90 protein-coding genes and 2 pseudogenes (1 of these 92 only partly in view) are annotated in these 115,069 nt (G+C 74.9%); 42 read left to right on the forward strand and 50 right to left on the reverse strand.

All coding sequences use genetic code 11. From position 1 onward, the window contains the following. Window positions 1-198 precede the first annotated feature (198 nt). The gene (locus tag AMK13_RS21595; protein ID WP_074003691.1) at window positions 199-1,014 is read right to left on the reverse strand and encodes a class I SAM-dependent methyltransferase; all 816 of its coding nucleotides are present in this window, start codon (window positions 1,012-1,014) and stop codon (window positions 199-201) included. Window positions 1,015-1,289: 275 nt separating this feature from the next. Between AMK13_RS21595 and AMK13_RS21600 the strand changes: the two genes are divergently transcribed. Continuing rightward, window positions 1,290-1,835 carry a tetratricopeptide repeat protein gene (locus AMK13_RS21600; RefSeq protein WP_074003692.1) on the forward strand — a complete coding sequence of 182 codons (546 nt, stop codon included), beginning with the start codon at window positions 1,290-1,292 and terminating at the stop codon, window positions 1,833-1,835. Between the two features lie 60 nt (window positions 1,836-1,895). Here the strand turns inward: AMK13_RS21600 and AMK13_RS21605 are convergent, their stop codons facing one another. The 4 genes from AMK13_RS21605 to AMK13_RS43630 all read right to left on the reverse strand — a co-directional run bounded on the left by AMK13_RS21605 (window position 1,896) and on the right by AMK13_RS43630 (window position 6,373). Beyond that, window positions 1,896-2,435 carry a hypothetical protein gene (locus tag AMK13_RS21605; RefSeq protein WP_079272358.1) on the reverse strand — a complete coding sequence of 180 codons (540 nt, stop codon included), beginning with the start codon at window positions 2,433-2,435 and terminating at the stop codon, window positions 1,896-1,898. Window positions 2,436-2,539: 104 nt separating this feature from the next. Next, complete coding sequence (locus tag AMK13_RS21610) at window positions 2,540-3,334, reverse strand: spermidine synthase (RefSeq protein ID WP_074003839.1); 795 nt, start codon at window positions 3,332-3,334, stop codon at window positions 2,540-2,542. A 116-nt stretch (window positions 3,335-3,450) separates the two neighbouring features. After that, entirely contained in the window at window positions 3,451-4,422 is a 972-nt protein-coding gene (locus AMK13_RS21615) for an alpha/beta hydrolase (RefSeq protein ID WP_074003694.1), read from the reverse strand. Between the two features lie 109 nt (window positions 4,423-4,531). Next, entirely contained in the window at window positions 4,532-6,373 is a 1,842-nt protein-coding gene (locus AMK13_RS43630; RefSeq protein ID WP_074003695.1) for a tetratricopeptide repeat protein, read from the reverse strand. Between the two features lie 96 nt (window positions 6,374-6,469). Between AMK13_RS43630 and AMK13_RS21625 the strand changes: the two genes are divergently transcribed. After that, window positions 6,470-7,873, forward strand: a complete 1,404-nt coding sequence (locus tag AMK13_RS21625; protein ID WP_074003696.1) for a selenium-binding protein SBP56-related protein — start codon at window positions 6,470-6,472, stop codon at window positions 7,871-7,873. Window positions 7,874-7,934: 61 nt separating this feature from the next. Here the strand turns inward: AMK13_RS21625 and AMK13_RS21630 are convergent, their stop codons facing one another. The 4 genes from AMK13_RS21630 to AMK13_RS21645 form a co-directional block, all read right to left on the reverse strand. Continuing rightward, window positions 7,935-9,170: a globin domain-containing protein gene (locus tag AMK13_RS21630; protein WP_074003697.1), complete on the reverse strand. Its 1,236-nt coding sequence runs from the start codon at window positions 9,168-9,170 to the stop codon at window positions 7,935-7,937. 264 nt (window positions 9,171-9,434) lie between these two features. Continuing rightward, window positions 9,435-9,965 (reverse strand): DUF6114 domain-containing protein, encoded by a 531-nt coding sequence (locus AMK13_RS21635; RefSeq protein ID WP_241852985.1) that lies wholly within the window; start codon window positions 9,963-9,965, stop codon window positions 9,435-9,437. Window positions 9,966-9,967: 2 nt separating this feature from the next. Continuing rightward, on the reverse strand, window positions 9,968-10,624 hold the full coding sequence (locus AMK13_RS21640) for a DUF6230 family protein (RefSeq protein ID WP_049650672.1): 657 nt from the start codon (window positions 10,622-10,624) through the stop codon (window positions 9,968-9,970). Between the two features lie 186 nt (window positions 10,625-10,810). Continuing rightward, entirely contained in the window at window positions 10,811-11,539 is a 729-nt protein-coding gene (locus AMK13_RS21645) for a TetR/AcrR family transcriptional regulator (protein ID WP_074003698.1), read from the reverse strand. 557 nt (window positions 11,540-12,096) lie between these two features. On the opposite strand from AMK13_RS21645, the gene AMK13_RS21650 reads away from it, so the two are divergent. The 3 genes from AMK13_RS21650 to AMK13_RS21660 all read left to right on the forward strand — a co-directional run bounded on the left by AMK13_RS21650 (window position 12,097) and on the right by AMK13_RS21660 (window position 15,295). Beyond that, window positions 12,097-12,765: a hypothetical protein gene (locus tag AMK13_RS21650; RefSeq protein ID WP_049650670.1), complete on the forward strand. Its 669-nt coding sequence runs from the start codon at window positions 12,097-12,099 to the stop codon at window positions 12,763-12,765. A gap of 194 nt (window positions 12,766-12,959) precedes the next feature. After that, a complete protein-coding gene (locus tag AMK13_RS21655) occupies window positions 12,960-13,841 on the forward strand; it encodes an AAA family ATPase (protein ID WP_074003699.1) in 882 nt (293 codons plus the stop codon). Next, window positions 13,838-15,295 carry a VWA domain-containing protein gene (locus tag AMK13_RS21660; protein ID WP_074003700.1) on the forward strand — a complete coding sequence of 486 codons (1,458 nt, stop codon included), beginning with the start codon at window positions 13,838-13,840 and terminating at the stop codon, window positions 15,293-15,295. Before AMK13_RS21655 ends, AMK13_RS21660 begins: the two co-directional genes overlap by 4 nt. Before the next feature lie 43 nt (window positions 15,296-15,338). Here the strand turns inward: AMK13_RS21660 and AMK13_RS21665 are convergent, their stop codons facing one another. From AMK13_RS21665 to AMK13_RS21675, 3 genes are all read right to left on the reverse strand, one after another. Then, the gene (locus AMK13_RS21665; RefSeq protein WP_259316439.1) at window positions 15,339-16,307 is read right to left on the reverse strand and encodes an alpha/beta fold hydrolase; all 969 of its coding nucleotides are present in this window, start codon (window positions 16,305-16,307) and stop codon (window positions 15,339-15,341) included. Window positions 16,308-16,450: 143 nt separating this feature from the next. Then, window positions 16,451-19,885, reverse strand: coding sequence for a S8 family serine peptidase (locus AMK13_RS21670; protein ID WP_241852986.1), 3,435 nt, complete (start codon window positions 19,883-19,885; stop codon window positions 16,451-16,453). A 334-nt stretch (window positions 19,886-20,219) separates the two neighbouring features. Next, window positions 20,220-21,071: a siderophore-interacting protein gene (locus AMK13_RS21675; RefSeq protein ID WP_074003703.1), complete on the reverse strand. Its 852-nt coding sequence runs from the start codon at window positions 21,069-21,071 to the stop codon at window positions 20,220-20,222. Window positions 21,072-21,152: 81 nt separating this feature from the next. Here AMK13_RS21675 and AMK13_RS21680 point away from each other — a divergent pair, with 81 nt between their 5' ends. Next, the gene (locus AMK13_RS21680) at window positions 21,153-21,968 is read left to right on the forward strand and encodes a TetR/AcrR family transcriptional regulator (RefSeq protein WP_074003704.1); all 816 of its coding nucleotides are present in this window, start codon (window positions 21,153-21,155) and stop codon (window positions 21,966-21,968) included. Between the two features lie 36 nt (window positions 21,969-22,004). On the opposite strand, the gene AMK13_RS21685 is transcribed toward AMK13_RS21680, so the two are convergent. Further along, window positions 22,005-22,202 carry a hypothetical protein gene (locus AMK13_RS21685; RefSeq protein WP_049660802.1) on the reverse strand — a complete coding sequence of 66 codons (198 nt, stop codon included), beginning with the start codon at window positions 22,200-22,202 and terminating at the stop codon, window positions 22,005-22,007. 213 nt (window positions 22,203-22,415) lie between these two features. Between AMK13_RS21685 and AMK13_RS21690 the strand changes: the two genes are divergently transcribed. Genes AMK13_RS21690 through AMK13_RS21700 form a run of 3 tightly spaced genes read left to right on the forward strand, consistent with a single transcriptional unit; the run spans window position 22,416 to window position 25,061 of the window. Continuing rightward, window positions 22,416-23,789, forward strand: a complete 1,374-nt coding sequence (locus AMK13_RS21690) for a D-alanyl-D-alanine carboxypeptidase family protein (RefSeq protein WP_074003705.1) — start codon at window positions 22,416-22,418, stop codon at window positions 23,787-23,789. 19 nt (window positions 23,790-23,808) lie between these two features. Next, the gene (locus AMK13_RS21695; protein ID WP_074003706.1) at window positions 23,809-24,594 is read left to right on the forward strand and encodes a bestrophin-like domain; all 786 of its coding nucleotides are present in this window, start codon (window positions 23,809-23,811) and stop codon (window positions 24,592-24,594) included. A 53-nt stretch (window positions 24,595-24,647) separates the two neighbouring features. Continuing rightward, window positions 24,648-25,061: a PPOX class F420-dependent oxidoreductase gene (locus tag AMK13_RS21700; protein WP_074003707.1), complete on the forward strand. Its 414-nt coding sequence runs from the start codon at window positions 24,648-24,650 to the stop codon at window positions 25,059-25,061. A gap of 31 nt (window positions 25,062-25,092) precedes the next feature. On the opposite strand, the gene AMK13_RS21705 is transcribed toward AMK13_RS21700, so the two are convergent. Further along, window positions 25,093-25,872 (reverse strand): hypothetical protein, encoded by a 780-nt coding sequence (locus AMK13_RS21705; protein WP_049659151.1) that lies wholly within the window; start codon window positions 25,870-25,872, stop codon window positions 25,093-25,095. 142 nt (window positions 25,873-26,014) lie between these two features. Between AMK13_RS21705 and AMK13_RS21710 the strand changes: the two genes are divergently transcribed. Continuing rightward, window positions 26,015-26,416 carry an NTP pyrophosphohydrolase gene (locus AMK13_RS21710; RefSeq protein WP_074003708.1) on the forward strand — a complete coding sequence of 134 codons (402 nt, stop codon included), beginning with the start codon at window positions 26,015-26,017 and terminating at the stop codon, window positions 26,414-26,416. 13 nt (window positions 26,417-26,429) lie between these two features. Here the strand turns inward: AMK13_RS21710 and AMK13_RS21715 are convergent, their stop codons facing one another. After that, a complete protein-coding gene (locus AMK13_RS21715) occupies window positions 26,430-26,885 on the reverse strand; it encodes a hypothetical protein (RefSeq protein WP_074003709.1) in 456 nt (151 codons plus the stop codon). Window positions 26,886-27,116: 231 nt separating this feature from the next. Here AMK13_RS21715 and AMK13_RS43635 point away from each other — a divergent pair, with 231 nt between their 5' ends. From AMK13_RS43635 to AMK13_RS21730, 3 genes are read left to right on the forward strand one after another with little or no spacing between them, the layout of a single operon-like run. Beyond that, complete coding sequence (locus tag AMK13_RS43635) at window positions 27,117-27,278, forward strand: hypothetical protein (protein WP_158077736.1); 162 nt, start codon at window positions 27,117-27,119, stop codon at window positions 27,276-27,278. Beyond that, a complete protein-coding gene (locus AMK13_RS21725; protein ID WP_338016314.1) occupies window positions 27,275-29,554 on the forward strand; it encodes a heavy metal translocating P-type ATPase in 2,280 nt (759 codons plus the stop codon). The genes AMK13_RS43635 and AMK13_RS21725 overlap by 4 nt, the downstream gene beginning before the upstream one ends. Continuing rightward, window positions 29,554-30,036, forward strand: coding sequence for a copper chaperone PCu(A)C (locus tag AMK13_RS21730; RefSeq protein ID WP_074003710.1), 483 nt, complete (start codon window positions 29,554-29,556; stop codon window positions 30,034-30,036). Before AMK13_RS21725 ends, AMK13_RS21730 begins: the two co-directional genes overlap by 1 nt. A gap of 75 nt (window positions 30,037-30,111) precedes the next feature. Here the strand turns inward: AMK13_RS21730 and AMK13_RS21735 are convergent, their stop codons facing one another. Then, on the reverse strand, window positions 30,112-31,122 hold the full coding sequence (locus AMK13_RS21735) for an Acg family FMN-binding oxidoreductase (RefSeq protein WP_074003711.1): 1,011 nt from the start codon (window positions 31,120-31,122) through the stop codon (window positions 30,112-30,114). A gap of 210 nt (window positions 31,123-31,332) precedes the next feature. Continuing rightward, window positions 31,333-32,193 (reverse strand): universal stress protein, encoded by an 861-nt coding sequence (locus AMK13_RS21740; protein ID WP_074003712.1) that lies wholly within the window; start codon window positions 32,191-32,193, stop codon window positions 31,333-31,335. A gap of 389 nt (window positions 32,194-32,582) precedes the next feature. Between AMK13_RS21740 and AMK13_RS21745 the strand changes: the two genes are divergently transcribed. Continuing rightward, window positions 32,583-34,280 carry a sensor histidine kinase gene (locus AMK13_RS21745; RefSeq protein WP_074003842.1) on the forward strand — a complete coding sequence of 566 codons (1,698 nt, stop codon included), beginning with the start codon at window positions 32,583-32,585 and terminating at the stop codon, window positions 34,278-34,280. Between the two features lie 21 nt (window positions 34,281-34,301). Here AMK13_RS21745 and AMK13_RS21750 read toward each other — a convergent pair whose 3' ends face one another. Beyond that, the gene (locus tag AMK13_RS21750) at window positions 34,302-35,141 is read right to left on the reverse strand and encodes an alpha/beta fold hydrolase (protein WP_074003713.1); all 840 of its coding nucleotides are present in this window, start codon (window positions 35,139-35,141) and stop codon (window positions 34,302-34,304) included. 38 nt (window positions 35,142-35,179) lie between these two features. Here AMK13_RS21750 and AMK13_RS21755 point away from each other — a divergent pair, with 38 nt between their 5' ends. Both AMK13_RS21755 and AMK13_RS21760 read left to right on the forward strand, forming a co-directional pair. After that, the gene (locus AMK13_RS21755) at window positions 35,180-36,325 is read left to right on the forward strand and encodes a saccharopine dehydrogenase (protein WP_074003714.1); all 1,146 of its coding nucleotides are present in this window, start codon (window positions 35,180-35,182) and stop codon (window positions 36,323-36,325) included. Beyond that, window positions 36,322-36,903 (forward strand): TetR/AcrR family transcriptional regulator, encoded by a 582-nt coding sequence (locus tag AMK13_RS21760; RefSeq protein ID WP_074003715.1) that lies wholly within the window; start codon window positions 36,322-36,324, stop codon window positions 36,901-36,903. Before AMK13_RS21755 ends, AMK13_RS21760 begins: the two co-directional genes overlap by 4 nt. Before the next feature lie 6 nt (window positions 36,904-36,909). Here the strand turns inward: AMK13_RS21760 and AMK13_RS21765 are convergent, their stop codons facing one another. The 4 genes from AMK13_RS21765 to ctaD all read right to left on the reverse strand — a co-directional run bounded on the left by AMK13_RS21765 (window position 36,910) and on the right by ctaD (window position 40,861). Next, window positions 36,910-37,356, reverse strand: coding sequence for a pyridoxamine 5'-phosphate oxidase family protein (locus tag AMK13_RS21765; protein ID WP_079272336.1), 447 nt, complete (start codon window positions 37,354-37,356; stop codon window positions 36,910-36,912). A gap of 157 nt (window positions 37,357-37,513) precedes the next feature. Beyond that, window positions 37,514-38,233, reverse strand: a complete 720-nt coding sequence (locus AMK13_RS21770) for a response regulator (protein ID WP_074003716.1) — start codon at window positions 38,231-38,233, stop codon at window positions 37,514-37,516. A 158-nt stretch (window positions 38,234-38,391) separates the two neighbouring features. Next, entirely contained in the window at window positions 38,392-38,925 is a 534-nt protein-coding gene (locus tag AMK13_RS21775; RefSeq protein ID WP_074003717.1) for a hypothetical protein, read from the reverse strand. A gap of 130 nt (window positions 38,926-39,055) precedes the next feature. After that, a complete protein-coding gene (ctaD, locus tag AMK13_RS21780; RefSeq protein WP_079272337.1) occupies window positions 39,056-40,861 on the reverse strand; it encodes an aa3-type cytochrome oxidase subunit I in 1,806 nt (601 codons plus the stop codon). Window positions 40,862-41,458: 597 nt separating this feature from the next. Between ctaD and AMK13_RS21785 the strand changes: the two genes are divergently transcribed. Further along, window positions 41,459-43,345 (forward strand): AfsR/SARP family transcriptional regulator, encoded by a 1,887-nt coding sequence (locus AMK13_RS21785; RefSeq protein ID WP_074003718.1) that lies wholly within the window; start codon window positions 41,459-41,461, stop codon window positions 43,343-43,345. Between the two features lie 16 nt (window positions 43,346-43,361). On the opposite strand, the gene lanKC is transcribed toward AMK13_RS21785, so the two are convergent. The 3 genes and pseudogenes from lanKC to AMK13_RS43640 all read right to left on the reverse strand — a co-directional run bounded on the left by lanKC (window position 43,362) and on the right by AMK13_RS43640 (window position 47,605). Continuing rightward, complete coding sequence (gene lanKC, locus AMK13_RS21790) at window positions 43,362-45,908, reverse strand: class III lanthionine synthetase LanKC (RefSeq protein WP_074003719.1); 2,547 nt, start codon at window positions 45,906-45,908, stop codon at window positions 43,362-43,364. 34 nt (window positions 45,909-45,942) lie between these two features. Beyond that, window positions 45,943-47,212 (reverse strand): annotated as a pseudogene (locus AMK13_RS21795) (MFS transporter); the annotation flags it as partial. Between the two features lie 216 nt (window positions 47,213-47,428). Next, entirely contained in the window at window positions 47,429-47,605 is a 177-nt protein-coding gene (locus AMK13_RS43640; RefSeq protein WP_158077737.1) for a hypothetical protein, read from the reverse strand. Between the two features lie 421 nt (window positions 47,606-48,026). On the opposite strand from AMK13_RS43640, the gene AMK13_RS21800 reads away from it, so the two are divergent. From AMK13_RS21800 to AMK13_RS21810, 3 genes are read left to right on the forward strand one after another with little or no spacing between them, the layout of a single operon-like run. Next, entirely contained in the window at window positions 48,027-51,143 is a 3,117-nt protein-coding gene (locus AMK13_RS21800) for an adenylate/guanylate cyclase domain-containing protein (protein ID WP_074003721.1), read from the forward strand. Next, the gene (locus tag AMK13_RS21805) at window positions 51,140-51,997 is read left to right on the forward strand and encodes a S8 family peptidase (protein ID WP_074003722.1); all 858 of its coding nucleotides are present in this window, start codon (window positions 51,140-51,142) and stop codon (window positions 51,995-51,997) included. Before AMK13_RS21800 ends, AMK13_RS21805 begins: the two co-directional genes overlap by 4 nt. Further along, window positions 51,981-52,538: a GAF domain-containing protein gene (locus AMK13_RS21810; protein ID WP_049661076.1), complete on the forward strand. Its 558-nt coding sequence runs from the start codon at window positions 51,981-51,983 to the stop codon at window positions 52,536-52,538. Before AMK13_RS21805 ends, AMK13_RS21810 begins: the two co-directional genes overlap by 17 nt. A 30-nt stretch (window positions 52,539-52,568) precedes the next feature. Here AMK13_RS21810 and AMK13_RS21815 read toward each other — a convergent pair whose 3' ends face one another. The 6 genes from AMK13_RS21815 to AMK13_RS21840 form a co-directional block, all read right to left on the reverse strand. Continuing rightward, window positions 52,569-53,471 carry a Vgb family protein gene (locus tag AMK13_RS21815; RefSeq protein ID WP_074003723.1) on the reverse strand — a complete coding sequence of 301 codons (903 nt, stop codon included), beginning with the start codon at window positions 53,469-53,471 and terminating at the stop codon, window positions 52,569-52,571. A gap of 44 nt (window positions 53,472-53,515) precedes the next feature. After that, the gene (locus AMK13_RS21820; RefSeq protein WP_241852988.1) at window positions 53,516-54,622 is read right to left on the reverse strand and encodes an AI-2E family transporter; all 1,107 of its coding nucleotides are present in this window, start codon (window positions 54,620-54,622) and stop codon (window positions 53,516-53,518) included. A gap of 135 nt (window positions 54,623-54,757) precedes the next feature. Continuing rightward, window positions 54,758-55,492: a glycerophosphodiester phosphodiesterase gene (locus tag AMK13_RS21825; RefSeq protein ID WP_074003724.1), complete on the reverse strand. Its 735-nt coding sequence runs from the start codon at window positions 55,490-55,492 to the stop codon at window positions 54,758-54,760. Further along, window positions 55,489-55,953, reverse strand: coding sequence for a hypothetical protein (locus tag AMK13_RS21830; protein ID WP_074003725.1), 465 nt, complete (start codon window positions 55,951-55,953; stop codon window positions 55,489-55,491). The genes AMK13_RS21825 and AMK13_RS21830 overlap by 4 nt, the downstream gene beginning before the upstream one ends. A gap of 86 nt (window positions 55,954-56,039) precedes the next feature. After that, entirely contained in the window at window positions 56,040-56,456 is a 417-nt protein-coding gene (locus AMK13_RS21835) for a TOBE domain-containing protein (protein ID WP_181970475.1), read from the reverse strand. Between the two features lie 105 nt (window positions 56,457-56,561). Next, a complete protein-coding gene (locus AMK13_RS21840) occupies window positions 56,562-57,746 on the reverse strand; it encodes an ROK family transcriptional regulator (protein ID WP_074003726.1) in 1,185 nt (394 codons plus the stop codon). 109 nt (window positions 57,747-57,855) lie between these two features. Between AMK13_RS21840 and AMK13_RS21845 the strand changes: the two genes are divergently transcribed. The 7 genes and pseudogenes from AMK13_RS21845 (at window position 57,856) to AMK13_RS21875 (ending at window position 64,462) form a co-directional block, all read left to right on the forward strand. Further along, on the forward strand, window positions 57,856-59,106 hold the full coding sequence (locus tag AMK13_RS21845) for an MFS transporter (protein WP_074003727.1): 1,251 nt from the start codon (window positions 57,856-57,858) through the stop codon (window positions 59,104-59,106). A gap of 92 nt (window positions 59,107-59,198) precedes the next feature. After that, entirely contained in the window at window positions 59,199-59,969 is a 771-nt protein-coding gene (locus tag AMK13_RS21850) for a dienelactone hydrolase family protein (protein WP_074003728.1), read from the forward strand. 86 nt (window positions 59,970-60,055) lie between these two features. Continuing rightward, entirely contained in the window at window positions 60,056-60,772 is a 717-nt protein-coding gene (locus AMK13_RS21855) for a TVP38/TMEM64 family protein (RefSeq protein WP_079272338.1), read from the forward strand. Window positions 60,773-60,852: 80 nt separating this feature from the next. Next, on the forward strand, window positions 60,853-61,368 hold the full coding sequence (locus tag AMK13_RS21860) for a DinB family protein (protein WP_074003846.1): 516 nt from the start codon (window positions 60,853-60,855) through the stop codon (window positions 61,366-61,368). Between the two features lie 294 nt (window positions 61,369-61,662). Beyond that, a complete protein-coding gene (locus AMK13_RS21865) occupies window positions 61,663-62,055 on the forward strand; it encodes a cell division protein SepF (RefSeq protein ID WP_053112231.1) in 393 nt (130 codons plus the stop codon). A 158-nt stretch (window positions 62,056-62,213) separates the two neighbouring features. Continuing rightward, window positions 62,214-62,750 (forward strand): annotated as a pseudogene (locus tag AMK13_RS21870) (TetR/AcrR family transcriptional regulator); the annotation flags it as partial. 128 nt (window positions 62,751-62,878) lie between these two features. Continuing rightward, on the forward strand, window positions 62,879-64,462 hold the full coding sequence (locus AMK13_RS21875; protein WP_079272339.1) for an MFS transporter: 1,584 nt from the start codon (window positions 62,879-62,881) through the stop codon (window positions 64,460-64,462). Between the two features lie 75 nt (window positions 64,463-64,537). Here AMK13_RS21875 and AMK13_RS21880 read toward each other — a convergent pair whose 3' ends face one another. The 8 genes from AMK13_RS21880 to AMK13_RS21915 form a co-directional block, all read right to left on the reverse strand. Further along, window positions 64,538-67,015 carry a SpoIIE family protein phosphatase gene (locus AMK13_RS21880; RefSeq protein WP_074003730.1) on the reverse strand — a complete coding sequence of 826 codons (2,478 nt, stop codon included), beginning with the start codon at window positions 67,013-67,015 and terminating at the stop codon, window positions 64,538-64,540. 149 nt (window positions 67,016-67,164) lie between these two features. Further along, on the reverse strand, window positions 67,165-67,785 hold the full coding sequence (locus AMK13_RS21885; protein ID WP_049655195.1) for a TetR/AcrR family transcriptional regulator: 621 nt from the start codon (window positions 67,783-67,785) through the stop codon (window positions 67,165-67,167). Window positions 67,786-67,898: 113 nt separating this feature from the next. Then, on the reverse strand, window positions 67,899-69,497 hold the full coding sequence (locus tag AMK13_RS21890) for a 4-coumarate--CoA ligase family protein (RefSeq protein ID WP_049659698.1): 1,599 nt from the start codon (window positions 69,495-69,497) through the stop codon (window positions 67,899-67,901). A gap of 393 nt (window positions 69,498-69,890) precedes the next feature. Next, a complete protein-coding gene (locus AMK13_RS21895; RefSeq protein WP_074003731.1) occupies window positions 69,891-71,060 on the reverse strand; it encodes an acyl-CoA dehydrogenase family protein in 1,170 nt (389 codons plus the stop codon). A 13-nt stretch (window positions 71,061-71,073) separates the two neighbouring features. Further along, a complete protein-coding gene (locus AMK13_RS21900; RefSeq protein WP_074003732.1) occupies window positions 71,074-73,014 on the reverse strand; it encodes an acetyl/propionyl/methylcrotonyl-CoA carboxylase subunit alpha in 1,941 nt (646 codons plus the stop codon). A gap of 13 nt (window positions 73,015-73,027) precedes the next feature. After that, complete coding sequence (locus AMK13_RS21905; protein WP_074003733.1) at window positions 73,028-74,626, reverse strand: acyl-CoA carboxylase subunit beta; 1,599 nt, start codon at window positions 74,624-74,626, stop codon at window positions 73,028-73,030. Next, window positions 74,623-76,260, reverse strand: coding sequence for an acyclic terpene utilization AtuA family protein (locus AMK13_RS21910; RefSeq protein ID WP_241853000.1), 1,638 nt, complete (start codon window positions 76,258-76,260; stop codon window positions 74,623-74,625). The genes AMK13_RS21905 and AMK13_RS21910 overlap by 4 nt, the downstream gene beginning before the upstream one ends. Window positions 76,261-76,535: 275 nt before the next feature. Further along, entirely contained in the window at window positions 76,536-78,563 is a 2,028-nt protein-coding gene (locus AMK13_RS21915; RefSeq protein WP_241852989.1) for a HelD family protein, read from the reverse strand. 451 nt (window positions 78,564-79,014) lie between these two features. On the opposite strand from AMK13_RS21915, the gene AMK13_RS21920 reads away from it, so the two are divergent. From AMK13_RS21920 to AMK13_RS21940, 4 genes are all read left to right on the forward strand, one after another. After that, window positions 79,015-80,265 carry a cytochrome P450 family protein gene (locus AMK13_RS21920; protein WP_074003735.1) on the forward strand — a complete coding sequence of 417 codons (1,251 nt, stop codon included), beginning with the start codon at window positions 79,015-79,017 and terminating at the stop codon, window positions 80,263-80,265. Window positions 80,266-80,457: 192 nt separating this feature from the next. Beyond that, window positions 80,458-81,681, forward strand: a complete 1,224-nt coding sequence (locus AMK13_RS44170; protein ID WP_198959403.1) for a C40 family peptidase — start codon at window positions 80,458-80,460, stop codon at window positions 81,679-81,681. Window positions 81,682-81,848: 167 nt separating this feature from the next. After that, complete coding sequence (locus AMK13_RS21935) at window positions 81,849-82,262, forward strand: VOC family protein (RefSeq protein ID WP_074003736.1); 414 nt, start codon at window positions 81,849-81,851, stop codon at window positions 82,260-82,262. Window positions 82,263-82,490: 228 nt separating this feature from the next. Beyond that, the gene (locus AMK13_RS21940; RefSeq protein WP_074003737.1) at window positions 82,491-84,866 is read left to right on the forward strand and encodes an ATP-binding cassette domain-containing protein; all 2,376 of its coding nucleotides are present in this window, start codon (window positions 82,491-82,493) and stop codon (window positions 84,864-84,866) included. A gap of 56 nt (window positions 84,867-84,922) precedes the next feature. Here the strand turns inward: AMK13_RS21940 and AMK13_RS21945 are convergent, their stop codons facing one another. The 3 genes from AMK13_RS21945 to AMK13_RS21955 all read right to left on the reverse strand — a co-directional run bounded on the left by AMK13_RS21945 (window position 84,923) and on the right by AMK13_RS21955 (window position 88,555). Next, window positions 84,923-85,432, reverse strand: coding sequence for a GNAT family N-acetyltransferase (locus AMK13_RS21945; protein WP_049650436.1), 510 nt, complete (start codon window positions 85,430-85,432; stop codon window positions 84,923-84,925). Window positions 85,433-85,507: 75 nt separating this feature from the next. Beyond that, window positions 85,508-87,376, reverse strand: a complete 1,869-nt coding sequence (locus AMK13_RS21950; protein ID WP_079272341.1) for an endonuclease/exonuclease/phosphatase family protein — start codon at window positions 87,374-87,376, stop codon at window positions 85,508-85,510. 225 nt (window positions 87,377-87,601) lie between these two features. Continuing rightward, window positions 87,602-88,555 carry a Gfo/Idh/MocA family protein gene (locus AMK13_RS21955; RefSeq protein ID WP_074003849.1) on the reverse strand — a complete coding sequence of 318 codons (954 nt, stop codon included), beginning with the start codon at window positions 88,553-88,555 and terminating at the stop codon, window positions 87,602-87,604. A 454-nt stretch (window positions 88,556-89,009) separates the two neighbouring features. Between AMK13_RS21955 and AMK13_RS21960 the strand changes: the two genes are divergently transcribed. The 7 genes from AMK13_RS21960 to AMK13_RS21990 all read left to right on the forward strand — a co-directional run bounded on the left by AMK13_RS21960 (window position 89,010) and on the right by AMK13_RS21990 (window position 99,552). Next, the gene (locus AMK13_RS21960) at window positions 89,010-89,819 is read left to right on the forward strand and encodes a 2OG-Fe(II)-dependent halogenase WelO5 family protein (protein ID WP_049650437.1); all 810 of its coding nucleotides are present in this window, start codon (window positions 89,010-89,012) and stop codon (window positions 89,817-89,819) included. Window positions 89,820-89,875: 56 nt separating this feature from the next. Beyond that, window positions 89,876-94,180, forward strand: a complete 4,305-nt coding sequence (locus AMK13_RS21965; protein WP_074003738.1) for a non-ribosomal peptide synthetase — start codon at window positions 89,876-89,878, stop codon at window positions 94,178-94,180. A gap of 5 nt (window positions 94,181-94,185) precedes the next feature. After that, the gene (locus tag AMK13_RS21970; protein ID WP_234348280.1) at window positions 94,186-94,968 is read left to right on the forward strand and encodes an SDR family oxidoreductase; all 783 of its coding nucleotides are present in this window, start codon (window positions 94,186-94,188) and stop codon (window positions 94,966-94,968) included. A gap of 97 nt (window positions 94,969-95,065) precedes the next feature. After that, on the forward strand, window positions 95,066-96,340 hold the full coding sequence (locus AMK13_RS21975; protein WP_049650440.1) for an ATP-grasp domain-containing protein: 1,275 nt from the start codon (window positions 95,066-95,068) through the stop codon (window positions 96,338-96,340). Next, the gene (locus AMK13_RS21980) at window positions 96,337-97,605 is read left to right on the forward strand and encodes an ATP-grasp domain-containing protein (RefSeq protein ID WP_074003739.1); all 1,269 of its coding nucleotides are present in this window, start codon (window positions 96,337-96,339) and stop codon (window positions 97,603-97,605) included. Before AMK13_RS21975 ends, AMK13_RS21980 begins: the two co-directional genes overlap by 4 nt. Next, window positions 97,590-98,816: an MFS transporter gene (locus AMK13_RS21985; RefSeq protein WP_074003740.1), complete on the forward strand. Its 1,227-nt coding sequence runs from the start codon at window positions 97,590-97,592 to the stop codon at window positions 98,814-98,816. Before AMK13_RS21980 ends, AMK13_RS21985 begins: the two co-directional genes overlap by 16 nt. 34 nt (window positions 98,817-98,850) lie before the next feature. Continuing rightward, the gene (locus tag AMK13_RS21990; RefSeq protein WP_049650443.1) at window positions 98,851-99,552 is read left to right on the forward strand and encodes an aspartyl/asparaginyl beta-hydroxylase domain-containing protein; all 702 of its coding nucleotides are present in this window, start codon (window positions 98,851-98,853) and stop codon (window positions 99,550-99,552) included. Between the two features lie 78 nt (window positions 99,553-99,630). Here AMK13_RS21990 and AMK13_RS21995 read toward each other — a convergent pair whose 3' ends face one another. Further along, complete coding sequence (locus tag AMK13_RS21995) at window positions 99,631-100,419, reverse strand: sugar phosphate isomerase/epimerase family protein (protein WP_074003741.1); 789 nt, start codon at window positions 100,417-100,419, stop codon at window positions 99,631-99,633. Between the two features lie 154 nt (window positions 100,420-100,573). Here AMK13_RS21995 and AMK13_RS22000 point away from each other — a divergent pair, with 154 nt between their 5' ends. The 3 genes from AMK13_RS22000 to AMK13_RS22010 all read left to right on the forward strand — a co-directional run bounded on the left by AMK13_RS22000 (window position 100,574) and on the right by AMK13_RS22010 (window position 104,159). Beyond that, window positions 100,574-101,788: an ROK family transcriptional regulator gene (locus tag AMK13_RS22000; protein WP_049656563.1), complete on the forward strand. Its 1,215-nt coding sequence runs from the start codon at window positions 100,574-100,576 to the stop codon at window positions 101,786-101,788. 91 nt (window positions 101,789-101,879) lie between these two features. After that, the gene (locus AMK13_RS22005) at window positions 101,880-102,881 is read left to right on the forward strand and encodes a hydroxyacid dehydrogenase (RefSeq protein ID WP_074003742.1); all 1,002 of its coding nucleotides are present in this window, start codon (window positions 101,880-101,882) and stop codon (window positions 102,879-102,881) included. Window positions 102,882-102,884: 3 nt separating this feature from the next. Further along, the gene (locus AMK13_RS22010) at window positions 102,885-104,159 is read left to right on the forward strand and encodes a sulfatase family protein (RefSeq protein ID WP_074003743.1); all 1,275 of its coding nucleotides are present in this window, start codon (window positions 102,885-102,887) and stop codon (window positions 104,157-104,159) included. Window positions 104,160-104,206: 47 nt separating this feature from the next. Here AMK13_RS22010 and AMK13_RS22015 read toward each other — a convergent pair whose 3' ends face one another. The 7 genes from AMK13_RS22015 to AMK13_RS42040 all read right to left on the reverse strand — a co-directional run bounded on the left by AMK13_RS22015 (window position 104,207) and on the right by AMK13_RS42040 (window position 114,001). Beyond that, a complete protein-coding gene (locus AMK13_RS22015; protein WP_074003744.1) occupies window positions 104,207-106,210 on the reverse strand; it encodes a PQQ-binding-like beta-propeller repeat protein in 2,004 nt (667 codons plus the stop codon). Between the two features lie 17 nt (window positions 106,211-106,227). Then, window positions 106,228-108,045: a dipeptide ABC transporter ATP-binding protein gene (locus AMK13_RS22020; protein ID WP_241852991.1), complete on the reverse strand. Its 1,818-nt coding sequence runs from the start codon at window positions 108,043-108,045 to the stop codon at window positions 106,228-106,230. Further along, entirely contained in the window at window positions 108,042-108,887 is an 846-nt protein-coding gene (locus AMK13_RS22025) for an ABC transporter permease (RefSeq protein ID WP_079272343.1), read from the reverse strand. Before AMK13_RS22025 ends, AMK13_RS22020 begins: the two co-directional genes overlap by 4 nt. Further along, a complete protein-coding gene (locus AMK13_RS22030) occupies window positions 108,884-109,843 on the reverse strand; it encodes an ABC transporter permease (RefSeq protein WP_074003745.1) in 960 nt (319 codons plus the stop codon). The genes AMK13_RS22025 and AMK13_RS22030 overlap by 4 nt, the downstream gene beginning before the upstream one ends. A gap of 126 nt (window positions 109,844-109,969) precedes the next feature. Beyond that, entirely contained in the window at window positions 109,970-111,532 is a 1,563-nt protein-coding gene (locus AMK13_RS22035; protein WP_074003746.1) for an ABC transporter substrate-binding protein, read from the reverse strand. 49 nt (window positions 111,533-111,581) lie between these two features. Next, window positions 111,582-112,370 (reverse strand): polysaccharide lyase, encoded by a 789-nt coding sequence (locus AMK13_RS41140; RefSeq protein WP_074003747.1) that lies wholly within the window; start codon window positions 112,368-112,370, stop codon window positions 111,582-111,584. 71 nt (window positions 112,371-112,441) lie between these two features. Next, window positions 112,442-114,001, reverse strand: coding sequence for a hypothetical protein (locus AMK13_RS42040; RefSeq protein WP_074003748.1), 1,560 nt, complete (start codon window positions 113,999-114,001; stop codon window positions 112,442-112,444). Window positions 114,002-114,273: 272 nt separating this feature from the next. Between AMK13_RS42040 and AMK13_RS22050 the strand changes: the two genes are divergently transcribed. Further along, window positions 114,274-115,069: the 5' portion of a hypothetical protein gene (locus tag AMK13_RS22050; protein WP_074003749.1), read on the forward strand. The gene runs 224 nt beyond the window's last position; 796 of the gene's 1,020 nt are visible here — the first part of the coding sequence; it begins with the start codon at window positions 114,274-114,276; its stop codon lies off the right edge, out of view.

The raw sequence follows: 115,069 nt of genomic DNA on the forward strand, positions 1-115,069 counted from the left end.
AGTCCCTCCGTGGCAGGACGGGACCGGCCGCGCTCCCCCTGGAGCCGCGTGCCCGTCCCGGCAGTTCGTCCGATGGCGGCACCCAGGCCGCTCCCCCGGAAACGAGCCTAACGTGCCGGGCGGCCTGTCCCCCCGGCCGATCACCCGTGGTTACGACGTACGCCCCCGCGCCATGGTTCCAGCTCGACCACCGTTTCTTCAAGATTCGGCAAAAAGCAGTGCGACCACGGACGGGCGCTGCTTGATCCGGCGCGCGAACGGCAGCAGGGCGCTCACCGGCCACCGCCCGCCCTCCGGGTACACCTCGCGCACGTCGGTGACCCCCGGGTGCGCGGTGGCCAGCTCGCCGCGCTCGTCCGCGTCCATCCCGAACGGCATCGGCGGCGCCTGGTAGTACCGGTCCCGCAGCTTGCCCTCGACAGCCCGCCGGCTGAACCAGCGCGGCACCGCGTCCAGCACCATCGCCCCGCCCGGGAAGCGCTCGGCGCAGGCCGCGATCAGCGCGCGGACCTCCTGCGGCCGCAGGTACATCAGCAGGCCCTCGGTACTGATCAGCACCCCGTTCGACGGGTCCACCTCGTCCATCCAGCCCGGATCGGTGGCCGAGTGGGCGACGATCCGGTGCCGCTCGTCCGGCGGCAGCAGCCGCCGCCGCAGCGCGACCGTCTCCGGCAGGTCCACCGACAGCCAGCTCGCCCGCCCGTTGTCGACCCGCCAGGCCTGGGTCTCCAGGCCGTCCCCGAGCCCGACCACGGTGCCGCGCGGGCAGCGGGTCAGGAAGTCCGCCACCTCGCGGTCGAAGCAGGCGGCCCGCAACGCCTGGAGCTGGCTCACCAGAGCGTTCTCCCCGAACCGCGCCGCGAACGGGTAGTCGATCCGCTCCACCAGCTCGACCGCCTTCGGGTCCGGCAGCACGGTGTCCGGCCGCCGCGCCTCCACCGCCCGGTGCCACAGCGTCCACAGCGCCGTCTCCGGTACCTGCCCCAGCTCCGGCCGCTCCCCGCCGCCACTCATCGCTCGCTCCTTCGGACGTGGTCCCGTCGCGGTCCGACGCGTTCCGTCGCGGTCCGTCGCGGTCCCGCCGTGTTCCCGTCATGGGCATGAACCCGCCGATTCTGACACCCCGTCCGCACCTCCCCTCCCGCCGACGCGCCGACTGACCGACCGGCGGAGCTCTACGACGCCAACCATCGACCGGGCCTTCCACGCGACCTGGAGCGCGCGAACTCGTTCTCCTGCGTGGGCACTTCTCACCCCACGGGGTGGAGAACCGAACGACGGAGGGCCACGTGCTCCAGCACCTCATCACTCACGACCACGACCTGCGGATGGTCCCCACCGACCGGAACGAGCTGACCACCTCGGTCGGCCGACTCCACGAGGAACTCCGGGCCCTGCCCGACGGGACCGACCCCGCCCGTGCCCGCCTCCTGACCAGGTGGATCGGCATCGGCCACCTGTGCCTGGGCCACCACGAGGAGGCCCGTACACTCCTCCGCCAGTCGCTCGACCTCGCCACGGAGACGGGCAACACCCGGGCCGTCGTCGCCACCGGACTCAACCTCGCCGACGCACACCGCTACGCCGGTGACGTGCGGACCGCGGACGCGCTCTACCGCAGCGCGCTGGACACCGCGCGAACCCGGCACCCGGAACTCCTCGACTTCGCACTCCAGCACACCGGCAAACACCTGATGGAACGCGGTGACCTCACGCAGGCCCGGACCCATCTACAGGAGGCACTGCGGCTGCGGATCGCCAAGGGGGACAGCGAGTTGATCGAGTCCACGCAGGCCGCACTCGACAGGGTGGAGCTACTGCTCGACCGCCCCTGACCACCCCTGCGGCAGACCCCGTCCCCGTTCTGCGCCAGGAGGCCGTAGCGGGGCCGGCGGTCAGCCCAGCCCGTTCGACCAGTCCGCCAGGAGGGCGAAGTCCTCCGCCGTCAGGCCGGCTTTCGGGTCGATGTGGTGGAGGAGTGCCGGGGCCGGGTGGTGGGTTTCGACCCAGGTGCGGTCGGCGTCCGTGATCAGGTCGTCGACCCAGGCGAACGGGCGGCCCTGCGCCCAGGTGACGATCTGTGGGGTCTTCCAGAACACGCCGTCGTCCGGCTCGGGCCGTGGCTCGGACCAGGGGATGTACGGCAGGGCGGGCAGCCCGAGCAGGGGGGCGATGAAGGTGTTGGCCTCCTCCTGCCACGTCGTCGCCCATGCCAGGTCGAAGGGCAGCGCGGCGAGGGCCGGGCCGTGGGCCGGGTTGAGCCAGACCCGCAGGGGCTTCGGGGCCTTGTGGGGAAGCCCCCAGGCGGTGAGTCGGCGGCGCTCGGCCGCTTCCCAACGTGGTGTCGTCAGCCGGTGGGTCCGGTAGCCCTCGGGCCGCCGGTAGGGCTTCGCCGCACACGGGTTGAGCGGTCCGTCGACGTCCAGCAGGAGCAGCGGACGCACCGGCTCACCTCCCTTGATCGTCCCCGCAGGCTACCGGCGGGGACGGGGACGGACCAGCGGATTTCCGCGCCAGGGGCCGTGAGGGGGTCGAGGGTTCAGCCGATGCTGAAGGCGCCGTCCGGCGGGGGCGGGGAGTCGGTGGCCTCGGCGTCGGTGACCGGGGCGGTCCGGCCGACCAGGGCGGCCAGGTCGTCCCCGTCGGTGAGCCGGGCCGGGAAGATGTCGCCCGCGAGCAGCCGGGTCAGCTCGGCCACCGGTAGCGGCGCGGTCGAGCCGGCCAGCAGGATGTTGCCGTACCGGCGGCCGCGCAGCACCGGTGCCTCCGCCACCAGGCAGACGTACGGGAACACCGCGCGCACCGTCGCCGCCTGCGCCTTGGCGAAGGCCAGCGGCGGGCCGTCCGCCAGGTTCGCCGCGTAGCAGCCGCCGGGGCGCAGCGCGGCGGCCGCCAGGCGCAGGAACTCCACCGAGGTGAGGTGCGCCGGGGTCCGCGAGCCGTGGAAGACGTCGGCGATCACCAGGTCCTGCGAGCCGGCCGGGGTCTCGGCGAGGGCCGCCCGGGCGTCGCCGACGGTCGCGGTGATGTCCGCGCCGGGGCCCTGCCAGGGCAGGTGTTCGGCGACCAGTTCCAGCAGCGGCCCGTCGACCTCCACCACCCGCTGCCGCGAGCCGGGCCGGGTGGCGGCCAGGTAGCGGGGCAGGGTGAGCGCGCCGCCGCCGAGGTGCAGCGCGTCCAATGACTGCCCGGCGGGGGCGAGGGCGTCGGCGAGGTGGCCGAGGCGCCGGGTGTACTCGAACTCCAGGTGGGTGGGGTCGGCGAGGTCGACGTAGGACTGCGGGGTGCCGTCCAGGGTGAGCAGCCAGCCGCCGTCCCGGTCGAGGTCGGGCATGAGCTTGGCGAAGCCCAGGTCGGTCCGCCGCCCGACCGGCACCGGCTCGTCCCGCTCGTCCCGCTCGTCCCGCTCGTCCCGCTCGTCCCGCTCGTCCCGCGAATCGTGCTCGGAGGTCACGCGTGCTCTCCGACGGGCTCGACGTCGAGGTACGCGGCGAGCCAGTGGTCCAGCTCGGCGAACACCTCGGTGCGCGCGGCCTCCCCGGAGAGCACCAGGTCGTGCATGCCGCCCTTGATCCGCACGATGGTGACGTGCCGGCCCAGCCGCGGCCCCTGCGCGGCGATGTCGTCGGCGCGCAGCACGGCGTCGGCGTGGTGCAGCGCGCTGTGCCACTTGGTGGTGGAGATGGAGCGGGTCGAGGCCATCAGCAGCACCGGCACGTCGATGCCCAGTCCCCGGTGCAGCCGCCGGTGGCCCTGGTGGATCGCGGACAGCCAGCCCGCGTACAGCGGGAAGCTCTCGGGGCGCTTGAGGGTGAGGTCGAAGTCCCACTCGCCCTGGTGGTCCTTGTGCAGGCTGTGGGTGTAGTGCGGGTTGAGCGCGGACGGCAGGACGCGGGTCGGCGCCAGCCGCCCGAGCGCCGTGACGGCGGGGCCGCCGAGGGTGCGGACGGCGGGCCCGGCCGGCATCGACAGGAACGGCGAGTTGAGGAACAGGCCGTCCACCAGGCCGCGCCCGGCGCGCCGGGCGGCCCACAGCGCGCCGATCAGCCCACCGGTGGAGTGCCCGTTCAGCAGCAGCTGCCGGTGCCCGTCGACCTCGCGGATGATCCGGACCGCCTCGTCGATCTCCTCGTCGTACTCGGCGAGGTCGCGGACGAAGTTCGGCGACTGGTGCGGCCGCAGGGAGCGGCCGTACTTGCGCAGGTCGAGGGCGTAGAAGGAGAAGCCGAGCGCGGCGTAGTGGTCGGCGAGGTTGGTCTGGAAGAAGTAGTCGTTGTACCCGTGGATGTAGAGCACGGCGCGCTCCGCCCCGGGCACCGGCCGCCGGACGAGGGTCGCGCACACCGGCCCCTCGTCGTCCGGCCGCAGCGTCAGCTCGGCGGCCTCGTAGGGGGCACCCAGGATGTCTTCACGGAACTCCATCTGCTCGCCGCACCCGTCCTCTGCTCTGTCTGCCTGTACCGGCAGGTGGCCGCCTGTTCCTTCCCCGACCATACCGGCCGGTAGCCGCGGGCCGCTCGGCGGTGGGCCGTCATGTGTGGATCCACACTGCGGCGGCCCGGGTGGTGTCGGGGGCCCGCAGCCACCTGGCGTCCGCCCGCTCCACCCCGAGGGCCCGGAAGATCCCGCGGGCCTGCCCCTGCGCCCGGGCCGCCTCGTCGTTCCGGTCCAGTGCCCGGAGAGCCGATCCCGTGCTCTCCCAGGCCATGGCCTGGCAGAACCGGTCGTCGCACTCCTCGCAGAGCACACAGGCGCGTTCGAGGAACTCGAGTGCTTCATCGAGGCGGCCCATGACCCTCAGCCGCTCGCCGAGGTTGAGCAGCGCGATCGTCTCACCCTCCCGGTCACGACGGCTGCGCGCGACGGCGAGGGCACGTCGATGGGCTTCCGCCGCCTCCTCGCAACGGCTCGCGAGGCCGAGCGAGATCCCGTGGTTGTTCCAGACCTCCGCTTCGACGTCGCTGGTCCCCATGGAGTCGGCCGCCCTCAGTGCCGCCTCCGTGACGGCGATCGCCAGATCGGCCCTGCCGCCGTGGATCAGCCCCGGCACCACCACGGGCGAGAGGCGCGCGACCCCTCGGTGGATTCCGACCTCCGCCAGCCCCAGGATCATGGCCACCATGTTGGCGCGCTCGCGGTCCAGCCAGGCCAGTGCGGCGGCCCGTTCCGGGAATGGGCCGGCGTCCGAGCGCCCGGGCGATGACGCGGCCCGCCGGTTGGCGGCGTGGGCGGTCGTCACGTAGTACTCCGTCAACCGGCTCAGCCCGCGCGCCCCCAGCTCCGGGTCCTTCCCCAGCTGTTCCAGGGCGTAGAGCCGGACCAGGTCGTGCAGGTACCACCGGCCCTTCGACGGGCTCTGCTCGATCAGTGCGGCGCCGACCAGTTGGGCGAACAGGGGCCGGGTCTCGCGGACCGTCCTTCCGATGAGCGCCGCCCCGGCTTCGGTCGAGACGTCGCTTCCGACGCAGACCGGGAGGAACCGGAAGAGCTCGGCCTGCGCGGGGGTGAGGCGACGGTAGGAGCGGTCCAGGGTGAGGCGGATGCCGGTCTCGCCGTCGTGCAGGAGGTCGAGGCGGCCCGTACCCCCGGCCAGGTCGTCGGCGAGTTCGGCCGCCCCGAGGTGCTGGTCGAGGATCAGTTGGGCGGCGGCGAGCCTCAGTGCCAGAGGGAGGTGGCCGCAGAGTCTCGCGGTGCGCCGGCCGCCCTCCGCGTCGATGGCGACGCGCCCGTCCGCTGGTCGGGCGGCCCGGACGGCGGTGTCGAGGAGGGTGACGGCCGCCTCGGCGTCGAGGACGCCGAGGCGGTGGAGGCGGGCGCCGAGGCCGGGGAGGGTCTCGCGGGAGGTGACCAGGAGGCGGTGGCGGGTGGCGGGCGGTGGCTGGAGGGGGCGGACCTGGTCGGCGGCGGAGGCGTTGTCGGCGATGACGAGGACACCGCCGCCGTGCTGCTCCAGTCGGGCGCGGTAGAGGGTGGCGCGGCTCTCCCGCTCCGGCGGGATGTGTTCGGCGGGGACGCCGAGGGCCCGGAGCAGGGTGTCGAGGGCCTGTCCGGCCTCGACCGGGGTCTCGTCGTAGCCGCGGAGGTCGACGAAGAGGGCGGCGGAGTAGTGGCCCTCGCCGAGCAGCGCGTGGCCGGCGGCGAGCGCGAGGGTGGTCTTGCCGATGCCGCCGAGGCCGGTGACCGTCACCGTCGACGGGCCGTCCGGGGCCAGCAGGGCGCGGAGTTCGGCGAGGTCCTGGTCGCGTCCGGTGAAGGCGGAGGTGACCGGCGGCAGCCCCGCGATCGTGGGCGGGCGCGCGGTGACCGTGACGTGCGCCGTGTCCGCCTGGACGACCGGGGCGTGGAACGTCCCCCCGCGAATGCTGTTGTGCACCCCGTGAGCGTAGTCGCCCGCCCCTCGTGCGCCTGCTGTGCGCCGGTGGTTCTGTGGAACGCTTCCGGGACAGACCAGGCGAGTTGGGGAGTTTGCATGCAGCACGGGCACACCGATCCGTCGCTCTACCGTTCGGCCGCCGAGGCGATCGCCGCCCCGCCGGAGAGGCTGGCGTACGTGGCCGGGTTCGACCGGTCGGGGCGGCGGCCGGACGCGTTGCTGAGCGTCGACACCGATCCGGACTCGGCGAGCTACGGGAAGGTCCTGAACTTCGCCGAACTCCCCACGCTCGGCGACGAGTTGCACCACTTCGGCTGGAACGCCTGCTCCAGCGCCCTCGCCCACGCGTGCCACGAGAACCCGGAGCGGCGCTACCTGCTGCTGCCGGGGCTGCGCTCCTCCCGGCTGCACGTCATGGACACCTACCCCGACCCGGTCCGCCCGCGGCTGGTCAAGACGGTGGAGGCGAAGGAGCTCGCCGCCAAGGCGGGCTACTCGCGCCCGCACACCCTGCACTGCGGCCCCGACGGCGTCTTCCTGTCCTGCCTGGGCGGCGGCGAGGGCAACGACGGCCCGGGCGGGGTGGCGCTGCTCGACCACACCACCTTCGAGGTGCTGCGCGCCTGGGAGACCGAACGCGGGCCGCAGCACTTCGCCTACGACGTCTGGTGGCACCTGGGCACCAACGTGGGCATCACCAGCGAGTGGGGCACCCCGTCGATGGTCGAGGGCGGGGTGGTGCCGGAGCTCCTGCTCGGGCGCAAGTACGGCCACGCGCTGCACTTCTGGGAGCTGGACTCCGGCCGCCACCTCCAGCGGGTGGACCTCGGCGACCAGTACCAGATGGTGCTGGAGCTGCGCCCGGCGCACGACCCGCAGGCGGAGTGGGGGTTCGCCGGGGTGGTCACCAACGTCGAGGACCTGTCCTCCTCGGTCTGGCTCTGGTACCGGGACGGGTCGGCGTTCACCGCGCGCAAGGTGATCGAGATCCCCGCCGAGCCGGCCGCGGCCGAGGACCTGCCGCCCGCGCTGCGGCCGTTCGGCGCGGTGCCGCCGCTGGTCACCGACATCAACCTGTCGGTGGACGACCGCTGGCTGTACGTGTCGGCCTGGGGCACCGGCGAGCTGTTCCAGTACGACGTCTCGGACCCGTTCCACCCCCGGCTGGCCGGCTCGGTGCGGCTCGGCGGGATCACCGCCCGCACCCCGCACCCGGCCGAGCCCGGCCGTCCGCTGAGCGGGGCGCCGCAGATGGTGGAGATCAGCCGGGACGGCCGGCGGGTCTACCTCACCAACTCGCTCTACGGCGCCTGGGACGACCAGTTCTACCCGGACGGCATCGAGCCCTGGATGGTCAAGCTGGACGCCGACCCGGAGGCCGGCGGGCTGAGCGTCGACGAGCGCTTCTTCCCGCACGGCGCCGACTTCCGGGGCCTGCGCGTCCACCAGACCCACCTGGCGGGCGGCGACGCCTCCTCCGACTCCTACTGCTTCCGCTGAGCGGTCGTCATCAGCTGAGCCGACCCGACCGGACGGGCGGGCGTCACCGGTCAGGCGGGCGTCACCGGAACAGCGCCTGGTCGAACCGCACCTGCGCCGACGGCAGCCCCGCCGCCGTCAGCCGGGTGCGGACGGAGCCGACCATGCCGGCCGGCCCGGTGACGCAGGCCAGGTGCTCGCGCCAGTCCCCGGCCGTCGCGACGGCGTCGGCGAGTTCGCCGACGGTGACCGGGGTGACGGTCAACCACGGCTTGTGCAGGCCAAGTTCGGACAGCGACTGCCAGTCGTAGAGGTCCCGGCGGTCCCGGGCGCCGACGAACAGGTGGACCCGGCGGCCGGTCGGCCGGTGGGCGGTCTGCTGCTCGATGATCGCCTTCATCGGGGCGAGGCCGGTGCCGCCCGCGACCAGCAGCAGGTCGCGGGCGTCGCCGTCGGGCAGCAGGCTGCCGCGCGGCGGACCGAGGCGCAGCCGGTCGCCGATGCCCGTGTGCTCGACCAGGGCGGCGCTGACCCCGCCGGGGGCGGTGCGGCGGACGTGGAACTCCAGCTCGTTGTCGGCGCGCGGGGCGCAGCCCATCGAGTACTGCCGCCAGGTGTGCGGCAGCGCCGGGTGTTCGACGGTGCCGTACTGCCCGGCCCGGTACGGGTACGGTTCGCCGGTGCGCACCCGCAGCACGGCGAGGTCGGGGCGGCGGCGCTCGTGGCCGGTCACCACGGCGTGCCAGTACGGTGGTTCGGTGAGCGCGGAGTCGGCGCCGGCCACCATCGCGCCGACGGCGAAGCGCAGCATCCGCACCCAGGCGCCCTCCAGCTCCTCCGTCCAGCGCTCGCCGGCCCGGTGCCGGACGGCCGCGCACAGGGCCTCCTCGAAGGCCTCGTAGTGCACCGGCCGGACGCCCAGTTTCCGGTGGTCGCGGCCGAGTTGGCGGAGCGTCTGCTCCAGTTCGACCGGGCGGTCGAGGTGGTCGATCAGGTGGTGGAAGATCCGTTCCAGGTGGAGCTGCTGGAACTCCATCGAGGCGGGGAAGAGCGGTCGCAGGTATGGGCGGTGGCTGAACATCACCGCGTAGAGGTGGTCGATCAGGTCCGCGAGCGGGGAGATCAGGTCGAGGTCGCGCCGGATGACGTGCTGGTCCGCGGCGCCGTCGTAGCCGCCCTCCTCCCCGTACGCGTTGCACCCGAGGTCGCCGCCGGCCGAGGTGGAGGGGGCGAGGAGTTGGCGTCGCAGGCGCATCGCGTGATGGCGGGCGATCAGGCGGTCGTACTCGGCGGTGGCGGTGGCGGTGCCAGTGCTCATGCTGCTGCTGTTGTCCATGTCCCGCCCAGTGAACTGCCGGGCCGCCGGACACGAGAAGGGCCGATCGCCCCGGAGAGACCCGGGACCAACGACCCCTTGCGGTGGTACGTCCGGACCGGGACGCTTTTCGGCCACCGCGCGCACGCACCCCCACCGCGCACGGGCCCCATCGCGCGCACGCACCCCCGGAACGGGCGGGCAGGACGGAAGGGTGCCCCGCGCCCCGGTGCTCTCCTACCACCAGGACCCGGGGCACCGCCGTCGTCAGACCCCTGCCCGGCGCGCCTCACGGCGCTCCAGCCGCCGCTGCCGGCCCTGGCGCAGCGGCTGGTCGGGCAGCCACCCGAAGGTGAGACAGGCACCGACCACCCCGAGCAGCATCCCGATCACGAAGCCGCCCAGGTTGGAGGTGACCCAGCTGGCCAGCGAGGCCAGCACGGCGAGGATGGAGTAGAACAGCCGCTGCGCCGGATTGAACAGGATCAGCAGGCCGCACAGCAGCATCACCGCGGGCACCAGGTACCCGGCCAGCCCCTGCATCCCGATGTGCAGGATGACGGGCAGCGGGGCCTTCAGGGTGAACAGGACCTCGGCGCCGCCGAGTGTCACCAGCAGCCCGCCCCAGAACGGTCGCCGGCCCCGCCAGTCGCGTGTGACCGGGCGTGCGGCGGGCTCGGCGACGGGGGCCGCCACGGCCTGGGCGGGCGCGGCCGCCGTCCCCTCGGCGGCCACCCCCTCGGCCCGTGCCGCGGTGCCCTCGCCGGTGCCGGCCGGCTCCGGTACGGACTCCGCCATGCTCAGCAGCCCGTGGAGCTGAAGCTCAGCCGCAGGTTCGGCAGTTTGAACCCGACGGCGGTGCTCGCGTAGTTGTGCTGGTTCAGGTGGGTCAGCGTGACGTGGTCGGCCTGCTGGCCGAACACGCCGGGGTTGCCCTTCCCGACCGGGCCGGCCTTGGTGTACGTGCTGGCGTCGCCGCCGATCTCGATGTTCTTGAACTCCGCGTCGCCGGACAGCATGTCGGAGTCGGTGGTGAGGTCGGAGGCGGTGACGGGGGTGCCGCCGTCGCCCGCGTGGATCACCAGGTTGATGCCGCCGAGGTCGACGCTCTGGCACAGGTTGGTGATCTCGGCCTTCTTGATCGCCGACACCGCGACCAGCACCTGGCCGCCGGTGGAGCCCGCGTTGGGGCTGTCGGGGATCATCGAGTCCAGCGAGCCGAACTGGGCGAAGCCCTCGCCGTCCAGCTTGTCGGCGGTGATGGTGAACGGCATGCCGGAGATGGAGAACTGGGCGGCGAGCACGCCCTGGGCGGTGAGCGCCATCAGGACGCCACCGGCCGCGATGGCCGGTACGGCCATCAGGGCGCTGCGCTTCAGCCGGACCCGTCCTCTTCTCGGCCCGCTCGGCGTCTGCGGGGTCTCGGCCGCCGTGGCGGCGTCCTCGGACATGGCCATGTGTGTGCTCCCTGTGGGTGGAATGGGTGTGCAGGCACTTGGCACGTTGTCCTGGCGCGGACAGCGTTCCCCGGCCCGACCGGGCCGTCCGCCCCTCGGCAGCGGGGCGGACCGGTCGGCGCCGGTAGGTAACTGGGAAGCTACTGCCCGGTATTGGCCGGGTCAATACAGGTGCACGAAGGATCTTCACCAATCCGCGACCCGCTTCGGCCAGTCCCGCACCCCCAGCCGCTCGGCCGCTTCCGCCGGGCCGAGGAAGGGCGAAAGGCAGAACAGGCTCAACAGCGGCAGGAGCTCCAGTAGTTGTTCGGTCCGGCCGGAGTCGATCCGCCGGTAGATCGCGCTGTAGACGCCGCCGACCACGGCGTCCACCATCTCCTTCGACCCGACCCCGCCCGGAAGTTGGGGCACCTCTGCGAAGAACGAGCGGAACCTGGTCAGCAGTTGGGCCCGCTCCCGGCGGCCGGCCGGACCGACCGCCTCGATCTCGATCACCGCCATCGTGGCGAACGCCGGTGTCCCCGCCAGCAGTTGCAGCATCGCGCCGAGTGCCTTCCGGATGCCCCGGCACCAGTCGGATTCGGCCGCGAAGGCGGCCGCCATCCGCCGGATCACCACACCGGTGCCGTGCCGGTGCGCGGCCAGGAAGGCGTCCTCCTTGCCGTTGAACAGCTCGTAGAAGACCGGCCTGGTCACGCCCGCCGCGCGGCAGATGTCGCTGATCGTCGCGTGCTGGTAGCCGCGCTCGGCGACGGTCCGCACCAGCCCGTCCAGGAGTCGATCGCGCTGGGTCGCGGCGACCACGCCGGCGGGCAGCCGGCGCGGGCCCGGCTTGATCGAGCGGGCCGGATCGCGGCCGGTCCGGGCACCCGGCAGCAGGACCACGTCGGCTCCGCGGAGGTGTTTCCGATCCATCACCAACTCCTGTGTCCTGTATTGACATTGATGGAACACCGGGTTTACAACACTGACAGGTTTCCAACCGGCGGGCCAGCAGGCGCCCACCGGCCGGACCTCCGGGGGCTCCGCGGACCGGGGCGAAAGCCCGGGCCACGGGACCACGGCGGGGACGGGACCGCGACGGTGGCAGTCGTCGAGGGCCCCGACGGCACCGCACGTCCCCGACCGAACGGCGCGGTGCCGCGGTGTTCCACGCCGCCGTCCGTACGCAAGGCCACACGCAAGGCCGCACCGCAGCTCCACCGCACCGCCGTACGCCCACCCTCGCGTACGTCCGCACCGCCGTACCGCACGGACGGGCCCGTGGCGCCGGGCCCGCCCGCCCTCGGCATGGGCCGAGGCATCCGGTGTGAAGACCGGAGCGCGGCCCGGAGCGCGACCCGGGGAACGGTACGAAGTCTCCGGTGCGAAGCCTCCGGCACCCGCCACGCCCCTCCCCCGTCGTGCACACCACCACACCCGCACGCCGGGTTTCCCCCACCCCCGTCCACCGGACGGAGAGAGGTACCCTCATGCGCATCAGCCGCACCCTCGCCACCGCCGCCCTGGCCGCACTCGCCCTCACCGGCGCGGCCGTGACCCCCGCCCAGGCCGCCGGCGCGGTCCTGACCACCGGAAGTCCGAGCGGCCCGGACGTCGCCGTCGGCGACGTGCTGACCGCCAACCTGGTCTCCGGCACCACCGCGAACTTCAACAACAGCGCCACCGGGTCGACCGGCGTCAAGTGTGCCGCCTCCTCCTTCTCGGCGACCGTCACCGCCAACCCGGCCGCGCCGGGCAGCGCCGTCGAGCGGCTCGACACCCAGACCTTCGGCTCCTGCACCTCCAACGTCATCGGTGTCACCGGCGTCAAGAGCGTCACGGTCACCAGCCTGCCGTTCACCAACACGGTCAGCGACGCCCCTGGCAACCCGGTCAAGCTCACCCCCGGCGCGGCCGGCGTGATGGGCACCACCGTGGTGCTCAACACCATCCTGGGCAGCATCAGCTGCAACTACCAGAACAGCACCGGGATCAACGGCACCACCTCGAACACCGGCAACACCATCGGTTTCGCCGGCCAGCCGTTCGCCCTGGTGTCCGGGCCGAGCCTGTGCTTCTCGACGGGCTACTTCAGCGCCACCTACGGCCCGGTGCTCGACAGCTCCGTCGCCGGCAGCCCGGCGCTCTTCGTCAACTGACGCCGGGGCCCCCACGGCCCGTCCTGACGACGGCGGCGTACGGCACCCTCACCGGGCCGTACGCCGCTGCGCCGGCCCCGTCCCCGAACCGGAACGCCCGCCCCCGACCCCGGACGCCCGCCCCCGAGACAGCGAAGTGACCGGCCGGTAGGGTGGCGCCGCACGGAGACGGCGAACCGGAACGGGGCAGGCGGATGAGCGACGACGGCGGGCACGGCACGGGCTTCTTCACCTCGGTGGCGGACGCCGCCGAGCAGTTGGCCGCCACCGGCTACCTGGCCTCCACCTCCGTGGCCACCACCGTCTTCCTCGCCGACCGGCTCGGCAAGCCGCTGCTGGTCGAGGGCCCGGCCGGGGTCGGAAAGACCGAACTCGCCAAGGCGGTGGCGGCGATCGGCCGCGCCCGGCTGGTCCGGCTCCAGTGCTACGAGGGCATCGACGAGGCCCGCGCGCTCTACGAGTGGAACCACGCCAAGCAGCTGCTGCGGATCACCGCCGGCCGCGACGAGGGCTGGCAGGAGGCCCGCACCGACATCTTCGGCGAGGAGTTCCTGCTCGCCCGCCCGCTGCTCACCGCGATCCGCGGCGAGGAGCCGACCGTGCTGCTGATCGACGAGATGGACAAGGCCGACGTCGAGGTGGAGGCGCTGCTGCTGGAGGTGCTCAGCGACTTCCAGGTCACCGTCCCCGAGCTGGGCACCATCACCGCCGAGCGCCGCCCCTTCGTGCTGCTCACCTCGAACGCCACCCGCGAGCTCTCCGAGGCACTGCGCCGCCGCTGCCTCTTCCTCCACCTCGACTACCCCGAGGCCGAGTTGGAGCGCCGGATCGTCCGGCTCAAGGTGCCCGGACTCGACGAGACGCTGGCCGATTCGCTGGTCCGGGTGGTCGGCGCGCTGCGCGCGATGGAGCTGCGCAAGGCCCCGTCCGTCGCCGAGACCATCGACTGGGCCCGCACCCTGCTGGCGCTCGGCGCCGCCACCCTGGACGAGACGGTCGTCCGGGACACTCTCGGGGTGATCCTCAAGCACCAGGACGACGTCCGCAAGGCCGCCCAGAAGCTCACCCTCGCATGACGACGCCCCGGGAGGCCGACACCGCCGCCCGCCTCACCGGCCTGGTCCGCGCCCTGCGCGGGCACGGCCTGCGGATCGGCCCGGCCGAGACGGTGGACGCCGCCGCCGTCCTGGACGTCCTCGGCTTCGCCGACCGCGAGCAGATGCGGGCCGGCCTGGCCGCCGCCCTGCTCCGCTCGGAGGCCCAACGGACCGTCTACGACGCCGCCTTCGACCTGTTCTTCCCACTCGGTGTCGGCACCCCGGAGGCCGTCCGGGCCGACCCGCCGGCCCTCCCCGACGACCCCGAACCGCCGCGCTTCGGCCGCCCCGACCCGCTGCGGGAGCAGCTGCGCGAGCGCCTCGCCGCCGCGCTGGCCGCCGACGACCGCGCCGCCCAGGCCCGGCTGGCCGGCGAGCTGATCGAGGCCTTCGGCCGGTACGGCGCCGGAGGCTCCCCCGGCAGCGGGGGCTCCCCCGGCTCCGGCGGCTGGTCCGCCCAGCAGGCGCTCGGCCGGCTCGCCCCCGAGACGCTGCTCGCCCGCGTCCTGGCCGCCCTGCGCGAGCGGCCCGGCGACCAGGGCCCCGCCGACCGGGACCTCTCCGACCGGGTGCTCGCCGACGAGATCCGCCGCCGCATCCGGGACTTCCGCGCCATGGCGGCCGGCGAGGCCCGCCGCCGGGTCGCCGAGCTGCGCGGCCCCGAGCGGATCGCCGAACGCGCCGTCGCCCCCACCGCCGACCGGGTCGACTTCCTCTACGCCGGCCGCGACCAGCTCGCCGAACTGCGCCGCACCGTCAACCCGTTGGCCCGCAAACTGGCCACCCGGCTGGCCGCCCGGCGCCGGCGCGCCGCCCGCGGCGAGATCGACCTGCGCCGCACCCTGCGCCGCTCGCTGGGCACCGGCGGGGTGCCGCTGCGCCCCGCGTACCGGCGGCGCCGCCCGGCCCGCCCGGAGCTGGTGCTGCTGTGCGACGTCTCCGGCTCGGTGGCGGGCTTCGCCGACTTCACCATGCTGCTGGTGCAGGCGATGGGCGAACAGTTCAGCAAGGTCCGGGTGTTCGCCTTCGTCAACCGCACCGCCGAGGTGACCGGCCTGCTGCGCGGCGGCGACGACCCGGCACGCCTGGCCGCCCGGATCCTCACCGAGGCCGAGGTCACGGGCTACCACGGCAACAGCGACTACGGCTCCGCACTCGGGGAGTTCGCCGAACGGCACCTGGACGCCGTCGGCCCGCGCACCTGCGTGCTGGTCCTCGGCGACGCCAGGAACAACCACCGCGACCCCAACCCGGACGCGCTGCGCCGGATCGCCGCCCGGGCCCGCCGGGTGTTCTGGCTCAACCCCGAGCAGCCCTCGCTCTGGCCGACCGGCGACTCCGCCGCCCTCGTCTACGCGGGCGTGGTGGAGATGCACTCCTGCCGCAACGCCCGCCGCCTCGGCGAGCTGATCGCCCGCCTCCTGCCGGTCTGACACCGGGCGCGGCCCCCGAGGCCGCGCCCGGTGCCCCGGCCGGCTACTTGTCCAGGTGCGCCAGGAAGTCCAGCAGAGCCTCGGTGACCTCGGCCGGGCGCTCCTGCTGCGTCCAGTGGCCGGTGTCCGGCAGCCGGACGTGCCGGTGCAGCCGGGGCGTCAGGTGCGTCAGCAGGTACTGGACCGCCTCCGGCGCGATCATCGCGTTCACCAGGTCCCGCTCGCCGACCACGAACAGCGCGGGCACGTCGATCCGCTGGCCGACGAACGCCGTCATCAGCTCGCTGTTCCGGTCGATGTTGCGGTACCAGTTGAGGCCCCCGGTGAAGGCGTGCTCGCCGTGCCGGGCGTAGTCGGCGGCGAACACGTCGAGGTCCTCGTCGGTGAGCCAGTCCGGCAGGCTCTCCGGCTCCGGGACGGTGTCCAGCAGCTTCTTTCCCTCGGGGACGATCCACGGTCGCGGCTCGCCGTCGGGCTGGATGCCGCAGAGGATGCGGCGCAGGCTGGACTTGACGTCGGCCGCCAGCTCGGCGTCGGCCCGGCCCGGCTCCTGGAAGTAGATCTGGTAGAAGCCCTCGCCGAAGTTCTCCCGGGCCGCGGAGAGGGTGCCGGGCCCGGCCGGCAGCGGCGGCACGCTCAGCCCGGCCACCCCGCGCACCAGGTCCGGCCGCAGCGCCGCGGCGGCCCAGGCCACCGGCGCGCCCCAGTCGTGCCCGACCACGACGGCCTTCTCCTCGCCGAGCGCGGCGATCAGCGCCGTCACGTCGCCGACCAGGTGCAGCAGGGTGTAGGCGTCGATCCGCTCGGGCTGCTCGCTGCGGGCGTACCCGCGCTGGTCCGGCGCGACGACCCGGTAGCCGGCCTCGGCGAGCGGCGCGAACTGGTGGCGCCAGGAGTACCAGCTCTCCGGGAAGCCGTGCAGCAGCAGGACCAGCGGCCCCTCGCCCTGCTCCGCGTAGTGCAGCCGCACACCGTTCACCACGACCTCGCCGTGCTTGATCGCGTCGTTCAACTCGCAACTCCCCATCCGGTGACAACATCCGTTCACTCCCGACCCTGCCCAGTCGGCCGCCCCCGGAACCCCGGCCGCCGAACGCGGCCGAGGCCGCCCCGGAACCCCGGGACGGCCTCGGCCTGACGTCGGCTGACGTGGCGTCAGTTCACGGTGTAGCTGTACGGGATCGCCGCGAGCACCGAACCGGTGGTGTTCAGGGCGTTGTTGGCGGTGGCCACGCCGGTCGGGCCGGACACCAGGTACAGCACGCCCTTGACGGTGCTGCCCTTCGGACCGGTCGGGGTCAGCGTCACCTGGAGCGTGCCGGTGGCGCCGGGGGCGACGGTCACCGGGGTGGCGGCCGCGGCCGAGGCGTTCACCGAGGCGGCGTACGGGTCACCGGTGCTGGAGGTCAGCGCCGGGTCGAAGGCCTGGGTGTGCGCGGTGGCCGTGATGGTGGAGGTGCCGGCCGGCGCGCCGCCGGTGCCGAACGGGCCGATCTGCTGGACGAAGGTGCTCCAGGTGCCGGGGACGACCGGCTGCTCGGCGGTGCCGTTGTCGGTGACGACCGAGACGGTGGAGCCGTCCTGGGCCTTCTTCAGGTCGCCGAACAGGTCCGGCGAGCCGGTGGTGGCACTCAGCTCGATCTGCGCCGGCGTCGAGGACGCCGCCACGGCCTTGAGCCGGTCGGTGCCCGGCGGCACCAGGAAGGACGGCACCGCGGAGCTGAGGCTCAGCGGCAGGGTGACGGTCGCCGAGGTGCCCTGCGGCACCAGCGGCAGGTCCACCCGGCGGTCCAGCCGGCCGTCGGCCGCGATCCGCTGGGTCGCGACGGTGTTGTTGGTGTAGTTCACCTGGACGGTGACCGGCTTGCCGGCCGCCAGCCTGGTGCGGGCGTCGTTGGGCAGGCCGGCCGCGGTGGCCTGGTTCTGGTTGAACGCGATGGTGCCGGTGAAGTCCTGGGCGAGCTCCTGGCCGCTGACCGGGCCGAGCACGTTCAGGACGAACCGCCAGCGGCCGGCGGCCGGGTTGACGGCGGTGGCCGAGACGCCGTTGCCGGTGCCCGCCAGGTTGCCCTGGGCGTCGAACTGCCCGTTGCCCTCGATGTCGACCGGGGTGCCGTTCGGGCTGATCAGCGCGCCCTGCATGAGCAGCTTCGGGTCCTTGCCGACGGTCAGGCCGACCCGCAGGTCCTTCTGGCCCTTCGGGACGTCGAAGGCGTACGAGAAGCTCTGCGTCGGCGAGGCGCTGCGGCCGTTGCCACCGGTGATGGTGCCGGTGAAGGTGCCCTTGCCCTGGTTGACCGGGACGAGGCTGCGCAGCACGACCGGGACGCTGGTGGTGTTGCCGTTGGAGCCGGAGACCAGGACGGCCTCGCTGGAGTCGCCGCTGGTGGCCGGGGTGGTGAGCTGGACCTTGAGGGTCTTGGTCTGGCCCGGCTTCAGGTCGGTGGTGCCGGGGCTCACGGCGCCGGCCGGCACCGCGCGCTGGGTGGCGGTGCCGAGCTCGACGGCGCCGTTGTAGCCGGCCTGGCCGGCCGGGGTGTAGAGGACGGCGGTCCACTCGCCGGCCACCGGGTGCGGGACGTCCACCAGGCCGAAGTTCGCCGGGGTGGCGCCGCCCTGCGGACGGGTGTTGGTCTCGAAGCGGCCCGAGGGGTCGAGCAGCGTCATCCGGACCACCGGCCCGTTGGTGACCGGGTTGGGCGCGCCCTGCCAGGCGATCGAGGCCGCGAGGCGGTCGGCGCCGGCCGGGACGGTGAACTTGACCTGCTTCTGCACCCAGTCCGCGCCGTTGGTCGCGTACTTGAAGGTGCCCTTCGAGGACGGGTCCAGCCGGACGGTCTGCCGGTTGCTCGACTGCGACGCGAAGCCGCGGGTCGTGGCGCTCACCGTCTGGGTGGTGTCACTGGTGTTGGTGACGGACACGTCGGCGGTGTGGGTCGAGCCGGGGGCTCCGGCGATGTCGACCTGGCCGGTGTTGACCACGACGGTCTTCGCACCGTCGGTGCCGTCCCCGTCGTCGTAGCCGCGGGCGGCCTCGACGGCGGCGCGGACGTTCAGCAGGCCGGCGCCCTGCTCCTCGGCCGGCACGCCGAGGTCGGTGGCGGTGCCGGTGAGGAACTTCTTCACCAGCGCCGGGGTGGGCGAGTCGCCGCCGTGGGTGTCGCGGTAGGCCTGGATGACCAGGGCCGCGGCGCCGGTGACGAACGGGGCCGACTGGCTGGTGCCGCCGAACGGCTGGATCGGCGAGGGCTGCCCGTTGTAGCCCGTGCAGTCCGTGTACTTGCTGGTGTCGGGCGTGCACAGCGCCCAGTCCGACTCGCCCGGCGCGACCAGGTCGACGGTCCGGCCGGCCTGGGTGAAGCCGCCCGAGGAGAGCGCGGAGATGCGGCTGTTGCTCCAGGTCTTGTTGGAGAACTGGGAGGCCGCGTAACCGGTCTGCTGGTAGTTCTGGTTGTCTGTCGAGGCGCCGACCGCGATCACGGACGGGTCGGTGGCCGGGGTGCCGATCGTGCCGCTGAGGCCGGCGTCACCGGTGGAGACCGCGACCGTGACACCGGCCTTGACGGCCTGCTCGTTGAAGAGCGAGATGGTGTCGTGCGCGCCGCTGTCCGGGGTGACGTTGCCGCCGAAGGACTCGTTCAGCACGTCCACGTGGGCGACCCGCACCGCGTAGTCGATCGACTGGAGGATCGACGAGTTGGACATCATCTCGCCGCCGGCCTTCAGCGCGACCAGGTCGGCGTCCGGGGCGAGGCCGCGGATGCGGATGTTGCAGCCGGCCGGGAGCGGGTGCGAGGAGTTGACGAACTTGGAGACGTCGTAGACCTGGCGGCCCTGGGCGATGACCGCCGAGGCGTCGCCGAAGGCCTCGGCCGCGCCGGTCGGCGCGTCCCAGCCGTCGCCCGCGAAGTCCTGGTAGTCGACCACGGCGTGCGAGCCGTCGGCCCGGATGAAGTCCGGGTTGTTCGGGTCGAGGCCGTCCGCGATGTAGGCGACCTTGACGCCCTTGCCGGTGGCGAGGTCCTCAACGCCGGGCTTGCCGTTGCCGGTGACGGCCCGGGTCGAGTAGAGGCCCTCGGGCTCCAGCAGCGGCTTGGCCGGGTCGGCGGGGCAGACCGTGTTGGTCGCGTTCTCCTCCGCCCCCTGGCCGTTACTGCCCGAAACGGCCTGCGGAGCGGCGTCGGCCTTGGGCGCCTTGGCGGCGGCGGTGTCCTTGGCCGCCTTCGCCTTGGCGGCGGCCGGCGGGGCGACCTGGACCTGGGCGTCCGCCACCACGGAGGAGACGGCCGGGTCGGCCTGGAGCTGGGCCCGCAGAGCGGGGCTGACCGTGGCCGAGAAGGCGTTGCCGACCACGAAACTCTTGATATCGGTGCCGCCGCCGGCCTTGACCTTGTTCAGCAGCGGCGCCTGTGCGTCGGCGGCCTTCTGCTGCCGGGCGCCGAGGTGGCCGTGGTCGGCCGGGGCGTCCGCGATCTGGTCCTTCATGATGACGATCACCGGCACCGGGGACCCGTCCGTGGACGCCGCCTGGGCGTTCTGCGGTTCGGGGGCCGGGGCCGCGGTCGCGATGGTCCCGAGGCTCAGGACCATGGACGCGGCGGTCACCGTGACGGCGGCCGCTAGCTGGGTTTTCCGCCAGCCGATCATATAAATCCTCTCGTCAGATGGACAGCTGACGCATTCCAACGCACCTGAGAGGATCACGACAAGGGGGTAAATCCCCATCAGAAAGTAAAGTTGACCATCAATCAGTAAAATTCGGAGAGGAAATCGGGTCGAATCCGCATCTTTCAGCCGATCGGCCCTTGCCGGATCCGGACGGCCGGCACGGGAGAGCCCCGGCGGACTCCCTTCCCACGCCGCCGCCCGGCGAAACGGCCGCCACGGCGCCCGGACGTGCCGCGGCGGGACGCCCGGCCCGGTCTCAGGTGCCGGCCAGGCGCTCCTGAGCGTCCGCCAGGTCGTCGGCGGTGGGCGCGTCGTCCTGGGTCAGCCGGTGGCGCCAGTAGCCGGTGAAGTCGATGTCCTCCTTCGGCACCCCCTGCTCCTCGATCAGGAGCCGGCGGACCTCCCGGACCGCCCCCGCCTCCCCGGCCAGCCAGACGAAGGGCTCACCCCCGGGCAGCACGCCGTCCCGGAACGCCTCGGTCAGCACGGTGCCCGGGGCCGCGCCGTCGCGGTACAGCCACTCCACCTCCAGCTCGGCGCGGCTCTCCAGCTCCTGGCGTTCCGCCTGGTCGGCGACCTCGATCCACACGTACGCCCGGACCCCCTCGGGCAGCACCCCGAGCAGCGTCGCGAGCGCCGGCAGCGCGGTCTCGTCGCCCGCCAGCAGCACCCAGTCGGCCTCCGTGGCGGCCTCGACGAAGGGGACCCGCGGGGCGTACAGCGCGGAGGGGCCGACCATCCCGAGCCGGTCCCCCGGCGCGGCCCGCTCCGCCCAGGCGGCGGCCGGGCCGGAGTCCCCGTGCAGCACGAAGTCGATCTCGACCAGCCGGGTGCCGGGCCGCCGGCCGCGCAGGGTGAAGCTGCGCAGCAGCGGGCGCTCGGCCTCCGGGATCGCCAGGTAGGCCTGGTACCAGCCCATCGGGTCGTCCTGCCGGGCGGGCAGCACCGGCTCGCGCTGCCCGGGGCGCGGGAAGCAGAGCTTCAGCTGCTGGTCCGGGGCGGTCCCGACGGCGTCGGGGAGTTCCTCGGCGGCGAAGGTGATCCGGGCGGTGCGCGGTGTGATCCGGCGGACCTCGACGACCTCGACGAAGGTGACGGGCAATGTCATCGCGAAACCCCTTCGATTGGTAACCTTACGGCATAAAGAGTTGCCGTCGAAGCGATACTTTACGCCATAAGGAGATGTCGGATGACCGTCTACGCCGGGCAGGGCGACGCCCACCGCGCGCTCGCCCTGCTCTGGGGCGCGCCCGAGGAGCCGCGCGCCGGGCGCAGCGGCCCCAAGCCGGGCCTGAGCGTCGACGCGATCGTGTCCGCCGGAATCGCGGTGGCCGACGCCGAGGGCATGGCCGCGCTGTCGATGCGCGCCGTGGGCGAACGGCTCGGCCGCACCGCGATGGCGCTCTACACCTATGTGCCCGGCAAGGCCGAACTGCTCGACCTGATGCACGACCGGGCGCTCGCCGAACTCGCCACCGAACCCCCCTCGGGAGTTCCCGCCGAATTCCCCGGCGGACTCCCGGTGGCCGACGGCTGGCGGGAAGCCGTCACCGCCTGGGCCGAGGCCCTGTACGCCTGCTACCTGCGCCACCCCTGGGTGCTCCAGGTCTCACAGGCCCGGCCGGTCCTCGGCCCCGCCGAACTCGCCGCGATGGAGGCGCTGTTGCGCGCACTGCGGCCGGCCGGCCTGGCGCCGGCGCGGCTGCGCGGGGCGGTCGCCGCGCTCTGGCAGTTCGTCCGCGGCCTGGCCGCCACCACCGCCGACGCGCGCGGCGCGGCCGCCGCCACCGGGATCGCCGACGAGGACTGGTGGGCCACCCGCTCCGCCCGACTCGCCGAGCTGGCACCGGACTTCGCGGAACGCTTCCCCCTGCTCGTCGGCCTGCAGAGTACCGGCGGCGGCGCCCCCGAGGACGGCCACCGGGAGGCCTTCCGTACCGGGCTCGCCGTCCTGCTCGACGGCATCGCGGCGGGGGCGCCCTCAGACGATCCGGGCGTGCGCTGACCATGCCGGGCGCGTTCCAGCCTTGCCGCGCATCCCCTAGCCGTGCCGGGCGGCGGGGAGCGCCAGCAGGACACCCAGCACCACCAGGGTGGAGTACCCGGCGATCTCGTGGCCGGCCGGCACCAGGACCCGGACGAAGCCGAACAGCCGGAAGCCCTCGATCCAGGTGGACAGCAGGCCGGAGGCGCCGCCGACGATCAACACGGAGCCGAGGTAGCCGAGCAGGGTCTTCATGCTCCCGAGCCTAGGAATCCGGCCCTCCGCCGGACATCCGACTTTCGGTGCGGGCCGACGCCACCAAAGTCGTCCCTTCCGCGCGGCTCCGACCCGGCTCCTCACAGTGCCTCACCACCCGGCCCGACTCCGGACGGCTCCGGACGGCTCCGGACGGCTCCGGACGGAGCAGCAGGCCCGGCGGCCCGGCGGCGGCGCGGGTACGTTCGCCGTGTGTTCCCCACCCGCACACCCCTGAAGTCGCCCTCCGCCGCCGTGACCGCGGCCGGAGCCGCCGCCTGCGCCGTCCTGGTCCTCGCCGTCACCGCCCCGGCCTCCCTCGCCCAGGACTCCGTCCCCGCCGTCGGCGGGGAGCGGCTCGGCCACCCGGCCGTCCAGGTCGCGCCGCTGGCCGGGGCGCCCGCGCTGCCGTCCGACCTGACCGGCCGCTCCTGGCTGGTCGCCGACGCGGCCACCGGCGAGGTGCTCGCCGCCCGCGACGCCCACCTGCCGCTGCCCCCGGCCAGCACCCTCAAGATGCTGTTCGCGGACACCGTGCTGCCCAAGTTCGACCGGGCCACCGAGCACAAGGTCACCACGACCGAGCTCGCCAGCCTCGGCGCCGGCAGCAGCCTGGTCGGCGTCAAGGAGAACCTGCCGTACCGGGTCGAGGACCTCTGGCGGGGCGTCTTCCTCAGCTCCGGCAACGACGCCGTCCACGTCCTCGCCCACATGAACGGCGGCATCCAGCAGACCGTCACCGAGATGCAGGAGCGCGCCCGGGCGCTCCAGGCCCGCGACACCAAGGTCGTCTCCCCCGACGGCTACGACATGGACGGCCAGGTCTCCTCCGCCTACGACCTCACGCTCTTCGCCCGGGCCGGGCTGCGCAACGCCGACTTCCGCTCCTACTGCGCCACCCGCACCGCGCGCTTCCCCGGCGGACTGGACAAGCTCACCGGCCAGCGCACCAGCTTCGACATCGCCAACACCGACCGGCTGCTCGGCAAGTACCCCGGCCTGATCGGCGTCAAGAACGGCTACACCACCAACGCGGGCGCCACTTTCACCGGCGCCGCCGAACGCGACGGCCGCACCCTGCTGGTGACGGTGATGCACCCGGACGCGCAGGGCAGGGTCTACGACGAGGCCGCCAGCCTGCTCGACTGGGGCTTCGCGGCCGCCGGGAAGGTCCAGCCGGTCGGCAAGCTGGTCGACGACACCGCCGCCCCCGCCCCCGCCGGGCCGTCCGCCGCCGCTGGCGGGGCCGAGGCCGAGGCCGGCGAGCAGTTGCCGCCCTGGTCCCGTCCGCCGCTGACCAGCGGCTCCGGCTCGGGCCTCGCCCCCGCCGTCTGGACCGCCGCCGTCCTCGCCACCGCGCTGGCCGCCTGGGCCACCGCCCGCGTCACCGCCCGCCGCCGCACCGCGTCCGCCGCGGCGTACGACGGGGGCGGGGCGACCGCCGTCGGGGGCGCCACCGGCGCCACCGGCGTCGGCGGCCACGGCCGGCACCGCCTCACCCGCCGCGCCCGCACCCTGCTCCGCACCACCCGTACCGGCGGGCCTCCCCGTACCACCCGCGGGCCCCGCGGGACCACACCCGACTGACCGGCGAGGACGGACGGCCGTGGAACTCTGGCTGCTGAACCACTTCTCCACCACCGAGCTCACGTTCCTGGTCGTCGGCGGCTTCGTCGTCCTGGCCGTGGCCTGCAGCCTCCTCACCACCCGCCGCTTCCCCGCCCTCACCGGTGGCGAGAACAACGACATGGTCGGCGTGGTGCTCGGCATGTTCGGGGCGATCTACGGCATCATCCTCGCCTTCGTCATCGTCAACCTGTGGACCGAGCTCCAGGACACCCAGAAGGTGGTCTCCACCGAGGCGACGTCGATCTCCCAGATCGCCCGCGACGCCAAGGCCTTCCCGCCCGACGTCCAGACCGCCGTGAACGCCTCGATCCACGACTACGTGCACGCCGTGGTCGAGCAGCAGTGGCCGCTGATGAGGGCCGGCCGCGGCGACTTCACAGTGACGGCCACCAAGGTGGACCGGATGTACCAGGTGCTGCGCGAGTACGAGCCCCAGTCCCAGTCCGAACAGGCCTTCTACACCGAGGCGTTGGGCAGCCTCAACGACGCGGTCGGGCAGCGCCGGGACCGGATCAACGAGAGCCGCAACGAACTGCCGGTCCTGCTCCAGGTGCTGATCGTGGGCGGCGCGCTGGTGATCCTCGCGCTGACCCTGCTGTACGGGCTGCGCAGCCCGAAGGTGCGGCTGCTGTTCGTCGGCTCGGTGGCCGCGCTGATCGGGTTCAGCCTGCTGCTGGTCCTGGTACTGGACCGGCCCTTCGCCGGGGACCTCAGCGTGAGCCCGACGCCCTTCAAGGAGAGCGCGCTGGCGCAGTTCTGGTGACCGCCCGTCTCCGCTGCCCGGGATGGTGCCCGGGGCCCTCTAGACTTCCGGCCATGACCACGCCCGACCCCTCCGCCGCGGACCGGCTCGCCCGGATCGTCCAGCTCTCCTCCGGGAGCTACCTGCTCGTCACCACGTACAGGAAGGACGGCACCACCGTGCCGACCCCGGTGTGGGTGGTGCGCGACGGGGAGGCGCTCGGGGTCTGGACCGTCGCGGACTCCTGGAAGGTCAAGCGGATCCGCAACCGCGCCGACGTGCTGGTCGGCCCGTGCGACGTCAAGGGCCGCCCGACCGGCGAGCAGTACCCCGCCACCGCCGAGCTCCTCGGCCCCGAGCGCACCGCCGCCTACCGCACCCTGCTGCGCCAGAAGTACGGCCTGCTCGGCGTGCTCACCCTGCTCGGCAGCCGGCTGCGGCGCGGCGAGCGCGGCACCGTCGGCATCCGGATCACGCTGACGGACTGAGCGCTGACGGACCGGGCGCCGACGGACCGGGCTACGGGTGCGGGCCCGCCAGTGCGCTGGGCAGCCCGACGAACCCCGACTCCGGCCCGAACCGCTCCTCCAGCCCGTCCGCCAGGGCGTTCAGCGCGGCCGCGCCGTCGCCGTGGAAGGACGAGCCGTGCATCACCGCCAGGGTGCGCGGGCGCAGCTCGGCGAGGGAGCGCAGCGCGGTCGCGGCGGCCGTCAGGCAGGAGGTCTGGCGGAACAGCCCCTCGGATTCCAGGGCCGATTCGACCAGGTCGGCGTCGGTGACGGCGGGCCCGTTGCCGAGGTGGGTGAACAGGTCGCCGCAGAACAGGGTGCGGGTCTGCTCCTCGAACAGCACCCGCGCCTCCCAGCCGTGCGGCACGTGCGCGGTGTTGATGTTGCGCACCCGGCGGCGCACCTGGCGCCCGCCGAGGTCCAGCACCTCGCCGTCGTCCATCGGCACCGGCGGGCGGTCGGCCAGGTCGTTCAGCGAGACCAGGCAGCCGAGCGTGTTGTGCGCGACCCGCGCGTGCGGGGCCGCGGCGAGGAACTCGTTCATCGCCCCGCACTCGTCCGCCTCGACGTGGCCGAAGGTCACCCACCGCAGCCGCTCCACCGGCAGCACCCGGCCGACCGCCTCGGACACCGCCGGGAACAGCGAGCGCATCCCGGTGTGGAAGATCAGCGGCTCCTCGGCGTCGACCAGGAACTGGTTGAAGGTGAACCCGGCGGGCGGGGCGATCTCCGGGACGAAGGTCGAGATCCGGTAGATGCGTTCGGCGATCTCGTCGATGCGTGTGTCCATGGGCCCGTTGCCTACCCGAGCCGCCCGGGGCCGGCGCTCAGGCGGCACCGGACATGCCGCCCGCGTCGCCGGTTCGGCCGAGCGGCGCGGCTCCGACCGGCCACCGCGGAACCCGGCCTGGCGGCGTGGCAGGCTGGCGGCCATGGACGAGAACGAGGCCGGGCCGCTCCCGCTGCTGGTGGTGGACGGCGCGAACGTGGTCGGATCGGTGCCGGACGGCTGGTGGCGCGACCGGCGGGGCGCCGCCGAGCGGCTGCGGGACGCGCTGGTGGCCGTCGCCGAGCGGGGCGTGCCGGAGCACCCCGGCCCGTTGGAGGTGGTGCTGGTCGTCGAGGGCGCGGCCCGGGGGGTGGACGGCGTGCCCGGAGTACGGGTGGTGGCGGCGAGCGGCAGCGGTGACGACCGGATCGTGGAGCTGGTCCGGGCCGAGAAGGCCCGGAACCCCGCCCGCACCTGCCTGGTCGCCACCGCCGACCGCGAACTGCGGGCCCGGGTCGGCGTGTCGGGTGCCACCGCCATCGGGCCGCGCAGCGTTCGGCCGTAGCCGTGCGATATGTCTAGTCGGCCTGGGTGGCGTACATGCCCCAGTGGATCGACGGGTCCGAGGTGTGCGCGGTGAACAGCAGGTCCCGGCCCGGGCGGGCGGGGACCTCCACCGAACCGACGCCGGTGGAGTCGACCGGGCACTGGACCGTGAAGTCGACCGGCGCCGCGCCGCCGATGTGCACGTCCACCGAGCCGCCGCCCCGGCAGCCGAGCGTGAACGTGAACGGCTGCGACGGGTTCACCGAGGCCGTCACGGCGCCGCCGTCGCCGATCCAGTCCGGTATCCAGATCAGCCCCTCCGGCCCCGGGTGCGGCAGGATCTCGCCCGTCCCCGGCTGGCCGGGGACCGCGGCGGGCGCCTCGGCCCCGCTCCCGGCCGGCTGCGCCACCGCCGTCCCGGCGAGGGCGAGCACCGCCCCCACCGCCCCGGCCACCGCCGCGAAGCCGTGCTTCCCCGTACGCTTCATCGCTGGTTCCCCCTTCGGTGTTCCTCGGTCCGCACGCCCGGTGTTCGGCGTGCGGAGCAAACCTACGACGCCCCACCGACAAGGGACACCCGCCGGGGCGCCGCCCGGCGGAGCGGCCTGGCACCGCCGGTTCGGGAACGTACGGGAACCGGTTCCGGAACGTACGGGAACCAACCGCGTCGCCCGTCCGACTGCTGGGGGGTGAGTGCGAAGTCGCCGGGAGTCCGGCCGTTGAGTGTGCTGGCGGGGTTCGTCCTGCTGCTGGTGGTGGTGTTCGTGGTGGCCTACGGGGTGGGGCGCCAGGTCGGCCCGGTCGCGCCCGGGTTGCGGCCCGGTAGCGGGGGCGGCGCGTCGCCCGGGATGGACGGGCACGGCATGGGCGGGATGCGGTGAGCGCCGTCGCCGAGCCCGTGGTCGCCACCGATCTGGCGGTCGGCGGGATGACCTGCGCGGCGTGCGTGGGCCGGGTGGAGAAGCGGCTGGCCCGGATCGACGGGGTGACGGCCGGGGTGAACCTGGCGACCGGACGGGCCCGGGTGCTGCACCCGGCCGGGGTGCCGGTCGCGGAGCTGGTGGCGGCGGTCGAGCGGGCGGGCTACACCGCCGAGCCGCTGCCCGCCGGGGCGCCGGTCGGGGTGGCGGCGGAGGAGCCGGACGAGCGGTGGCGGCTGCTGGTCACCGCCCTGCTGGCCGTCCCGGTGCTGGTGCTGTCGATGGTGCCGTCGGCGCAGTTCACCGCCTGGCAGTGGGTCTGCTTCGCGCTCGCCGTCCCGGTGGTGACCTGGGGGTCGGCCGGGTTCCACCTCCGCGCCCTGCGGGGGCTGCGGCACGCGGCGGCGACCATGGACACCCTGGTCAGCCTGGGTGTGGTGGCCTCCTTCGGCTGGTCCGCGTACGCGCTGTTCCTCGGCGGGGCGGGCGATCCGGACATGCGGATGCCCTTCTCGCTGACCGCCGACGGCGGCGGCACCGCGCACGTGTACCTGGAGGCGGCGGTCGGCGTGCCGCTGTTCGTGCTGGCCGGGCGGCTGCTGGAGGGCCGGGTGCGGCGGCGCAGCGGGTCCGCGCTGCGGGCGCTGGCCGAGCTGGGCGCCAAGCAGGTGTGCCTGCGGGGGGCGGACGGCGAGGAGCGCCTGGTGCCGATCGAACTGCTGCTGCCCGGGCAGGAGTTCGTGGTGCGGCCGGGCGAACGGGTGGCCACCGACGGGGTGGTGGTCGACGGGGGTTCGGCGCTCGACCTGAGCCTGCTGACCGGGGAGAGCGTGCCGGTCGAGGTCGGCCCCGGGGACCGGGTGGCGGGCGCGACGGTGAACGTGGGCGGCGCCCTGGTGGTGCGGGCCACGGCGGTCGGCGCGGACACCCAACTGGCCCGGATCACCGCGCTGGTGGCGGAGGCCCAGGCCGGCAAGGCGCGGGCGCAGCGGCTGGCGGACGCGGTGGCCGGGGTGTTCGTGCCCTGCGTGCTGGCGGTCGCGGCGAGCGTGCTGGGCTTCTGGCTGGGCGCGGGCGCGGCCCCGCAGGCGGCGGTGACGGCGGCGGTCGCGGTGCTGGTGGTGGCCTGCCCGTGCGCGCTCGGGCTGGCCACGCCGACGGCGCTGCTGGCGGCGACCGGGCGGGGCGCGGAGCTGGGCGTGCTGGTGCGCGGCCCGGAGGTGCTGGAGAGCCTGCGCCGGGTGGACACGGTGGTGATGGACAAGACCGGGACGCTGACCACCGGCCGGATGGAACTGGCCGCCGTCACCACCGCGGACGGTCCCACGCAGGACGAGGCCCTCCGGTTGGCCGGCGCGGTCGAGCACCGCTCCGAGCACCCGATCGGCCGGGCCGTCGCGACGGCGGCCCGCGAGCGCTGCGGGCCGCTGCCGGCCGTGACCGGCTTCGCGGCCGCCACCGGGCTCGGGGTGACCGGGACGGTCGAGGGCCGGGCCGTCCGGGTCGGGCGGCCGGACGACACCGCGCTGCCGCCGGCCCTGGCCGAGGCGGTGGCGCAGGCCGGGGAGGCGGGCCGCACGGCCGTCGTGGTCGAGCTGGACGAGCGGCCGGCGGCCGTCCTGGCGGTCGGCGACACGGTGCGCTCGGGGAGCTGGCGGGCCCTGCACCGGCTGCGCGGGCTGGGCCTGGAGACCGTACTGCTGACCGGGGACGGCCCCGGCGCCGCCCGGGCGGTGGCCGCCGAGCTGGGCATCGAGCGGGTGCACTCCTCGGCCTCCCCCGAGCGCAAGGCCGAGGTGGTGGCCGAACTGCGCGCCGCCGGACGGACGGTCGCGGTGGTCGGCGACGGCGTCAACGACGCCGTGGCACTGGCCTCGGCGGACCTCGGGGTGGCGCTGGCCTCCGGCAGCGACGCCGCGATCGGCGCGGCCGGGCTGACCCTGGTGCGCGGCGACATCGAGGCGGTGGTGGACGCCGTACGGCTGGCCCGGCAGACCCTGGCGACCATCCGGGCCAACCTGCTCTGGGCCTTCGGCTACAACCTGGTGCTGATCCCGCTGGCGGCGGTCGGACTGCTCAACCCGATGCTGGCGGCGGTCGCCATGTCGCTCAGCTCGCTGCTCGTGGTGGGCAACAGCCTGCGGCTGCGCACCTGGGAACCGGGGCGGGGACAGCGCAGGGGCCAGGGACAGGGGCAGGGACGGGGACAGGGACAGCGCAAGGGAGGACGACGGTGATGGCCTGGCAGCGTCTCGGGGCGGTCGGCCCGCCGGTCGGCGCGGCGGCGCTGGCCCTGGTCCTGCTCACCGGCTGGACGGCGTTCGGCGGGGCCGGCCGCGACCGCCCGGTGGAGGCCGGCCCGGGCTGGGTGCTGCTGCCGACGGCCGGCGCGGCCTCCGCCACGGCGGCCTTCTTCACGATCCGCAACCCGGGCGACATACCGGACGAACTGACCGGTGCCAGCTGGGAGTTCGGCGGCCGGATCACCCTGAAGCGGCACCTGCACCAGGGCGCGGCGGGCCGCTGGGAGCCGGCCCCGGCGCTGCCGGTGCCGGGCCGCGGCGAGCTGCGGATGACCCCGGAGGACGCGGACCTGATGATCGCCGACCCGCCGCCGCTGCGGGCCGGCCAGTGGGTGGAGTTCACCCTCACCTTCCGGCACAGCCCGCCGCTGCGGCTCGCCGCCCAGGTGCTGCCGGCGGCCGAACGGCCGCGCTGAACGGGCGCGCTGAAAACGTCAGGGCGTGTCCCGCGGATCCTTCCGGTCCGCGGGACACGCCCTGACGTCATCGGCTCAGGAAGGCCGCTCCCCGAGCGTCTCCTCGACCGCCCGGCGCGGGGTGGCCGCCCCGGGCGGTCCGTACCCGGCCCGCAGGACCAGCTGGACGTAGCCCGGCCCGGCCGCCGGGTCGCGCAGCGCCCAGCGGGTGTCCGGCCACTCGATCGCCTGGTGCCAGACCGTGAGCCGGACGCCGTGCAGCGTGGCCAGCAGCCAGACCCGCTCCAGCGCCTGCCCGGTGCGCAGCCAGTCCGGCGGGCCGTCGCCGCGGGTGGTGAGGGTGCACAGCTGGGGCAGCGCCTCGAAGCGCTGCGAGGGCGGCTGCTCGGGGGCCTCCGGCGGGCGGCCGCCGAACTCGCGCATCGGCACCCGGGCGTCGTGGTCCTGCGGGCCGAGCGCCGACCGCGGGATGCCGTCCTCGGCGGTGCCGTCGTCGGGCCGCAGCCAGGCGCGGGACTCGGCGGACCTGGCCGGGTCGGCGGCGTTGCGGCGCTCGGCGTCGGCGGTGAGCTCCTGCACCCGCCGTACGCCCTCCTCCTCCAGCGCGGCCAGGGTGACGCCCTCCTCCCGGGCGGCGGCCATCAGCTCGCCGATCACCGCCTCGGGCACGTCGCGCTGGGTGAAGGGCTCGCGGCTGGAGTGCCGGGCGGCGATGGCGGGGTAGAGGTCGCGACCGAAGGGCGCCTCCGCGACGGCCGGGCGGGAGAGGTCGAGCACGGCGAGCAGCCCGGGCTCGGCGACGTCCGGCAGCAGCCGGACCAGCGGTTCCCGGTCCAGCCGCCCGGCCGCCACCCGCAGGTTGAACACGGCCGCGCCGACCGCGATGTGCACGGCCGCGCCGGCCGGGTCGGCCAGCGGTACGGAACGATCGGTGTCGGCGTACACGGCGAGCCCGCGCCCGTCCGGGGTCGGCACGAACCGCCAGGGCTGGCTGTTGTGCAGCGACGGCGCCGCGCCGCCGGCGGCGGCGAGCAGGCGCAGGTCGGCCGCGCTGAGCATCTGGGTGAGAGCCGGGTCGAGCGTCATGGCGTTCCACTCCTTCAGCCGCTGGGCTTCGGCATCAACCGCGGGGTCAGGACGGGCCCGGAGGTCCCGCTGCTTCCGAGCGTGCGCGCCCGGCCGCGCGGACGACAGGGCCCTTGGGCCCGTCCTCAGGACGGCCGGGCCGGGGGCCGTCGCGGGCAAAGGCCCGTCCGGTGGATCGGGACGGGGGCGGATCCACCGGACGGGCGTCCGTCACCCGTGCGGGACGACCGCGACGGGAGCCTCGGCGTGGTGCAGGACGGCGTGCGCGACCCGGCCGAGCCGGGGGCCGAACTCGATCGGGCGGCGGCCCCGGCCGACCACCACCAGGGCGGCGCCCGCGGAGGCCTCGACCAGGGCGCGGGCGGCCCCGAGCTGCACGTCCTCGACCACCTCGACGTCCGGGTACCGCTCTCGCGGTCCGGCCAGGGCGAGCGAGAGCAGCTCGGCCTCCAGCGCCTCCAGCTGGCCGAGCTCGGCGGCCGGGACGGCGCCGCCCGCGTAGCCGAACACCGGCGGCAGGTCCCAGCCGTGCACCGCCCGGACCCGGGCGCCGCGCAGGGCCGCCGCGCGGAAGGCGAAGTCGAGCACCTCCGGCTCCGGGGTGTGGGCGTCGACGCCGACCACCACCTCGCCCTTGCCGCTCTCGCCGGCCGTTCCGGCCTCGCGCACCACGACCAGCGGCACGGTGCTGCGCCCGGCCACCGAGATGCTGACCGAGCCCAGAAGCAGCCCGGTGAAGCCGCCGCGGCCGCGCGAGCCGAGCACCAGCAGCTCCGCCTCCGCGGCGGCGGCCAGCAGACCGTCCACCGGCGCGTCCAGGACGGCGTCGGTCTCCACGGTCAGGTCCGGGTGCAGGCCGCGGACGTCCTCGGCGGCCTCGGCCAGGGTGCGGCGGACGGCCTCGGGCAGGTCGTCCGACTCGGCGAAGGAGGACACCCCGTCGGTCAGCCACGGCCAGGCGTGCACCAGGCGCAGCGAGGCGCCCCGGCGCTCCGCCTCGGCGGCGGCCCAGTGAACGGCCGCGGTGCTCTGCGGCGACCCGTCGACCCCGGCCAGCACGGTTGACGTCATGTCTCTTCCTCCACACTGTCGACACGCTGTCGACGCTCGGCGGTTCGGCGCGGGCCGCGGTGCGCTCTGACGCCCCGTCCGCTCCTCCCCCACCCTGGCACCCGCACACGGCCCGGCGGCAGAGGCCGCAGGACCCTCCGCGACGGGACGAAAGGCCCGCCCGACGGAGCCTACGGCCGACCCCGCCGTCCCGGCCACCGACACCGGGGCACTACCGTGAACACGGCAATCCCGCTGGTCGGACGGCACCCGAGTCGGGTCGGGCGGCGGGGGCCGTCCGGACGGTGGGCGGGGTGCGTCCGGACGGTGGACGGGCTGGTCAGGGCAGGACGACGAGGAGGACAGCGGTGGGCGGAGCGGACGGCGGCGCGGCGGGTGGCGGCGCGCGGATGCCACGGCTGCGCCTGGACGAGCTGCTGGAGGAGCTCCAGTGGCGGATCGACGCGGCGCGCGGCACGCAGAACCGGGTGCACAGCCTGTTGGAGGCGGTGCTGGCGGTCGGGCGTGAGCTGGACCTGGCGCAGGCGCTGCACCGGATCGTGGAGGCCGCCGCCGACCTGGTGGACGCCCGGTACGGGGCGCTCGGGGTGATCGGGCCGGACGGGCACACCCTGTCGCAGTTCCTGACGGTGGGCCTGAGCGAGGAGGAGATCGCCGAGATCGGCCCGCCGCCGTCGGGCCGGGGCATCCTGGGCGAGCTGATCCGCGAGCCGCGGCCGCTGCGCTGCCCGGTGCTGTCCGACCACCCGGCCTCGGCCGGCTTCCCGGCGAACCACCCGCCGATGCACACCTTCCTGGGGGTGCCGGTGCGGGTGCACGGCGAGGTGTTCGGCAACCTCTACCTGACCGACAAGCGCGGCGGGCTGGACTTCGACGAGGACGACGAGGCGGTGATCTCGACCCTGGCGGTCGCGGCCGGGGTGGCGATCGACAACGCCCGGCTGTACGAGGAGGCGCAGCTGCGCCAGCGCTGGCTGCGGGCGAGCACCGAGATCACCCGCAGCCTGCTGTCGGGGGCGCCGCGACTGGAGGTGGTCGAGCTGATCGCCCGCCGGGCCCGGGAGATCTCCGGCGCCGAGCTGGCGGACGTCTCGGTGGCGCTGGCCGGCCCGGAGGAGCGGGCCGAGGAGCTGACGGTGGAGGTCGCGCTCGGCGCCGATCCCTCCGCGCGGCTGGGGGTGACGGTGCCGGTGGACGGCACGCTGTCCGGCGCCGCGTACGCCTCCGGTTCGCCGGCCACCAGTGACGAGCTGGCCTCCGACACCCGTTTCCCGGCCGGTCCGGCGGGCCGCTTCGACGGGCTGGGCGCGGCGGTGGCGGTGCCGCTGGGCACCGGCGCCGGGTACGGGCGGGGCGTGCTGCTGCTGGCCCGGGCGCAGGGGCAGCCGGCCTTCGGGCCGGAGGAGACGGGCCCGCTGCTGGGCTTCGCCGACCAGGCCGCGCTGGCCCTGGAGCTGGCCGAACGGCGGCGCGACGCCGAGCAGTTGAACCTGCTGGAGGACCGTGACCGGATCGCCAGGGACCTGCACGACCTGGCGATCCAGCGGCTGTTCGCGACCGGGATGACGCTGCAGAGCGCGGGCCGGCTGATCGAGAGCCAGGCCGCGGCGGACCGGGTGGCCCGGGCGGTGGCCGACCTGGACGAGACCATCAAGATCATCCGCTCGACCATCTTCGGCCTGCGCGCCCACAGCGAGCCGGACCGCGGCCTGCGCGCCCGGGCCACCCGGGTGGTCACCGAGGCCCAGGGGCCGCTCGGCTTCGCGCCCCGACTGAGCATGGAGGGCCTGCTGGACACCGACGTGCCGCAGGAGCTGGCCGGGCACGTGGTCGCGGTCCTCGCCGAGGCACTCAGCAACGCCGCCCGGCACGCCGGGGCGTCCCGGGTCGAGGTGACGCTGCGCGCGCTGGCCGGGCGGGTGGCGCTGACCGTGACGGACGACGGCGTCGGCGTGCCCGAGGGCGGGCGGCGCAGCGGGCTGCGCAACCTGGCCGAGCGCGCCGACCGGGTCGGCGGCTCGTTCACCGTCGACCCGGCCGAGGGCGGCGGCACCCGGCTGGCATGGGAGGCCCCGGTCGGGTCCTGAGGCCTACTCCCCGCGGGGCGGTCAGCCCCGCAGGGCGCCCAGGAAGGCGAGCAGGTGGGCGTTGAACTCCGCCGGCCGCTCCATGTTCGGGTAGTGCCCGGTGCCCTCGACGGTCACCGCGCGGCCGTCGACGACGGTGCGGACGACCCGTTCGGCCAGGTTGACGTGGTCCGCCGAGTCGATGCCGCCGTTGATCGCCAGCAGCGGGACGGTGATCCCGGTCAGCCGCTTCCAGGTGTCGGTGACCGGCACCAGGTACTGGGGGTCGTCGGGGGTGTGCTTGGAAATGGTGTTCCGGGTCATCTCCTTGAGCCGGCGCACCACCTCCGGGTCGACCTCGTCCAGGCGGCGGTGCGGCCCGGAGGCGAGCCGGGTGAAGGAGTCGATCCAGCCCTCGCCGTCGCCCTCGGCGAGGGCCGCGGTCTGGTCGGCGGCGAGTTCGCCCAGCCACGGGTCGGTGAACTCGGACTCGCTGGTGCCGTTGCCGCTGATCACCAACGCGCGGACCAGCTCCGGGTGTTCGAGCGCCAGGTCGAGGGCGATCGTACCGCCCATGGACAGTCCGATCACCGTCAGCGGGCCGAGGCCGAGGTGGCGCAGCAGGTCCGCCAGGTCGTCGGCGGGCCGGAACGGCCGGCTCGCGTTGTCGGAGGCGCCGTGGCCGCGGGCGTCCAACGCGATCACCCGGTACGCGGGCAGCAGGGCGGGGAGCTGGTCCGCCCAGCTCCGGTGGTCCAGCAGGCCGCCGTGCAGCAGCACCAGCGGCTCGCCCGTACCGGCGTCGAGGTAGGCGAGGCGGCCGTGGCCGCTGTCGAAGAAGCACAGGTCATCGGTGGAACCGGTAACAGTGGATTCAGTCATGACGACAATTTTAGGTCGTGTGACCTATATTTGTCTCCATGAGCACCGAACCCGTTTCCGGCGGCATCCCCGTGCACCCCACCTTCCCCTCCGACCGCCTCCGTCACAACCCCGACGGCCCCGTCCTGCTGGTCGGCGGCTACGGCACCGTCGGCACCGAACTCGCCCGGCTCGCCTCCCCCTCCTGGCCGCTGCTGCTCACCGGCCGCTCCGAGCAGCGCGGCGGCGCCCTCGCCGCCGAACTGGACGACGCCACCGCCCGCCGCTGGGACCTCGCCGACCCCGAGCCGTTCACCGCCGCCGTACGGGCGGTGGTCGGGGTGGTCAACGACCCGGACGACCGGGTGCTGCGGGCCGCCGTCCGCGCGGGCGTCCCGTACGTGGACGTCACCCGCTGGACCGCCCGGCTCCAGCGGGCCGCCACGCTCGCCGCCCTGCTGCGCCCGACCGCCCCGGTGCTGCTCTCCTCGGCCTGGATGGGCGGGGTGACCAGCCTGGTCGCCGCCGCCCTGGCGGACCGGCTGGGCGGGGCCGAGCGGATCGAGACCGCCATCCGCTGGGACCTCGCGGACCGGGCCGGCGCCGACTCGGTGGAGTTCATGGACCGCCTGGGGCTCGACTACGAGGTGATGCAGGACGGCCGACGCCGCTCCGTCGTGCCGCTCAGCCGCCCGCGGACCGTCCGGATCGGCGACGCCCCGACGCTGGTCGCCGGGATCGACACCCCCGAGCAGTTCACCCTCCCGCTCACCCTGGGCACCACCACCGCCGCCACCCGGATCGGCTTCAGCTCGCGCTCCTCCACCACCGCCCTGCTCGCGGCCCGGCACGCCGGCTTCTTCCGCTGGGGCCGCGGTGACCGCTGGGAGCCGGCCCGCCGCGCCCTGCTCTACTCCCCCGGCGAGGGCGGCACCGCCCTGCTGCGCACCGACGTCACCTCCGGCGGACGCACCCTCACCGCCACCGTCGAGGACCGGGCCGGCCAGGCCAGACTCACCGCCGTCGGCGCCCTGCTGGCGCTGCGCCGGGCGCTCGGCACGGACGGCGCCCCGCCGCCCGCCGGGGTGGCCTTCCCGGAGCAGACCCCGCGCCCCGGGCGGGTGCTGGAGGACCTGGCGGCCCTCGGCGTCACCGTCACGGTCACCGCGGCCGACGGCGCGCGCGGCACGGAGGCGGCGGCATGAGCAGCGTCCGGGGCCTGAGCGGCAAGGGTGCCCAGAAGCGGGAGCAACTGCTCGACACGGCGGAGGAGTTGCTGGTCACCACGGGCAGCGGCGAGCTGTCCATGCGGGCGGTGGCCGCCGCCGCGGGCGTCCGCCTCGGGCACCTCCAGCACTACTTCCCGACCCACGCCGAGCTGGTGGCCGCCGTGCTGGAGCGCGTCCTCGCCCGCTCGGTGGAACGGCTCGCGCCGCTGCTCGACCCGGGCCGCGACGAGGACGCCCTGCTCCGCGAACTGCTCGCCGAGCAGCAGGACGCGCGCCTGGTCCGCCTGTTCGCCGAACTGTGGGCGCTGGCCGCCCGCGACCCCTCGGTGGCCGCCGCCGTCCGGGCCTTCTACGACCGCTACCAGGAGCTGGTCGCCTGCTTCCTCGCCGAACGCCGCCCGGCCCTGACGGAGGAGGAACGGCGCTCCCGCGCCCGGGTGTTCGTCATGCTGATCGAGGGCGCCTCGCTCTTCCGCTCCGGCCTGGCCGGCACCGCGGACGCGGCGGCGGACGCCGAACTCCTGCGCACCGCCGGGGCGTTGCTGGGCCCGTAGGCCCTTTCAGGCCAGCCGGCGGCCGATGACGAGTTCCGGGCGGATACGGATGCGGACCGTGCCGCCCGGGTCGGCCGCCCTGGTGGCCGGGCGGACCTGGGCGCGGCCGAGGACGGTGACGAACCAGCCGGAGCCGTCCCGGCCGTCCACCTCGTCGGCCTCGAAGGCGATCACGGCGCCGTCCACCGCCCGGGCCAGTTCGGAGCCGGCCGGGGCCGAGAGCAGCACTCCGCCGGGGGCCAGCCGGAACGGCACCGGCAGGACGGCCGGGAGGGCGTCCACCGTGTAGACCACCCGGCCGACGTCGGCCCGGGCCAGCAGCTCCAGCGACCGCTTCCGGTCGAGTTCGCGCAGTTCCGGAAGGTCGGGACGGTCGGCCGGGACGGGGCGGTCGTGCGGGACAGGCCGGGGGGACGGGACGGGCCGGGGAGACGGGACGTGGTCGCGGTTCATGCGAGCGATGCTCGCCCGGGCCCGGGCCGGGCCGCGAGGGCCGATGGTCCCGGCGGGGCCCGGCGAGGGCCCCGCCCGGCGGGCCGTCGGCCCCGGGCCCCACGGCCCACGGCCCTGCCCGACGGGACCCGGAGGACCCGCCGGGCAGGGCCCGGGGTCAGTACCGGCCGGAGCGCAGCACGGAGGGCTGCGGGGCGGCGGAGGCCTGGCGCAGCTCGGTGGCGATCAGGGCCGCCTGCACCCGGCGCTCGACGCCGAGCTTGGCGAGCAGCCGCGAGACGTGGTTCTTGACGGTCTTCTCGGCGAGGTAGAGCCGCTCGCCGATCTGCCGGTTGGTCAGGCCCTCGCCGATGAGTTCGAGGACCTCCTGCTCGCGCACGGTCAGGCCCGGTCCGGTGGTGACCGGCTGGGCGGGCTCGGCGTCGCTGCGCAGGCGGTTCAGCAGGCGGGTCGCGGCGCCGGGGTCGAGCATCGAGCGCCCGGAGGCGACGGTGCGGACGGCGGCGACCAGGTCGGTCCCGCTGATCTGCTTGAGCACGTACCCGGCGGCGCCCGCCATCACGGCGTCCAGCAGTGCCTCCTCGTCGTCGAAGGAGGTCAGCATCAGGCAGGCCAGCCCGGGCATCCGCGAGCGCAGCTCACGGCAGACCGAGACGCCGTCGCCGTCGCCCAGCCGGACGTCCAGCACGGCCACGTCGGGCCGCAGGGCCGGCACCCGGACGAGCGCCTGCTCGGCCGTCGCCGCCTCGCCGACCACCTCCAGGTCCGGCTCGCCGTCCAGCAGGTCGTGCACCCCGCGGCGCACCACCTCGTGGTCGTCCAGCAGGAACACCCGGACCGGTGCCGAAGCCTCGGCACCCTCCGTCTTGGTCGCCATCACGCGGCTCCACCTTCGTCACCCCCGCACACTCCCAGCGGGGCCCAGGGCATCATCCCCCCGCGACCGGCCGCGGGCCCAGGGCCCAACGGCCCCATTCGGACCGGGCCGCAGGACCCGTACGGGCCCCGACCCCGACCGGGCCGGTCCGGGCGCCCTCAGCGCCCCTGCCGCCGGACGTTCCCCAGCCCCATCAGCAGGAAGGCGAGCGCGACGCCCGCGCCGCTGACCGCCGCGAGCACCACCCGGGGCACGACCTCGCCGCCGCCGGACAGCAGGATGGCCGCCGCTCCGAGCAGGGCGACGGCCGCACCGACCACCAGCCAGCCCGCCAGGGCCAGCGCCGGCGGCCGGTTGGAGCGCGGGGCGGGCCCCGCGTCCAGGGCGGCCCAGCGGACCGCCGTCTCCCGTACCTCCCGGCGGCGGTCCACCAGGGCCCGCACCCGCAGCGCCGCGCCGCCCACCAGTCCGGCGAGCGCGATCTGGGCGGCGGGCCGCCAGTCCGACAGGACGAGCAGCAGCCCGCCCGCGAGCGCGAGCCCGGCCCACCAGAGCACGCAGGCCGCGGCGGCCGTACGGGTGGAGCGGGGCCGGTCGGCGCCGGCCTGGAGGTCGGCGATGGCGGGCAGGTACCAGACACAGCCGCTCGCGGTGAGGGCGGCGGTGCCGATGGCGAGAACGGTGTGGTTCACGACCCGGCCTTCCTGGTCACGAAGGGGTTGGTGAGGAGGGTGAGGAGGGTGAGGAGCGGAGCGGACGGGGCCGTCCCCGCCCGCCCGGGGGCAGCGACGCGGGCGGGGACGGCGTTCGGGGGGAGCGGACTCAGCCGTCCGAGGAGGGCGAGTCGGTGGAGGCGGACGCCACCCGCGCCCGGTCGGCCCGGCTCAGCGGCCGGTCGTACTTCGCCGGCTCCACGTCGCCCAGGTGCGTGGCGGGCTTGCCGCTGTGCTCCAGGACGTCCCGGGCCGCGATGTCCGGGTGGTGGAGGTCGAAGGCCGGGGATTCGGAGCGGATCCGCGGCAGCTTGACGAAGTTGTGCCGCGGCGGGGGGCAGGAGGTCGCCCACTCCAGCGAGCGGCCCCAGCCCCACGGGTCGTCCTCGGTGACCTTCTCGCCGTACTTGGCGGTCTTCCAGACGTTGTAGAGGAACGGCAGGATCGACAGGCCGAGCAGGAACGAGCCGATGGTCGAGACGGTGTTCAGGGTGGTGAAGCCGTCCGAGGCCAGGTAGTCGGCGTAGCGGCGCGGCATGCCCTGGGCGCCCAGCCAGTGCTGGACCAGAAAGGTGGCGTGGAAGCCGACGGTCAGGGTCCAGAAGGTGATCCGGCCGAGCCGCTCGTCGAGCTTCTTGCCGGTCATCTTCGGCCACCAGAAGTGGAAGCCGGCGAACATCGCGTAGACCACGGTGCCGAACAGCGTGTAGTGGAAGTGCGCGACCACGAAGTACGAGTCGGAGACGTGGAAGTCGATCGGCGGGGCCGCGAGCAGCACGCCGGTCAGGCCGCCGAAGAGGAAGGTGACCAGGAAGCCGACCGTCCAGAGCATCGGGGTCTCGAAACTCAGTGAGCCCCTCCACATGGTGCCGACCCAGTTGAAGAACTTCACCCCGGTCGGGACGGCGATCAGGAAGGTCATGAAGGAGAAGAACGGCAGCAGGACCTGCCCGGTGACGTACATGTGGTGCGCCCACACCGTCACCGACAGGCCGGCGATCGCGATGGTGGCCGCGATCAGGCCGGAGTAGCCGAACATCGGCTTGCGACTGAAGACCGGGATGACCTCCGAGACGATGCCGAAGAACGGCAGCGCCAGGATGTACACCTCGGGATGGCCGAAGAACCAGAACAGGTGTTGCCAGAGCATCGCCCCGCCGTTGGCCGGGTCGAAGACGTGCGAGCCGAACTTGCGGTCGCACTCCAGCGCCAGCAGCGCGGCGGCCAGCACCGGGAAGACCAGCAGCACCAGCACCGAGGTCAGCAGCACGTTCCAGCAGAAGATGGACATCCGGAACATGGTCATTCCGGGCGCGCGCATGCAGATGATGGTGGTGATGAAGTTGACGGCGCCGAAGATGCTGCCGAAGCCGGACAGCGTCACGCCCATGATCCACATGTCGGCGCCGACGCCGGGCGAGTGGATCGCGTCGGACAGCGGCGCGTAGAGGAACCAGCCGAAGTCGGCGGCGCCCTGCGGGGTCGCGAAGCCGGCCGCGGCGATCAGCGAGCCGAACATGAACAGCCAGTAGGACAGCATGTTCAGCCGCGGGAAGGCGACGTCCGGCGCGCCGAGCTGGAGCGGCATGATCCAGTTGGCGAAGCCGGTGAACAGCGGCATCGCGAACAGCAGCAGCATCACCGAGCCGTGCATGGTGAACGCCTGGTTGAACTGCTCGTTGGAGAGGATCTGCGTTCCGGGCCGGGCGAGTTCGGCGCGCATGACCAGGGCGAGGATGCCGCCGATCAGGAAGAACGCGAACGAGGACACCAGGTACATGGTGCCGATCGTCTTGTGGTCGGTGGTGGTCAGCAGTCTGACCAGGGCCGAACCGGGCCTCCTGGCCCTGACCGCCCCTGCGGGGAGGGTCGTCGGCGGTGAGGTGGGGTCGCCCTGTGCCTGGGTGGCGCTCAAGGACGCACTCCTTCGGAACGTCGTGCGAATGGGTGGCGCTCCATGATCCGAACAGGCCGCCTCCGCACCCCAGGGCCCTTCGGCCCGCCCGTCCGGGGCCGCTGGGCCCGAGTTCCCGGCCCCCGACCGGGACCTCCCGACCGCGCGACCGGGACCTCCTGTCCGCTCGGCCACCGCCTGCCGTCCGCGCGTACGCCGCCTCCTGACCGGCCGTCGGGCCGCCGCCCGCGACCGCGCCGCCCGCTCGGGCCGCGCTCGCCGCGGCGCTGAGCCCCGGTCGAGAACCGCCGGAACGCGCCCCTCCCCACCGCCCCGCGCACCCGTCCGGCGGCGCCCCGCGCGCCGTCCGTCCGCCCGGCCCGGCCGCCCCCCGCCACCGGGCCCGACCTGCCGGAACGCCGTCCGTACAGCCGTACGAAACCCCCCGTCGATCCCGCCTTCCGGCACCCCGGTTGTGCGGCCGATGTGACCGAAGCCGGTCGATTCCGTGGCCTTCAGCGCCGATCGGCCGTCAAGTAGCCTGCGCCCACCACCGCACGGCCCCCACCACCTGCTACACCGCCGCACTGCCGCCGCCCACGCCCCGGAGGTACGCCGATGCCCCTGGCCCAGCCCGCCACCCCCACCCGGCTGCGCTTCGCCGTCCTCGGCCCGCTCACCGGCGAGGCCGGCGGCCGCCCGCTGGCCCTCGGCCCGCTGAAGCAGCGGCTGGTCCTGGCCGTCCTGCTGAGCCGCGCCAACACCGCCGTCCCGGTCGACCTGCTCACCGACGCGGTCTGGCCCGAGGAGCCGCCGCGCACCGCCCGGAAGAACCTCCAGGTCTACATCTGCACCCTGCGCACCCTGCTCGGCCGCGAGGAGGGGCCCGACCGGCTGTCGCACTCGGCCGCCGGCTACCTGCTGCGGGTCGCCGAGCCCGAGCTGGACCTGCTCCGGTTCCGGGCCCTCGCCCGGGCCGGCCGGGCCGCCGCCGACGGCGGTGCGCTCGCCCCCGCCGCCCGGCTGCTGCGCCAGGCCCTCGACCTCTGGCAGGGCCCGCCGCTCGCCGACCTGCGCCGCTCCCCCGCCGTCGCGGCGGAGGCCGACCGACTGGAGGCCCGCTGCCTGGGCGTCCACGAGGACTGGGCGGAGACCGAGTTGGAGCTCGGCAACGCCGGCGCCGTCGCCGAGGACCTGGCCGAACTCGCCGAGCGCCACCCGCTGCGCGAACGCCTCCAGGCCGCCCGGATGAACGCCCTCCACCTCTCCGGCCGACAGGCCGAGGCGCTCGCCGTCTACGACACCCACCGCCAGCTGCTCGCGCGGGAGTTGGGCCTGGAGCCGAGCCCCGCGCTGACCGCCCGCTACCGCGAACTGCTCGCCCGTGGCCGCTCCCTGCCCACCGCCGCCCGCCCGGACCGCGGCACCGGCCCGGGCGGCTCCCTGCTGCCCGCCGACACCGCCGACTTCACCGGAAGGACCGACGAACTACGCCAGCTCGTCGACGAGTTGGGCTCCGGCGGCGGACGTGTCGCGGTGCTCACCGGCCCGGCCGGCAGCGGCAAGACCGCGCTCGCCGTACACGCCGGCCACCTGCTCGCCGACCGCTTCCCGGACGGCCGGGTACTGGTCCGGCTGCGCACCGAGGACGGCGCCGCCCGCCCGCTGCCCGAGGTGCTCGCCGAACTCGCCGCCCTCACCGGCCGCCCGGGCGCCGCACCGGCCGACACCGCCCGGGCCGCCGCGCTCTGGCGTGCCTCGCTCGCCGGCCGCCGGCTGCTGCTGGTCCTGGACGACGCCCCCGGCGAGGCCGTGGTCCGCGAGCTGCTGCCGGGCTTCGGCCCGAGCGCCGTCCTGGTCACCTCCCGCGGCCAGCTGGCCGGCCTCGCCTCGGTGCGCCGCATCGCCGTCCCGCCGCTCGCCCCCGCCGAGGCCCTGGACCTGCTCGGCCGCATCGTCGGCACCGGCCGCACCGGCGCCGACCGCGCCGCCGCCGCCCGGATCGCGGCCGCCTGCGGGCTGCTGCCGCTCGCCGTACGGGTCGCGGGCACCCGGCTGGCCGTACTGCGCCACCTCCCGCTGGCCGAGTACGCGGCCCGGCTGGAGGACCCGGCGGGCGCCCTGGACGAACTGGTCGCCGGAGACGTCACCGTCCGGGCCCGGCTGGACTCCGGCTGGCGCGACCTCACCGACCAGGGCCGGCTCGCCCTCGCCCGGCTCGCCGCCCTGCCGCTCGCCCTGCTCTTCACCCTCCCGGAGGCCGCCGCCGCCCTCGGCCGGCCCGAACGGCTCGCCCTGCGCACCCTGGAGGCGCTCACCGACACCGGGGCGGTCACCTCCCCCACCGGCGAGGTCACCGCCCACGCCGCGCTGTACGCCCTGCCCCGGCTCACCCATCTGCACGCCCGGGAGCGGGCGGTGCGGACCGCCGTCGGGGCACCGGAGACCGTCGGGGCACCGCAGACCACCGTCGCGGCGCCCGCGCGGTCCCCGGAACCCGTGTGACAGCCCCAGGAGCCGCTCACCCCAGGGTCAGCAGGTCCAGCACGTCCGCCCGCTCCGCCCCGCGCCCCTCCGTCAGCCCGGACAGCGCCAGCAGCACCCCGGCCGCCCCCGTGTGCAGGTCCGCCGAGAAGCGCCGCAGCCGCATCCCCGGCACCAGCAGCCCCTCCGGCCGGGCCACCAGGTGCCACTGGAGCCTGCCCACCTGGCCGAGCACCGCCTCCCGGGCCGGCGCCCCGCCCAGCCGGTCCAGCGCCAGCGTCAGCCCGACCCGGCCCCGGAACAGCCCCGGCTCCCGGATGAACCCGGGCGCGCAGACCTTCCGCACATCGGCCAGGAAGGCCTCCCCGCGCGGCAGTTCGCCGTGCTCCAGGTACTCGCGCAGCACCAGTGCGATCCCGCTGCTGCCCCGGTCCAGGTAGGCCAGCCTGCGCCCGGACTCCAGCACCTGCGCGGACCCGTCGGGCACCCGGACGCACCGCGCCACCGCCCGCTCCAGCGCCACCCTCCCGGAGTCCAGCAGCCACCGCTCCCCGGTCCGCCGGTACAGCCGCAGCTGGAGCAGCGCGACGCCCGCCAGCCCGTACAGCAGCCCGGCGGCCTCGGGCTCGTCCAGCCCGGGCACCGGCGCGCCGCCCAGCACCGCGGCCAACTCCCGTGCGTCGTCCAGCGCGTGGGCCAGATCCCGGGGGCTGTCCAGCGCGTCCGCCAGCCGCAGCCGGGCCAGCGCCGCGCCGGCCCGGCCGCCGAACAGGCCCGCCGCGCGCGCCGGGAGGGCCGTACGGGCGCGCCCGGCCAGCTCCTCGGCCGCCTCCGTCCGGCCGATCCGGGCCAGCGCCAGCGCGATGCCGAGCGGGCCGTCGTACAGCCCGCCGGCGGCCGGGCGGTCGGCCCGCCGGCGCACCGCCGCGACCAGCCAGTCCGCGTACTCCTGCGGCCAGTCGGCCCCGGCGCGGTGCAGCGCGTACAGCACCCCGGCCGCGCCGTGCGACACGCCCGTCCCGCCGTCGGCGAAGCCGGCCACGTCCCCGGGGAAGAGCCGGTCCGGGCGGTCCGGGGTGGCGCCCGCGTGGATGCCCGCGACCAGCTCCCGGCACACCGGGTCGAGCGAGGGCCCGGCCAGCAGCTCCCGGCCGCGCCGCTCGCTCGCCGACTCCACCCGCGCCACCGCCGCGGGCCGCACCGGCCCCTCCTCCGGCCCCAGTCCGAACCACTCCCGCGCCCGCCGTTCCAGCGCCGGGAGCTTGCCCGGGTCGCAGTCGGCGAGCTCCATCACCGGCATCAGCAGCATCAGCCAGGTGGCCCACAGCAGGTAGCGGTCGGCCTCGGCGCCGCCCAGCCCGGGCGGGACGTGCTGCCCGGCGGCGCCGGCCGTCGGCACCCGCCGGTCGTCCAGCTCGGCCGCGTACTCGAAGTCCACCAGCACCACCGACCCGTCCGGCCGGAGCACCACGTTGGCCGGGTGGAGGTCCCCGAACCGCACGCCCCGCGCGTGCAGGGCGCCGAGCGCCTCCGCCAGCCCGTCCACCACCCCGCCCACCCACCGCGCGTACGCGGCGCGCTGCTCGGCGGTGCAGTTCTGGTGCACCAACGGGTAGCGCCGGATCGCCTCGGCGAACAGCTGGACGCCCTCGATGTGCTCCTGCACCAGGAAGGTGTGCTCCCACACCGTGCGCACCTCGTGCAGCCGGGGCACGCACGCCAGCCCGGCCAGCCGCTCCAGCGCCCACCGCTCGCGCCGCAGCCGGGTCAGGGCGTCCGCCCCGGTGCCGTCCAGCCCGGCGTACGGGCGGGCCTCGCGCAGCACCACCCGCTCGCCCGTGCCGTGCTTCTCGGCCAGGTAGATCCCGCCCGCGTTGGAGACCTGGAGCACCTCGACGATCCGGTACGGCAGGTCCCCGCCGGCCGCCTCCCGGGCGGCCAGGTGCGGGCGCAGCGCCGCCGGCGGCTCGACCCACGCGGGGAGCCGGAAGGCCGGCTCGCGCGGGTCCGGCACCAGCGCGCCGGACGGGTCCCGCAGGGCCGGGACGGTCCTGCCCTCCGCGTCCCGGCACCACAGCTCGACGAAGGCCCCGTAGCGGGCGTACACCGGGGCGTCGCCGATCCGCAGGTCGGTGAGCACGTACGGCCCGGGGAAACCGTCCAGCGCCTCGGCCAACTCCTCGGCCAGGGAGAGAAATTCGGCGTCCGTGGCCGGGTAGACGGTGACGAACTTGCCGCTGCCGCCGCGCCCCGCGTACTTGCCGTTGGCCACCCGCAGCGCCGCCGGGCTGCGCAGGAACTTGAACGCCACCCGGCGGGCGGTGCAGATCCCCGCGACGACGGCCAGCGTCCGCTCGGCGCCGTCCTGCGCCGCCGACACGTGCAGCTTCCAGCCCTGCTCGGGCAGGTGGCCGCCGTCGGGCCGCAGCACCGTCCACAGCCCGCGCTGCTCCCGCCGCCAGCCCTCGGGCGGCTCGCCGAGGCCCAGCGGGTAGCGGCTGTCCCCGTCCCGCAGCCGTCCGGGGGTGTCGTAGTACGTCGGGTCGGCGAGGCAGTAGAGCTGGGTCTCGTGGACGTCGGCCATCGTGGGCCTCCTGTTCCGAAGTCTTCCGGGGTCGTCCGGGAGCGGGCGGCGCCTCGGTGGGCGGTGCGTCGGCGGGCGGTGCGTCAGACGGCGGGGCTGAGCACCGGTCCGCGCCGCACCGGCGGCGCCCAGGTGACCACGGCCGCGCAGAGCGCGATGGCGAGGGCCAGCAGGGCGAAGGTCCGGGTGCCGCCGAGCGAGCCGAGCAGGACGCCGCCGACCAGCGGGCCGAACGGCTGGACCAGGGTGGACAGGAAACCGGCCGCGCTGTGCACCCGGCCGATCCGGTCGGGCGGCGCGGCGGTCAGCATGCCGGAGACGAAGCCGATGCTGGCGACGGTGGACAGGCACATGCAGACGGCGCAGAGCAGCCCGATCACCAGCGGGGCCCTGGTCAGCACCAGCACCCCGGCGGTGAGCGCGCAGGCCCAGCAGGCGAGCGCGACCAGGCTGCCGTCGCGGGCCCGGGCGGCGACCCTCGGGGCGAGCAGCGCCCCGGCCAGGGCGCCGGCCGCGGTGCAGGAGACGACGGTGCCGCCGCCGAGGCCGGAGCGGCCGCCGTCGGAGGCGACGGCCAGGGTGGTGAACATCAGCGCGCTGAACGCGAAGTTCATCCCGAGGCCGAAGACCAGCAGCAGGGTGCGCAGGTAGGGCCGGTGCCAGACGAAGGCCAGTCCGGCGGTCAGTTCGGCCCGGCTGAACGCCGGTCCGCCCGTCGTGGCGGGCTTCGCGCGGGTCCGGATCAGCGCCACGCAGACGGTGGACAGCAGCAGGCCGACGCCCTCGGCGAGGAACGGCAGCACCGGGTGCCAGGCGAACAGCGCACCGCCGCCGAGCGGTCCGGCCAGCCGGGCGGCGGCGCCGCGCGCCTGCATCCGGGAGGAGGCCTCGCGGGCCTGCCCGGTGGGCACCACCGCGCGCAGCAGGGCGCCGGCGGCCGGCCCGTAGACGCTGGAGATCAGCGCCCCGGCGGCGGCGACCAGCAGGACCAGCGGCAGCGGGGTGTGCCCGCGCAGCACCGCGACGACCAGGGCGGCGACCGCGAGCAGGCTGAGGACGTCGCAGATCCGCATCAGCCGGCGCCGCTCGATCCGGTCGGCGAGCACCCCGCCGGGCAGCGTGGTGATCAGCAGCGCGCCGACCGAGACGGTGCCGATGGCGCCCGCCCGGGCCGCCGACCCGGTCTCCCGCAGGACCAGCAACGGCAGGGCGATCGAGGCGAGTTGGGAGCCGAGGGAGGCCAGCAGGCCGCCGGCCCAGAGCAGCCGGAAGTCCCGGTTGCGGGAGAGCGGGGTGGGGTCCATGGCCGTCCTCCGTGGTCGGCGGGGCACCCGGGGGTGCGGATCGGGCCGGGGCGGCCCCGTCTCGGCGGGACCGCCCCGGAAGCCTTGCGGTGACCGATTGCCGGTGACCGGTGACCAGTGACCAGTGACCGGGAACCAGCGGCCGGTGACCGGGTGTCGGCGGCCGGGGGCGGCGGTGCGTCCGCCCCCGCGCACGGCCCGGTGTCCGGGCTCCGGTCAGACCGTGGTCTCGGCGCCGTGGACGTAGCTGATCAGGCTGAAGCAGAGGCCGTCCGAGGACTCGCTCAGGACCTTCATCGCCTGGAGGTCCAGGATGTTGGCGACGTGCGCCTCGACCTCCGGGGTCTCCTCGCCGCTCTCGCCGACGTTCTGCTGCTCCATGTTCTCGGCCATGGTCGAACTCCCTTCCGCACGGGGGTGGTTACGGCTCCGGCGGGCGGCTGCCCGCCGTTGCCGACCACCGTGGCCCGAGCCGCCTGCGCCCGGCTTCGGGGCCGGTTGGAAACCGGTATGGCCGCAGGTCGGAGCGGCCGCGCCGGCCCGCCGGGCCCCGGGTGGGCCCGCCCGGGAGGCTGCCGCACCCCGTCCCACCTGCGGCCATACCGTCCACCAGGCGTTCCCGAACCGGGCCCGAAGCCGCGCCCGCGACCCTGGCCCGGAACGCTCGCGCCCCCGTACCACCGCCCCGCCGCGCACGCCCCGCACCACCGGCCGGCCCGCACCACCGGGCCGCGCCAACCGCCCCGCCGCGCACACCCGTTCCGCTTCGCCGCGCACGCCCCGCACCGCGAAGGACGACCGAAGGACGGCCACCATGCCCTGCCCACTCTGCGCCCAACTCGTCGGCACCAACGACCAGTTCTGCCCCTCCTGCGGCACCCCCCGGGCCGCCGCCCTCGACCTGGCCGCCGAGGAGCGCAAGCTGGTCACGGTGGTCTTCTGCGACCTGGTCGACTCCACCGCCCTGTCCGGCGCGCTCGACCCGGAGACCCTGCGCGAGGTGGTCCTGCGCTACTTCGAGCGGATGCACCACCGGATCGAGGCGCACGGCGGCACCCTGGAGAAGTTCATCGGGGACGCCGTGATGGCCGTCTTCGGCGTCCCGGTGATCCGCGAGGACGACGCCCACCGGGCGCTGGCCGCCGCGCTCGCCATGCTGGAGGACGTGGAGGACCTCAACACCGAGCTTGACGCCACCCTCGGCGTCCGCCTGGACGTCCGGATCGGTGTCAACACCGGCCAGGTGGTGGCGGGTTCGGACGCCTCGGCGCGCCAGGCGCTGATCTCCGGCGAGACCGTGAACATCGCCGCCCGGCTGCAGACCCGGGCCGCCCCCGGCCAGGTGCTGATCGGCCCGCAGACGCTGCGCGCGGCCGGCCCGGCCGCCCAGGTGGACGAGGTCGGCCCGCTGCACCTCAAGGGCAAGGCCGAGCCGGTCACCGCCTACCGCCTGGTCGGCCTGGACGAGGACGACCCGGAGCTGCTGCGCCGCTTCGACGTCCCGCTGGTCGGCCGGGAGCGCGAACTGGCCCTGCTGGACGCCGCGTTGGCCCGGGTGGCGGGCGGCCAGGGGGCCGAGCTGCTGCTGGTGGCCGGCGAGGCGGGCATCGGCAAGACCCGGCTGGTGCGCGACTGGCGCGAGCGGGTCGGCCGGCGCACCGCGCGCTGCGGCACCGCCCGCTGCCGCAGCTTCGGCGGGCAGGGCGTGCTGGCGCCGCTCGCCGAGGCGGTCCGGACCCTGCTGGACGAGCCCGAGGGCGCCGCCCCCGCCGAGGCGCTGGCCCGGCTGGACGAGGCGACGGCGCCGGGCATCGACGCCGGCCGCTCGCTGGAGCTGCTGGCCGCGATCCTGCGCGGCCGCACCGTCGAGCGCCCGGCCGTCCTGGTCCTGGACGACTGCCAGTGGGCCGGCCCGGTGCTGCTGGACGCCGTCGAGCGGCTGGCCGCCGAACTCGGCGCGGCCCCCGTGCTGCTGCTCTGCCTGACCCGCCCCGAGCTCCCGGCCGCCCGCCCGGAGCTGCCGACGCTGCCGGTCGGCGGCCTGTCCTGGGACGAATCCGCCCTGCTGGCCGCCCAGTTGACCGAGCTGAGCGCCCACCAGGACGCGGTGCCCACCCGGCTGCTGGAGCGCGCCGAGGGCAACCCGCTGCACCTGGAGGAGCTGCTGGCCGCCCTCACCGAGACCGAGGGCCCCGCACTGACCGACGAACTGCCGCCCACCGGAAGGGCGTTGCTCAGCGCCCAGATCGACGGGCTGGAGCGCGACGAGCGCGCCACCCTCGACCTCGCCGCCGTCCTCGGCCGCGCCTTCACCGCCGCCGAACTCGCCGAACTCGCCCACGGCGGCAGCGACCAGGACGCCTTCGCCGACCCGCAGGACGACGTCTTCACCGGCCCGATCGACGGCCTGCCGGCCGGCCCGTCCACCTGGATCGACGACACCCCGCCGCGGCTGCACGCCGCGCTGGCCCGGCTGGCCGAGCTGCGGCTGGTCGAACCGACCGGCACCGGCTACCGGTTCAGCAGCGGCCTGGTCCAGGAGTCGGTCTACCAGTCCATGTCCAAGCGGGCCCGCGCCGAGCGCCACGAGCGCGCCGCCGACCTGCCGGCCGTCCGCTCCACCGGGGACGCCGCCGTCGGCGGCCACCTGGAGCGCGCCCACCGCTACCGGCTGGAACTCGGCCTGCTGGACACCCGCACCGACGTGCTGCGCACCCGCGCGGCCACCGCCCTCGGCACCGCCGGGGCCGGTGCGCTGGCCCGCGCCGACCTGCCCGCCGCCACCGACCTGCTGGAGCGCGCGGTGCGGCTGCACTACCCGGGCGAGCGCGCCACCGGCCCGGTGCTGCGCCGCCTCGGCGAGGCCCGCCTGGCGCTCGGCCGCGCCGAGGAGGCGCTGCCCGTCCTCGCCCAGGTGCGGGACGCGGCCGCCGACCCGCTGGACGCCGCACACGCCCGGCTCGCGCTGGCCGCCCGCGGCCTGCCGCCCGGCCAGGACCAGCCCGCCGCGACCGCCCGCGCCGTGCTGCCGCTGTTCACCGACACCGGGGACGACCTCGGCCAGGCCCGGGCCGGGCTGCGGCTGGCCGAGGAGCACCTGCTGGCCGGCCGCCACACCGAGGCCGAGCAGCTGCTGGACCGGGCGCTCGGCCAGGTCTCCCGCACCGACGCCGAGCTGGACCGGGCCGCCGTGCTGGCCGCGCTGGCCGCCTCGCTGCTGGCCGGCCCCGAGCCCGTCCCGAACGCGACCTTCCGGCTGCGCGCCCTGCTCGCCGAGCACGGCACCGGCCGGCGGACCGTCCGGGTCGCGCTGAACGGCCCGCTGGCCGTCCTGCTGGCGCTGCGCGACCGCCCCGAGGAGGCCGAGCTGCTGCTCGCCGAGGCCAACGGCCTGGCCGGGGAGCTGTCGCTGGCCGAGGCGATGATCGCGCTGCCCGCGCTGACCGCCCAGGCGGCGGCCGCGCTCGGGCAGGGCGGCCAGGCGCTGGACCTGCTCGCCGACGCCGCCGAGATCGCCCGCCACCAGGGCAGCGCCGCCCCGCTGCCGCGCCTCGCCCTGACCACCGCCCGGGTCCTGCTGGACACCGACCGTCCGGCCCAGGCCGCCCGGCACCTGGACGGCGCGGACGCCGTCGCCGCGCTGCCGCCGGTGCTCGCGATCGAGCTGGACGCGCTGCGCGGCCGGCTCGCCGCCGCCCGTGGCGAGGCCGCGCCGGCGCTGGACCTGACCGCCGCCGCCCTGTCCGCCGCCGAGGCCACCGAGTCGCTGCTGCTCCAGGCGCTGACCGCGCTCGACCGGGCGCACGCCCTGCTGCTGCTCGACCGCCCCGCCGAGGCCGCGGCGGCCGCCGCCACCGCCCGGGACCGGTTCGCCGCCAAGGGCCACCTGCCGGGCGTTCGGCGCGCCGAGCGGCTCGGGGGCACCCGGTGAGCGGCCCGGCCGGCCTCACCTGGAGCCTGCGCGACCGCACCCCCGCCGACCTCCCGGTGCTCGCCGACGCCGTCGCCACCGACGCCGGGGCATCCGTCGGCGAGGGCACCGGCAAGGGCGTCCGGGTCTGCGTGGTCGACTCCGGGATCGAGCCCGACCACCCGCTGGTCGGGCCGGTGCAGGGCTCCTGGGCGGTGGTCAAGGACCCGGTCACCCGGGAGCTGACCGTCCGCCCCGACAGCGCCGGCGACACCTGCGGGCACGGCACCGCCTGCGCGGGCATCATCCGCCGCACCGCCCCGGACTGCGAGCTCTACAGCGTCCGGGTCCTCGGCGAGCGCTTCACCGGCACCGGCGACATGCTGATCGCCGGGCTGCGCTGGGCCGTCGGGCAGGGCTTCGACGTGGTCAACCTCAGCCTCTCCACCACCCGGACCCGCTTCCTGGAGCAGCTGCACGCGATCGCCGACGACGCCTTCTTCGCCCGCACCGCGATCGTCGCCTCCGCCCACAACACCCCGGTGGAGAGCTACCCGTGGCGCTTCTCCTCGGTCATCTCGGTGGGCAGCCACCAGGAGGAGGACCCGGAGCTGCACCTGTACAACCCGGCGCCGCCGGTGGAGTTCTTCGCCCCCGGCCAGAACGTCCGGGTGCCCTGGCTCGGCGGCGCCACCATCCGCACCACCGGCAACAGCTTCGCGACCCCGTACGTGGCCGGGCTCTGCGCCCGCATCCTGTCCCGGCGGCCGAGGCTGACCACCTTCCAGCTGAAGAGCGCGCTCTACCTCACCGCGGCCAACGTCCAGGTCCCTTCCACCCCCACCCCGGAGGCGCCCGATGACCCTCAGCACTGACCCCGCCGTCGACCCGCTGGCCCGCGAGCTGCTCCAGTCCGTGGTGGACGTCGCCCGGGCGATCTTCGGCGCCCAGGCCGGCTCGGTGTGCCTGCTCGACGAGGCGGCCGGGGAGCTGGTCTTCCAGGCCGTCTCCGGCCGGGGCGAGGAGTCGCTGGTGGGCCGCCGCTTCCCGGCCGGCCGGGGGATCGCCGGCTGGGTGGCCGCCTCGGGCGAGCCGATGGTGGTGGACGACCTGGGCGCCAACCGCACCTTCGACCGGGACTTCGCCGAGTCCACCGCGTACGTCCCGACCGCCCTGATGGCCGCCCCGCTCACCCACGGCAGCCGGGTGCTCGGCGTCCTGGAGGTGCTGGACCCGGCCCCGCAGGCCCGCGCCAGCCTGCCCGAGCTGGACCTGCTGGCCATGTTCGCCCGCCAGGCCGCCGCCGCCCTGCGGGTGATCGCCGAGCGCTCCCCCGCCCCGGAGCCGGCCCCCGACCGGGCCGCCGCCCTCGGCCTGCTCGCCGACCTGGAGGAGCTGCTGCGCCGTCAGCCCTGACCGCGAACGCCTGGAGGAGCTGCCGCGCCGTCAGCCCTGACCGGGCGCGCCGTCCAGCCGGGCGAGCTGCCCGCGCTCCAGCGCCGCGTACACCGCGCCGTCCGGGGCGACGGCGATGCCGTGCGGCTCGGCGCCCCCGCCCGGGAGGGGGTGGCCGTCGAGCCGCCCGTCCGGGCCGAGCACCCCGATCCGGCCGGCGCCCCACTCGGTGAACCAGAGCCGGCCGTCCGGCCCGGCCGCGATCGCGTGCGGGCGGGCCGCGCGGTCGGCCAGCGGGTACTCGGTCACCTCGCCGTCCACGGTGATCCGCCCGACCAGCCCGCCGCCGATGCCGACGTACCAGAGCGCGCCGTCCGTCCCGGCGGTGATGCCGACCGGCGCGGTGCCCCCGGTGGGCAGCCCGTGGACGGTCACCCGGCCGTCGACGGTGATCCGGGCGACGGCGTCGGCCTGGTTGAGCGTGCACCACAGCGCCCCGTCCGGCCCGGCCGCGATCAGCGACGGGAAGGCCCCGGCGAGCGGCAGCGGGAACTCCGTGACCTCACCCGCCACGGTGATCCGCCCGATCCGGCCGGCGTTCAACTCGGTGAACCAGAGCGCCCCGTCGGGCCCGGCGGCGATCCCGTACGGCCCGGCCTCCTCCGTCGGCAGCGCGTAGGACGTCGCCGTCCCGTCCACGGCGATCCGCCCGATCCGGTGGTCCCGCATCCGGCTGAACCAGAGCGCCCCGTCCGGGCCCGCCGTGATCACCGCGGGCCCGCACTCCGGCGCGCCGAGGCCGAAGCGCTCGACCGTCCCGTCCGCCGCCAGCCGCCCGATCTCCCCGGCGTGCACCAGGGTGAACCACACGCCCCCGTCGGACCCCACGGCCACCCCGTACGGCCCGGCCCCCGCCTCGGCCACCTCGAACAGTTCCACGCAACCCCTCCGCATCACTATCGCGACTCAAATCGCATTAGCGATGCTCGCACAACGGGTCACGCCCCGGCAACCGACTTCTCCCGCGCGTCCGGGTCCCCCCGCAGCACCGAGATGACGCCCATCACGGCGGCGCAGACCGGCACCGCGAGCAGGGCGCCGATGATCCCGGCGATGCCCGAGCCGGCCACCACGGCGACCATGATGGTGGCCGGATGCAGCTCCACCGTCCGGCTCTGGATGACCGGCTGGAGGACGTTGCCCTCGATCATCTGCACCGCGAGCACCACGCCCAGCGCCCAGAGCGCCGTACCGAGCCCGCCGTCGGCGAGCGCCACCAGCACGGCCACCGTGCCGGACAGGAAGGCCCCGACGAAGGGGATGTAGGCCCCCATGAAGACCAGCGCGCCGAGCCCGGGCGCGCCCGGCACCCCGAGGGCGATCAGGCCGATGGTGATGAAGCCCGCGTCGATCAGCGCGATCAGGGTGGTGCCCCGCATGAACCCGGCCATCGCGTCGAAGGCCCGCTCCGCGCAGGCGATCACCGTCGTGGCGCTGCGCTCGGGCAGGTAGGAGCGGATGGCGTCGCCGGTGCGGTGGCCGTCCCGGAGGAAGAAGAACACCAGGGCCAGCGCCAGCACCCCGCCGGTGATCAGCTGGGTGAGCAGGCCGAGCCCGGAGAGCACGCCGTTGGTGAGGGTGGAGACCAGCGAGTTGGTCTCGCCCTTGGCGTTGTCCAGGCCGTGCCGGATCTTCGCCCCCAGCGGGCCCAGCCAGTCGGCCAGCCGCTGCCCGGCCTCCTGGAGCGAGGAGGCGATCTGCGGGGCGCTGTGCACCAGCGAGTTGACCAGCAGCGCGATCACCCCGCTGACCGCGACCACCAGCACCACGCAGGTCAGCCCGGCCGCCAGGCTCCGGCTCACGCCCCGGCCCACCAGCCACGGCACCACCGGGTAGAGCAGCGAGGCCCCGAGCAGCGCCAGGACGAACGGCACGGTCGCGGCCCGCAGTTCGACCAGCGCGAAGACCACCAGCGAGGCGACGGCGATCAGCAGGATCACCGCCACCGACCAGGCCGCCGCCTGCCGCAGCCCGGGCGGCAGCATCAGGTACGGCCTGCGGTCGTCCGGCTGCCGCTGCTCGCCGGGCGCGCGCTCCACGGACACGGCCACCTCCGCCGGGGGTCGTCGACGATTCCGAACCGCCCCAGCTCAGCAGAGGTTCCGACGGGCCGCGCGGCGGATCGGCCGGGAGCACCCGAACGGGCGACCCGGGCGCCCTCCGGCCGAGCACCGCTCCGGTCAGCGGCGGCCGTCCAGCACCGAGCGCAGGACGCCGATCCGGTTGGAGGTGATGGAGGCGACCCCGGTGTCGCGCAGCCGGCGCATGGTGCGGCGCAGGTCGGCGGTCCAGGTGGAGACGGCGAGCCCCCGCTCCGCCGCGGCGGCCGTGAACTCGGGGGTGACCAGGCCGAACGGCGGGTTGAGGTAGCGCGGGCGCAGGTCGTCCAGCAGGGCGCGCACGGGCATCCGGGGCTGCTTCCAGGTGAGCGCGATCTCGGCGTCCGGGCTCAGTTCGCGCACCGCGAGCATGGCGGTGGTGGGGCCGCAGAAGGCGACCGCCGCCTCGGCGCCGAGCCCGGTGACGACCGACCAGGCGGCGGCGGCCGGGCCCGCGTCGTCCAGGTCGATCAGCAGCCGGCGGCCCTCGACGGCCGTCACCGCCTTGACCGCCTCGGCCAGGGTGGGGACGGCGAGCGGCCCCTGCCGCAGCTCCTCCAGCTGTTCGGCGGTGACCCGGTCGATCGACCGGGCGTCGCCCCAGAGCCGCTCCAGGGTGCGGTCGTGCAGCAGGACGGGCACCCGGTCGCGGGTGAGCTGGACGTCCACCTCGACGGCGTCGGCCCCGGCGGCGAGCGCGGACTCGACGGAGGGCAGGGTGTTCTCGCGGAAGCGGTACGGGTCGCCCCGGTGGGCGACGGCCAGCGGCTTGGCGGCGAGCGTTCCGGCGGCGAGCGGGTTGGCGGCGGCGTTCATCGGATCCTTCCCGAGAGCCAGGGGGTGAGGCTGTGGACGCCGATGTCCTCGCGGTGGCTCGGCTCCCCGGGGACGGTGACGATCAGCGTGGTGGACGGCGGGAAGGTGCGCGCCTTGACGTGCACCAGGTCGGACCAGACGGCGTTCAGGAAGCCGGGGACGCGGTCGCGGTCGACGTCGAAGGCGATGCCCTCGACGGTCACGGCGACCTCGTCGTGGGTGAACAGCCGGACGGTGACGGCGGGGCGGCCGTCGAACTCCAGCAGCGCCTCGTGCGGGATGGCGTCCAGTTCCCCGAGCGAACCGCCCGAGCCGCCCGGACCGTCCGGGCCGACCAGCCCGGCGAAGGTCTGGTCGCGGCCGATGTCGTGCTGGGCGCGGACGGTGCGGCCGTGCCGGGCGGCCACGGCCTCGATCGCGAGCACGGCGCTCTGGGTGGTCGGCAGGTGCGGGGGTGGCATCCGGGCGCCTCTCGGTTCGTTCCGGGACTCGTACGAAGGGGGTTACAGGGGGCTGCGGAGGGATCCGCGGGGATCCACCGGGCCGACTAGCGGCGTTCGATCATCACATTGGTGGACTTGATGACCGCCGTGGCGGGCGCACCGGGGACCAGGTTGAGCTCCACCGCCGAGTCCCGGCTGATCAGGGACACCACCCGGAACGGCCCGGCCTGGATCTCCACCTGCGCGGCCACGTCGCCCAGCACCACGTCGGTGACGATCCCCGGGAAGCGGTTGCGCGCCGAGGACGGCCGGCCCTCCGCCTCGGCGTTCTCCGGCCGGGCCAACTCCCGGGCGAAGGCGGCGAGTTCGGCCCCCGGGATGATCCGGTGCCCGTGCTCGTCCCGCGCGGCGGCGACCCGCCCGGCGTCCACCCAGCGCCGCATGGTGTCGGCGCTGACGCCGAGCAGCGCCGCGGCCTCGCCGATGCGGTACGGGTTGGCCGGCACCTCGGGCTGGCCCATGTGCGTCTCCTGACGGTGGTTCGGGTTCTCGGGGCGGGCGCCCCCGCGCCATCCTGCCGTACCGGCGGTACGGACGATCATGTGAGGGCCGCCCCACGGCATACCTTATGGCTCGCCGAAGAGGTCGCGCCGTGCCGCGTCCCCGGCGGTGAGCACCGCCCCGGCGAGCACCGCGCCGCCGCCCGCCGTACCGGCCCGCACCTCGGTGCTCAGCGGGGAGAGCAGCGCCAGCCGCCGCTCGACCCGGCCGGCCAGCTCCGGCCCGCCGGCCCGGCCTATCTCGCCGCCGAGCACCACGCAGCCGGGGTCCAGCACCACGCAGACGCTCGCCGCGCCGATCGCGATCCGCTCGGCCAGCTCGTCCAGGAAGCCCCCGCCCGCCTCGCCGGCCGCGAGGGCGGCCCGGACGGCGGCCTCGGCGGCGGGGGCGTCCCCGGCCCGGTCGGCGGGCAGCCCGTGGGCGCGGGCCAGCGCGCAGATCGCGGCGCTGCCGACCAGGCCGTGGAAGCCGCCCTCGCAGCTGTCGGCGCTGGGCAGGCCGACGGTGCCGGGGACGGGCAGGAAGCAGATCTCGCCGGTGCCGCCGGAGAAGCCCCGGCGCAGCCGCCCGTCCAGGATCACGGCGGCGCCGACGCTGTGGCCCAGCCAGAGCAGGACGAAGGTGTCGCGGTCGCGCGCGGCGCCGACCCGGTACTCGGCCCGCCCGGCCAGGTTGACCTCGTTCTCCAGGATCACCTCGGTGCCGGGCAGCAGCCGCAGCTCGGCGAGGAGTTCGGCGTGCCAGGCGGGGAGCTTGCCGGTGCTCTGCAGCCGCCCGGTGGCCGGGTCGACCAGCCCGGGGGCGCCGACCGCGACGGTGTGCAGCCGGTCGACGCCGGCGCCGCGCGCGGTCTCCAGCAGGGTGGCGACGATCTCCGCGGCGGTGTCCGGCCCGCCGTCGCCCTCGACCGGGACCTCGGCGGTGGCCAGGCTGCGCCCGGCCAGGTCGGCGACGACCAGGCTGACGCCGCCGGAGCGGACGTCGAAGGCGGCGAGGTGGGCCCGGGAGGCGACCAGCGCGTAGAGCCGGGCGTTGGGGCCGCGCCGCTGTTCCCCGCGCTCGCCGACGACGGCCACCAGGCCGGTGCGCTGGAGCCGTTCGAGCAGGTCCGCGACGGTCGGCCGGGACAGGCCGGTGAGGCCGCGCAGCTCGGTCGCGGTCAGCGGGCCCTGTTCGAGCAGGAGGTTGAGTGCCAGCCGGTCGTTGATCGCCCGGGCGGTGCTCGGCGTGGCCGTACGCGCGATGGTCATGGCGGATCATCCTTCCAGAGTGTTTCTATCAGGGTCCCTTCCTGATAGTTTATCGACCGTCACAGGGCACTGTCGCGCCCCACACCGCGCGACCGGGAGGGAACACCCCATGAACGGGACCACCGCGCCACCACCGCCACCGCCGGAACCGCTGAGCGCACCCCGCCGGGCCCGGGCCAGCATCGCCCTGGTCTTCTGCGTGCACGGGGCCGTCAGCGGCAGCTTCGTCACCCGCATCCCGTGGCTCCAGGACCGCCTCGACCTCTCCACCGGCCAGCTCGGCCTGGCCCTGGTCATGCCCGCCATCGGCTCCTCCCTCGCCATGCCGCTGGCCGGCCGCTTCGTGCACCGCTACGGCGGCCGGGCCGCGGTGCGCGGGCTGATCTCGCTCTGGTGCCTGGCCCTCGCCCTGCCCGCGCTCGTCCCCTCGCTGCCGGTGCTGTGCGCGGCCCTGCTGGTGTACGGCGCCGCGGCCGGGATGGCGGACGTCGCGATGAACGCCCAGGGCGTGGAGATCGAGGAGCGGCTCGGCCGCTCGATCATGTCCGGACTGCACGGGATGTGGAGCGCGGGCGGCCTGCTGGCCTCCGCCTTCGGCATCCTCGCCGCCCACCTGGACCTCGACGCCAGGCTCCAACTGGCCGTCACCGCGCTGGTCCTGCTCGCCCTCGCCCAGCCGGTCTGCCGCGGCCTGCCCGACATCCGGGCGCACGAGGGCGCGGAGGAGCCGCCGCGGTTCGCGCTGCCGCCGCGCAGCTCGCTGGTGATCGGGCTGGTCGGCTTCTGCGCGGTCTTCGCCGAAGGCGCCTCGATGGACTGGAGCGGCGTCTACCTGCGGGACGTCACCGGCGCCTCGGCCACCGTCGCCGCCGCCTCGTACACCGCCTTCTCGCTCACCATGGCGGTCAGCCGGCTCGCCGGGGACGCGGCGATCCGCCGGCTCGGCGCCGTCCGCACCACCCGCGTCGGCGGCGCCGTGGCCACCGTCGGCGGCCTGCTGGTGGTCGCCGCCGACAGCCCGGCGCTGGCCATCCCCGGGTTCGCGCTCCTCGGCATCGGCATCGCGGTGATCGTCCCGCTCGCCTTCGCCGCGGCCGGCCGGATCGGCAGCAACCCCAGCCAGGCCATCGCGGGCGTCGCCACCGTCACCTACACCTCCGGCCTGATCGCTCCCGCGGTCATCGGCGCCCTCGCCCAGGCCACCTCGCTGACCGTCTCCTTCGGACTGGTCACCGCGCTCGCCTTCGCCCTGCTGCTGAGCGCCGGGGCGCTGCGGCTGGCCGAACGGAATTCCGGCGGCGAGAACGTGACCGCAACGTCACCGGAAAAGCCTTCCGGAAAAGATCTCTCCACGATATGATGGTGAATTCCTGAGGGAATTCCCCGCTAAAGTCTCGAACCGCCGGGCGCGCCGCGTCCGGCGGTTTTCGTGCTCCGCGAGAGGGATTCCCCGTGTGCTACGATCCGGACGCCGCCCCGCCCGCCCCCGGTCCCGCCCCGTGGCCGCCGGCCGAGGCCGCCCCCCTGACCCTGACCTCGGCCGACGGCACCCGGTTCGGCGCCTTCCTGGCCCGCCCGGAAGTCGCCACCGGCGTCGGCGTGCTCGTCCTGCCGGACAACAGGGGCCTTTCCCCGTTCTACCGGCAGACCGCCGCCCGGCTCGCCGAACAGGGCCACCCGGCGCTCGTCCTCGACTATTACGGCCGCACCGCCGGAGCCTTCCCGGAAAAGCGCCCGGCGGAATTCGGCGAACTGCCGGACCTGCTCCCCCACCTGCTCGCGCTCACCCCCGAGGGATTGGACGCCGACATCACCGCCGCACTGGAACGGCTGCGCGCCGCCGGGCCCGCCGAGGTGGTCGCGCTCGGCTTCTGCTTCGGCGGCCGACAAGCCTTCCGGACCGCCGCGCCGCGCTTCGGCCTGGCCGGCGCGGTCGGCTTCTACGGCTACCCGGACACCCTCCACGGCGCCCCGGGGCCCACCCAGCTCGCGGCCGAGCTGACCGCCCCGGTCCTCGCCCTCTGGGGCGGCGCGGACGAGCACATCCCGGCCGCCGCCGTCGAGGCCTTCGACGCCGCGCTCACCGCCGCCGGCTGCCCGCACACCTTCGTCACCTATCCGGGGGCACCGCACAACTTCTTCGAGCTCGCCGCGGTCGACCACGCCGACGCGGCCCGGGACGCGTGGCAGCGCCTGCTGGGCTTCCTCGCCCGGCCGCGCTGAACCCGGATCCCGGCCCCCGCCCCAGGCCTTGGACCGGGGCGTGGACGGCGGCGGGGCCGGGGCCCGGGACCGGTTAGGCTCGGGCGGTGCTCGAGCCCGATGCCGTTCCCGTCCCGCCCCTCGCACCGCAGGTGCCCGCCGTCGCGCCGCGTTCCCCGTGGTGGCGGTTCGCCCTGCTGGTCGCGGTGCTCGCGGCGGCGGCCGGCTCGCTCCTGCTGTGGAGCCCGACGGAGCTGCTGTCCGGCGGGCTGGCGGACCGGATGCCTGGCTACTGGTTCGGCCCGCTGTTCGCCCTGGTCTACGCGGTGGGGACGCTCGCCTTCGTGCCCCGGCCGGCCCTGAACGCCGCGGCCGGGCTGCTGCTCGGCATCCAGCAGGGCGTGCTGCTGGCGGTGCTCGGCACCACGGTCGGCGCCGCCCTGGCCTTCGTGCTCGGCCGGGGCCTCGGCCGCGAGGCGCTCCGCCCGTACCTGCGCGGGAAGGTGCTCGGGGCGCTGGACCGGCGGTTCACCGAACAGGGCTTCCGCAGCGTGCTGGTGCTGCGGCTGCTGCCCGGCATGCCGTTCCAGGCGGCCAACTACGGCGCGGCCTTCTCCGGGGTCCGCTTCCTGCCCTTCGTGCTCGCCACCGCGATCGGCGTGGTGCCGACCACGGCGGTGTACGTCACGGCGGCGGCCAGCGCGGGCCGCCCGGGCTCGGCGGCCTTCCTGCTGTCGGCGGGGGTGATCGCGCTGCTGGTGCTGGGCAGCGTGGTGGGCCTGTGGCGGGCGGCCCGGACCCGCCGCCGGGCGACGGCCGGCTGAACCAAGCCCGTCCGTCCGCGGCCGCCCACCAGGACAAAATCGTTCGCGCCGGTGCGCCGCCGGAGGCCAGGATGGCGCGCATGACTGCACCGGACCCGCGGGTGGACCCGCCGATGACGGCCGACGAGGCCGCCACCCTGCACGCCTTCCTCGACTACCACCGCCACACCCTCGCGCTGAAGACCGAGGGCCTGACGGACGACCAGCTGCGGCTGCGCTCCGTCCCGCCGTCCAACCTCTCGCTGCTGGGCCTGGTCCGGCACATGGCCGAGGTGGAGCAGTACTGGTTCCAGTCCGTCCTACTCGGCCAGGAGAACGCCGAGGGGCACTTCTGGACCAAGGAGAACGAGGACGGCGACTTCGACGACGTCGACACCGCCGACGTCGCGGCCGACTTCGCCGTCTGGCGCGCCGAGGTCGAGGCCGCCCGCAGCGCCGCCGCCGGCCTGCCGCTGGAGACCGTCGGCAAGAAGCCGCGCCGCGGCCGGCCGGTGACGCTGCGCTGGATCCTCACCCACATGATCGAGGAGTACGCCCGACACAACGGCCACGCGGATCTTCTGCGCGAATTGATCGACGGATCGACCGGCGAGTGACCCTGCGGGTGACACCGCGGGTGAAATCGTTTCCGCATTGTTGACAGAAGGTCAATTACGCCGTGACCGCGACCGATAAGGTCAACGCGCGCAACCGTACGGCGCTGCGCCGCGTCAGTGGGAGTGCCCGGGTTCGCCCGGGTTTCCGGCGCGGCACGACTCGTACGGGGGTTGCGAGCGGGCACGGGACCGGTGAACAGTGCGATACTCGGACAGTTCCGACGAGTGGATGACGTGTCAAGAACGGCACGCACCCCCGGGGGACCAGGACGGGACGAGGCAGGGAGGCGCGGCATGGGAGCACTTCGCGACGAGCACCACAACGGGTGGCTGATGCCCTCGGGGAACTACCCGGCCGCGGTGTACGACGACGAGTGGGTCGATCAGGAGACGGTTCCGGCCGCCCCCGCGCCCACGAAGATCGTCTCCCTGCGGCCGACGGGCTTCGAGGCGGCCCGGACGGTCGGTGAGCACATCCGGGCGAGCATCCCGGTGGTCATGGACCTCACCGAGATGTCGGAGGCCGAGGCCAAGCGCATGGTCGACTTCGCCTCCGGGCTGATCTTCGGCACCCGGGGCGGCATCGAGCGGATCGCCCGGAGGGTCTTCCTGCTCACCCCGGCCGACGTCGAGGTCATGGTGATCGACCGCCCGATGGACGACACCGGCTTCTACAACCAGAGCTGAGCCGCCGCCCCGCGAGGGCTCACAGGCACCCCGAAACCGGGGACGGTACACCACCGTCCCCGGTTTTTTGCTGTCCGGGCGCCGAGATCCCGCGCATCACCTGAGAGCTCGAACAAAAGAATGAGACATCGGTGTCTCATGTGAACTAGACTCGGTCCATGGCCACCGACCGCGACACCGTCCTCGAAGCCGCCGTCGGCGTGCTCTCCCGCCGCCCGACCGCCCACCTGGACGAGATCGCGCGCGCCGCTGGCATCAGCCGCGCCACGCTGCACCGGCTCTTCCCGGGGCGCGACGCGCTGATCCGCGAGGTCGGCCTGCTCGGGCTGCGCCGGTTCGCCGCCGCACTGGACACCGCCGAGGTCGAAGAGGGCGACGCCGAGGCCGCGCTGCGCCGCCTGGTGGACGCCTCCGTCCCGGACGCCATGCTCTGCGCCTTCCTGGCCGGAGAGAACCAGCTCTACGAGAACGACGACATCAACGACCTCTGGGAGGTCCAGATCGCCCGGCTGCACGCGCTCTTCCTGCGCGGCCAGCAGCAGGGCGTGTTCCGCATCGAGCTGAGCGCCGCCTGGCTGAGCGAGGCCTTCTTCGACCTGGTGGCCGGCGTCGGCTGGTCCATCCAGGACGGCCGGCTCGCCCCGCGCGACGCCGCCTTCTCGCTCGCCGAGCTGTTCCTCGGCGGCGCGCTGCGCAGACCGGACGCGCGGACGCCCGTCCCTGCCGCCCAAAGCGCCACCCCCAGCACCGTCGACCGCAGCACCGCTGCCGTCACCACCCCCATCCACAGCACCGCCGACCACAGGCCGGACACCGATACACCATGAACACCCTGACCGCCCGCCAGCGCTGGACCGGCCTCGCCGTCCTCGTCCTGGCCGTGACCGTGGTCGCCCTGGACGCGACCGTCCTCTCCCTCGCCATCCCCTCGATCAGCGAGACGCTGCGCCCCAGCGGCACCCAGCTGCTCTGGATCGGCGACTCCTACTCCTTCGTGCTGGCCGGCCTGCTGGTCAGCATGGGCGCCCTGAGCGACCGGATCGGCCGCAAGAAGCTGCTGCTGGCCGGCTCCGCCGCGTTCGGCGCCGCCTCGCTGCTGGCCGCCTACGCGCCGAGCGCCGGCTGGCTGATCGTGGCCCGCGCCCTGCTCGGCGTGGCCGGGGCGACGATCATGCCCTCCACGCTCTCGCTGATCCGCGGCCTCTTCCCGGACGACCGGGAGCGGGCCACCGCGATCGGCATCTGGGGTGCGGCCGCCACCGCCGGAGCCGCCCTCGGGCCGGTGGTCGGCGGGGTGCTGCTGGAGCACTTCTGGTGGGGTTCGGTGTTCCTGCTGAACATCCCGGTGCTGATCCTGCTGCTGGTGTTCGGAGCCTGGCTGCTGCCGGAGTCCAAGGACCCGAAGCCGGGCCGCTGGGACGTGCTGAGCGTCGTCCTGTCGATGGCCGGCGTGATCGGCGCGGTGTACGCGGTCAAGGAGGCCGCCGCGCACGGCGTGGACCGCTGGGACGTGCCGGTCGCCTTCGTGCTGGGCACCGCCGCGCTGTTCGTGTTCGTCCGCCGCCAGCTGCGGCTGGAGACCCCGCTGCTCGACGTCCGGCTGTTCCGCGACCGGCGGTTCACCGCGGCCGTGTCGGCCTCGTTGATCTCCCTGATCGGGCTCTCCGGCGTGATCTTCGTGGTCTCGCAGTACCTCCAGCTGGTCCGCGGCTACCAGCCGCTCCAGGCGGGCCTGGCCGAGCTGCCGGCCTTCGCGGGATCGGTGGTCGGCGGCCTGCTGACCGCCCTGATCGCCCGCCGCTACGGTGCCCGCAAGGCGCTGACGGCCTGTCTGCTGGCGATGGGTCTGGGCGTGGGCGCGCTCGGCTGGCTGGAGCAGGACACCACCTACCTGCTGCTGGCCGCCTCCTTCCTGCTGGTCGGGACGGCCGAGGGCGTGGTCTACACGCTCGGCGCCGACCTGGTGCTGAACGCCGCGCCCGCCGACAAGGCCGGCGCCGCCTCCGCAGTCTCGGAGACGGCGTACGAGCTGGGCACCGCGCTCGGCATCGCGCTGGTGGGCTCGGTGGTCGGCTCGATCTACGCGAACGGGCTGGCGGTCCCGGCCGGGACGGACCCGGCGGCCGCCGCCCGGGCGGGCGAATCGCTGGGCTCGGCCGTCGAGACGGCGCAGGGCCTGTCCCCGGAGCTCGCCCAGCCGCTGCTGGCGAGCGCCCGGGAGTCCTTCGTCCACGGCATGAACAGCGCCGGGCTGCTGGCCGCCGCGCTGCTGGTCGGCGCGGCCGTGATGGCCTGGCGGCTGCTGCGCGGGCTGTCCGAGCCGACGGCCGGGGCGGAGACGGGCGCCGAGACCGGCCCGGAGGGCGCCGTCGACGTGTCGGCCGCGCAGCCGAGCGTCAAGGCGTAACAGCGCACCGAGAACGGCCGTTCCCCCGGGGGGAACGGCCGTTCTCGTGTACGGAACCACCGTTCCTTACGGGACCTACGAGACCCCGAAGGGCAGCTCCAGCTCGGCCCAGACCACCTTGCCGTCCCGGGTGAGCCGGCTGCCCCAGCGCTGGGCCAGCTCGCTGACCAGGAACATCCCGCGCCCGCCCTCGTCCTGCTCGGCGAACGGGCGCAGCTGTGGGGTCTGGCCGCCGGCGTCGGCGACCTCCAGGGTGAGCACCCGGTCGCGGAACAGCCGAAGCCGGCGCGGGGCGTCGGCGTGCAGCAGGGCGTTCGTGACCAGCTCGCTGACCAGCAGCTCGGCGTAGTCGGTGAGCGCGGCCAGGCCCCAGGCCTCCAGGGTGGCGCGGGTGAAGCGGCGGGCCCTGCCGGGCAGCCGGCCGCCGCCGGACAGCGGCAGGGTGGCGACCCGGTCGGCGGGCAGCGGCAGCACCCGGGCCATGATCATCGCGATGTCGTCCTCGGTGCCGTCGGTGACCAGCGCCGCGAGGACGGCGTCGCAGTTCTCCTCCAGGGTCCGGCCGGGGCCGGAGAGGGTGCTGGCGAGCCGGTCGATCCCGGTGTCCAGGTCCTCCCCGCGACGCTCGACCAGGCCGTCGGTGTAGAGCGTGACCATGCCGCCCTCGGGGATGGTGAACTCGATCGACTCGAAGGCCACCCCGCCGACGCCCAGCGGCACCCCGGGCGGCACGTCCACCCGGGCGGCGGTGCCGTCGGGGGCGACCCGGACCGGCGGCAGGTGCCCGGCCGAGGCGACCTGGACGGTGCGCTCCAGCGGGTCGTACACCGCGCAGATGCAGGTGGCGAACTGGCCCTCGCCGATTCCCGAGGCGGTCTCGTCCAGCCGGGTGAGGACCTGCTCCGGCGGCATGTCGAGGGTGGCGAGGGTCCGGGCGACGGTGCGCAGCTGTCCCATCGTGGCGGCGGCCCGGATGCCGTGGCCCATCACGTCGCCGACCACCAGGGCGACTCTCCCGCAGGACAGCGGCACCACGTCGAACCAGTCGCCGCCGACCTCGCTGACCACGCTGCTGGGCAGGTAGCGGTAGGCGATCTCCAGGCCGAGGGTGCGGTGCACCTCCTGCGGCAGCAGGCTGCGCTGGAGGGTGAGGGCGGTCTCCCGCTCGCGGCGGTAGAGCCGGGCGTTGTCGAGGGCCAGCGCGGTGCGGGCGACCAGTTCCTCGGCGAGGGCGACGTCGGCGGCGGTGAACGGCTCGGGGTTGCGCATCCGGATGAACTCGGAGCCGCCGAGCACCATGCCCCGGGCGGTGATCGGCACCATCAGGTACGAGTGGATGCCCGCCGCCATCCCGGGGGCCACCCGGTCCTCGCTGGAGACCAGCCCGCGCAGCACGTCCTCGTCCACGTGGGTGCGCAGCAGCGGCTTCCCGGCGCGCAGGCACTGGGTGTAGCTGCGGTCGGGGGCGTACTCGGAGGTCTCGCCGACCACGTCCACGGCGTGCGCGAGGCCGCTCTCGTAGGACTCCCCGACGGCGACGGCGCGGAGCGTGACGTTCCGGTCGGAGGGGATCGCGGTGGGCTCGGCGCCGCGCAGCACCGGCTCCAGCAGGTCGACGGTGGCGAAGTCGGCGAACCGGGGGACGACGGCCTCGATCAGTTCCTCGGCGGTGCGCTGGAGGTCGAGGGTGGTGCCGATCCGGGCGGTCGCCTCGGCGATGGTGGCGAGCCGTTCCTGGGCCCGGGCGGCGCGGGCCTCGGCCTGGAAGCGCTCGGTGACGTCGATGATCGAGGAGCAGACCCCGAAGATCCGGCCGGTGGAGTCCTCGAGCCGGAAGTAGGAGGCGGACCAGGCGCGGTCCCGCCGGGGGTCGCCGGGGACCCGGCCGTGCGAGCGGGCGTCGACGACGGGCTTGCCGGTCTTGAGCACCTGGCGCATGATCTGCTCGATCTCGGCGCTGTTGATGCCGGGCAGGACGGCGGATATCCGGCGGCCGAGGTGGGCGGCGACGGGCACCCCGTTCATCCGGGCGAGTGCCTCGTTGATCCGGATGTAGCGCAGTCCGGTGTCGTAGACGGCCATGCCGATCGGCGAGCGGCCGAAGATGCCGTCCAGGACCGCGAGGTCGGCCTCGACGGCGTGCAGGGCGCGGGTGTCGGAGGCGGTGGCGAGCAGCAGCAGGGTGCCGGCCGGGCCGGCTATCGGGTAGGTGCGGAACTCCAGCTCGACCTTGTGGCCGTCGCGGTGGCGCACCGGGAAGACGCCGGACCAGCCGCTGCCGGTCATGATCCGCTGGAAGAGGCCGAGCACCTCGGAGCGGTCGGAGCCGTCGGTGAGCAGCTGGGCGGCGTAGCTGCCGACGGCCTCCTCGGCGGAGTAGCCGAGCAGGGCCTCGGCGTCCTCGCTCCAGTGCAGGATCAGTCCGTCGTCCTGGAGCAGCGCCGTCGCGAGCGGGACGAGCCGGTGGCCTTCGGGGTTCGCGCCCTCGGGACGTACCGGGGCACGGCCCGGTGCCGGGTCGGCGGCGGTCGCGTCCCACTCGTGTCCGTGCATGATCAGGCAGCACCCCGGTTCGGCTCGTGCCCGGCCGGGTGGGCCTCGCGGTCGGTGCCGGCCGGGATTCTTCTCCAGACTGCACGGACATCGGCCGCCCGGCGACCCCTTTGGTCAGGGGGCGTCCGGTCGCTCCGGGTGTACGGGCGTCATGGGCGTACCGGCCGCAGCGTACTCTCCAGAACGCCCGCCCACTGCCGGATCACGCCGGAACGTCGGTGGCTGTCGTCGGTGAGCAGGTTGGCGAGGCCCAGTCCGCGGGCGAGGTCCAGCGTGGCCTGCACGGATTCGCGCACCCCGGGGCGGCTCTCGTCGGCGTCCAGGAACTCGACGGCGGCCCGGTGGGCCTCCCGGCCGACGTGGCCCTCCAGGGCGATGATCCGCTCGCGCAGCGCCTCCTCGGTGGCGGCGGCGGTCCACAGGTGCAGGGCGGCGCGGAACAGCGGGCCGGTGTAGAGCCGCACGATCATGTCGACCACGGCCCCGGTGCGGTCGGGGCCGGCGGTCGGCAGCTCGTCCGCGTGGGCGCGGACGGCTGCCAGCCGCTCGGCGGTGACGTGCTCGACGGCCGCGGTGAAGAGGTCCTCGCGGGTCGGGAAGTGGTGCTGGGCCGCGCCCCGGGAGACCCCGGCCCGTTCGGCGACGACGGTGACGGTGGAGCCGTGCCAGCCGAGCTCGGCCAGGCAGTCCACGGCCGCCGCGAGCAGCCGGGCCCTGGTCGCTCGGCTGCGGTCCTGCTGCGGGGTGCGGGCGGCGGGGTGGCTGGTCATGGCGGCGGGCGGTTCCTGTTCCGGTCGGGGCGCGGCGGGTGCCGGTCGGGGCGCGGCGGGACGATCCTCACAGACGCGCCCCGGTCCCCGGCCGCCGGGGCGGCCCCGGCCGGTCAGCGGGCGGCGGCGCGCCCGGCCTCGCGGGCGCGCAGTTCGCGGCGCAGGATCTTGCCGGCCGCGGACTTGGGGACGGTGTCGACGAACTCCACCAGGCGGACCTTCTTGTACGGGGCGACCTGTCCGGCGACGTACCCGGTGACCTCCTCGGCGGTCAGGGTGCTGCCCGGGGCGCGGACCACGAAGGCCTTGGGGCACTCGGTGCCCTCGGCGTCCGGGACGCCGATCACGGCGGCGTCGGTGATCTGCGGGTGGCCGAGCAGGACGGCCTCCAGTTCGGCGGGGGCGACCTGGTAGCCCTTGTACTTGATCAGCTCCTTGACCCGGTCGACGATGTACAGGTAGCCGCGCTCGTCCACGAAGCCGACGTCGCCGGTGTGCAGCCAGCCCTCGGCGTCGACCACCGCGGCGGTCTCGGAGGGGCGGCCGAAGTAGCCCTTCATCACCTGCGGGCCGCGGATCAGCAGCTCGCCGGGCTCGCCGGGCCCGAGGTCGCCGTCGGAGCCGTCCAGGGCGGTGATCCGCAGCTCGGTGGAGGGGACCATCCGGCCGACCGAGCCGGGCGAGGGGTCGCCCTCGCGCGGGGAGACGACGTGGGTGACCGGGGAGAGCTCGGTCATGCCGTAGCCCTGGAGCAGGTGCGGCAGGCCCAGGCGCCGGGCGCAGGCGTCGGCGAGTTCGTGGTCGAGCGGGGCGGCGGCGCACAGCAGGTACTCGACCGAGGAGAGGTCGTACTGCTCGACGACGGGGTGCCGGGCCAGCGCGAGGGCGATCGGCGGGGCCACCACCAGGGCCTGCACCCGGTGCTCCTGGACGGTGCGGCAGAACTGCTCCAGGTCGAAGCGGGGCAGCACGACCACGGTGGCGCCGCAGCGCAGCGGCTGGTTGAGCAGCGCGGCCAGTCCGTAGATGTGGAAGAACGGCAGGACGGCGAGCACCCGTTCGCCCTCGGCGGGGCGGTAGAGGGCGTCGCACTGGGAGAGGTTGGTGGCGATCGAGCGGTGGGTGAGCATCACGCCCTTGGGCAGGCCGGTGGTGCCGCTGGAGTAGGGCAGCACGGCGATGTCCTCGCCCGGGTCGATGGCGACCTCGGGGGCGGGGCCGGTGGCGGCCAGCAGGTCGGCGAGCGAGCGGTGGCCCTCGGCGCCGTCCAGGACGACGGTCTCGGCCAGCGGGCGGCCCTGTTCGGCGAGGAGTTCGGCGGCCGCACGGGCGGTCGGCAGGAAGCGGGAGACGGTGACGAGCCAGCGGGCGCCGCTGTCGCGCAGCTGGCCGGCGAGGTCGGCGGGGGTGGCGAAGGACGAGACGGTGGTGACGGTGGCGCCGGCCCTGGTCGCGCCGTAGTAGGCCATCGGGTAGGCGGTCGAGTTGGGGCTGAAGAGGGCGACGACGTCGCCGCGGCGGACGCCTGTCTCGGCCAGTCCGGCGGCCACCCGCTCGACGGCGTCGGCGAGTTGGGCGTAGCTGGTGGTCTCGCCGGTGACGCCGTCGATCAGGGCCGGGCGGTCGCCGTACTTCGCCGCGGCGCCGAGCACCGCCTCGTGGATCGGCAGGTCGACCACGGCAACGTCGGGGAACTCGCTTCGGAACACCAAGGTGGGCCTCCAGTATGGAAGTTGACGTAGCAACAAAACCGGCTAGCAGTTCCGTGCGGGGCGCGTTCAGGAGCATACGGACAGTAGGGGGCCTGGCTCGGCCATTGTGGGGAACCCGTAATGGACCATCCGTGGCACGGTCGCTCCCGGGGGGCGCCCGACCGGAGGGCGCGCACCACGGCCGCCCGCCTCCGGGAGCGGCCCCGTCCCCGGAACTCCCCGCTGTGGGGCCCCTGTCCGGCCCCGTCCCGCTCCTGCCGCTCCGGCCGCGCCCGGCGGCGAGGGCTACGTCAAGGCCTGCGCCGGCACCACCCTGGCGGGCGACACCGAACGGGTGGCCGACCGGGGTGGCGGGTACGGCGGCGGCCGGTCAGGACCACCGGCGGCGGCCGCTCAGTACGACTTCGGCAGCCCGAGGGTGTGCTGGGCGACGTAGTTGAGCACCATCTCGCGGCTGACCGGGGCGACCCGGCCGACCCGGGTGGCGGTCAGCAGCGCGCCCAGCCCGTACTCCTGGGTCAGGCCGTTGCCGCCGAGGGTCTGCACCGCCTGGTCCACCGTCCGGGCGGCGGCCTCCCCCGCCGCGTACTTGGCCATGTTGGCGGCCTCCCCGGCGGCGAGGTCCTCGCCCGCGTCGTAGAGCAGCCCGGCCTTCTGGGTCATCAGCCGGGCCAGTTCGATCTCCACGGCGCACTGGGCCAGCGGGTGGGCCAGGCCCTGGTGGGCACCGATCGGGGTGGACCAGACGGTGCGGGTCTTCGCGTACTCGACGGCCTTGCCGAGGGCCTGGCGGGCGAGGCCGAGCGAGAAGGCGGCGGTGAGGACGCGCTCGGGGTTGAGACCGGCGAACAGCTGGAGCAGGCCCGCGTTCTCGTCGCCGACCAGGGCGTCGGCGGGCAGCCGGACGTCGTCCAGGAAGACCTGGAACTGCTTCTCCGGGGCGACGAGTTCCATCGGGATCGCCCGGTACTCGAAGCCGGGGGTGTCGCGCGGGACGACGAACAGGCAGGGCTTCAGCTTCCCCGTCCGTGCGTCCTCGGTGCGGGCCACGAACAGCACCGCGTCGGAGTGGTCGATGCCGGAGACGAAGACCTTGCGGCCGGTCAGCAGCCAGTCCTCGCCGTCCCGGCGGGCGACGGTGGATATCCGGTGCGAGTTCGAGCCGGCGTCCGGTTCGGTGATGCCGAAGGCCATCCTGCGGCTGCCGTCGGCCAGGCCGGGCAGCCAGCGCCGCTGCTGCTCCGCGGTGCCGTAGCGGGCGATCACGGTGCCGCAGATCGCCGGGGAGACGATCAGCATCAGCAGCGGGCAGCCGGCGGCGCCGAGCTCCTCCAGGACGATGGCGAGGTCGGTGATGCCGCCGCCCCCGCCGCCGTACTCGGCGGGCAGGTTGACGCCGAGGTAGCCGGCCCTGCCGGCCTCCGCCCACAGTTCGTCGGCGGGCTCGCCGGCCCGGGCCTTGGCGAGGTAGTAGGCGGAGCCGTAGCGGCGGCCGAGGTCGCCGACGGCCCGGCGCAGGGTCTGGCGTTCGGGGGTCTCCAGGAGCTGACTGCCGATGGACATGCGGGGTCCTTCCTCAGGCTTCGGTGGGCCGGACGACGGCCAGCAGGGTGCCGGTTTCGACCTGCCGGCCGGGGGTGGCGCGCAGTTCGACGAGGGTGCCGTCGACCGGGGCGACGACGCGGTGCTCCATCTTCATCGCCTCCAGCACCAGCAGCGGCCGGCCGGCGGTGACGGTGTCCCCGACGGCGGCGGCGACCCGGACGACGGTGCCGGGCATCGGGGCGAGCAGCGCGCCGGGGTCGGTGCGGACGACGGGTTCGGGGAAGCGCGGCAGGGCGGTGAGCGCGGTGCCGCCGGCCGGGGTGTCGACATGCACCCGGTCGCCGTACCGGGCCACGCGGTAGGTGCGGCGCAGCCCGCCCTCGGACAGCACGACCCGGTCCGGCGCGGCCTCGACGAGCTCGACGTCCGGGTGGTCCTCGGCCAGCAGTCCGGTGCGGGTGTGCCGGTAGCGGACGGCCGCCTCGGTGCCGTCCTCGGCCCGGTAGCGCTTGAGCTGCGGCTGGGAGGGCAGGTTGCGCCAGCCGGAGGGCAGCGCGCCGCGGCGGCCGGCGGCGTCGGCGAGGGCGGCGGCCAGGGCGGCGCGGTCGACGCCCTTGGTGTCCGGGGCGGTGAGGTCGGCGGCGTGCTCGGCCAGGAAGCCGGTGTGCAGGTCCGCGGCCAGGAAGGCCGGGTGGCGCAGCGCCCGGACCAGCAGCTCCCGGTTGGTGGCCGGGCCGTGGACGCGGGCGCGGGCGAGCGCGTCGGCGAGCCGGCGGGCGGCGGCCGCGCGGGTGGGCCCCCAGGCGATCACCTTGGCGAGCATCGCGTCGTAGTGCGGGCTGATCTCGCTGCCGGACTCCACGCCGGAGTCCAGCCGGAGGCCGGTGCCGGAGCCCGCTTCGACGCAGGTGAACTCCTGGTACGGGAGCGTCAGTTCGAACCGGTGCAGGGTGCCGGTGGCCGGCTGCCAGTCCTTGGCCGGGTCCTCGGCGTAGAGCCGGGCCTCGATCGCGTGGCCGGCGGGGGCCGGGGGGTCGGGCGGCAGCTCCGCGCCCTCGGCGACGGCGAGTTGCAGGGCCACCAGGTCCAGGCCGGTGACGGCCTCGGTGACCGGGTGTTCGACCTGGAGGCGGGTGTTCATCTCCAGGAAGAAGAACCGGCCGTCCCCGGCGAGCAGGAACTCGGCGGTGCCGGCGCCCGTGTAGCCGATCGCCCGGGCTGCGGCGCGGGCCGCCGCGTGCAGCTCGGCGCGGACCTCCGGCGGCAGGCCGGGGGCCGGGGCCTCCTCGATCACCTTCTGGTGCCGCCGCTGCAGCGAGCAGTCCCGGTCGCCGACCGCCCAGACGGTGCCGTGGGCGTCGGCCAGCAGCTGGACCTCGACGTGCCGCCCGGCGGGCAGGTAGCGCTCGCAGAACACCTCGTCCGAGCCGAAGGCCTTGGCCGCCTCCGCGCGGGCGGCGGCCAGTTCGCCGGGGAGGTCGGCCAGGCTCCGGACGACCCGCATGCCGCGCCCGCCGCCGCCCGCCGCGGCCTTGACCAGCAGCGGCAGGTCGGCCTCGGCGGGCTCGGTGAGCGCGCCCAGCACCGGCACCCCGGCCTGGGCCATCAGCCGTTTGGCGGCGGTCTTGGAGCCCATCGCGGCGATCGCGGCGGGCGGCGGGCCGACCCAGACCAGGCCCGCGTCCAGCACGGCCCGCGCGAAGTCGGCGTTCTCGGAGAGGAATCCGTACCCGGGGTGGACGGCGTCGGCCCCGGCGGCGAGCGCGGCCCGGACGAGCAGGTCGGCGCGCAGGTAGGTGTCGGCGGGCGCGGCGCCGGGCAGCCGGACGGCGGCGTCGGCCTCGCGCACGTGCGGGGCGCCGGCGTCCGGGTCGGAGTGGACGGCGGTGGTCGCGATGCCGAGCTCCCGGCAGGTCCGGAAGACCCGGCGGGCGATCTCGCCCCGGTTGGCGACCAGCAGGTTGGTGATCATCGTCTGGGGTCCCTCACATCCGGAAGACGCCGTAGCCACGCGCGCCCTCGACCGGGGCGTTGTGGATCGCGGACAGGCAGAGGCCGAGCACCGTACGGGTGTCGCGCGGGTCGATGACGCCGTCGTCGTAGAGCCGGCCGGACAGGAACACCGGCAGGGACTCGGCCTCGATCTGCTGCTCGACCATCGCCCGGATCGCCGCGTCCGCGTCCTCGTCGTACGGCCGGCCCTTCGCCGCGGCCGACTGCCGGGCGACGATCGACAGCACCCCGGCGAGCTGCTGCGGGCCCATCACGGCGGACTTGGCGCTCGGCCAGGAGAAGAGGAAGCGCGGTTCGTACGCCCGGCCGCACATGCCGTAGTGGCCGGCCCCGTAGGAGGCGCCCATCAGCACGGACAGGTGCGGGACGGTGGAGTTGGCCACGGCGTTGATCATCATCGCGCCGTGCTTGATGATGCCGCCCTGCTCGTAGTCCTTGCCGACCATGTAGCCGGTGGTGTTGTGCAGGAACAGCAGCGGGGTGTTCCGCCGGTTCGCCAGCTGGATGAACTGGGCGGCCTTCTGGGACTCCTGGCTGAACAGCACGCCCTGGGCGTTGGCCAGGACGCCGACCGGGTAGCCGTGCAGGCGCGCCCAGCCGGTGGCCAGGCTGGTGCCGTAGAGCGGCTTGAACTCGTCGAAGTCGGAGCCGTCGACGATCCGGGCGATCACCTCGCGCGGGTCGAAGGGCACCTTGAGGTCGCCCGGGACGATGCCCAGCAGCTCCTCCTCGTCGTACCTGGGCGGCTCGGCGCCCCGGTCCGGGCCGGGGCCGGGCTTGCGGTGGTCGAGCCTGGCGACGATCCGGCGGGCGATCCGCAGCGCGTCCGCCTCGTCCGCCGCGACGTGGTCGGCCAGCCCGGAGACCCGGGCGTGCATCTCGGCGCCGCCGAGCGACTCGTCGTCGGCCTCCTCGCCGGTGGCCATCCGCACCAGCGGCGGGCCGCCGAGGAAGACCTTGGCGCGCTCCTTGACCAGCACGGTGTGGTCGGACATGCCGGGCACGTAGGCGCCGCCGGCCGTCGAGTTGCCGAACACCACGGCCACGGTGGGGACTCCGGCGGCGGAGAGCCGGGTGAGGTCGCGGAACAGGGCGCCGCCGGGGATGAAGATCTCCTTCTGGCTGGGCAGGTCGGCGCCGCCGGACTCGACCAGGTTGACCAGCGGGAGGCGGTTCTCCAGCGCGATCTCGTTGGCCCGCAGGGCCTTGCGCAGGGTCCAGGGGTTGCTGGCGCCGCCGCGCACCGTCGGGTCGTTGGCGGTGATCACGCACTCGACGCCCTCGACCACCCCGATGCCGGTGACCAGGGCCGCGCCCACCGGGTAGTCGCTCCCCCAGGCGGCCAGCGGCGACAGCTCCAGGAACGGGGAGTCCGGGTCGACCAGCAGCTCGATCCGCTCACGGGCCAGCAGCTTGCCGCGCCCGCGGTGGCGCTCCACGTACCGGGGGCCGCCGCCCGCCAGCGCCTTGGCGTGCTCGGCGTCGAGCTCGGCGAGCTTGGCGACCATCGCGGCGCGGTGCCCGGCGTACTCGGGCCCGGCCGGGTCGACGCGGGTGGGCAGGACGGTCACAGCAGGACCTCCGGGATGTCGAGGTGGCGGGCGCGCAGCCACTCCCCGAGGGCCTTGGCCTGCGGGTCGAAGCGGTGCCGGGCGGCGACGCCCTCGCCGAGCAGGCCGGTGAGGGTGAAGTTGACCGCCCGCAGGTTCGGCAGCAGGTGCCTGGCGACGGGCAACTCCTCGGTCTCGGGCAGGAGTTCGCGCAGCTTCTCCACGGTGAAGACGTGCGCCAGCCAGCGCCAGCCGTCCTCCGAGCGGGCCCAGACGCCGAGGTTGGCGTCCCCGCCCTTGTCGCCGCTGCGGGCGCCGACCACCAGGCCGAGCGGGGCCCGCCGGGTCGGGCCCTCGGGGAGCGGTTCGGGCAACTCGGCTTCGGGCCGGTCGGGTTGGGCCGTGTGGCCGGTGACGGGCGCCGGCGGGACGGCGATCCGGCGGCCGTCCGGCAGGACGGCGGTGTGCTCGACGGCCTTCGGGTCGACGGACACGGCGCTGAACACCCCGTACGGCGTGCCCGGTCCGGGCGGGGCGGTGAGGTGGAAGCCCGGGTACCCGGACAGCCCCGATTCGACCGCGGCCTTGCCTAGTTGGCGCCCGACCTTGGCCGGCTCCTGGTCCCGGGCGGTCAGCCGCAGCAGCGCGGAGGCGGTCTCCTCGGTGGCGGCGTCCGGGTGGTCGGTGCGGACGAGGGTCCAGCGCAGTTCGGCGGGACGGGCGGCGGGCGGCAGCGCGTCGGCGAACTGCCGCCGCACCAGGGCGGCCTTGGCCTCGATGTCCAGGCCGGTGAGGACGTACACCACCTCGTTGAGGTGGCCGCCGAGCCGGTTGAGGCCCGCCTTCAGGGTGGGCGGCGGGGCCTCGCCGCGCACGCCGTCGATCCGGACCCGGTCCGGCCCCTCCTCGGTGAGCCGCACGGTGTCCAGCCGGGCCGTGACGTCCGGGCCGAGGTAGCGCGGTCCGCCGGTCTCGTACAGGAGTTGGGCGGTGACGGTGCCGGTGGTGACGGCGCCGCCGGTGCCCGGGTGCTTGGTGATCACGCTGGAGCCGTCGGCGCGCAGTTCGGCCAGCGGGAAGCCGGGGCGGGTCACGTCGTGCTCGTGGAAGAAGGCGTAGTTGCCGCCGGTCGCCTGGGCGCCGCACTCCAGGACGTGCCCGGCCACCACGGCGCCGGCCAGGGCGTCCAGGTCCTCCGGGGTCCAGCCGAAGCGGGCGATCCCGGGGCCGACGACCAGCGCCGCGTCCGTCACCCGGCCGGTCACCACCACGTCGGCGCCGCCGTTCAGGCAGGCGGCGATGCCGAACCCGCCGAGGTAGGCGTTGGCGGCCAACAGGCCGTCCGGCAGGCCGAGTTCGTCCCGGCGCGGGAGCAGGTCGTCGCCCTCGACGTGGGCGACGGCCGCCTCGACGCCGAGCCGCCGGGCCAGCGCGCGCAGCTCCTCGGCGAGCCGGGCCGGGTTGAGGCCGCCCGCGTTGACCACGATCTTCACGTCGCGCTCGCGGGCCAGGCCGAGGCACTCCTCCATCTGGCGCAGGAAGGTCCGGGCGTAGCCCAGCGACGGGTCCTTCAACCGGTCCCGGGCGAGGATCAGCATGGTCAGCTCGGCCAGGTAGTCCCCGGTGAGCACGTCCAGGGGCCCGCCGGTGAGCATCTCCCGCACCGCGGCGAAGCGGTCCCCGTAGAACCCCGAGGCGTTGCCGATCCGCAGTACCGCGCCGTCGCGCACCAATGCGCCTCCCCTGCCGGTGAGTTGGGCGCACCCTTCGACGGGCGCCACCGCCAGCAGCGTGGCACCGCCCGCAGAAAAAAGCAATCACGCTTGCTTGTTTTCTGCGATCCGGTGTACCCCGCCCCCGCCGCGCCCCGGTGTCCGTCCCGCGCCGGGCGCGCCCGCGGCGGCGGCGCGGGCGCCGGCGCCAGGGCGCGTCAGGCGGGCTGGACGGTGATCGTGCAGAGGCGCTTGGTGGCCCTGGTCAGGGCCACGTACAGGTCCCGCTCCCCGCCGGGGCGGGCCGCGGTGATCTCCTCCGGGTCCACGACGAGGACCCCGTCGAACTCCAGGCCGCGCGCCTCGGAGGCCGGTACGACGCGCGCGTGGTGGGCGACGCCCCGGGCCGTCAGCTCGCCCACCCTGGTGTCCGCGCAGACCACTCCCAGCAGCTCGCCCGGGTGCGCGGCGCTCTGGGCGCGGAGTTCCCGAAGGACGGCGGCGGCCAACCCGTCCGGGGGCGTGGTCACGGTGCGGGGGCTCTCACCGCCGCGCAGCGACCGGGTGGGCTTCTGCTCCGGGGCGATCCGCGCGAGCAGGCCCCGGACGCTCTCCAGGATCTCCTGCGTGGTGCGGTAGCTGACGGTCAGGTCGTGCAGCCTGAACCGCGGTCCGACGTGGGGGGCCAGCGCCTCCTTCCAGTCACGTGCCGTCGCGACCGGGCCCGCCTGGGCGAAGTCGCCGACCAGCGTCATCGCCCGCGCTGGGCAGCGGCGGACGATCATCCGCCACTGCATGGCGGTCAGCTCCTGCGCCTCGTCGACGACGACGTGCCCGTACGTCCGCTCCGGAGGGCCGTCGACCAGGCTCGCCGCCTCGTCCAGCAGCGGCACGTCGGCATCGGTCCACGGGGCGTCCGGACCGCGCAGCAACAGGGACCGCTCCGGCGCGGTCAGCCGGGGCAGCTGCTCGGCGAGGGCGTCGGCGTCCGTCAGCAGCGCCCGCACCAGGTCGCCGGGTGCCAGCCGCGGCCACAGCGCCTCGACCGCCCGGTCGAGGCCGGCGTCGGCGAGGAGATCGGCCCGGAGGGCGTCCAGGTCCAGCTCGTGCGCCGGACCCGTGTCGGCCGCTCCTTCGCCGCGGTGCCGGCCGGCCCCCGTGAACCGGTCGAGGTCCAGGCCCGTCATCGCGACGGTGTCGGCGTCGATCTGCTCCAGGACGTCGCCCATGTCCCGTCGCATCGCGTCGGTGACGGCGTCGACCAGGAGTTCCTTGAACACCTGGCGCGCGGGGTTGTGCCCCGGTACGGCCGCCGCGGCGGCGTCGCGTGCCGTGGCGACCTCCTCGGCGGACAGGTGGACCGGCTCCCGTCCGACCCGCACGGTGAAGTCGCCGGCGGGGGCCTGGTAGGCGCGCAGCAGGCCGGCCAGGGCGTCGGCGAGCTCGGCGCCGCCCTTGAGCCGCGCCGTGTCGAACCGGTCCGCCGCGGCCGGCGACACTCCGGCCAGCTCCCGGCAGGTCGCCAGGACGACGTCGTTCTCGCCGAGCGAGGGGAGGACCTGGGAGATGTAGTCGAGGAACCGGGCGTTCGGGCCCACCACCAGGACGCCCTCCTCGGCGGCGCGCGGGAACGCGTACAGGACGTAGGCCGCCCGGTGCAGGGCGACCACCGTCTTTCCGGTGCCCGGCCCGCCCTGCACCACGGTCACCCCGCGGTGGGCGGAGCGGACCACCTCGTCCTGCTCGGCCTGCAGCGTGGCGACGGCCGCCTCCATCCGGCCCGTGCGCCGGGCCGACAGCGCCTCGGTCAGCGGGCCGTCCCCCACGACGTCCTCCTCGGTCGGGGCGCTGCCGTCCAGCAGCTCGTCGCTCACCGAGACGACCGTGCGCTCGTCCAGGCGCAGGTGCCGGCGCCGCCGCAGGCCCATCGGGTGCACCGGCGTCGCCTCGTAGAACGGCCGCGCCGCGTTCGCACGCCAGTCCACGAGTAGGGGCAGGTCGTCCTCCTCCCGGTGCAGTCCGATCCGCCCGATGCGCAGGGCCGTGCCGTCCGCCCAGTCGATCCGCCCGAATACCAGGCCCTTTTCGGCGCCCGCCAGCCGGCCGATTTCCCTGGCCAGCCGATCGGCGGCGATTTCCCTCTCGTACGCCTCACCGGCGCTTTCCGCCGGGGCCTTCAACAGACCCGCCCGGTGCATTCGCGCCTCGGAAAGCCGCTCGGTGAGGAATTCATACAGGGAGGACACATAATTGCGCTCCGACGCAACCGCGCGCACAACGGGATCATTCGTATTCGACACGGGGGACTCCTTCGATTCGAGCCACACCATACGGTCAAAGCCCCTCGAAGGTAAGTCTTGACTTGCCTGGTGAAGCCATGGCCTTACCGCCGATTCCAGGACGGCCGACCGTGCGGCGCATTACGCATTCCGCCGTTCCGCATATCGCCGATTTGCGTTCCCGATGCCCGTATGCCTTATCGGCGGGCCCGCCCCGGACACCGGTGATGCTGTGCCGCACCCGGGAAAGGGGGGAAGATCCGGCAAGGCCGCCGGCACCGAATCCCACGGACGGGCCGCGGCCCCGTTGACGGCCGCGCCGTACCCCTCTACAACGGAGCACAGGCCCCGGAGACGGTGGACCGTGCCCCGGCACGGCCCGCCCGGGGCACCCCGAGAGATCCTGAGGAGCAACACCATGGCTCCAGATCCAGACGTCAGCCGCTGCCCGGTGCTGGACATGACCGCCCGGGACCCGCACCGACAGAACGCCGAGCTCCGCTCCGCCGGACCCGCCGTGCGGGTCGAACTCCCCGGCGGCATCATCGCCTGGTCCGTCACCCGCAGCTCGGTGATCCGCGCCCTCACCGGCGATCCGCGGATCTCCCGCGACCCGCGCAGGCACTGGCCCGGGCTGGCCTCGGTGCCCGAGGGCTGGCCGATGGGGCCGATCGCGTTCCAGCAGAACTTCTTCAACCTCTACGGCGGCGAACACCGCTCGGCCCGGCGCCGGATGGCGCCCTCGTTCGCGCCCCGCCGGGTGTCCGCGCTGCGGCCCGGCATCGAGAAGACCACCGCCGCCCTGGTCGGCGCGTTCCGTACGCTCGGCCCCGGCGAGGCCGTGGACCTGCGCCACGCCCTCTCGCGTCCGCTGACCATGACGGTGATCTGCGACCTCTTCGGCGTACCGGCCGACATGCGGCCGCCCATCGGCACGGCGATGGACACCCTGCTGACGACGACGGCCACGAACGAGCAGATGACGCGCTCCCGCGCGGAGATCAACGTGGTGCTGACCGAGCTGCTGGCGCTCAAGCGGCGCGACCCCGGCCCGGACCTCGCCAGCGACGTGGCGGCCGTCGACACCGGCGACGGGACCGGCCGCAGCGAGGAGGAGTCCCGCGACATCCTCTTCCTGATGCTCGGCGCCGGGTACGAGACCGCGGTCAACCTCATCACCAGCGCCGTCCAGGCCCTCCTGGCCCACCCCCGCCACCTGGCCGGGGTCCGCGCGGGCACCCTCGGCTGGGAGGCCGTCGTCGAGGAGACCCTGCGCTACGAGAGCCCGGCGATGCACCTCCCGCTCCGCTACCCGCTGGAGGACGTCGACCTGGGCGAGGGCGTGGTCATCCGGCGGGGCGAGCCGATCCTGCTCGGCTTCGGCGCGGCCGGCCGGGACCCGGAGGTCCACCCGGAGCGGCCGGACGACTTCGACCCGACGCGCCCCGACAAGGAGCACCTGGCCTTCGGCTACGGCCCGCACTTCTGCCTCGGCGCGCCCCTGGCCCGACTGGAGACCGAGGTGGCCCTGGAGGTCCTGTTCGGCGCCTACCCCGACAGCACCCTGGACCCGTCCCGTCCGACGCCGGCCCGGCTGGAGTCCGCCATCATCAACGGCCCCGCCGAGCTCTGGGTCGTCCCGACGCCCGCCCTGGCCGCCGGGGTGTGACGGCCCGCCCCGGTGCCACCCGGGGGCGAGCAGCCCGGCCCGGCGGCCGCTGCGGCACGTCCGCGCCGGGCTGCCCCCTTGTTGCCGGTAGTCGTGCCCGTGACCTGCACACCGGCAAGTGTGCGGACCACAGGAGGTATGGGGGACAGGACCATTGACCCGGAGTCAGCGGCTCCGGAAGTATTCGCGACCATGACTACGCGCGTAAACGTTCTGTCGCGGTGGCTGGTCGCCCCGCTGCGGTGGGCGGCCCTGCTGTCGCTGCTGGTGTCGGTCGGAGTGTTCTTCGCCGGTGCCGGGGCGGCCGAGGCGGCGCCCGCCTGCGGGGTGCTCTCCACCGGTGCGGCGCCGCAGGCGACCGCCGCCGTCCGCTCCGCCTGCGGGCTGATCGGCACCCCGTACTCGTGGGGCGGCGGCCACGGCTCGCAGCCCGGCCCGACGTACGGTCTCTGCGACCCCGCCAACGGCGCCCCCAACGACTGCAACGTCCGCGGCCTGGACTGCTCCGGCATGGTCCGCTACGCCTACGACCTGGCGGTCGGCGACGACGTCATCAACGGCACCACCCGGACCCAGTGGCCGACCTCCCGCGCCGTCGCCCGCTACTACCGGGCGGACGGGACCGCACCGCTGCTCCCCGGCGACCTGGTGTACTTCGGCAACACCGCCTCCACCATCCACCACGTCGCGATGTACCTCGGGCAGGGCTGGATAGTCGAGGCCCCCTACTCCGGCGGCTACGTCCAGGTGGCGACGCTCTCCTCGCACGGCGACTACTACGGCGCCATCCGGCTGTACGGCCCCGGCTCCACCACCCCGCCGCCGACCACGCCCCCGTCGAACAGCGGCCAGTACTGGGTGGACACCCTCGCCAACGCGCCGGTGTACGGCTCCCCGACCTCCACCACCAGCACCGGGACGCTGTACCAGGGCACCAACTACGTCTACTGCAAGGCCTGGGGCCGCGAGGTCTCCAACGGCAGCGCCTTCAACCACTGGTGGCTGAAGACCGACCCGGACTCCGGCCCCGGCGGCCAGTGGGTGTCCGCGTTCTACCTGTCCCGCTGGGGCAACGACACCGCCAAGGACAACAACGGCACGACCATCCCCACCTGCCCCGGCGGCGGCACCCCGCCCGCCACCGGCAAGTACTGGGTGGACACCTTCGCGAGCGCGAGCGTCTACTCCTCGCCGACCTCCACCAACGCCACCGGGACGCTGAACCAGGGGACGAACTACGTCTACTGCAAGGCCTGGGGCCGTGAGGTCTCCAACGGCGGCAGCGTCAACCACTGGTGGCTGAAGACCGACGCCGACGGGGGCCCCACGGGCCAGTGGGTCTCCGCGTTCTACCTCTCCCGCTGGGGCAACGACACCGCCAAGGACAACAACGGCACGACCATCCCCGACTGCTAGGAAGCCCGCTCCGACCCGTGCCGGCCGTCTCCCCCGAGGCGGCCGGCACGGTCGTTCCTCCCCGAGGAGCGCCCCGGGGAGCGCCGCAGGGAGCACCGCGGGGAGGGACGGGAAGCGATCAGGATTCGAGAAGCGCGCGGCCGGGGTGCGCGCCTAGCGTTGCAGTCATGAGCGACCTCACCATTCACTGGACCTTCCTCCCGCACACCGACCCCGAGGCCTCCCTCGCCTTCTACCGCGACCTGCTCGGCTTCGAGGTGCGCAGCGACGTCGGCGGCGGCCCGATGCGCTGGATCACCGTCGGCCCGGTCGGCCAGCCGGACGTCTCCCTGGTGCTGGAGCCGGCCTCCGCCGACCCGGGCCGCACCGAGGAGGAGCAGCGGACCATCACCGAGATGATGGCCAAGGGCACCTACGCCCGGGTCGTCCTGGGCACCCGCGACCTGGACGGCGTCTTCGACCGGCTGAAGTCCGGCGGCGCCGAGCTGGTCCAGGAGCCGACCAGGCAGCCGTACGGCGTCCGCGACTGCGCGTTCCGCGACCCGGCGGGCACCATGGTCCGCTTCAACGAGCTGAGCTGAGCCGGGCTGGGCCGGGACAAGCCCGGCCCGGCCCGAGGGCGCCGGGGCCCGTCCCTCCCCGCCGTCGGCCGCACCCGAAAGCCGTTCGATCCCGGCCGGATCGATGGTTGGATCGAAGGGTTCGAGCACACCGACGGCGGCCGCGGGGCGGGCCCGCCGGCCCCTCCCCCGGAGAGGCCTCAGAGAGACCCCCGAGAGACCGCCGAGAGCCAGGGAGCGAAGAGAACGATGCCCAAGCGGACGGACGCGCAGTCGCACGTCGCCGACAGCCACGACCTGATCCGCGTGCACGGCGCGCGCGAGAACAACCTCAAGGACGTCAGCATCGACATCCCCAAGCGCCGGCTGACGGTGTTCACCGGGGTGTCCGGCTCGGGCAAGAGCTCGCTGGTCTTCGACACCGTCGCCGCCGAGTCCCAGCGGCTGATCAACGAGACCTACAGCGCCTTCGTCCAGGGCTTCATGCCCACCCTGGCCCGCCCCGAGGTGGACGTCCTCGAGGGCCTGACCACCGCGATCATCGTCGACCAGCAGCGGATGGGCGCCGACCCGCGCTCCACCGTCGGCACCGCCACCGACGCCAACGCGATGCTGCGCATCCTGTTCAGCCGCCTCGGCACTCCGCACATCGGCTCCCCCAAGGCCTTCTCCTTCAACGTCCCGTCGATCAGCGGCGCCGGCGCCGTCACCGTCGAGCGCGGCGGCAAGACGGTCAAGGAGCGGCGCAGCTTCAGCATCACCGGCGGCATGTGCCCGCGCTGCGAGGGCCGCGGCAGCGTCTCGGACATCGACCTCAGCCAGCTGTACGACGACAGCAAGTCGATCTCCGAGGGCGCGTTCACCATCCCCGGCTGGAAGACCGACAGCTGGTGGACGGTCGGCGTCTACGCCAACTCGGGCTTCCTCGACCCGGACAAGCCGATCCGGAAGTTCACCAAGAAGGAGATGCAGGACTTCCTGTACCGGGAGCCGACCAAGGTCAAGGTCAACGGCGTCAACCTCACCTACGAGGGCCTGATCCCCAAGATCCAGAAGTCGATGCTCTCCAAGGACAAGGAAGCGCTGCAGCCGCACATCCGGGCCTTCGTGGAGCGGGCCGTGACCTTCACCGCCTGCCCCGACTGCGAGGGCACCCGGCTCAGCGCGGCGGCCCGGTCCTCGAAGATCGCCGGGATCAGCATCGCCGACGCCTGCGCGATGCAGATCAGCGACCTCGCCGCCTGGGTCCGCGACCTCGACGAGCCCTCGGTGGCGCCGCTGCTCGGCACGCTCCGGCAGGCCCTCGACTCCTTCGTGGAGATCGGCCTCGGCTACCTCTCGCTGGACCGCCCCTCCGGCACGCTGTCCGGCGGCGAGGCGCAGCGGGTCAAGATGATCCGCCACCTCGGCTCCTCGCTCACCGACACCACGTACGTCTTCGACGAGCCCACCACCGGCCTGCACCCGCACGACATCGACCGGATGAACCGGCTGCTGCTGCGCCTGCGGGACAAGGGCAACACGGTGCTGGTGGTGGAGCACAAGCCGCAGACCATCGCGATCGCCGACCACGTGGTCGACCTCGGTCCGGGGGCCGGTGCGGCCGGCGGCACGGTCTGCTACGAGGGCGACGTGGCGGGGCTGCGCGCCGGCGGCACGGTGACCGGCCGCCACCTGTCCGACCGGACGGCGCTGCGCGAGGCCGTACGGAAGCCCATCGGCGCGCTGGAGATCCGCGGCGCGAACACCCACAACCTGCGGGACGTGGACGTGGACGTCCCGCTCGGGGTGCTCACGGTGGTGACCGGGGTGGCGGGCTCCGGCAAGAGCTCGCTGATCCACGGCTCGATCCCGGTCGACGAGGGCGTGGTCTCGGTCGACCAGGGGGCGATCAAGGGCTCCCGGCGCAGCAACCCGGCCACCTACACCGGGCTGCTCGAACCCGTCCGCAAGGCCTTCGCCAAGGCCAACGGCGTGAAGCCGGCCCTGTTCAGCGCCAACTCCGAGGGCGCCTGCCCGACCTGCAACGGCGCCGGGGTGGTCTACACCGACCTGGCGATGATGGCCGGGGTGGCCACCACCTGCGAGGACTGCGAGGGCAAGCGCTACCAGCCGGCGGTGCTGGAGTACCACCTGGGCGGGCGGGACATCGCCGAGGTGCTGGCGATGTCGGTGACCGAGGCGGAGGAGTTCTTCGGCTCGGGCGAGGCGAAGCTCCCGGCCGCGCACCGGATCCTGGAGCGGCTGGCCGACGTCGGGCTCGGCTACCTGAGCCTCGGCCAGCCGCTGACCACGCTCTCCGGCGGCGAGCGGCAGCGGCTCAAGCTGGCCACCCACATGGCGGACAAGGGCGGCGTCTACGTGCTGGACGAGCCGACCACCGGCCTGCACCTGGCCGACGTCGAGCAGTTGCTGGGGCTGCTGGACCGGCTGGTCGAGTCCGGCAAGTCGGTCATCGTGATCGAGCACCACCCGGCGGTGATGGCGCACGCCGACTGGATCATCGACCTCGGGCCGGGTGCCGGCCACGACGGCGGGCGGGTGGTCTTCGAGGGCACCCCGGCCGAGCTGGTCGCCGCTCGCTCCACGCTGACCGGCGAGGCGCTGGCCCGGTACCTGGGCTGAGCCGGACCGACTCCGGGCCGCGCCTCCGCGGAGCCGGGGCCCTCCCGCCGGGCCGGTCAGTCCAGTGGGAGGGCCATCTCCAGGATCCGCGCCGAGGGGTCCAGCACGTACGGCGTGGACCCGCCGGTGTGGACGAACCCGCGCCGCAGGTAGAAGGCGGCGGCGCGGGGGTTGGCCTCGTGCACCCCGAGCAGCATCCGCCCGGCGCCGCGGACCCGCGCCCAGGCGAGCACCGCGTCCAGCAGGGCGTCGGCGACGCCGTGCCCGCGGCCGCGGTGCGCCGGGTCCACCCAGACGCCGATCAGGTCGAGCGCGCCGGGCTGCTCCCGGTTCGGGACGGACAGCATGGTGGCGACCCACTCCCCCGTGGCGTCCACCGCGACCAGGCCGAGCTTGTCGGGCTCGTTGACCCAGTTGCAGCGGGCCCGCCAGTTGCCCTCGCCCTGGTGGCTCGCGTACTCGTGGGTCTCGCCGAACGCCAGGGGCGTGTCGAGGAGTTGGGCCAGCCGTACCTTCCGCAGGCGCTGCCAGTCCTCGCGTCCGATCCGCTCGATCCGGTGGTCCATCGTCTCCCCGTCACACGGCGCTGCCTCCGCCGCCGGTGATCACCGGCGGCGGAGGCAGCGTAACCGGTGCCCGGACTACGGCTTGATGCGGACCACCTGCGGGTCGTGGTCGCTGGCCTGCTGGGCGAACTCGGCGTTGATGTGCACCACGTCGTACTTGGCGTAGCCGACCTCGGGGCTGACCAGGATGTGGTCCAGCACCTGCGAGTTGCCCTGGTAGACGTACGAGTACTGCTCGGTCTCCGGCAGCTCGTTCACCAGGTCGCGCAGCACGCCGTCCTTGGTGAGCGCGGCCAGCGCGGGCGAGAACTGGTAGTCGTTGAAGTCGCCGAGGGAGACGACCTTGGCCTCCTTGTCGGCGGCCAGCAGCTTGGCGACGAAGGACTGCTCGACGGTGGCCTGCTTGATCCGCTGCACCTCGGAGCTGCGGGTCGGCTGCTGGAAGCGGCTGTCGATGCCCTGGTCGCCGCCCTTGCTGTTGAAGTGGTTGGCGATGACGAAGACCTTCTTGCCGCGGAAGGAGAACTGGCCGACCAGCGGCTTGCGGCTGTTGGTCCAGGCCTCGTCGTTCGGCTCGATCCGGCCGGGCGAGGCGGTCAGCGCGGCGCCCGCGCCGGTGCCGGTCACGCCGACGGCGGTGGTGGCGCTGCCGCCGGGGATGTCGGTGAAGGACACCCGCTGCGGGTTGAACAGGAAGACCTGGCGGATGTTGCCGCCGGGCTCGCCGCCGTCCTTGCCGTCCTGCGGGTCGACCGAGCGCCAGTCGTAGGCCGGGCCGCCGGCCGCCTTGATCGCGGCGATGAACTTGGCGACGGTCTGGCTCGCGTCCACCGTGCCGTCGTTCTTGTTGCCGTTGTTGTCCTGGATCTCCTCCAGGGCGACGATGTCGGGCGAGCGCAGGTTGGTGACGACGCCCTGGGCCAGCTCGGCGAACTTGGCGTCCGGGTTGCCCGGGGCCAGGTTCTCCACGTTGTAGGTGGCGAGGGTGAGTTCGCGGTCGCCGGCCTGGGCGGTGACCTCGCGCTGGAGGTGGTTGTCCTTCAGGGTGCCCATGGTGCCGGCGACCAGGGTGTAGCCGCCGAAGTTGTTGTAGTCCAGCGGGCCGGTGGTGGTGCCGGTCAGCTCGTCGCCGACGTTGGCGACCGGGAACGGCCGCTGGTTCACCGGGGCCTGCTGCTGGATCATCAGCCGGCCGACGTTGGGCTCCTTGTACGACTCGTACAGCAGGCCGCCGCGCTTGCTGCGCTGGTCCTGCTTGTCTGCGGCGACCCACAGCTCGTTGTACTTGTCGGTCGCCTGCACCACCCGGACGTCCTTGACCTGGACGAGCATGCCCTCCAGCGACTCGTAGAAGTCGAGGGTGTACTTCTCCGGCTGGAGCGTGCCGCCGTCGATGGAGCCGTCCGGGCCGGCCGGCGGGGCGTAGGTGCCGGGGATGTTGCGGGTGTCCACGACCACCGGGGCGGGCAGCGGGTTGCCGGCCGACAGGACGGTGATGCCGGGGGCGGTGATCTCGGTGATGGACTGCGAGCCGCCGCTGTAGTTCGGGTAGTACTCGGTGACCTTGCCGCTCACCAGCACCGAGTCGCCGACCTGCACGGTCGGGTTGCCGCCGGTGTAGACGAAGATGCCCTCGCTGGTGGCCGGGTCGGCGTCGGGGTTCGGGTCCTGGAGCCAGAAGCCCTTGACGCTGCCGTACGCGCGCACGCCGGTGACGATGCCGGGCACTCCGGTGACGGGCTTGCCGGCCTGCGGGGATATCCGGGTGCTGCCCTGGATGTCGTGGATCCGCAGCGGGCCGGCCTCGGTCGGGGCCGGGGTCGCGGGCGCGGCGGCGTTCGCCACCGGCAGCGGGACGAGCACCAGCGAGGCGGCCAGGGTGGCCGGGATCAGGGCGGCGCGCAGCAGGGTTCTGCGGGGGCGGGAGGCGGGGGCGGTGGTCACCGGGGCAGGGCTCCTAGCTCCGTCGTGCGGCACGGTCGTGGCACGGCGGTCCGGGCGGAGGCGCGCGTCGGGCGCGCGCTGCTCGCGTGGCGAAGAAGCGGAGGACGGTCTCCCGCCCCCCGCGGCGCCCCTCAAGATACGCGCGTAGAAAATGCCCCGACAAGACCCCGACGGTGAACGGACGGTTCCCCGCAGGTGACGTGACGGCCGCTCAGCCCGGGTTTCTCACAGCCCGCTCCCAGTGGACTCCCAGGAAGCCTCGATCCGCTCCACGACCAGCTCGCACAGCTCGTGGGTGCGCAGCGCGTCGTGGGCGTCCAGGGTGCGCCCGGCGCGGACGGCCGCCAGGAAGGCGAGCACGCACTGCTCGATGCCGCGCTGACGGGCCACCGGCACCCAGTCGCCGCGGCGGCGGACGGTCGGCTGGCCGCGGTGGTCGACCACCTCGGCCAGGTTGTGCACCTCGCGCTTGGAGTCGCCGCCGGAGACCTCCAGCACCTCCTCGGTGGAGCCGGAGACCCGGTTCATGATGCCGAGGGCGGTGAAGCCCTCGCCGCCGAGGATGAGCACCACGTGCTCGACCAGCCCGTCCCGGGTGCGGGCGCGGACGTCCACGTGCTCGATCTCGCCGGGGGCCAGGAACCGCAGTACGTCCACGACGTGGATGAAGTCGTCGAACACCAGGGTGCGGGCCGCCTCGGCCAGGCCCTCGCGGTTCTTCTGGAGCACGATCAGGTCGCGCGGGCGCTCCTTGGCCTGGGCGTAGCCGGGCGCGTAGCGGCGGTTGAAGCCGACCATCAGCGAGCGGCCGGTGCGGTCGGCGAGGTCGACCAGGCGGCGGGCGCCGTCCAGGGTGTAGTCGAGCGGCTTGTCGACGTAGACGTCCACCCCGGCGGTGAGCAGCTGCTCGACGATCGGGACGTGCTGGTCGGTGGCGGCGTGCACGAAGGCGGCGCGGATGCCGCTGCCGATCAGCGCGCCGAGGTCGGTGAAGCGGTGCTCGGGGGCGATCCGGTGGGTCTCGCCGAGCCGGTCGAGCTTGGCCGCGTCCCGGGTCATCAGCCGCAGGTCGAGCCCGGGCAGCGCGGTGAGCACCGGCAGGTAGGCCTTCTGGGCGATGTCGCCGAGGCCGATCACCCCGACCGGGAGCGGGGCGTCGGCGGCTGGCGTGCTGGTCATGAGGCCTCCCGGCATGCGGACGATCATCGGCGGACCCACCTTACGCACCGGCCGGCCCGGGCACGCCACCGCCCGCCGTCCGGTCCCGTCCGTGAACTGCTGACCATCCGTCACCAGTGGCTGATCACAGCCCCTTCGGACAACATGACATTGTACTGTCACATTGTCTGGGGTACGGTGATCGAGCGCTGACACCGGGGGCCCGGTGTCACGGAACGGAGGGACGCGGCGGAAACCAGGGCTCCGAACGCCCCCGCGGCCGACCGCCCGTTCCACTCCTCGTGCCGCTCCACGCGTCCTCGCGGCCGAGACCCGCGCCGGACGTGTCCGCCGTGCCGCTCACGCGTCACGGCACCGCCGGCGGCCCCTCCGACGCCTCCACCGCACCAACGCCCCGCTGAACGCCGGAGGCGCGCGCACAGTCCTGTCCCGTCGCTTTCCCAGGAGCACGCTCATGACCGCCACCGCGCACGTCGTCAGGTCGGCAACGAACGAGATCGCCACCGAACTCACCGCCCGGACCCTGCTCCAGCTGGCCGAGCGCGAGATCGGCGCGATCCACGTACGCGGCTACTACCCCGTCGAGATCGCCGAGCAGGTCGCCCAGAAGGCGATCAACCACCAGGCGCTCGGGCACTACCACAAGCAGTACACCAGCAGTGTCGGACGGGTGTACATGCCGCACATCGACACCAAGTGGGACGCCGAGCTGACGAAGCAGTACCACGACAGCGCCCTGCCGGCCATCGAGGACGTCCGCTCGATGTTCCACCCGTACCTCTCGCCGATCGACCGGGTGCGCCTGGAGCTGCAGGAACTGTGGCCGGCCGGCGCCAACCTGCTGCGGCTGCGCGAGCGGGCCTGCTTCGTCGGCGCCTTCCGAGTCTTCCAGCCCTCGACCTCGAAGTTCTACCCGCACAACGACGCGATCGACCAGGAGACCGACGCCCCCGAAATCGCGGGCGTGCTCAACCAGTTGGTCGCCAACGTCTACCTCCAGGTCCCGAAGAAGGGCGGCGACCTGCACCTCTGGCTGCGCGAGCCGACCCCGGAGGAGACCGCGACGATCCTCGACGTCGAGGGCCTGCAGCCCGACTCCGTGGAGCCCCCGGTCCACGTGATCCACCCCGAGGCCGGCGACCTGATCATCTTCAGCCCCCGGATGCTGCACGCGGTGACCAGCGGCGAGGACGAACACCGGGTCGGCGCGGCCGCGTTCATCGCCACCAAGGGCCCGAAGGAACCGCTCGTCTACTGGAGCTGACGCCGCTCCCGCCACAGCCTTCGAATCGACCGTCGACACGCAGAGAGGACTTCGGCATGCTCCCGGCGCTCGTCCGCGCACACGCGCGAACCCACCCGCATCGAACGGCCGTCGTCGTGGGTCGGGAACGTCTGACCTACGCCCGACTCGCTTCCAGGGCGGACCGTCTGACGGACCTGTTGCGGGCGTCGGGCATCGGTCGCGGCTGTCTGGTCGGCATCCATCTCGACCGCACGGCCGACGCCGTGGTCGCCCAGCTGGCGGTCCTCGGCGCCGGCGCGGCCTTCACCCTCGTCGAGCCCACCGAACCGGTCGCCGAGGGGGCGAACCGGCTCGCCCTCGCCGCCCCCGACCTCGTGCTCGCCGAGCCGCGCCACCACGGCGAGCTGCGCCGGTCCGGACTGCGGGTGGCGGACGGGCACGAGGCCGGCGGCGGCCTCGTGCCCCCGCCGGCCCCCGCCGACGGGCCTACGGAACCCGGGCCCGCCGACGACGACACGGCCTACGTGCTCTACACCTCGGGCTCCACCGGGGTGCCCAAGGGCGTGCAGGTCTCGCACGCCAACATCCGGCACTACACCGAGTCCCTGCTCCAGCGGCTCGACATCACCGAACCGCTCTCCTACGCGCACGTCACCACGCTCGCCGCGGATCTCGGCAACACCTGCCTGTTCCTCCCGCTGTGGACCGGCGGCACGCTGCACCTGGTGGACGACGCCACCCGGCGCGACCCGGCGGCGCTCCTGCGCTACCTCCAGGACCACCGGGTGGACGTCCTGAAGACCACCCCCTCGCACTGGAGCGTGGTCTTCCGGGCCTTCGGGCAGGACGGGACGACCCGGCCCGAGCTGCGCTTCCTGCTGCTCGGCGGGGAGTTGCTGGCGCTGCCGCTGGCCCGCCGGATCCTCGACTCCGGTGTCACCCGGAACCTCGTCAACCACTACGGGCCCACCGAGGCGACGGTGGGCGTCGCCGCGCACCGGCTGACCGCCGCGAGCGACCTCGACGCCCTCGACGGCGCCTCCGTGCCCATCGGCACCGCGCTGGGCCGCACCCGGCTCCTGGTCCGCGCCGACGACGGGACCTTCCACGACCGGGACGCGGTGGGCGAGTTGTACATCGCCGGCCCGTCGGTGGCGCTCGGCTACCGGGACGACCCGCAGGCCACCGCGGCGGCCTTCACGGACGACCTCGCGCGGCTCGACCCGGCCCTCGGACGCGCCTACCGCACCGGCGACCGGGTGCGCGCCGACTCCCGGGGCGTGCTGGAGTTCCTCGGCCGGGGCGACCGGCAGGTCAAGGTCAGCGGGTACCGGATCGAACTCGGCCACGTCGAGGCGGGCCTGCGCCGGCACCCGGCGGTCGCCGACGCGGTGGCCGTCCTGCTCACCAGGGACCGGGCGATGCTGGTCGCCGCCGTGGTGCCGGCCGCCGACGGCCGTCCGGCGATCCAACCGGCCGTGCTGCGACGGGAGTTGCGGGAGCTGCTGCCCGCGCACATGGTCCCCGACCGGATCGAGGCCTTCGACGCCTTCCCGCGCAACGCCAACGGGAAGACCGACCAGGCCGCCCTCCGGGAGCTGCTCGAAGCACGGCTCGCCGAGCGCACGCCCCGCCCGTCCGACCCCGCCGCCGACGGCGGCGACCCGGTGCTCGCCGACGTCCTCGCCTCCTGGCAACGGCACCTGGGCCACGGCGACTTCGCGGTCGACCAGGACTTCGACCAGGCCGGCGGCAGCTCGATCGACGCCATCCAGGTCATCGCGGACCTCCAGGCCAAGGGCTACCGGGTGTCGGCCGCGGCCTTCCTCGCCGAGCCGACGGCGGCCGCCCTGGCCACCCGGCTGCGGGAGGACCGCGGGGGCGACGACCACGGCCGCGCGTCCGCCGCCCGGGTCGTCGCGGACGACCGTGCGCTCTCCCCCGCCCAGACCTGGTTCTTCCGGCAGGAGTTCGCCCAGCCCGACCAGTGGAACCAGGCCCTGCTGCTGGAGACCGACAGCACGCCGCGGCCGGCCGAGCTGGCCGCCGCGGTCGCCGACGTGGTGGGCCTGCACCCCATGCTGCGCACCGCGTTCCGCCCGGGAGCCGACGGCCGGCGGCGCGAACTCGTCGATCCCGCCGACGCGTTCAGCTGGTCCCGGCTGCCCGAGGAGGACAGCCCGGCCGCCCGGACCGTCCGGGACGTCGCGGCCGCCCTCCAGCGGGAGATCCGCATCGCGGACGGCAACCTCTTCAAGGTGCACCTCTTCCTCGGCGACGGCCGGGCCGAACTGCTGCTGATCTGCCACCACCTGGCGATCGACGCGGTCTCCTGGCGCATCGTCGTCAGCGACCTCAGCCGCTGCTACAGCGAGCGGCTGCGCGGCGGCGAGCCCACCACCGCCCCCGGCCCGACCGGCTTCGGCCAGTGGGCCACCCACCTGCGCGACCGGGCCGCGCAACTGCGCGGGGACCTCGCGCACTTCGACTCCCTGGCCCGGCTGCCCGCCGTCGCACCACGGCCCGGCGCCCCCGGCGACAACCGCGAGGGCGACGCCCAGGCCCTCTGGTTCCGGCTGTCGCGCGCGCAGAGCGCCGCCCTGACCGAGGCCGCGGCCCGCTCCGGCATCCCCGCCCACGCGGCACTGCTGGGCGCCTTCGCCCAGGCGCTCACCGAGCAGCTCGGCACGGACGAACTCGTCGCGGACGTGGAGAGCCACGGCCGGATCTGCTTCGACGAGACACTCGAAGTCTCCCGCGTGGTGGGCTGGTTCACCTCGACGTTCCCCGTCAGCGTGCGCACCGTCGCCGGGGACCTCGCCGCCACCGGCAAGTCCGCGGCGGCGGCCCTGGCCGAGGTGCCCGCCCTCGGGGTCGCCTACGGCCTGCACGAGCAGCCGCAGCGGGCCGACGTCTGCTTCAACTACCTCGGCCCGTTCGCCCTGCCCTTCGGCGACGACCTGCACCTGCGGCCCTCGCGCCACCCGGTGGGACCGGTCCGCGGCCCGGAGAACGACCGCGGCTACGGCCTCAAGCTCACGGCGCGCGTCCACGACGGGCAGCTGGTGGCCGACCTCTCCTACACACCCGCGCGCCACGACCCCGAGCGGATGCTCGACCTGGCCCGCGCCACCCGCGACCACCTGCTGCGCGGCGCGGGGCTCCCGCCCGCCGACGGCCGGTTCGTGCTGGAGTCGGGATCGAGCACCGGGCTCCTCGCCCAGGTGCCGGGCGCCCTGGAGTGCGAGCCGCCCGCCGGGTCCGTCCGCGAGTACGGCACCGTCCTGCTCACCGGCGCGACCGGTTTCATCGGCGCGCACCTGCTCGACCTCCTGCTGACCCGCACCCGGTCGAAGGTGGTCTGCCTGGTCCGCGCGAAGGAGGGCCGGACACCCGCCGAGCGCCTGGCGGACGCCTACGCCTGGTACGTCCCGGACGGTCGCCTCGACCAGTACGCCGACCGGCTCACCGTGCTGGCCGGCGACCTCGCCGAACCGGACTTCGGCCTCGCCGAGCCGGACTACCGACGGCTGTGCCACGAGGCGGAGGCGCTCTACCACCTGGCCGCCGACACCAGGCTGTTCGGCGACCGCGAGTCCTTCGACCGGCAGAACACCGAGCCGGTGCGGGCGATGATCCGGCTGGCGACCACCGGCCGGCCCAAGGACCTGCACTACGTCTCGACGCTCGCGGTCTGCGGCGGCGGCGCGCCGGGCGAGCCGGCCGTCTTCTCGGAGGACAGCCTGGACATCGGCCAGGAGTTCCTCAACGAGTACGAGCGCAGCAAGTACGACGCCGAGCGCCTCGTGCAGGGCTTCGCCACCCAGGGCGGCAACGCGTTCGTCTACCGCTCCGGCAACGTCAGCGGCCACTCGGTGTCCGGCCGCTTCCAGCGCAACGGCGGCGACAACCGGCTGGTCCAGCTGCTGCGGGCGTCGGTGCGGATCGGCCGGGTGCCCCGGGTCGGCGCCCTGACCCTCGCGCTGAGCCCGGTGGACGTGGTGGCGCGGGGCATCCTGGAGATCTCGCGCAGCGCGCGGGTGCGGGGCGGCACCTTCCACCTCGACACCCACCACGAGGTGTCCTACGAGCGGCTCTTCACGGTCCTGCGCGACCAGGGGTACGCCCTGGCCGAGGACGGGGCGGAAGGCTTCGCGGAGCTGTTCGGCCGCTACCTCGGCGACGGCGGGGAGCAGCTCTCGCTCGCGCACTTCTGGGCCGGCCGACCGGACCGCAACGTGCGGTACGACCACACCCGCACCCGGCGGCTGCTGGCCCGGCTGGGGGTGGAGTTCCCCGAGGTGACGGGCTCCTGGCTGCACGCCTTCTTCACCGGCCTCGGGCAGCAGGGCGAACTCCCCTCCGCGGGCACCAGGTAACCGACATGGACGACAGACAGGGAACAGGCATGGACGAGAAGCGGGTCGCCGTGGTCACCGGGGCCTCCTCCGGAATCGGGCGCGCGATCGCCGCGCGCTTCGCCCGGCAGGGCGTGCGGGTGCTGGCCACCGGCCGCGACGGCAGGAGGCTCGCCGACCTGGCGGCCGAGTCGGACCAGGCCCCGGGGGCGGTCCGGCCCTTCCCGGGCGACGTGACGACGCCCGGGCACGCGCGGGAGCTGCTGGCCGCGGCCGCGGCGGAGTGGGAGGCGGCGAGCATCTTCGTCGCCTGCGCCGGGCACGGCCTGCCGGGCACCGTGCTCGGCTCGGACCCCACCCGCTGGGAGCGGCTGATCGAGGTCAACGTCCTCGCCGTCCTCCACCAGCTCCGGGACGCCGCGGCCGAGTTCGTGCGGCAGGCGGAGCTGGACGGGGGGCGGCGGGTCCGCGACATCGTGGTCATCGGCTCGACCGTCGGACGGCAGGTCTCGGCCGCGAACCCGGTGTACGGGTCGACCAAGTTCGCCGTCCACTCGCTGGTCGAGGCGCTGCGCCAGGAGGTCTGCGCCCACAACGTCCGGGTGACCCTGATCGAGCCCGGTTTCGTCCGCTCGGGCTTCCAGGACGCCGCCGGCTACGACAGCGCGTGGTTCGAGGCGGTCGCCGCCGAGAGCGGGCCGCTGCTGACCCCGGAGGACGTCGCGTCGGTCGTCGAGTTCGCGGTCGGCCGCCCGACCCACGTGCACCTCGACGACATCCGGCTCCGCCCCACCCGTCAGAAGGTCTGAGTGCCCCGCACCACCCGGAGGAGCACGCCGCGGAGGCTTCCGCGCTGAGGCCGTCCGCCCGGCGGGCTCCGTCCGACCGACATGACGAGGAGGAACGTTGTCACAGCTCAGGCCGGTCGCCGTACTGGTCGACGCCTACACCTCCGGCGGCTACCTGCCACCGGAGTTCACCGCCCTGGGTGCGGACCTGGTGCACGTCCAGAGCACCCCCGGGCTGATGCCCTCCATGCCCGCCCCGGACCTGACCGTCTACCGGGCGAACATCGTCCACGAGGACCTCGACCGGACGGTGGCGGAGCTGGCGCGGTACGCACCGGTGTGCGTGCTCGCCGGACAGGAGCCGGGCGTGCTGCTCGCGGACCGGCTGTCGGAGCGGCTGGGCCTGGCGACCAACGGGACGGAGCTCTCCGAGGCCCGCCGGAACAAGTACCGGATGATCGAGGTGCTCCGCGCCGCCGGCCTGCACTGCGCCGACCAGTTCAAGAGCGGCGACCCGCAGGCCCTGGTGGACTGGGCGCAGCGCGCCGGGCGCTATCCGGTGGTCGTCAAGCCGCTCGACTCCGCCGCCGGCGACGGGGTCGTCGTCTGCGCCGACGCCGAGCAGGTGCGGTCCGCGGCGAAGGCCGTCCTGGACACCGAGACGATCTACGGATCGCCCAACCGCGAGGCGCTCGTCCAGTCCTACCTGGAGGGGACGGAGTACGTCGTCGACATGGTCTCCCACGAGGGCCGGCGCTACGTGTGCGGCGTGTGGGAGTACCAGAAGCGCCTGCTGCCCTCGGGCCGCAACATCTACGACCGCGAGCGCCTGCTGTCGCCGGCCGAGCCGCCGGCGGCCGAGCTGACCGACTACGTGGACCGGGCGCTCGCCGCGCTGGGGGTCCGCCACGGGCCGAGCCACGCCGAGGTGATCGTCACCGCCGACGGGCCGGCGCTGGTGGAGGTCGGCTCGCGGATCGCCGGGAACATGCACCCCGGGTTCCACGACCGCTGCACCGGCGCCAACCAGGCGACGCTCAGCGCGCTCGCGTACCTGCGGCCCGAACGGTTCGCCGCCGAGTACGCGGGCCGCGGCTACCACAAATTCGAGGAGGCCGTCTGCTGCACGACCTCCACCACGCTGTCGGGCGTGGTCGAGAGCGTCGACGAGCGGGCGGTGCGGCGGATCGCCGGGCTGGAGAGCGTGTTCGGCCTGAACCTGAAGCTCGGGCCCGGGGACCGGATCCGGCCGACCGTCGACCTCTACTCCAGCACGCTCAGGATCTTCCAGTGCGCCGGGACCGCGGACGCGATCCACCGCGACCACCGGCGCATCGAGGAGCTCAAGGACCAGGTCTACCGGTTGTCCGACACAGAGTCAGGTGAGAGATGAGCACCGTCGTCGTCGCTGTCGTCCCGGGCGCGGCCGTCGGCCCCGCCGCCATCGCCGCGGCGGTCCGGGCCCGCGGCCTCCGCCCGGTCTTCGTGGCCGTCGCCGGCGCCCTGGGGGCGCCGGAGCGGGCGGCGTACGAGGGGTTCGGGCCGGTCGTCGAGTGCGAGCCCGACGCGCCGGAGCCGGCGCTGGCCCTGCTGCGTCCCCACCGGCCCTGCGGCATCACCACGTTCAGCGAGCCGCTGGTCCCGCTGACCGCGCGGCTCGGCGACGGGCTGGGGCTGCTGTTCCACGAGGCCGAGACGGTCACCCTGCTCACCGACAAGCGGGCGCAGCGCGGACGGCTGGCGCGGGCCGGTGTGGACGCCGTCCGGTCGATCCCGGTGACGAGCCGGGAGGAGGCCCTGGCGGCGGTACGGGAACTGGCCGGTCCGGTGGTCGTCAAGCCGGTCCACAGCCACAGCAGCCGCGACACCCACCTGGTGGCGGACGCCGAGGGCTACCCCGCGGAGCTGACGCCCACCGCCGAGCGCCCGTTCGTGGTCGAGGAGTACCTGCGCGGCCGGGACGAGGGCGACTTCGGCGACTACGTGTCCGTGGAGTCGCTCGTCGCCGACGACGCGGTCCACACGCTCGGCGTCACCGGCAAGTTCCCGCTGCTCGACCCGTTCCGCGAGCAGGGCCAGTTCTTCCCCTCCCAGCTGTCCCCCGCCGAGAGCGGCGAGGTGGCCCGGCTGGCCACCGAGGCGGCCCGCGCCCTCGGCATCCGGCGGGGCCTGGTGCACACCGAGATCAAGCTCACCGCGCGGGGCCCGCGGATCATCGAGGTCAACGGGCGGCTCGGCGCCTTCATCGCCGACCTGCACCGGCGGACCACCGGCCTGGACCTGCTGGAGCTGGGCATCGCGGTGGCCTGCGGACAGCCGGTCGAACCGTCGGCACCCGCCCCCGGGGACGTCGCCTTCCAGTACTGGAACCTGCCGCCGCTGGCCGGCGGCGCGCTCCGCCGGGTGGACGGGGTGCGGGAGGCCGAACGGGAGCCGGGCCTCGTCGACTACGTCACCCGGGTGCCGGTGGGCAGCGAACTCGAACCGAGCGTGATGACGATGCGGCTGGACTTCCTGCGCGGCGGCGCGGCGGACCACGCGGCGATGCTCCGGGCCCTGGACCGCTGCCTGGCCCCGCTGCGGTTCACCTTCGGGCAGCCGGACGGCACGGCCCGTACCTGGCAGGCCTCCCGGGGCGGGCTGTGCTCGCCCGCGTAGCGGCGGCGGCCCGGGTCAGGCCGCCCGAGCGGACCGGTGCGCTGCTGTCGGCCACCCTCGTGCTGTCCGTCGGCAAGGGGGCCTTCCTCGCCACCGTGATGGTCTACCTGCTGCAGATCGTCGGGCTGACGCCGCTGCTCGCGACGGCCGGCCTGACGCTCTGGGGGGCGGCCTCGGCGGCGGTGGCGGTCCCGACCGGCCTGCTCGTCGACCGGGGCCGGGGCCGCGCCGTCGGCAGCGTCGCCGCCGTCTGCGCGGCGCTGCTGGTCCCGCTCTCGGCCCGGGTCCACACGCCGTGGGCCCTGCTGCTCGTGCTCTGCGTGGCCGGGGGCTTCGACAGCGCGGGCAACGTGGTCCGCCGCGCGATGCTGGCCGGCGCCGGAGGCGACAGCGTCAAGGCGCTCGCCTGGGCGCGCACCGTCACCAACATCGGGTTCGCCCTCGGCGCGCTGTGCTCCGTACGGCTGCTGGCCTCCCGTTCGCCGTCCGCCTACGAGACCGCCTACCTGCTGATCGGCGGCGGCTACCTCGTCATGGCGGCGTGCTTCGCCACCACCTCGCTCGGCGCCGGCCGGCGCGGCTCCCCCTCCGTCCGCGCACCGGGGGTGGTCGGCGCGCGGAGTCTGCGCACCGGCGGCGCACTGGCCGCGGCGACGGGGATCCTGACGGTCCACACGACGCTGCTCAGCACCGTGCTGCCGCTCTGGGTCACCCGGCACGCCTCGGTGCCGGTGTCCGTGCTGGGCTGGCTGGTGATGCTCAACTCGCTGATCGCCGTGGGCGGTCAGCTGGCCGTGAGCAGGCGCGCGGCGACGCGCGAGGGAGCGCTGCGCTGCTTCCGGAACTCCGCGGTGTGGACCGCGGGTTGCTGCCTGCTGCTCGGCCTGGTCCGGTTCGCGCCGACCGGCTGGCAGGTCGTCCTGCTCGTCGCGGCCACGATCGCGCTGACCGGCGGCGAACTGCTGGAGGCCGCGGGCGAGTGGGGCCTGTCCGCCGTGCTCGCGGCGGCCGACGAGCACGGCTTCTACCAGAGCGCCTGCGTCCTCGGCGAGACCACCCAGGGCGCCGCCGGCCCACTGCTCGTCGCCGGCCTGGTCACCGCCGCGCCGGTCGCGGGCTGGATCGTCCTGGTGGCGGTGCTCGGAGCCGGCCGGTACATCGCCGGGTTCACCACGCCGCCACCCCACAAAGCCATCGCCATCGACTCATGACACGTCTCAGGACACACGGAATCGGGAGCGGACGATGAAAGGCTCACCCAGCGTCAACCACCCGCGTTTTCGGGCCGTCACCAACTGGATCTTCCTGCGCGGTGCGGGCGGCGAGGGCCGCCCGCGGATCATCCCCCCGCGCACGGTCTTTCCCGAGGTACGCGCCCTGGAGGCCGTCTACCCCGCCGTCCGGGCGGAGGTGGACGCGCTCCTGAGCCGCACGAGCATCCCGACCTACGGGACCTTCGACCCCGTGCGCGCGGCCCAGGTCTCGGAGGACTGGCGCCTCTACTACGCCTACATGTACGGCCGGCCCAACGAGCTGGCCAGGAAGGACTGCCCGGCGCTGCTCGACTTCGCGATGTCCACGCCCAACGTGGTCAACGCGTTCATCTCGATCCTGGACCCGGGCGTCGGCCTGCCGGCCCACCGGGACCCGTACGCCGGTGTGCTGCGCTACCACCTCGGCCTGCGGATCCCGAAGGACAACCCGCCGCGGATCAGGCTCGACCGCGACTACTACACCTGGCGGGAGGGCGAGGGAACGGTCCTGGACGTCTCGTTCGAGCACGAGGTGGAGAACCACAGCGACGAGCCCAGGGTCATCGTGATCGTCGACTTCCGCCGCCCGATGGGGCCGTTCGCCGATCTGCTCAACCGGTACTGCCTGCGCCTGAAGCAGAAGTGGGCCCCGCAGTTCGTCGAGGCCTCGAAGTACGACGTGATGCACAGCTGAGCGGCCGCGGTGCCGCGTGGGTGCGGGGCGTCGGCCTGGCCGGCGCCCCGCACCCGTGTGCCCCGGCGGGCGGGGTGCTCAGCCCGACGGGCGGTGCAGGGCGGCGAGGAAGGCCGCGCCCGAGGGGAGCAGCGGGGGCAGCGGGGCGGCGGCCGGGTGCCAGGGCGCCTCGTACTCCCAGCAGACCCAGGTGTCCGGCGGCAGCAGGCGCAGGCAGTCGGCGATCGGCAGGACGCCGGCGCCCAGCGGGAGCGGGGTGCGGTCGTGCGGGCCGGCGATGTCCTTGACCTGGACGTGGCCGAGGTACGGGGCGAGCGCCGCGTGGGTCCCGGCCGGGGTCTCGCCGGCCAGGTGGGTGTGCATCAGGTCCCACAGGGCGCCGACGGCCGGGTGGGCGACCCGGGCCAGCAGCCCGGCCACCGCCCGGCCGCCCCGGTGGGAGTCGTGGGTCTCGACGAGCACCCGTACGCCCAGCCGCCGGGCCTCCTCCGCGACCTCCGCGAGCCGCCGGACGGCCCGGTCGTCGGCCTCGGCGCGCGGGCCGTCGCCGCCGCGCGGGAAGACCCGCAGGCCGGCCGCGCCCAGGTCGGCGGCGAGCCGCAGGTGGGCGCGGAGCGCGTCGGTCACCGGGCGGTCCGACCCGGGGGCGGCGACGCCGACGTAGGAGGCGAGCGCGAGCGGGGTGAGGCCGTGGGCGCGCAGGACGCGGGCAGCGCTGCGGCGCTCCCCCGGGGTCATCGCCGGGTGGACGGACTCGCCCTCGGCGCAGCGCAGTTCGAGCCCGTCCCAGCCGTGCTCGGCGGCGAGCCGGGCGGCCCCGGCCAGCGGGAGCCCGGGGAGGCCGAGCGTGGAGAGGGCGAGCGGCACGGCGGCTCCGTCGTTCGTCGGGCGCCCCGGGCAGGGCAGGGCGGGCGGGGCGACCCGCGCGGGCGAGGAGGGCGGAGCGGGCCGGGCCAAGGATATATTCAAGCTGAGACAAAGTCCTGACCGTCCGGGCCCGGCCCGGTCCGAGGAGCGCGCGATGCCCCCGAGCCGTACCCCCGCCACCGCCACGACGCAGACCGTCGCCCAGGTGAACCAGACCGTCCTGCTGGAGGTGCTGCGGCGGCACGGCACGCTCTCCCGGCAGCGGCTGGCCGCCGAGAGCGGGCTGAGCACCGCGACCGTGCACCGGCTGGTGGAGGTGCTGCGGGCCGAGGGGCTGGTGGAGGTGGAGACGGAGCGGGCGCCGTCCAGCGGCGGCCGGCCGCCGCAGCTGATCCGGTACAACGCCCGCGCGCAGACCGTGCTGGCGATCGCGGTGCGCCCGCGCCGGATCGTCGGCGTGGTCGCCGCGCTGGACGGCACGGTGCTGCACGAGGCCGAGCACCACTGGGCGTTCCCCGGCCCGGACCGGCCGCGGGAGATCGCCGCCGACGAGCTGACCGGCCCGCTGCTCGCACTGGTGGACGGCCTGCGGGACTGGGCCGGGCGGCACGCGGGCGCCCCCCGCGCCCTCGTCGTGGGCGTGCCCGGGGTGGTCCGGGACCGCACCGGGCTGGTCGAGTTCGCGCCCGCGCTGGACTGGCCCGGGCTGCGGCTGGGGGTGCTGCTCCAGGAGCGCTACGGCGTCCCGGTGGCGGTCGAGAGCAACGTCAACCTGGTCGCGCTGGCCGTACGGGAGTCGCCCGCCGCGGCCGGGGTGGGCGACCTGGCGGCCGTCGTGGTGGGCATCGAGGTCGGCGCCGGGATCGTGCTGGACGGCCGGCTGCACCGCGGCCGGCTGGGCGCCGCCGGGGCGCTGGGCCACCTGATGGCCGGGCACGCGGCGCTGGACCGGCCGCTCGGGCGGACCGGCGACACCCAGGCGAGGATCGGCGACCACGCGGTGGACCGGCGGATCACCGAGGCCGGTCTGACGGTGTCCGGCACCCCGGCCGAGCGGGTGGCGGGGCTGTTCCGGCTGGGGCGCGAGGGCGACCCGGCGGCGGTCCGGCTGATCGGCGAGCTCACCGACGACCTGGCGCTGCTGGTGGCCAACCTGAGCACGGTGCTGGCGCCGGAGCTGATCGCCCTCGGCGGGCGGCTGTTCTGGGAGAGCGGGGGCGAGCTGCCGGCCGCGATCGAGAGCCGGCTGCAGGGGCGGGTGCCGGTCCTGCCGCGCCTGGTGGTCGTGCACAGCACCACCACCGAGCTGGTCGGCGCGGCCGCGGCGGCGGTCCGGCTCGCGGACGGGGCGACGTTCATCACCCGGTGAGGTCCGGGGCCCGGCCGGCTCTACGGGCTCCCCCGACTATTTCTCACTGTGATAGAAACTCCTTGTGCGTCAGCGACCCGAGGAGAACCGGATGCCCACCGCCGCCTTCGCGATGGACCCGGAGCGCTTCCCCGACGTGTACGGCCCGCGGGCCCGCGCCCGGGTCGCCGCCCGGGCCGAGGTGCTGGCCGCCCCGGCCTCGCCCGACGGGGTGTGGAGCGCCGAGCGGCTGGCCGCCGCCGCGCCGGAGGCGCTGCGGGCCGTCGAGGTGCTGTTCACCGGCTGGGGCGGGCCCGTCCTGGACGCCGCCGCCCTGGCCCGGCTCCCCCGCCTGCGGCTGGTGCTCTACGCGGCCGGCTCGGTGCGCCGGATCGCCGGCGAGGCGTTCTGGGCGGCGGGCGTCCCGATCGTCACCGCCGCGCACGCCAACGCCGTCCCGGTCGCGGAGTTCGCCGTGGCGCAGATCGTCTACGCCCTCAAGGGCGGCTGGCGCCACGTCCTCGACGCCCGGGCCGCCCGCGCCGCCGTCCCGGCCGCCCGCACCCCGGGCGGGTACGGCTCCACGGTCGGCGTCCTGTCGCTCGGCGCGGCCGGGCGCCTGGTCTGCGAGATGCTGCGCGGCTACGACGTCGAGGTCCTCGCGCACGACCCGTACGCCCCGGTGCCGCCCGGGGTGCGCGCCGTCGGCCTGGACGAACTCTTCGCCGCCGCCGACGTGGTGAGCGTGCACACCCCGCTGCTCCCGGCGACCCGAGGCCTCGTCGACCGGCGGCTGCTGACCTCGATGAAGCCCGGCGCCACGCTCGTCAACACCGCGCGCGGAGCCGTCCTGGACGAGCCCGCGCTGCTGGCCGTCCTCGCCGAACGCCCGGACCTCTTCGCCGTGCTGGACGTCACCGACCCCGAGCCGCCGCTGCCCGGCTCACCGCTGTTCACCCTGCCCAACGTGGTCGTCACCCCGCACCTGGCGGGCAGCCGGGGGCTGGAGCGCCGCCGCCTCGGCGACCTGGTCGTCGGCGAGTTCGAGCGCTGGCTGGACGGGGCCCCGCTGCGCCGGGCGCTCGACCCGCACACCTACGAACGGATGGCCTGACCCGTGCCGGATCCACAGAGCCCCGACGTCGTCCTGATCCTGACGGACCAGCAGACCGCCGACGCGATGGGCGCCGCCGGGAACCCGTACCTGCGCACCCCCGCGATGGACGCGCTGGCCGCCGCCGGCACCCGCTACCCCAACGCCTACTGCGCCCAGCCGCTCTGCACCCCCTCCCGGGCCAGCCTGATGACCGGCCGCCTGCCCAGCACCGTCGGCGTCACCGGCAACACCGGCGGCCCCGAGGACCCGCTGCTCGGGCGCCTGTTCACCGAGGCCGGGTACGACTGCGGCTACGGCGGCAAGTGGCACCTGCCGGAGCTGGACCTGCCCGCCGACCGGGGCTTCCGCCGGATCCACCCGGCGGGCGGGGACGACGCCGGACTCGCCCGCGCCGCCGCCGGGTTCGTCCGCGCGCCGCGCGAGCGGCCGTTCCTGCTGGTCGCCTCCTTCCTGGAGCCGCACGGCATCTGCGAGTGGGCCCGCGGCCAGGACCCGCGCACCGGCCCGCTCCCGGCCGCGCCGCCCGTCCCCGAACTCCCGCCGCTGCCCGCCAACTTCCCGGTCGGGCCGTACGATCCGGCGCTGCCCCGGCTGGCCCGGCTGGCCCAGCCGCACACCCACCCGACGGAGCACTGGCGGGAGGACGACTGGCGCCGCTACCGGCACGCCTACTACGCCCTGGTGGAGCGGGTGGACCGGCACATCGGCCTGCTGCTGGCCGCGCTGGCGGAGCGCGGCGGCGACCGGGAGACCGTGGTGGTGTTCAGCTCCGACCACGGCGACGGCGCGGGCGCCCACCGCTGGAACCAGAAGTGGGCCCTGTACGAGGAGTGCGTGCGGGTGCCCCTGGTGGTCACCGGCCCCGGGGTGGCCGCCGGCGCGGTCGACGAGCGGCTGGTCGCGGCCGGGCTGGACCTCATCCCGACGCTCTGCGACCTGGCCGGGATCGAGGGGCCGGACGGGCTGCCCGGCCGCAGCGTCCGCACGCCGCGGCCGCACGACAGCGTGGTGGTCGAGACCCGCTGGGAGATCCCCGGCTTCGACAACGCCCTGGGCCGGATGGTCCGCGCCGGGCGGCACAAGTACGTCTGCTACGCCTGGGGCGACCACCGGGAGCAGCTCTTCGACCTCGCCGCCGACCCCGGCGAGCTGGTCAACCTCGCGGTCGACGCCCGGCACGCGGCGCTGCTCGACCGCTTCCGGGGCCTGCTGGCCGGGCACTGCGCGGAGGTCGCCGACCCGTTCGCGCGCTTCGTGCCGCACGCCGCGCGCTGACGCGAAAGGGGCCGGCCCGCCCGGGCCGGCCCCTTCCCTCGCGGTCGTTACGGCCGGACGGCGATCAGCTCGCGCCCGCGCAGCGTGTAGAGCACGCCGTGCTCGTCCGCGGCCAGCCGGGCGCCGCTGTACCACTCGGCGTCCAGCCCGACCAGCACGGTGGCGGCCAGGGTGTCGCGGTCCAGCCGGAACAGGCTGCGCTCGCTGACCCCGTACAGGGCCCCGCCGAGCGCCAGCAGCCGCGGGTTGGCGCCGGAGACGGCCCCCAGGTCGGCGCGCCGCCCGATCACCGGCACGAACCCGGCCCGCCGCGAGCCGCACAGGTCGACGGTGAACGCCCGGCCGTTCACGGTCAGGCCGTACAGGGTGTTCCCGAGCACGGCGAGGCTGCTGACGCCCGCGCCGAGGTCGGTCGCGGTGCGCCACAGTTCGCGGCCGGCCACCGGGTCCCAGGCGGCCAGGTCGCCGCGCGGGCCGGTGGGCCGGGCGTTGTCGCCGCCGAGGAAGGCCTGGCCGTGCCCGGCGGCGACGGCGCGCACCAGCTGCTCGGGGCCGAGCGGGTCGGTGTGCACGGTGGGCCGGCCGCTGCCCGGGCGGTAGGTGACGAAGGAGCCGCCGCCGGTGGTGTCGGCCTGGACGCCGAGCAGCAGCAGGCCGCTGTCCGGGTCCCGGCGGATCACCTGCGGCCGGTTCTGCTCCTGCGGCAGCGCGGCCTCCTTGACGGGTGCCGGGTCGCTTCCCGGCCGGTAGCGCCAGATGCCCTGCGAGGAGTAGACGCCCAGGTAGAGGGTGCCGTCGTCGAGGACCACGGTGTCCTTGGCCTCGCCCGGCACCGGGAGCTTGCGGACGGTCCCGGCGGCCAGGTCGTGCAGGGCGAGCGAGCCGTTGCCGCCGACGTAGACCCGCCCGGCGCGGGCGGCGACCGACATGCCGAGCTGGGCGGCGGCGGGGGCGCCCGCCTCGACCAGGTCCCGGGTGGCGACGGCCCCGGTGCCGAGGTCGAGGGTCCAGACGGTGCCGCCCTCGGTGACGCCCGCCAGGGTGTCGCCGAGCCGGCCGAGGCCCCAGGAGTTGCCGTCCGGCACCGGCACGGCGAGCTGGTCGAGCGCGCCGGTGGCGAGGTCGTGGCGCCACAGCACGCCGTGCTCGGTGGAGGTGAACCAGAGGGTGTCCCCCCGGCGCTGGAAGTTGGTGACGCTCTTGGTGCCGGGGACGGCGAAGGAGCGCAGCACCCGGTGGTCGGCCGGGTCGAGCAGCGCCACGTGGGCGGGCGCGCCCTCGGTGGAGACCGCCAGCAGGTCGTCGCCGAGGACGGTGATCCGGCGGATGATCGTGTCGCCGCGCAGGTCGGGCGGGGTGATGTCGCTGACGGCGCCGGTGGCCCGATCGACGGCGTACAGGCTCGCCCGGGTCGCCCCGCCGCCGCCCGCGAGGTTGCTGCCGACGCCGAGGTAGGCGTGGGTCGCGGTGGCCGCGACGGCCCGGCCCTGGGTGGCGTTCGGCGCCGGGGAGGCGACCTCGGTGACGGCGCCGGTGGCCGGGCTCCAGGCGTAGAGGCCGGGGCCGGCGGCCCGGCCCTTCTGCCGTCCGGTCGCGTAGACCGTCCCGTCGGGCGCGACGGCCACGTCCCGCACGTCGGCGCCGGGGACGCTGCCGAGCGCGGTGAGCGTGCCGTCGTAGCGGTAGAGGTTGGCCGCGCCCGGGGCGTCGGTGACGCCGAGGTGGAGCACGCCGCCGTGGGCGGCCGAGCCCTGGACGAAGTTGCCGGTGGGCAGGTCGACGGTGGCGGTGACCCGGCCGGTCGGCAGGTGGTAGCCGATCACCCGGGCGGGGGCGAGGTTGCGCGAGCCGATCCACAGGGTGTCGTCGATCAGTGTGGCGCTCATCAGGGGGAAGTCGCTGTTCCCGGGGCCGAGTCCGGTCACCTCCGGTCCCTCGGCCCCGGGTGCGGCGGGGGCCGCCGCGGCGGCGGGCGGGCCGAGCACCGAGAGCGCGGCCACCGCGCCGGTGCCGAGCAGGAGTTGGCGGCGGGAGGGGTTCACGGCAGGCATGGGGCTCCAGGGTCCGGTCATGGGCGGGACGGTTCGGGAGCGCCGGCGGCCACCAGCAGCTCCCGGGTGTACGGGTGCGCGGGGGCGGCGAACAGCTCGGCGGCGGGCGCCCGTTCGACCACCCGGCCGTGCCGCAGCACCAGCACCTCGTCGCAGAGGTGCCGGACCAGCGCGAGGTCGTGCGAGATGAACACCAGCCCCACGCCGTGCTGTTCGCGCAGGTCGGCGAAGAGGTTGAGGATCTGCGCCTGGACCGAGACGTCCAGCGCGGAGGTCGGTTCGTCGGCGACCAGCACCTGCGGGCCGACGGCCAGCGCCCGCGCGATCGCGACCCGCTGGCGCTGGCCTCCGGAGAGCCGGTGCGGCCGGGCGTCGAGCACCGCCTCCGGCAGGCCGACCAGCTCGCACAGCCCGCGCGGGTCGCGGTCCCGCAGCCCGTGGGTCGTCAGCGGCTCGGCCAGCGCCTCGCGCACCGTCATCCGGGGGCTGAGCGAGGCGTACGGGTCCTGGAAGACCAGCTGTACCCGGCGCCGCAGTTCGCGTTCCTCGGCGCGGTCGGCCCCGGCCCAGGAGCGGCCGCCCACCCGGACCGTCCCGGCCTGCGGGCGCACCAGCCCGAGCAGCGCGCGGGCCAGGGTGGACTTCCCGGAGCCGGACTCGCCGATCACCCCGACCGCCCGGCCGGGCGCGGCGCTCAGGCTCACGCCGTCCAGCGCCGGGGGCCGGCGGCGGCCGTAGCGCACGGTGAGGCCCTCGGCGACCAGGACGGGCTCGGCGGCCCGCTCCACCCGTCGCGCCTCGACGATCTGACGTTCCGTCACCACCGCCTGTGCCACGGGGAGGTGGCAGGAAAAGCCGGAGTCTCCGGTGTCGGCCCACTCCGGCGCCGAGGTCGTGCAGCGGTCGGCGGCGGCCGCGCAGCGCGGTGCGAAGGCGCAGCCGGCGGGCGCCTCCCCGGCCGCCGGCGGGCGTCCGCCGATGACGGTGAGCGGCGCGCCGGGCGGGCCGTCCAGCCGGGGCACGCCGGCCAGCAGCCCGGCGGTGTACCGGTGCCTGGGCGCGGCCAACAGGCCTGCGGTGGGCGCCCGTTCGACGATCCGTCCGGCGTACATCACCTGGACGGTGTCGCAGCTGCGGGCCACCACACCGAGGTCATGGGTGATCAGCAGGACGGCCGTGCCGGTCTCGTCGCGCAGCCGGACCAGCAGGTCCAGGATCTCCACCCGGGTGCTCGGGTCGAGCGCCGTGGTCGGCTCGTCGGCGATCAGCAGTTCGGGGCGGTTGGCCATCGCCATGGCGATCAGCACGCGCTGGCGCATGCCGCCGGAGAACTCGTGCGGCCGGTCGCGGTAGCGGCGCGCGGGCTCGGCGATGCCGACCAGGTCGAGGAGTTCGAGCGCCCGGGCCCGGGCTTCGCGGCGGCTCGCGCCGTGCACCAGGGCGGCCTCGGCGAGCTGGCGGCCGACCGGCATCCGGGGGTTGAGGTGGGCCAGCGGGTCCTGGAAGACCATGCCGATCCGCCGGCCGCGCACCGCGCGCACGGCGGGCTCGGGCAGGGCGAGCAGGTCGGTGCCGTCGAAGCGGACGGTGCCGCCGGTGGTGCGGCAGCCCGGCGGCAGCATCCGGTTGACGGCCAGCGCGGTGAGCGTCTTGCCGGAGCCGGACTCGCCGACCAGGCCGAGGATCTCGCCCGGCCGCACGGTGAGGTCCACCCCGCGCACCGCCTCGCCGCCGCCCGCCGTGACGCGCAGACCGCGCACCTCCAACAGCGGCGGGCCCGGCACGGCAACGGCGCTGCCGGCCTGGGCCGTTGTGAGGGCATCGGTCGTGGTCACCGCAGTCTCTCCCGGTTGAACGAGTCGGCGAGCAGGGTCAGGCCGAACACCAGCAGGCCGAGCAGGACGACCGGCGCCAGGGCGTAACCCGGGTGGAGGAAGAGGTACTTGGAGCCGGTGTTGATCATCGTGCCGAGCGAGGGGGCGGGCGGCTGGATGCCGAGGCCCAGCACGCTCAGGCCGCCCTCGGTCTTGACGGCGTGCGCCATCGCGACGGCCAGCAGCGCGGTGGTGGCGTCGACGACGTTCGGCAGGACGTGGCGGCGCAGGATCCGGCCGCGCGGCACACCGAGCACCCGGGCCGCCACCACGTGGTCGCGGGCCAGCTGGGCGAGCAGGGCCGCCCGCGCCTGGCGTCCGAAGGAGGGCAGCGCGCTGAGCACGATGGTGGCGACCACGGTGCCCAGCCCCGGGCGCACCAGCAGGGCGAGCGCGAGGCCGAGCAGGACGCCGTGCAGGCCGAGCAGCAGGTCGAACAGCCGTTGGACGGCCTCGCCCAGCAGCCGGTTCAGCCCGCCGAGCAGGCCCAGCGCGGTGCCGAGCACGGCGGCCGCGGGGACGGCCAGCAGGCAGACCAGCAGTTCGGTGCGGATCCCGGCCAGCGCCCGGGCGAGCAGGTCGCGGCCGACCTCGTCGGTGCCCAGCAGGTGGGCCGCCGACGGCCCGGCCAGGGCGTCCGGGCCCTGCCGGTAGGGGTCGGCGGCGAGCAGCGGGCCGAGCAGCCCCAGCAGCACCACCAGGAGGACGAGGAGCGCGCCGGTGCGCCCGCGCCGGGTGCGCAGCGCGGCCGGGAGCGCGGGCAGGGCGAGCCGGCGGCGGCGTACGGCGAGGGTGCTGGTCACCGGTCCTCCCCGGTGCCGGCGCGGGCGATCCGCGGGTCGAGCCGGCCGACCAGCAGCTCCGAGCCGAGCTGGACGAGTACGGCGACGGCGACGGCGAGCATGATCAGGGTCTGGGCGACCGGGTAGTCCCGCTGGTTGATGGCGTCCAGCAGCAGCTGGCCGAGGCCGTGCCGGGCGAAGAGCTGTTCGGCGACCACCGCGCCGCCGAGCAACTCGCCCAGGTGCAGGCCGAATTCGACGCAGAACGGGGCCAGGCTGTTGGGCAGCACATGGCGCGCCAGGACCCGCCGGGGCGAGGCCCCCTTGGCGACGGCCGTCAGCACGAACTCCTCCTGGCGGGTGCGGCGCAGCTCGGTGGCGAGCAGCCGGGCCAGCACCGCCGCCCCCGGCAGCGCGAGCGCGACGGCGGGCAGGGCGAGGTACTGGACGGCGAGGTCCGGCGCGGTGAACAGGTCCCGCTCGCCGCCGGCGGGCAGCAGGCGCAGCAGGACGGCGAAGACGAAGACGAAGAGCACGGCGGTGACGTACACCGGCAGCGCGAGCAGGGCGGTGGCCAGCGGGTCGAGCACCCGGGCGAGCCGGCCGCGGCGCTCGGCGGCCAGCGCGACGCCCAGCAGCAGGCCGAGGACCAGCATCAGCAGCCCGGCGACGAGGGCGAGTTGGACGGTGCTGCCGACGCTCTGGCCGATCAGCCGGGTGACCGGCTCCCGGTAGTGGAAGGAGCTGCCCGGGTCCCCGGTGAGCAGTCCGTGCAGCCAGCCCAGGTACTGGACGGGCATCGGCCGGTCCACGCCGAGGCTGCCGGCGAGCCGGTCGCGCTGCTCCTGGTCGGCCTCGGCGCCGAGCGCGGCGGAGACCGGGTCGCCGGGGGCGAGGCGGAGCAGCAGGAAGACGGCGACGGAGGCGAGCCAGAGCGTGGCCAGCGCGCCGGCCGCCTTTCTGGTCCAGTAGGGCACGGGGGTACTCCAAGGGGGTCGGAGGAGCCGCCCCAGGGCGGTGGGGGTCGCCCTGGGACGGCCGTCAGGCGGTGCGTCCGACGGTGCGGCGCGGCGACGGCGCCCGGCGGTACGTCCGGCGGTGTGTCAGGCGGTGCGCCGGGTGTCGTCGAGCCGCAGGTAGCCGAGCGCGCTGGTGGCCACGCCGCGCACCGAGGAGGCCAGGGCGTAGGTCTCCCAGGCGTGCGCGAGGGTGATGTGGAAGGACTCGGTGAGCAGGTACTCGGACAGGTCGTGGTTGACCTCGGCCCGGGCCTGCTCGTCGGCGGCGGCGAAGGCGCGGGCCTGGAGGTCGGCGTAGGCGGGGTCGGTGACGTGCGAGGTGTTCCGGCCGACCTGGAGCGGCCCGGAGACGGTGATCCCGCTCAGCGGGGAGACGCTGACCATGCCGTGGTTGGCGATGAACAGCCCGTCCAGCGTGCCCTGTTGGATCTTCGGCTGGAGCGCGGCGTTGTCCAGCAGCTGGACGTCGACGCCGAACCCGGCCTGCTCCAGGTCGTACTTGACCAGTTCCACGAGGGAGGCGAAGACCGGCGAGTTGGCGGCGGTGAGCGGCACCCGGGCGCCCTCGGCGCCGGCCTCCCGGAGCAGTCCGCGGGCCTTCTCCGGGTCGTGCGGGTAGCGGGTGACCTGGTCGGGGGTGACGCCGGGGGTGTTGGAGGGCCAGGGCAGGCTGCTCGCCTCGGCGTGGCCGCCGTACACCTGGGCGACGATGCGGTCGCGGTCCACCGCGTACTGGAGGGCCTGGCGCACCCGGCGGTCGCCGAAGGGCCCGCTGGTGACGTTCACGCCGAGGAACGCCTGCTGGTAGGAGGACCTGGCGGACTGCACGGTGAAGGCCGGGTTCCCCCCGAGCACCTTGAGGTCGCGCCCGGGCACCGCGCCGATCAGGTGGGACTGCCCCGACTGGAGGGCGGACAGCGCGGCCTGGCTGCTGGTCACCGACCGGACGGTGATCCGCTCGAAGTGCGGCCGGCCGCTCTGCCAGTAGTGGTCGTAGCGGGCCAGGTCGAGCTGGTTGCCGCCCTTGAACGCCTGCCAGGTGAACGGCCCGGTGCCGTTGACCCTGTCGGCGGCCTTGCCGTCGACGTAACTGCGGGCGTCCACCACGGGGTTGAAGGCGAGCGCGTCGAACAGGTTGCTGGTGGGCTTGGCGAGCGTGAGGGTGACCTCGTTCGGGGCGCTCGCCCGGATGTCGGCGAGCCGTTCCAGCAGCGGCTTGACCTGGGAGGACTTGGCCGCGCCGGTGAGCGAGAAGACGACGTCGTCCGGGCTGAGCGGGCGGCCGTCGTGGAAGGTGACGTCCTCGCGCAGCTTGAGCACGAGCCTGGTGCGGTCGGCGCTCCACTCCCAGGAGGTGGCGAGCCAGGGCACGGGCTGGAGGGTCTGCGGGTCGAGGTCGACCAGCCGGTCCAGCACCAGGTTGACGAACACCGGGGTGTCCGGGCCGCGGTGGAGCAGCTGGGTGGGGTCGGGGGCGGCGCCGTAGACGATCTGGAGGTCCGGCGCGGAGGCGGTGGCGGGGGCCGCGGCCCCGCCGACGGCGTCCTCGGTGGCGGAGCGGCAGCCCGCCGCCAGCAGGACCGCTCCGGCGCTCAGGCCGAGGAAGCCTCTTCGGGGCAGGCCGTGGTGGCGGGCCGCGTCGCTCATGGTGGTGCTACCTCTTCGGTTCTCGGGGTCTCGGTCGGCGGGTGCGGTGTCAGTACCTGGTCACGACGACGCTGTCGCTCCAGGCCACCACGTCGGGGCCGCCGGTCGGGTAGGGGATGTTCTTGGCCGGGTTCCAGTTGGCCCGGTAGATGCCGGTCTTGAAGTACGGCGACTGGTTCTGGTGGTAGTTGTTGAGGCCGCTGTACGCGCCGACCTGCGCGCCGTCCCGGTAGACGGTGACGGCGCCGGGGGTGGTGTCGGTGGACCAGGTGATGTCGAAGGCCCACTGGTTCCAGTGGCCGAACTGCACGTCGCCGAGCGGGATCACCGCCTCCTGGACGGTGCTCGGGTCGGTCAGCCAGTGCACCTTGAGCCGCCAGCTGCCGTCCTTGACGGTCAGCGCGATCGGCGGCTTGGTGTCGCTGCCGTCGGCGAGCGGGTAGCCGTGCCACTGGGCGAGGATCGTCTCGGTGGACGTCCGCACCCAGTCGGTGGGCAGGTAGTCGGCGAGGGCGAAGCGGTAGCTGCCCCAGCCGAGGGAGTTGACGGCGACCTCGGAGCGGTAGGAGGCGCCGTCGTTCGGGACGCTGAAGCGGGCGGCCTGGCCGGTGCCGCCGGCGGGTGCGGGGGCCACGGTGATGCTGCCGTTGCCGTCGACGCGCTGGCGGGTCCAGGCGGCGAGGGTGCCGGATTCGAAGTCGTCGGCGAAGACCTCGGTGGCGGCGGTCACGGCCGCGGAGGCGGGTGCGGGGGCGGCGGCGTGGGCGGGAGCGGCGGCGGTCACGGCCAGGGCGGCGGTGAGCACGGCGCCGGCGAGGCGGCCGGGGAGTCGGGACACGGGTTCTTCTCCATCTCGGGTTCGGGTACGGGCGACCGGTGGTCGGGGCCGGCTGACGGGATCAACCGGCCCTAGCGACAGGAGCCGGCCGGTCCCACCCAGGTCGGGCTGGACCAGGCCCACTGGTCGTTCACCTGTCGTACCCTCACGTGGTAGAAGTCCCCGTCGCCGCCGGGGCGTTCGTCGGTCAGCTCGAACTCGGCGGTGGTCTCCCGGTCGGGCACGGCCCGGTCGAAGCGGTAGGCGCCGGAGACGAACCCGCCGGTGAAGCCGGTCCGCGCGCCCGCCAGCAGCTCGCCGACGGCGTGGGCGGTCTCGACGCCGTTCACGACGGCGACCAGCCTGGTCCGCTCGTCGCCCTCGATCCGCAGCGAGAAGCCCTGGGTGCTGTCGGTGGCGGTGTTGGGGTTGCCGTCGGTGACGGTCCGCAGCCGGACCTCCCCCGGCCCGGTGCGCTCCCAGTGGGACGGCCGGTAGGTGTCCGGCTCGGCCTCGGCGGGCGCGACCGTCTCCGGGCCGCGCAGCCGGGGCTGGACGTCCAGCAGCCGCCCGCCCTCGATCCGCAACTCCACGTCCCAGTGCACCGGTTCGCCGCGCCGGCCCCAGCCGACGGCGAAGCCCAGGGTGCCGGTGAAGGTGTCCTCGGCGGCGGCGCGGGCGAGCAGTTCGGGGCGGCTGACCCGGTGGACGGGGACGCCGTTGCGCAGCAGTTCGACGTGGTCGAGCGCGTCCCGGCCCTGGACGGTGACCTGGATCCGGCGCCGGTCGGCGGAGGGGGCCTCGGCACCCATCGGGGCGCCGTTGACGGAGGTGGCGAGCAGGATGCGGTCGCCGGTGATCGCGTAGGCGCGGCGCTGCTGGACGGCGGTCCAGATCCCGTCGCGGGTCAGCTCCGGGGCCCAGACCGCGACCCGGCCGTGCCCGTGGCTGCCGGGGAAGGCGCTGTGGTGGTCGGTGGAGCCGATCAGCCCGAAGCGGTGGCCCAGGCGCAGGCCGTGGACGGCCGTCCCGGCGGCGGCGCGCGGGCCCATGGTGTGCAGGTAGCCGCGCGGCGCCTCGTCGGACTCGGCGCAGCCGTGCATCGACACCATCTCCACCACCGGGGCGAACTCCTCGGTGTAGGAGGCCCAGTCGATGCCGCGGCGGGCCGGCCCGTAGCCGATGTGGTGCGGCAGGGCCCAGGTCCGTACGCCCTGGGCGGCGAGCTCCCGCAGCCGGGCGCGCAGTCGCTCCAGGTCCGCCGCCCGGATGATCTCGCCGCGCGAGCCGTCGAAGTACACGCAGTGGTCGCCGTACGCGAGGCTGTGCCACTCGAAGGACTGGAAGGTGACGAAGCGGCCGTCCTCGTGGGCGGCGGCGGTGACGTCCTGGACGTGGTCCCAGAGCCGGGCCAGCCGGGCGAAGCCCTCGGTGTGGTAGTCGACCAGGCTGGCCAGCTCGGGGGTGCGCTCGGGCAGGTCGGGCCACCAGCCGTGGCCGGTGACGCTGGCGAAGTCGAGCTGGAGCCGGGCGTTGGCGTAGGCGTCCTCGATGCTCCCGTGGCCGTAGCTGATGCCGCAGTGGTTGTGGAGGTCGCCGACGTACAGGCCCAGACCGGCGTAGCCGGGCGCGTCGGTGGTGGGGGCGGTCATCGGGGCGGGGCTTCCTCGGGTCGGGGTCGGCGGTGTTTGATCGACTCTGAGAAGAAGCTAGCCGTGATCTCCGGGGGCCGGTCAAGGCCCAGCCGGTCGGTGTCGTGCGATCGCCATCGGGCGAAACATCGGCTTCACAGACATCCGGCAGGTGGGAGCGGGAAGACGCAGGCCAGCCGACCGGGCCCGGCCTACCGCAAGCCGCTCGGACTTTTGATCGATCTGATAGAAACTCTTCTCATCCCCTCCCGACCCCTTCGAAGGACGGTCCCGTGCCGCACCCCGCCGCCCCGCCCGCCGCGCCCGACCTGAGCGCCTCCCACCTGGTCCGCGCCCCCGAGCGCCCCGAACCCGGCTACTGGGCCGGCTGCCCGGGCGTCCGGTACGAGCCGGACCGCGACCGCTTCCTGCTCACCTACCGCGAGCGCCGCCCGCGCGGCGCGGCGGGCGGCCCCGACCGAGGCTGGCGCTGCGCCGTCGCCGAGAGCACCGACGGCATCGCCTTCCACGACCTGTGGTCCGTCCGGAGCGACGACCTGGGCTCCCCCTCGATGGAGCGCCTCGCCCTGCTGCGCCGCGACGGCGGCTACCTGCTCCACCTCAGCCACGTCGACCCGGCCGACAACCGCTGGCGGATCGACGCCCTGAGCGCCGACACCCCCGACTCCTTCGACCTCGGCGCCCGCACCCCCGTCCTGACCGCCGCGACCACCGGCACCGAGGGCGTCAAGGACCCGTACCTGCTCGAAACCGACGCCGGCGTCCACCTGTTCGCCACCGTCTCCCGGGCCCGGCCGTTCACCCCCGAGGAACGGGCCCGCGCCCACGCGAGTGCCGACATCCACACCACCGGCCTCACCGTCCAGCCCACCGCCCTCGCGCTCTCCCCGGACGGGCTGCGCTTCACCGCCCCGCCCGGCCGCGCCGCCGAGGCCCTGGACGTCGGCCCGGCCGGCGCCTGGGACGGCTACGAGTCCCGGATCACCACCGTCCTCCCCGACGGCCGGGGCGGCTGGCTCGCGCTCTACGACGGCTCGGCGGACGCCGCCGGCAACTACGAGGAGCGCT

Origin of the sequence: Streptomyces sp. CB02056 (assembly GCF_001905545.1) — a bacterium.
In the GTDB taxonomy this organism is placed as follows: domain Bacteria; phylum Actinomycetota; class Actinomycetes; order Streptomycetales; family Streptomycetaceae; genus Kitasatospora.

Bases quoted from the DNA above. Each gene is read 5' to 3' on its own strand.
- lanKC (WP_074003719.1), bottom strand. From the start codon at position 45,908: ATGGCCGACGTCCACGAGACCCAGCTCTACTGCCTCGCCGACCCGACG.
- AMK13_RS21990 (WP_049650443.1), top strand. From the start codon at position 98,851: ATGAAAGGCTCACCCAGCGTCAACCACCCGCGTTTTCGGGCCGTCACC.
- AMK13_RS21845 (WP_074003727.1), top strand. From the start codon at position 57,856: ATGAACGGGACCACCGCGCCACCACCGCCACCGCCGGAACCGCTGAGC.
- AMK13_RS21865 (WP_053112231.1), top strand. From the start codon at position 61,663: ATGGGAGCACTTCGCGACGAGCACCACAACGGGTGGCTGATGCCCTCG.
- AMK13_RS21800 (WP_074003721.1), top strand. From the start codon at position 48,027: ATGCCCTGCCCACTCTGCGCCCAACTCGTCGGCACCAACGACCAGTTC.
- AMK13_RS22035 (WP_074003746.1), bottom strand. From the start codon at position 111,532: ATGAGCGACGCGGCCCGCCACCACGGCCTGCCCCGAAGAGGCTTCCTC.
- AMK13_RS21625 (WP_074003696.1), top strand. From the start codon at position 6,470: ATGCAGCACGGGCACACCGATCCGTCGCTCTACCGTTCGGCCGCCGAG.
- AMK13_RS21945 (WP_049650436.1), bottom strand. From the start codon at position 85,432: ATGGACCACCGGATCGAGCGGATCGGACGCGAGGACTGGCAGCGCCTG.
- AMK13_RS21660 (WP_074003700.1), top strand. From the start codon at position 13,838: ATGACGACGCCCCGGGAGGCCGACACCGCCGCCCGCCTCACCGGCCTG.
- AMK13_RS21965 (WP_074003738.1), top strand. From the start codon at position 89,876: ATGCTCCCGGCGCTCGTCCGCGCACACGCGCGAACCCACCCGCATCGA.
- AMK13_RS21940 (WP_074003737.1), top strand. From the start codon at position 82,491: ATGCCCAAGCGGACGGACGCGCAGTCGCACGTCGCCGACAGCCACGAC.
- AMK13_RS21980 (WP_074003739.1), top strand. From the start codon at position 96,337: ATGAGCACCGTCGTCGTCGCTGTCGTCCCGGGCGCGGCCGTCGGCCCC.
- AMK13_RS21875 (WP_079272339.1), top strand. From the start codon at position 62,879: ATGAACACCCTGACCGCCCGCCAGCGCTGGACCGGCCTCGCCGTCCTC.
- AMK13_RS22015 (WP_074003744.1), bottom strand. From the start codon at position 106,210: ATGCCTGCCGTGAACCCCTCCCGCCGCCAACTCCTGCTCGGCACCGGC.
- AMK13_RS21785 (WP_074003718.1), top strand. From the start codon at position 41,459: ATGCCCCTGGCCCAGCCCGCCACCCCCACCCGGCTGCGCTTCGCCGTC.
- AMK13_RS21610 (WP_074003839.1), bottom strand. From the start codon at position 3,334: ATGCCCGACCTCGACCGGGACGGCGGCTGGCTGCTCACCCTGGACGGC.
- AMK13_RS21900 (WP_074003732.1), bottom strand. From the start codon at position 73,014: ATGATCACCAACCTGCTGGTCGCCAACCGGGGCGAGATCGCCCGCCGG.
- AMK13_RS21655 (WP_074003699.1), top strand. From the start codon at position 12,960: ATGAGCGACGACGGCGGGCACGGCACGGGCTTCTTCACCTCGGTGGCG.
- AMK13_RS21630 (WP_074003697.1), bottom strand. From the start codon at position 9,170: ATGAGCACTGGCACCGCCACCGCCACCGCCGAGTACGACCGCCTGATC.
- AMK13_RS42040 (WP_074003748.1), bottom strand. From the start codon at position 114,001: ATGACCGCCCCCACCACCGACGCGCCCGGCTACGCCGGTCTGGGCCTG.
- AMK13_RS21730 (WP_074003710.1), top strand. From the start codon at position 29,554: ATGGCCTGGCAGCGTCTCGGGGCGGTCGGCCCGCCGGTCGGCGCGGCG.
- AMK13_RS21765 (WP_079272336.1), bottom strand. From the start codon at position 37,356: ATGAACCGCGACCACGTCCCGTCTCCCCGGCCCGTCCCGTCCCCCCGG.
- AMK13_RS21885 (WP_049655195.1), bottom strand. From the start codon at position 67,785: ATGACCAGCCACCCCGCCGCCCGCACCCCGCAGCAGGACCGCAGCCGA.
- AMK13_RS21675 (WP_074003703.1), bottom strand. From the start codon at position 21,071: ATGACATTGCCCGTCACCTTCGTCGAGGTCGTCGAGGTCCGCCGGATC.
- AMK13_RS21920 (WP_074003735.1), top strand. From the start codon at position 79,015: ATGGCTCCAGATCCAGACGTCAGCCGCTGCCCGGTGCTGGACATGACC.
- AMK13_RS21680 (WP_074003704.1), top strand. From the start codon at position 21,153: ATGACCGTCTACGCCGGGCAGGGCGACGCCCACCGCGCGCTCGCCCTG.
- AMK13_RS43640 (WP_158077737.1), bottom strand. From the start codon at position 47,605: ATGGCCGAGAACATGGAGCAGCAGAACGTCGGCGAGAGCGGCGAGGAG.
- AMK13_RS21815 (WP_074003723.1), bottom strand. From the start codon at position 53,471: ATGCGGAGGGGTTGCGTGGAACTGTTCGAGGTGGCCGAGGCGGGGGCC.
- AMK13_RS21705 (WP_049659151.1), bottom strand. From the start codon at position 25,872: ATGGACACACGCATCGACGAGATCGCCGAACGCATCTACCGGATCTCG.
- AMK13_RS21830 (WP_074003725.1), bottom strand. From the start codon at position 55,953: ATGCCACCCCCGCACCTGCCGACCACCCAGAGCGCCGTGCTCGCGATC.
- AMK13_RS21740 (WP_074003712.1), bottom strand. From the start codon at position 32,193: ATGACGTCAACCGTGCTGGCCGGGGTCGACGGGTCGCCGCAGAGCACC.
- AMK13_RS21970 (WP_234348280.1), top strand. From the start codon at position 94,186: ATGGACGACAGACAGGGAACAGGCATGGACGAGAAGCGGGTCGCCGTG.
- AMK13_RS21755 (WP_074003714.1), top strand. From the start codon at position 35,180: ATGAGCACCGAACCCGTTTCCGGCGGCATCCCCGTGCACCCCACCTTC.
- AMK13_RS21840 (WP_074003726.1), bottom strand. From the start codon at position 57,746: ATGACCATCGCGCGTACGGCCACGCCGAGCACCGCCCGGGCGATCAAC.
- AMK13_RS21910 (WP_241853000.1), bottom strand. From the start codon at position 76,260: ATGCTCACCGGCGGGCCCCTGGACGTGCTCACCGGGGACTACCTGGCC.
- AMK13_RS21745 (WP_074003842.1), top strand. From the start codon at position 32,583: ATGCCACGGCTGCGCCTGGACGAGCTGCTGGAGGAGCTCCAGTGGCGG.
- AMK13_RS22000 (WP_049656563.1), top strand. From the start codon at position 100,574: ATGCCCCCGAGCCGTACCCCCGCCACCGCCACGACGCAGACCGTCGCC.
- AMK13_RS21710 (WP_074003708.1), top strand. From the start codon at position 26,015: ATGGACGAGAACGAGGCCGGGCCGCTCCCGCTGCTGGTGGTGGACGGC.
- AMK13_RS21760 (WP_074003715.1), top strand. From the start codon at position 36,322: ATGAGCAGCGTCCGGGGCCTGAGCGGCAAGGGTGCCCAGAAGCGGGAG.
- AMK13_RS21650 (WP_049650670.1), top strand. From the start codon at position 12,097: ATGCGCATCAGCCGCACCCTCGCCACCGCCGCCCTGGCCGCACTCGCC.
- AMK13_RS21670 (WP_241852986.1), bottom strand. From the start codon at position 19,885: ATGGTCCTGAGCCTCGGGACCATCGCGACCGCGGCCCCGGCCCCCGAA.
- AMK13_RS21715 (WP_074003709.1), bottom strand. From the start codon at position 26,885: ATGAAGCGTACGGGGAAGCACGGCTTCGCGGCGGTGGCCGGGGCGGTG.
- AMK13_RS21595 (WP_074003691.1), bottom strand. From the start codon at position 1,014: ATGAGTGGCGGCGGGGAGCGGCCGGAGCTGGGGCAGGTACCGGAGACG.
- AMK13_RS21615 (WP_074003694.1), bottom strand. From the start codon at position 4,422: ATGGAGTTCCGTGAAGACATCCTGGGTGCCCCCTACGAGGCCGCCGAG.
- AMK13_RS21635 (WP_241852985.1), bottom strand. From the start codon at position 9,965: ATGGCGGAGTCCGTACCGGAGCCGGCCGGCACCGGCGAGGGCACCGCG.
- AMK13_RS21825 (WP_074003724.1), bottom strand. From the start codon at position 55,492: ATGAACGCCGCCGCCAACCCGCTCGCCGCCGGAACGCTCGCCGCCAAG.
- AMK13_RS21960 (WP_049650437.1), top strand. From the start codon at position 89,010: ATGACCGCCACCGCGCACGTCGTCAGGTCGGCAACGAACGAGATCGCC.
- AMK13_RS21895 (WP_074003731.1), bottom strand. From the start codon at position 71,060: ATGTCCATCGGCAGTCAGCTCCTGGAGACCCCCGAACGCCAGACCCTG.
- AMK13_RS21700 (WP_074003707.1), top strand. From the start codon at position 24,648: ATGACCACGCCCGACCCCTCCGCCGCGGACCGGCTCGCCCGGATCGTC.
- AMK13_RS21645 (WP_074003698.1), bottom strand. From the start codon at position 11,539: ATGGATCGGAAACACCTCCGCGGAGCCGACGTGGTCCTGCTGCCGGGT.
- AMK13_RS21955 (WP_074003849.1), bottom strand. From the start codon at position 88,555: ATGACCAGCACGCCAGCCGCCGACGCCCCGCTCCCGGTCGGGGTGATC.
- AMK13_RS44170 (WP_198959403.1), top strand. From the start codon at position 80,458: ATGACTACGCGCGTAAACGTTCTGTCGCGGTGGCTGGTCGCCCCGCTG.
- AMK13_RS21935 (WP_074003736.1), top strand. From the start codon at position 81,849: ATGAGCGACCTCACCATTCACTGGACCTTCCTCCCGCACACCGACCCC.
- AMK13_RS21735 (WP_074003711.1), bottom strand. From the start codon at position 31,122: ATGACGCTCGACCCGGCTCTCACCCAGATGCTCAGCGCGGCCGACCTG.
- AMK13_RS21835 (WP_181970475.1), bottom strand. From the start codon at position 56,456: ATGGGCCAGCCCGAGGTGCCGGCCAACCCGTACCGCATCGGCGAGGCC.
- AMK13_RS21750 (WP_074003713.1), bottom strand. From the start codon at position 35,141: ATGACTGAATCCACTGTTACCGGTTCCACCGATGACCTGTGCTTCTTC.
- AMK13_RS21880 (WP_074003730.1), bottom strand. From the start codon at position 67,015: ATGCACGGACACGAGTGGGACGCGACCGCCGCCGACCCGGCACCGGGC.
- AMK13_RS21640 (WP_049650672.1), bottom strand. From the start codon at position 10,624: ATGGCCATGTCCGAGGACGCCGCCACGGCGGCCGAGACCCCGCAGACG.
- AMK13_RS21770 (WP_074003716.1), bottom strand. From the start codon at position 38,233: ATGGCGACCAAGACGGAGGGTGCCGAGGCTTCGGCACCGGTCCGGGTG.
- AMK13_RS21810 (WP_049661076.1), top strand. From the start codon at position 51,981: ATGACCCTCAGCACTGACCCCGCCGTCGACCCGCTGGCCCGCGAGCTG.
- AMK13_RS22005 (WP_074003742.1), top strand. From the start codon at position 101,880: ATGCCCACCGCCGCCTTCGCGATGGACCCGGAGCGCTTCCCCGACGTG.
- AMK13_RS21685 (WP_049660802.1), bottom strand. From the start codon at position 22,202: ATGAAGACCCTGCTCGGCTACCTCGGCTCCGTGTTGATCGTCGGCGGC.
- AMK13_RS21860 (WP_074003846.1), top strand. From the start codon at position 60,853: ATGACTGCACCGGACCCGCGGGTGGACCCGCCGATGACGGCCGACGAG.